General features: G+C 68.2%; 122 protein-coding genes and 5 tRNA genes (1 of these 127 running past the window's edge). 63 read left to right on the plus strand and 64 right to left on the minus strand.

The genetic code is table 11. From position 1 onward, the window contains the following. Positions 1-271: 271 nt before the first annotated feature. Positions 272-344, plus strand: a tRNA-Arg gene (locus BN996_RS12300). Between the two features lie 132 nt (positions 345-476). Here the strand turns inward: BN996_RS12300 and BN996_RS12305 are convergent. Further along, the gene (locus BN996_RS12305; RefSeq protein ID WP_089779388.1) at positions 477-1,160 is read right to left on the minus strand and encodes a rhamnogalacturonan acetylesterase; all 684 of its coding nucleotides are present in this window, start codon (positions 1,158-1,160) and stop codon (positions 477-479) included. A gap of 174 nt (positions 1,161-1,334) precedes the next feature. Further along, positions 1,335-1,559: a DUF7564 family protein gene (locus tag BN996_RS12310; protein ID WP_089779390.1), complete on the minus strand. Its 225-nt coding sequence runs from the start codon at positions 1,557-1,559 to the stop codon at positions 1,335-1,337. Positions 1,560-1,703: 144 nt separating this feature from the next. Here BN996_RS12310 and BN996_RS12315 point away from each other — a divergent pair, with 144 nt between their 5' ends. Continuing rightward, a complete protein-coding gene (locus BN996_RS12315; protein ID WP_089779392.1) occupies positions 1,704-2,315 on the plus strand; it encodes a DUF309 domain-containing protein in 612 nt (203 codons plus the stop codon). 43 nt (positions 2,316-2,358) lie between these two features. Here BN996_RS12315 and BN996_RS12320 read toward each other — a convergent pair whose 3' ends face one another. Both BN996_RS12320 and azf read right to left on the minus strand, forming a co-directional pair. Continuing rightward, positions 2,359-2,568, minus strand: coding sequence for a hypothetical protein (locus BN996_RS12320; RefSeq protein ID WP_089779394.1), 210 nt, complete (start codon positions 2,566-2,568; stop codon positions 2,359-2,361). Between the two features lie 138 nt (positions 2,569-2,706). Beyond that, positions 2,707-3,495, minus strand: coding sequence for an NAD-dependent glucose-6-phosphate dehydrogenase (azf, locus tag BN996_RS12325; protein ID WP_089779396.1), 789 nt, complete (start codon positions 3,493-3,495; stop codon positions 2,707-2,709). A 100-nt stretch (positions 3,496-3,595) separates the two neighbouring features. Here azf and BN996_RS12330 point away from each other — a divergent pair, with 100 nt between their 5' ends. Together BN996_RS12330 and BN996_RS12335 are read left to right on the plus strand one after the other, a co-directional pair. Continuing rightward, positions 3,596-3,937, plus strand: coding sequence for a dihydroneopterin aldolase family protein (locus BN996_RS12330; RefSeq protein WP_049968055.1), 342 nt, complete (start codon positions 3,596-3,598; stop codon positions 3,935-3,937). Between the two features lie 93 nt (positions 3,938-4,030). Beyond that, complete coding sequence (locus BN996_RS12335; RefSeq protein ID WP_089779397.1) at positions 4,031-4,474, plus strand: DUF5790 family protein; 444 nt, start codon at positions 4,031-4,033, stop codon at positions 4,472-4,474. Between the two features lie 23 nt (positions 4,475-4,497). On the opposite strand, the gene BN996_RS12340 is transcribed toward BN996_RS12335, so the two are convergent. The 5 genes from BN996_RS12340 to BN996_RS12360 form a co-directional block, all read right to left on the minus strand. Then, a complete protein-coding gene (locus BN996_RS12340; protein ID WP_089779399.1) occupies positions 4,498-5,220 on the minus strand; it encodes a creatininase family protein in 723 nt (240 codons plus the stop codon). A 44-nt stretch (positions 5,221-5,264) separates the two neighbouring features. Then, complete coding sequence (locus BN996_RS12345) at positions 5,265-7,202, minus strand: ABC transporter ATP-binding protein (protein WP_089779401.1); 1,938 nt, start codon at positions 7,200-7,202, stop codon at positions 5,265-5,267. A 62-nt stretch (positions 7,203-7,264) separates the two neighbouring features. Continuing rightward, positions 7,265-8,149 (minus strand): right-handed parallel beta-helix repeat-containing protein, encoded by an 885-nt coding sequence (locus BN996_RS12350; protein ID WP_089779404.1) that lies wholly within the window; start codon positions 8,147-8,149, stop codon positions 7,265-7,267. 127 nt (positions 8,150-8,276) lie between these two features. Beyond that, positions 8,277-8,546, minus strand: a complete 270-nt coding sequence (locus tag BN996_RS12355) for a DUF7538 family protein (protein ID WP_089779406.1) — start codon at positions 8,544-8,546, stop codon at positions 8,277-8,279. Between the two features lie 40 nt (positions 8,547-8,586). Then, complete coding sequence (locus BN996_RS12360) at positions 8,587-9,084, minus strand: DUF192 domain-containing protein (RefSeq protein ID WP_089779408.1); 498 nt, start codon at positions 9,082-9,084, stop codon at positions 8,587-8,589. Positions 9,085-9,177: 93 nt separating this feature from the next. Between BN996_RS12360 and BN996_RS12365 the strand changes: the two genes are divergently transcribed. Beyond that, positions 9,178-9,251 (plus strand) — tRNA-Val (locus tag BN996_RS12365). Between the two features lie 146 nt (positions 9,252-9,397). Here BN996_RS12365 and BN996_RS12370 read toward each other — a convergent pair. Continuing rightward, complete coding sequence (locus tag BN996_RS12370) at positions 9,398-9,601, minus strand: DUF8141 family membrane protein (protein WP_089779410.1); 204 nt, start codon at positions 9,599-9,601, stop codon at positions 9,398-9,400. Between the two features lie 105 nt (positions 9,602-9,706). Here BN996_RS12370 and BN996_RS12375 point away from each other — a divergent pair, with 105 nt between their 5' ends. The 6 genes from BN996_RS12375 (at position 9,707) to BN996_RS12400 (ending at position 12,606) form a co-directional block, all read left to right on the plus strand. After that, positions 9,707-10,105 carry a VanZ family protein gene (locus tag BN996_RS12375; RefSeq protein WP_089779412.1) on the plus strand — a complete coding sequence of 133 codons (399 nt, stop codon included), beginning with the start codon at positions 9,707-9,709 and terminating at the stop codon, positions 10,103-10,105. 44 nt (positions 10,106-10,149) lie between these two features. Next, on the plus strand, positions 10,150-10,818 hold the full coding sequence (locus BN996_RS12380) for a hypothetical protein (RefSeq protein ID WP_089779948.1): 669 nt from the start codon (positions 10,150-10,152) through the stop codon (positions 10,816-10,818). Between the two features lie 61 nt (positions 10,819-10,879). After that, positions 10,880-10,953, plus strand: a tRNA-Phe gene (locus tag BN996_RS12385). A 431-nt stretch (positions 10,954-11,384) separates the two neighbouring features. Beyond that, positions 11,385-11,579, plus strand: a complete 195-nt coding sequence (locus BN996_RS12390) for a cold-shock protein (protein WP_004057909.1) — start codon at positions 11,385-11,387, stop codon at positions 11,577-11,579. 178 nt (positions 11,580-11,757) lie between these two features. Continuing rightward, positions 11,758-12,483 (plus strand): DUF2270 domain-containing protein, encoded by a 726-nt coding sequence (locus BN996_RS12395; protein WP_089779414.1) that lies wholly within the window; start codon positions 11,758-11,760, stop codon positions 12,481-12,483. Between the two features lie 49 nt (positions 12,484-12,532). Next, positions 12,533-12,606: transfer RNA gene (locus BN996_RS12400), tRNA-Phe, on the plus strand. A gap of 146 nt (positions 12,607-12,752) precedes the next feature. Here BN996_RS12400 and BN996_RS12405 read toward each other — a convergent pair. The 9 genes from BN996_RS12405 to BN996_RS12440 form a co-directional block, all read right to left on the minus strand. Next, on the minus strand, positions 12,753-13,571 hold the full coding sequence (locus BN996_RS12405; RefSeq protein WP_089779416.1) for a DUF7537 family lipoprotein: 819 nt from the start codon (positions 13,569-13,571) through the stop codon (positions 12,753-12,755). Between the two features lie 86 nt (positions 13,572-13,657). Continuing rightward, positions 13,658-14,050, minus strand: coding sequence for a winged helix-turn-helix domain-containing protein (locus tag BN996_RS12410; protein WP_089779418.1), 393 nt, complete (start codon positions 14,048-14,050; stop codon positions 13,658-13,660). A 91-nt stretch (positions 14,051-14,141) separates the two neighbouring features. Then, on the minus strand, positions 14,142-14,789 hold the full coding sequence (locus tag BN996_RS12415) for a helix-turn-helix domain-containing protein (protein ID WP_089779420.1): 648 nt from the start codon (positions 14,787-14,789) through the stop codon (positions 14,142-14,144). An 87-nt stretch (positions 14,790-14,876) separates the two neighbouring features. Beyond that, complete coding sequence (locus tag BN996_RS12420) at positions 14,877-15,338, minus strand: pyridoxamine 5'-phosphate oxidase family protein (protein WP_089779422.1); 462 nt, start codon at positions 15,336-15,338, stop codon at positions 14,877-14,879. Positions 15,339-15,448: 110 nt separating this feature from the next. Then, the gene (locus BN996_RS20175) at positions 15,449-15,595 is read right to left on the minus strand and encodes a DUF7560 family zinc ribbon protein (RefSeq protein ID WP_167344135.1); all 147 of its coding nucleotides are present in this window, start codon (positions 15,593-15,595) and stop codon (positions 15,449-15,451) included. A 106-nt stretch (positions 15,596-15,701) separates the two neighbouring features. Beyond that, complete coding sequence (locus BN996_RS12425; RefSeq protein WP_089779424.1) at positions 15,702-15,863, minus strand: DUF7560 family zinc ribbon protein; 162 nt, start codon at positions 15,861-15,863, stop codon at positions 15,702-15,704. A gap of 106 nt (positions 15,864-15,969) precedes the next feature. Further along, entirely contained in the window at positions 15,970-16,368 is a 399-nt protein-coding gene (locus BN996_RS12430) for a winged helix-turn-helix domain-containing protein (protein ID WP_089779426.1), read from the minus strand. Between the two features lie 56 nt (positions 16,369-16,424). Then, positions 16,425-17,282, minus strand: a complete 858-nt coding sequence (locus tag BN996_RS12435) for a DUF5995 family protein (RefSeq protein ID WP_089779428.1) — start codon at positions 17,280-17,282, stop codon at positions 16,425-16,427. A 97-nt stretch (positions 17,283-17,379) separates the two neighbouring features. Next, the gene (locus tag BN996_RS12440) at positions 17,380-17,835 is read right to left on the minus strand and encodes a pyridoxamine 5'-phosphate oxidase family protein (RefSeq protein ID WP_089779429.1); all 456 of its coding nucleotides are present in this window, start codon (positions 17,833-17,835) and stop codon (positions 17,380-17,382) included. A 123-nt stretch (positions 17,836-17,958) separates the two neighbouring features. Between BN996_RS12440 and nucS the strand changes: the two genes are divergently transcribed. Then, on the plus strand, positions 17,959-18,795 hold the full coding sequence (gene nucS / locus BN996_RS12445) for an endonuclease NucS (protein ID WP_089779431.1): 837 nt from the start codon (positions 17,959-17,961) through the stop codon (positions 18,793-18,795). Here nucS and BN996_RS12450 read toward each other — a convergent pair whose 3' ends face one another. Continuing rightward, a complete protein-coding gene (locus BN996_RS12450) occupies positions 18,796-19,446 on the minus strand; it encodes a type 1 glutamine amidotransferase (RefSeq protein ID WP_089779433.1) in 651 nt (216 codons plus the stop codon). A gap of 207 nt (positions 19,447-19,653) precedes the next feature. On the opposite strand from BN996_RS12450, the gene BN996_RS12455 reads away from it, so the two are divergent. Next, positions 19,654-20,184 carry a 50S ribosomal protein L16 gene (locus BN996_RS12455; RefSeq protein WP_004044437.1) on the plus strand — a complete coding sequence of 177 codons (531 nt, stop codon included), beginning with the start codon at positions 19,654-19,656 and terminating at the stop codon, positions 20,182-20,184. 83 nt (positions 20,185-20,267) lie between these two features. Continuing rightward, entirely contained in the window at positions 20,268-21,140 is an 873-nt protein-coding gene (locus BN996_RS12460) for an ATP-grasp domain-containing protein (protein ID WP_089779435.1), read from the plus strand. A 24-nt stretch (positions 21,141-21,164) separates the two neighbouring features. Here the strand turns inward: BN996_RS12460 and BN996_RS12465 are convergent, their stop codons facing one another. Then, positions 21,165-21,527: an Hsp20/alpha crystallin family protein gene (locus BN996_RS12465; protein WP_004970480.1), complete on the minus strand. Its 363-nt coding sequence runs from the start codon at positions 21,525-21,527 to the stop codon at positions 21,165-21,167. A gap of 268 nt (positions 21,528-21,795) precedes the next feature. Here BN996_RS12465 and gap point away from each other — a divergent pair, with 268 nt between their 5' ends. Together gap and BN996_RS12475 are read left to right on the plus strand one after the other, a co-directional pair. Beyond that, positions 21,796-22,848, plus strand: a complete 1,053-nt coding sequence (gene gap, locus BN996_RS12470; protein ID WP_058826635.1) for a type I glyceraldehyde-3-phosphate dehydrogenase — start codon at positions 21,796-21,798, stop codon at positions 22,846-22,848. 78 nt (positions 22,849-22,926) lie between these two features. After that, positions 22,927-24,132 (plus strand): phosphoglycerate kinase, encoded by a 1,206-nt coding sequence (locus BN996_RS12475; protein ID WP_089779437.1) that lies wholly within the window; start codon positions 22,927-22,929, stop codon positions 24,130-24,132. A gap of 12 nt (positions 24,133-24,144) precedes the next feature. On the opposite strand, the gene BN996_RS12480 is transcribed toward BN996_RS12475, so the two are convergent. After that, positions 24,145-24,462: a hypothetical protein gene (locus tag BN996_RS12480; RefSeq protein WP_226908743.1), complete on the minus strand. Its 318-nt coding sequence runs from the start codon at positions 24,460-24,462 to the stop codon at positions 24,145-24,147. A gap of 72 nt (positions 24,463-24,534) precedes the next feature. Here BN996_RS12480 and BN996_RS12485 point away from each other — a divergent pair, with 72 nt between their 5' ends. Next, a complete protein-coding gene (locus tag BN996_RS12485) occupies positions 24,535-25,023 on the plus strand; it encodes a metallophosphoesterase (protein WP_089779441.1) in 489 nt (162 codons plus the stop codon). An 834-nt stretch (positions 25,024-25,857) separates the two neighbouring features. Here the strand turns inward: BN996_RS12485 and BN996_RS12495 are convergent. Continuing rightward, positions 25,858-26,925, minus strand: a complete 1,068-nt coding sequence (locus BN996_RS12495) for a type II glyceraldehyde-3-phosphate dehydrogenase (RefSeq protein ID WP_089779444.1) — start codon at positions 26,923-26,925, stop codon at positions 25,858-25,860. A 189-nt stretch (positions 26,926-27,114) separates the two neighbouring features. Between BN996_RS12495 and BN996_RS12500 the strand changes: the two genes are divergently transcribed. The 6 genes from BN996_RS12500 to BN996_RS12525 all read left to right on the plus strand — a co-directional run bounded on the left by BN996_RS12500 (position 27,115) and on the right by BN996_RS12525 (position 32,489). Further along, on the plus strand, positions 27,115-28,074 hold the full coding sequence (locus tag BN996_RS12500; RefSeq protein WP_089779446.1) for an aminopeptidase: 960 nt from the start codon (positions 27,115-27,117) through the stop codon (positions 28,072-28,074). A gap of 123 nt (positions 28,075-28,197) precedes the next feature. Further along, a complete protein-coding gene (locus BN996_RS12505; RefSeq protein WP_089779448.1) occupies positions 28,198-28,854 on the plus strand; it encodes an HVO_0476 family zinc finger protein in 657 nt (218 codons plus the stop codon). Positions 28,855-28,950: 96 nt separating this feature from the next. Beyond that, entirely contained in the window at positions 28,951-29,889 is a 939-nt protein-coding gene (locus tag BN996_RS12510) for a class I SAM-dependent methyltransferase (protein ID WP_089779450.1), read from the plus strand. A 21-nt stretch (positions 29,890-29,910) separates the two neighbouring features. Further along, entirely contained in the window at positions 29,911-30,645 is a 735-nt protein-coding gene (locus tag BN996_RS12515) for a protein-L-isoaspartate O-methyltransferase family protein (RefSeq protein ID WP_089779452.1), read from the plus strand. 118 nt (positions 30,646-30,763) lie between these two features. After that, entirely contained in the window at positions 30,764-31,045 is a 282-nt protein-coding gene (locus BN996_RS12520; protein WP_089779454.1) for a YgaP family membrane protein, read from the plus strand. A gap of 124 nt (positions 31,046-31,169) precedes the next feature. Then, positions 31,170-32,489: a phage NrS-1 polymerase family protein gene (locus BN996_RS12525; protein ID WP_089779456.1), complete on the plus strand. Its 1,320-nt coding sequence runs from the start codon at positions 31,170-31,172 to the stop codon at positions 32,487-32,489. A gap of 32 nt (positions 32,490-32,521) precedes the next feature. On the opposite strand, the gene BN996_RS12530 is transcribed toward BN996_RS12525, so the two are convergent. Together BN996_RS12530 and BN996_RS12535 are read right to left on the minus strand one after the other, a co-directional pair. Then, positions 32,522-33,625, minus strand: coding sequence for a pyridoxal-phosphate dependent enzyme (locus tag BN996_RS12530; protein ID WP_089779458.1), 1,104 nt, complete (start codon positions 33,623-33,625; stop codon positions 32,522-32,524). 58 nt (positions 33,626-33,683) lie between these two features. Then, positions 33,684-34,640: a succinylglutamate desuccinylase/aspartoacylase family protein gene (locus tag BN996_RS12535; RefSeq protein WP_089779460.1), complete on the minus strand. Its 957-nt coding sequence runs from the start codon at positions 34,638-34,640 to the stop codon at positions 33,684-33,686. A gap of 72 nt (positions 34,641-34,712) precedes the next feature. Between BN996_RS12535 and BN996_RS12540 the strand changes: the two genes are divergently transcribed. After that, entirely contained in the window at positions 34,713-35,030 is a 318-nt protein-coding gene (locus BN996_RS12540; protein WP_089779462.1) for a DUF7536 family protein, read from the plus strand. 29 nt (positions 35,031-35,059) lie between these two features. On the opposite strand, the gene BN996_RS12545 is transcribed toward BN996_RS12540, so the two are convergent. Further along, positions 35,060-36,268 (minus strand): potassium channel family protein, encoded by a 1,209-nt coding sequence (locus BN996_RS12545; protein WP_089779463.1) that lies wholly within the window; start codon positions 36,266-36,268, stop codon positions 35,060-35,062. 297 nt (positions 36,269-36,565) lie between these two features. Here BN996_RS12545 and citZ point away from each other — a divergent pair, with 297 nt between their 5' ends. Further along, positions 36,566-37,705, plus strand: coding sequence for a citrate synthase (gene citZ, locus BN996_RS12550; RefSeq protein WP_089779466.1), 1,140 nt, complete (start codon positions 36,566-36,568; stop codon positions 37,703-37,705). 112 nt (positions 37,706-37,817) lie between these two features. Here the strand turns inward: citZ and BN996_RS12555 are convergent, their stop codons facing one another. Then, positions 37,818-39,209 (minus strand): MATE family efflux transporter, encoded by a 1,392-nt coding sequence (locus BN996_RS12555; RefSeq protein ID WP_089779468.1) that lies wholly within the window; start codon positions 39,207-39,209, stop codon positions 37,818-37,820. A 356-nt stretch (positions 39,210-39,565) separates the two neighbouring features. Here BN996_RS12555 and ilvA point away from each other — a divergent pair, with 356 nt between their 5' ends. Then, on the plus strand, positions 39,566-40,777 hold the full coding sequence (gene ilvA, locus BN996_RS12560) for a threonine ammonia-lyase (protein ID WP_089779470.1): 1,212 nt from the start codon (positions 39,566-39,568) through the stop codon (positions 40,775-40,777). A 44-nt stretch (positions 40,778-40,821) separates the two neighbouring features. On the opposite strand, the gene BN996_RS12565 is transcribed toward ilvA, so the two are convergent. Continuing rightward, positions 40,822-41,028: a hypothetical protein gene (locus tag BN996_RS12565; RefSeq protein ID WP_089779472.1), complete on the minus strand. Its 207-nt coding sequence runs from the start codon at positions 41,026-41,028 to the stop codon at positions 40,822-40,824. A 343-nt stretch (positions 41,029-41,371) separates the two neighbouring features. Here BN996_RS12565 and BN996_RS12570 point away from each other — a divergent pair, with 343 nt between their 5' ends. The 10 genes from BN996_RS12570 (at position 41,372) to BN996_RS12615 (ending at position 49,058) form a co-directional block, all read left to right on the plus strand. Beyond that, positions 41,372-42,796, plus strand: a complete 1,425-nt coding sequence (locus BN996_RS12570; protein ID WP_089779474.1) for a cytochrome ubiquinol oxidase subunit I — start codon at positions 41,372-41,374, stop codon at positions 42,794-42,796. Beyond that, a complete protein-coding gene (locus tag BN996_RS12575; protein WP_089779476.1) occupies positions 42,789-43,787 on the plus strand; it encodes a cytochrome d ubiquinol oxidase subunit II in 999 nt (332 codons plus the stop codon). Before BN996_RS12570 ends, BN996_RS12575 begins: the two co-directional genes overlap by 8 nt. A gap of 37 nt (positions 43,788-43,824) precedes the next feature. Then, positions 43,825-44,031 (plus strand): hypothetical protein, encoded by a 207-nt coding sequence (locus BN996_RS12580; protein ID WP_007274912.1) that lies wholly within the window; start codon positions 43,825-43,827, stop codon positions 44,029-44,031. Between the two features lie 84 nt (positions 44,032-44,115). Beyond that, positions 44,116-44,502 carry a Rid family detoxifying hydrolase gene (locus BN996_RS12585; protein WP_004970500.1) on the plus strand — a complete coding sequence of 129 codons (387 nt, stop codon included), beginning with the start codon at positions 44,116-44,118 and terminating at the stop codon, positions 44,500-44,502. A gap of 1 nt (position 44,503) precedes the next feature. Next, the gene (locus tag BN996_RS12590; protein WP_089779478.1) at positions 44,504-44,710 is read left to right on the plus strand and encodes a DUF7981 family protein; all 207 of its coding nucleotides are present in this window, start codon (positions 44,504-44,506) and stop codon (positions 44,708-44,710) included. Positions 44,711-44,739: 29 nt separating this feature from the next. Beyond that, a tRNA-Ser gene (locus tag BN996_RS12595) sits at positions 44,740-44,820 on the plus strand. A gap of 448 nt (positions 44,821-45,268) precedes the next feature. Beyond that, positions 45,269-45,451 carry a hypothetical protein gene (locus tag BN996_RS12600; protein ID WP_089779480.1) on the plus strand — a complete coding sequence of 61 codons (183 nt, stop codon included), beginning with the start codon at positions 45,269-45,271 and terminating at the stop codon, positions 45,449-45,451. Positions 45,452-45,514: 63 nt separating this feature from the next. After that, entirely contained in the window at positions 45,515-45,907 is a 393-nt protein-coding gene (locus tag BN996_RS12605; RefSeq protein ID WP_089779482.1) for a DUF7383 domain-containing protein, read from the plus strand. Between the two features lie 215 nt (positions 45,908-46,122). Next, positions 46,123-47,757: a thermosome subunit beta gene (gene thsB / locus BN996_RS12610; protein WP_089779952.1), complete on the plus strand. Its 1,635-nt coding sequence runs from the start codon at positions 46,123-46,125 to the stop codon at positions 47,755-47,757. Between the two features lie 305 nt (positions 47,758-48,062). Beyond that, complete coding sequence (locus tag BN996_RS12615; protein ID WP_089779484.1) at positions 48,063-49,058, plus strand: ornithine cyclodeaminase family protein; 996 nt, start codon at positions 48,063-48,065, stop codon at positions 49,056-49,058. Positions 49,059-49,119: 61 nt separating this feature from the next. Here BN996_RS12615 and BN996_RS12620 read toward each other — a convergent pair whose 3' ends face one another. The 6 genes from BN996_RS12620 to hisH form a co-directional block, all read right to left on the minus strand. Beyond that, positions 49,120-49,338, minus strand: a complete 219-nt coding sequence (locus BN996_RS12620) for a DUF7535 family protein (protein ID WP_089779487.1) — start codon at positions 49,336-49,338, stop codon at positions 49,120-49,122. A gap of 121 nt (positions 49,339-49,459) precedes the next feature. Further along, complete coding sequence (gene leuS / locus BN996_RS12625; RefSeq protein ID WP_089779490.1) at positions 49,460-52,336, minus strand: leucine--tRNA ligase; 2,877 nt, start codon at positions 52,334-52,336, stop codon at positions 49,460-49,462. Positions 52,337-52,547: 211 nt separating this feature from the next. Further along, complete coding sequence (gene hsp14, locus BN996_RS12630; protein ID WP_089779492.1) at positions 52,548-52,991, minus strand: archaeal heat shock protein Hsp14; 444 nt, start codon at positions 52,989-52,991, stop codon at positions 52,548-52,550. A gap of 116 nt (positions 52,992-53,107) precedes the next feature. Then, positions 53,108-53,518 (minus strand): archaeal heat shock protein Hsp14, encoded by a 411-nt coding sequence (gene hsp14 / locus BN996_RS12635; protein WP_008605294.1) that lies wholly within the window; start codon positions 53,516-53,518, stop codon positions 53,108-53,110. Positions 53,519-53,623: 105 nt separating this feature from the next. After that, on the minus strand, positions 53,624-54,430 hold the full coding sequence (gene pheA / locus BN996_RS12640) for a prephenate dehydratase (protein WP_089779494.1): 807 nt from the start codon (positions 54,428-54,430) through the stop codon (positions 53,624-53,626). 54 nt (positions 54,431-54,484) lie between these two features. Beyond that, positions 54,485-55,144, minus strand: a complete 660-nt coding sequence (gene hisH, locus BN996_RS12645) for an imidazole glycerol phosphate synthase subunit HisH (RefSeq protein WP_089779496.1) — start codon at positions 55,142-55,144, stop codon at positions 54,485-54,487. Between the two features lie 449 nt (positions 55,145-55,593). On the opposite strand from hisH, the gene BN996_RS12650 reads away from it, so the two are divergent. The 4 genes from BN996_RS12650 (at position 55,594) to BN996_RS12665 (ending at position 59,172) form a co-directional block, all read left to right on the plus strand. After that, positions 55,594-56,451, plus strand: coding sequence for a PhnD/SsuA/transferrin family substrate-binding protein (locus BN996_RS12650; protein WP_244878220.1), 858 nt, complete (start codon positions 55,594-55,596; stop codon positions 56,449-56,451). Positions 56,452-56,546: 95 nt separating this feature from the next. Then, entirely contained in the window at positions 56,547-57,350 is an 804-nt protein-coding gene (gene phnC, locus BN996_RS12655; RefSeq protein WP_089779500.1) for a phosphonate ABC transporter ATP-binding protein, read from the plus strand. Then, on the plus strand, positions 57,340-58,305 hold the full coding sequence (gene phnE / locus BN996_RS12660) for a phosphonate ABC transporter, permease protein PhnE (protein ID WP_089779502.1): 966 nt from the start codon (positions 57,340-57,342) through the stop codon (positions 58,303-58,305). Before phnC ends, phnE begins: the two co-directional genes overlap by 11 nt. A gap of 72 nt (positions 58,306-58,377) precedes the next feature. Then, positions 58,378-59,172, plus strand: a complete 795-nt coding sequence (locus BN996_RS12665; RefSeq protein WP_089779504.1) for a DUF6498-containing protein — start codon at positions 58,378-58,380, stop codon at positions 59,170-59,172. Positions 59,173-59,199: 27 nt separating this feature from the next. Here BN996_RS12665 and BN996_RS12670 read toward each other — a convergent pair whose 3' ends face one another. Genes BN996_RS12670 through BN996_RS12680 form a run of 3 tightly spaced genes read right to left on the minus strand, consistent with a single transcriptional unit; the run spans position 59,200 to position 60,599 of the window. Continuing rightward, on the minus strand, positions 59,200-59,796 hold the full coding sequence (locus tag BN996_RS12670) for a uracil-DNA glycosylase (RefSeq protein WP_089779507.1): 597 nt from the start codon (positions 59,794-59,796) through the stop codon (positions 59,200-59,202). A gap of 24 nt (positions 59,797-59,820) precedes the next feature. Then, positions 59,821-60,432 (minus strand): endonuclease dU, encoded by a 612-nt coding sequence (locus BN996_RS12675; RefSeq protein WP_089779509.1) that lies wholly within the window; start codon positions 60,430-60,432, stop codon positions 59,821-59,823. Beyond that, complete coding sequence (locus BN996_RS12680) at positions 60,429-60,599, minus strand: DUF5786 family protein (RefSeq protein WP_004044482.1); 171 nt, start codon at positions 60,597-60,599, stop codon at positions 60,429-60,431. The genes BN996_RS12675 and BN996_RS12680 overlap by 4 nt, the downstream gene beginning before the upstream one ends. Before the next feature lie 129 nt (positions 60,600-60,728). Between BN996_RS12680 and BN996_RS12685 the strand changes: the two genes are divergently transcribed. Both BN996_RS12685 and BN996_RS12690 read left to right on the plus strand, forming a co-directional pair. Then, on the plus strand, positions 60,729-61,355 hold the full coding sequence (locus tag BN996_RS12685) for an MBL fold metallo-hydrolase (RefSeq protein ID WP_089779511.1): 627 nt from the start codon (positions 60,729-60,731) through the stop codon (positions 61,353-61,355). A gap of 1 nt (position 61,356) precedes the next feature. Continuing rightward, positions 61,357-61,737 carry a hypothetical protein gene (locus BN996_RS12690; protein WP_089779513.1) on the plus strand — a complete coding sequence of 127 codons (381 nt, stop codon included), beginning with the start codon at positions 61,357-61,359 and terminating at the stop codon, positions 61,735-61,737. A 17-nt stretch (positions 61,738-61,754) separates the two neighbouring features. Here the strand turns inward: BN996_RS12690 and BN996_RS12695 are convergent, their stop codons facing one another. Next, on the minus strand, positions 61,755-61,901 hold the full coding sequence (locus tag BN996_RS12695; protein ID WP_004044485.1) for a 50S ribosomal protein L40e: 147 nt from the start codon (positions 61,899-61,901) through the stop codon (positions 61,755-61,757). A 113-nt stretch (positions 61,902-62,014) separates the two neighbouring features. Further along, entirely contained in the window at positions 62,015-62,281 is a 267-nt protein-coding gene (gene trxA, locus BN996_RS12700) for a thioredoxin (RefSeq protein ID WP_049917914.1), read from the minus strand. Between the two features lie 238 nt (positions 62,282-62,519). On the opposite strand from trxA, the gene BN996_RS12705 reads away from it, so the two are divergent. From BN996_RS12705 to BN996_RS12720, 4 genes are all read left to right on the plus strand, one after another. Further along, on the plus strand, positions 62,520-62,684 hold the full coding sequence (locus BN996_RS12705; RefSeq protein WP_007274930.1) for a preprotein translocase subunit Sec61beta: 165 nt from the start codon (positions 62,520-62,522) through the stop codon (positions 62,682-62,684). A gap of 52 nt (positions 62,685-62,736) precedes the next feature. Beyond that, positions 62,737-63,345 carry a pyridoxal 5'-phosphate synthase glutaminase subunit PdxT gene (gene pdxT, locus BN996_RS12710; protein WP_089779515.1) on the plus strand — a complete coding sequence of 203 codons (609 nt, stop codon included), beginning with the start codon at positions 62,737-62,739 and terminating at the stop codon, positions 63,343-63,345. A 78-nt stretch (positions 63,346-63,423) separates the two neighbouring features. Beyond that, positions 63,424-63,726 carry a phosphoribosyl-ATP diphosphatase gene (hisE, locus tag BN996_RS12715; RefSeq protein ID WP_089779517.1) on the plus strand — a complete coding sequence of 101 codons (303 nt, stop codon included), beginning with the start codon at positions 63,424-63,426 and terminating at the stop codon, positions 63,724-63,726. 245 nt (positions 63,727-63,971) lie between these two features. After that, on the plus strand, positions 63,972-65,225 hold the full coding sequence (locus BN996_RS12720; RefSeq protein WP_089779519.1) for an MFS transporter: 1,254 nt from the start codon (positions 63,972-63,974) through the stop codon (positions 65,223-65,225). Positions 65,226-65,255: 30 nt separating this feature from the next. On the opposite strand, the gene npdG is transcribed toward BN996_RS12720, so the two are convergent. Next, positions 65,256-65,924 carry an NADPH-dependent F420 reductase gene (gene npdG, locus BN996_RS12725; RefSeq protein ID WP_089779522.1) on the minus strand — a complete coding sequence of 223 codons (669 nt, stop codon included), beginning with the start codon at positions 65,922-65,924 and terminating at the stop codon, positions 65,256-65,258. 106 nt (positions 65,925-66,030) lie between these two features. On the opposite strand from npdG, the gene BN996_RS12730 reads away from it, so the two are divergent. Further along, positions 66,031-66,231 carry a hypothetical protein gene (locus BN996_RS12730; protein ID WP_089779523.1) on the plus strand — a complete coding sequence of 67 codons (201 nt, stop codon included), beginning with the start codon at positions 66,031-66,033 and terminating at the stop codon, positions 66,229-66,231. Positions 66,232-66,235: 4 nt separating this feature from the next. On the opposite strand, the gene BN996_RS12735 is transcribed toward BN996_RS12730, so the two are convergent. Genes BN996_RS12735 through BN996_RS12745 form a run of 3 tightly spaced genes read right to left on the minus strand, consistent with a single transcriptional unit; the run spans position 66,236 to position 67,804 of the window. Beyond that, a complete protein-coding gene (locus BN996_RS12735; RefSeq protein ID WP_089779525.1) occupies positions 66,236-66,448 on the minus strand; it encodes a DUF7534 family protein in 213 nt (70 codons plus the stop codon). Next, positions 66,448-67,302, minus strand: coding sequence for a TIGR01548 family HAD-type hydrolase (locus BN996_RS12740; protein ID WP_089779527.1), 855 nt, complete (start codon positions 67,300-67,302; stop codon positions 66,448-66,450). Before BN996_RS12740 ends, BN996_RS12735 begins: the two co-directional genes overlap by 1 nt. 58 nt (positions 67,303-67,360) lie before the next feature. Then, a complete protein-coding gene (locus BN996_RS12745) occupies positions 67,361-67,804 on the minus strand; it encodes a UPF0146 family protein (RefSeq protein WP_089779529.1) in 444 nt (147 codons plus the stop codon). Between the two features lie 39 nt (positions 67,805-67,843). On the opposite strand from BN996_RS12745, the gene BN996_RS12750 reads away from it, so the two are divergent. From BN996_RS12750 to rtcA, 3 genes are read left to right on the plus strand one after another with little or no spacing between them, the layout of a single operon-like run. Further along, complete coding sequence (locus tag BN996_RS12750; protein ID WP_004969113.1) at positions 67,844-68,365, plus strand: archaemetzincin family Zn-dependent metalloprotease; 522 nt, start codon at positions 67,844-67,846, stop codon at positions 68,363-68,365. A gap of 58 nt (positions 68,366-68,423) precedes the next feature. Next, on the plus strand, positions 68,424-68,873 hold the full coding sequence (locus BN996_RS12755; protein ID WP_089779531.1) for a universal stress protein: 450 nt from the start codon (positions 68,424-68,426) through the stop codon (positions 68,871-68,873). Then, positions 68,874-69,977, plus strand: coding sequence for an RNA 3'-terminal phosphate cyclase (gene rtcA / locus BN996_RS12760; RefSeq protein WP_089779533.1), 1,104 nt, complete (start codon positions 68,874-68,876; stop codon positions 69,975-69,977). It abuts the gene before it with no gap. A gap of 24 nt (positions 69,978-70,001) precedes the next feature. Here the strand turns inward: rtcA and BN996_RS12765 are convergent, their stop codons facing one another. The 4 genes from BN996_RS12765 to BN996_RS12780 form a co-directional block, all read right to left on the minus strand. Continuing rightward, positions 70,002-70,484, minus strand: coding sequence for a YbhB/YbcL family Raf kinase inhibitor-like protein (locus BN996_RS12765; protein ID WP_089779535.1), 483 nt, complete (start codon positions 70,482-70,484; stop codon positions 70,002-70,004). Positions 70,485-70,538: 54 nt separating this feature from the next. Next, the gene (locus tag BN996_RS12770; RefSeq protein WP_089779537.1) at positions 70,539-71,459 is read right to left on the minus strand and encodes a VOC family protein; all 921 of its coding nucleotides are present in this window, start codon (positions 71,457-71,459) and stop codon (positions 70,539-70,541) included. 184 nt (positions 71,460-71,643) lie between these two features. After that, complete coding sequence (locus tag BN996_RS12775; protein WP_089779541.1) at positions 71,644-73,458, minus strand: ribosome biogenesis/translation initiation ATPase RLI; 1,815 nt, start codon at positions 73,456-73,458, stop codon at positions 71,644-71,646. A 2-nt stretch (positions 73,459-73,460) separates the two neighbouring features. Further along, positions 73,461-73,775 (minus strand): EMC6-like membrane protein, encoded by a 315-nt coding sequence (locus tag BN996_RS12780; protein WP_089779543.1) that lies wholly within the window; start codon positions 73,773-73,775, stop codon positions 73,461-73,463. 123 nt (positions 73,776-73,898) lie between these two features. Between BN996_RS12780 and BN996_RS12785 the strand changes: the two genes are divergently transcribed. Further along, the gene (locus tag BN996_RS12785) at positions 73,899-74,192 is read left to right on the plus strand and encodes a MarR family transcriptional regulator (RefSeq protein ID WP_004044502.1); all 294 of its coding nucleotides are present in this window, start codon (positions 73,899-73,901) and stop codon (positions 74,190-74,192) included. 114 nt (positions 74,193-74,306) lie between these two features. On the opposite strand, the gene BN996_RS12790 is transcribed toward BN996_RS12785, so the two are convergent. Together BN996_RS12790 and BN996_RS12795 are read right to left on the minus strand one after the other, a co-directional pair. Continuing rightward, positions 74,307-76,187, minus strand: a complete 1,881-nt coding sequence (locus tag BN996_RS12790) for a PINc/VapC family ATPase (protein ID WP_089779545.1) — start codon at positions 76,185-76,187, stop codon at positions 74,307-74,309. Positions 76,188-76,290: 103 nt separating this feature from the next. Further along, positions 76,291-77,922 (minus strand): methyl-accepting chemotaxis protein, encoded by a 1,632-nt coding sequence (locus BN996_RS12795; protein ID WP_089779547.1) that lies wholly within the window; start codon positions 77,920-77,922, stop codon positions 76,291-76,293. Between the two features lie 160 nt (positions 77,923-78,082). Here BN996_RS12795 and BN996_RS12800 point away from each other — a divergent pair, with 160 nt between their 5' ends. The 5 genes from BN996_RS12800 to BN996_RS12815 all read left to right on the plus strand — a co-directional run bounded on the left by BN996_RS12800 (position 78,083) and on the right by BN996_RS12815 (position 84,492). After that, the gene (locus BN996_RS12800) at positions 78,083-79,177 is read left to right on the plus strand and encodes a M20 family metallopeptidase (protein ID WP_089779549.1); all 1,095 of its coding nucleotides are present in this window, start codon (positions 78,083-78,085) and stop codon (positions 79,175-79,177) included. A 340-nt stretch (positions 79,178-79,517) separates the two neighbouring features. Next, positions 79,518-81,032 carry a carboxypeptidase M32 gene (locus BN996_RS12805; protein WP_089779551.1) on the plus strand — a complete coding sequence of 505 codons (1,515 nt, stop codon included), beginning with the start codon at positions 79,518-79,520 and terminating at the stop codon, positions 81,030-81,032. Between the two features lie 91 nt (positions 81,033-81,123). Then, positions 81,124-81,300 carry an HVO_0416 family zinc finger protein gene (locus tag BN996_RS20745; protein WP_305037588.1) on the plus strand — a complete coding sequence of 59 codons (177 nt, stop codon included), beginning with the start codon at positions 81,124-81,126 and terminating at the stop codon, positions 81,298-81,300. Between the two features lie 156 nt (positions 81,301-81,456). Further along, positions 81,457-83,307, plus strand: a complete 1,851-nt coding sequence (locus tag BN996_RS12810) for a UvrD-helicase domain-containing protein (protein WP_089779553.1) — start codon at positions 81,457-81,459, stop codon at positions 83,305-83,307. Positions 83,308-83,313: 6 nt separating this feature from the next. Beyond that, positions 83,314-84,492, plus strand: a complete 1,179-nt coding sequence (locus tag BN996_RS12815) for a M24 family metallopeptidase (protein ID WP_089779555.1) — start codon at positions 83,314-83,316, stop codon at positions 84,490-84,492. On the opposite strand, the gene BN996_RS12820 is transcribed toward BN996_RS12815, so the two are convergent. After that, positions 84,493-84,735, minus strand: a complete 243-nt coding sequence (locus tag BN996_RS12820) for a DUF7533 family protein (protein WP_089779557.1) — start codon at positions 84,733-84,735, stop codon at positions 84,493-84,495. Positions 84,736-84,883: 148 nt separating this feature from the next. On the opposite strand from BN996_RS12820, the gene BN996_RS12825 reads away from it, so the two are divergent. Next, a complete protein-coding gene (locus BN996_RS12825) occupies positions 84,884-86,710 on the plus strand; it encodes an SLC13 family permease (RefSeq protein ID WP_007274951.1) in 1,827 nt (608 codons plus the stop codon). Between the two features lies 1 nt (position 86,711). On the opposite strand, the gene BN996_RS12830 is transcribed toward BN996_RS12825, so the two are convergent. Next, positions 86,712-87,446, minus strand: coding sequence for a DUF502 domain-containing protein (locus BN996_RS12830; RefSeq protein ID WP_089779559.1), 735 nt, complete (start codon positions 87,444-87,446; stop codon positions 86,712-86,714). A 108-nt stretch (positions 87,447-87,554) separates the two neighbouring features. Here BN996_RS12830 and BN996_RS12835 point away from each other — a divergent pair, with 108 nt between their 5' ends. Then, a complete protein-coding gene (locus BN996_RS12835) occupies positions 87,555-88,166 on the plus strand; it encodes a riboflavin synthase (protein WP_089779560.1) in 612 nt (203 codons plus the stop codon). 26 nt (positions 88,167-88,192) lie between these two features. Here the strand turns inward: BN996_RS12835 and BN996_RS12840 are convergent, their stop codons facing one another. Continuing rightward, positions 88,193-89,230, minus strand: coding sequence for a PrsW family intramembrane metalloprotease (locus tag BN996_RS12840; RefSeq protein ID WP_089779562.1), 1,038 nt, complete (start codon positions 89,228-89,230; stop codon positions 88,193-88,195). A 138-nt stretch (positions 89,231-89,368) separates the two neighbouring features. On the opposite strand from BN996_RS12840, the gene BN996_RS12845 reads away from it, so the two are divergent. Both BN996_RS12845 and BN996_RS12850 read left to right on the plus strand, forming a co-directional pair. Next, a complete protein-coding gene (locus BN996_RS12845; RefSeq protein ID WP_089779564.1) occupies positions 89,369-89,743 on the plus strand; it encodes a DUF7532 family protein in 375 nt (124 codons plus the stop codon). Further along, positions 89,740-91,146, plus strand: coding sequence for a ribonuclease FAU-1 family protein (locus tag BN996_RS12850; RefSeq protein WP_089779567.1), 1,407 nt, complete (start codon positions 89,740-89,742; stop codon positions 91,144-91,146). The genes BN996_RS12845 and BN996_RS12850 overlap by 4 nt, the downstream gene beginning before the upstream one ends. A gap of 317 nt (positions 91,147-91,463) precedes the next feature. On the opposite strand, the gene BN996_RS12855 is transcribed toward BN996_RS12850, so the two are convergent. From BN996_RS12855 to BN996_RS12880, 6 genes are all read right to left on the minus strand, one after another. Further along, on the minus strand, positions 91,464-91,796 hold the full coding sequence (locus BN996_RS12855) for a NifU family protein (RefSeq protein WP_004969091.1): 333 nt from the start codon (positions 91,794-91,796) through the stop codon (positions 91,464-91,466). Positions 91,797-92,351: 555 nt separating this feature from the next. Next, the gene (locus tag BN996_RS12860) at positions 92,352-93,320 is read right to left on the minus strand and encodes an ROK family protein (RefSeq protein ID WP_089779569.1); all 969 of its coding nucleotides are present in this window, start codon (positions 93,318-93,320) and stop codon (positions 92,352-92,354) included. Positions 93,321-93,404: 84 nt separating this feature from the next. Beyond that, positions 93,405-94,082: a TIGR00266 family protein gene (locus BN996_RS12865; RefSeq protein WP_089779571.1), complete on the minus strand. Its 678-nt coding sequence runs from the start codon at positions 94,080-94,082 to the stop codon at positions 93,405-93,407. A 79-nt stretch (positions 94,083-94,161) separates the two neighbouring features. Continuing rightward, entirely contained in the window at positions 94,162-94,620 is a 459-nt protein-coding gene (locus tag BN996_RS12870; RefSeq protein ID WP_089779573.1) for a universal stress protein, read from the minus strand. A 192-nt stretch (positions 94,621-94,812) separates the two neighbouring features. Then, complete coding sequence (locus tag BN996_RS12875) at positions 94,813-95,193, minus strand: DUF5611 family protein (protein ID WP_004969086.1); 381 nt, start codon at positions 95,191-95,193, stop codon at positions 94,813-94,815. Between the two features lie 70 nt (positions 95,194-95,263). After that, entirely contained in the window at positions 95,264-96,277 is a 1,014-nt protein-coding gene (locus tag BN996_RS12880) for a DUF7093 family protein (RefSeq protein WP_089779575.1), read from the minus strand. 104 nt (positions 96,278-96,381) lie between these two features. On the opposite strand from BN996_RS12880, the gene BN996_RS12885 reads away from it, so the two are divergent. Both BN996_RS12885 and ygfZ read left to right on the plus strand, forming a co-directional pair. Next, positions 96,382-96,681, plus strand: coding sequence for a DUF6432 family protein (locus BN996_RS12885; protein ID WP_089779577.1), 300 nt, complete (start codon positions 96,382-96,384; stop codon positions 96,679-96,681). Between the two features lie 138 nt (positions 96,682-96,819). Next, complete coding sequence (ygfZ, locus tag BN996_RS12890) at positions 96,820-97,917, plus strand: CAF17-like 4Fe-4S cluster assembly/insertion protein YgfZ (protein ID WP_089779579.1); 1,098 nt, start codon at positions 96,820-96,822, stop codon at positions 97,915-97,917. Positions 97,918-97,954: 37 nt separating this feature from the next. Here the strand turns inward: ygfZ and BN996_RS12895 are convergent, their stop codons facing one another. From BN996_RS12895 to BN996_RS12910, 4 genes are all read right to left on the minus strand, one after another. Next, entirely contained in the window at positions 97,955-99,037 is a 1,083-nt protein-coding gene (locus tag BN996_RS12895; protein ID WP_089779581.1) for a geranylgeranyl reductase family protein, read from the minus strand. A 72-nt stretch (positions 99,038-99,109) separates the two neighbouring features. Further along, the gene (locus tag BN996_RS12900) at positions 99,110-100,120 is read right to left on the minus strand and encodes a WD40/YVTN/BNR-like repeat-containing protein (RefSeq protein WP_089779583.1); all 1,011 of its coding nucleotides are present in this window, start codon (positions 100,118-100,120) and stop codon (positions 99,110-99,112) included. Positions 100,121-100,222: 102 nt separating this feature from the next. Next, entirely contained in the window at positions 100,223-101,026 is an 804-nt protein-coding gene (locus BN996_RS12905; protein ID WP_089779585.1) for an ABC transporter permease subunit, read from the minus strand. Further along, positions 101,019-102,014, minus strand: coding sequence for an ABC transporter ATP-binding protein (locus BN996_RS12910; protein WP_089779587.1), 996 nt, complete (start codon positions 102,012-102,014; stop codon positions 101,019-101,021). Before BN996_RS12910 ends, BN996_RS12905 begins: the two co-directional genes overlap by 8 nt. Before the next feature lie 132 nt (positions 102,015-102,146). Here BN996_RS12910 and BN996_RS12915 point away from each other — a divergent pair, with 132 nt between their 5' ends. Next, positions 102,147-104,099, plus strand: coding sequence for a COG1361 S-layer family protein (locus BN996_RS12915; RefSeq protein ID WP_089779953.1), 1,953 nt, complete (start codon positions 102,147-102,149; stop codon positions 104,097-104,099). Positions 104,100-104,136: 37 nt separating this feature from the next. Here the strand turns inward: BN996_RS12915 and BN996_RS12920 are convergent, their stop codons facing one another. Further along, positions 104,137-104,559 carry a DUF8059 family membrane protein gene (locus tag BN996_RS12920; RefSeq protein WP_082256383.1) on the minus strand — a complete coding sequence of 141 codons (423 nt, stop codon included), beginning with the start codon at positions 104,557-104,559 and terminating at the stop codon, positions 104,137-104,139. Positions 104,560-104,692: 133 nt separating this feature from the next. Then, positions 104,693-106,269 carry the 3' portion of an excinuclease ABC subunit UvrA gene (uvrA, locus tag BN996_RS12925; RefSeq protein WP_089779589.1) on the minus strand. 1,372 nt of this gene lie beyond the right edge of the window, so 1,577 of the gene's 2,949 nt are visible here — the last part of the coding sequence; its start codon lies off the right edge, out of view; its stop codon occupies positions 104,693-104,695.

Consider the following 106,269-nt stretch of genomic DNA (forward strand, 5'->3'; position numbering starts at 1 on the left):
ACGCGGTCCCGGTCTCGTCGCCGGTGCCCGCCGGTGACTGCTCCGCCGCGTCGCCGCCGCTCGAACACCCCGCGAGCGAGGCGCACAGCCCGGCGGTTCCGAGGAGGAGCGCGCGTCGATTCACGTCCGGGGCTAGGCTTGCCGGCGAAAAAGTCCTTGCGTGCGACACGCACACCGACGCCCGCCTCGTGCCGTGGTCCCGCGGTTCATTGGGAGTCCACATCGTAACCGTCTTAAGTAACCGTCGAGTACCGGAGAATGCAGTAAGACAGTCCTGATAGGGTAGTGGACTATCCTCCTGGCTTGCGGAGCCAGGGACCGGAGTTCAAATCTCCGTCAGGACGCTTTCCTTTAGAGCACTACTCTCCGAGAGTCCTCTGTGGCTCTCGGTCTGTCCGCGGTGAGCGGCCACCGAGGAGATTTGAACAGGGAGCGTAGCGAACGTAGTGAGCGAAGTGAGTGAGTTCAAATATCCGTCAGGACTCGACGTGAGCGGCCAGTCCGAGCTCCAGTTCTTCGACTCCGTCGAGCACCAGTTCGGCCATGCGGCGCGCCCCGCGCTCGCTGAAATGCGTGTCGTCGGCGACTCCTTCCGGATAGTTCGGGTGTTCGCCGGGTTCGAGGTGGTTGTAGAGCGCCGTCGACTCTGCGGGGCCGAGTTCCTCCAGGAGCGACCGCGTTCGCTCGTCCATGTCGATGAACGGAACGTCACGGTCGCGCGCGACGGTTCTCGTCAGGTCGGCGTACTCGCGGTGAGTGTCTTTCGGGACGCCGTCGCCGTCGAAGTGGCGGCGCGCGATGGACGTGAGTAACACCGGCGTCGCTCCGCGTTCGCGCGTCTCGCCGACGAGTTTGCGGAGGTTGTCGACGAACGCCGCCTCGGTCGTGTGCTGTTCCTTCGAGGGCACCTCGTCGTTGTGGCCGAACTGGACGAACACGTAGTCGCGCTCGGTCAACTGGCGGACCACGGGACGCCAACGACCCTCCTCCAGAAAGGTGCGGGTGCTGCGGCCGTTTCGGGCGTGGTTCGCCACCGTGACGGCGTCGTCGAAACAGTCGGCGAAGGGCATTCCCCACCCGGTCTCAGGACGCTCGTTCGCCTCCTTATCGGCCATCGTGGAGTCCCCGACGAGATGGATGGTAATCGGCTCGGGCGACATTTCGGTAGGGGTCGTCCGGACGACGTATAGAGACACCGGCCGAGTCAATCGACGGGGTGAACCCACGGACTAACCGTCGCTAACGGGAGCCTACCGAGTCGAATCGAACCGAAACGTCGGGGAAACCCGCGGAACGCCGAGCGCTCTCGGCAGTCCAGACCGGAAAAAGCGCGCTTACGCCTCATCGTAGGGCGGTTCGAGGTCGGGCGACCGCCCGTCGTCCTCCCGGCGGCGGACTGAGGAGGTCGTCCGCGACCGCTGCGGACGGGGGCGAGGCGTCTCCTCGGACCGGGGCTTCGCGGCCCACGACCCGTGACAGTCCCGACAGTAGTTGCCTTTGTACGCCCGCGTGAACAGGTACTGCTCACCACAGCGGATACAAACCGGAGACTGGGTCATCGTTCGACACCTCCGACGAGGGTTTCGAGGGCATTCATGTGCTATCATACCTCATATGCTCCCGAGAGGGATAAGTATGCAAGGCCTACGGCGGGCGAGCCCCGTCTTCGCGGAATCTTTACTCGTGGGCGGCGAACGGTTCGCATGGACGATTCGCTTCGCGCAGGCGTCGCCATCTACAACGCGGGCGCGTACCGGGCGGCCCACGGCGCGTGGGAGTCGCGGTGGCTGTCGCTCGAACGCGACACTGACGACGAGCGGTTCCTCCACGGCCTCATCCAGTTCACCGCGGCGGTCCATCACGCCCGCGACGGCAACGACTCCGGCGCGGTCGGCCTCGCCCGGAGCGCCCGGCAGTACCTCGACGGTCTCGGCGACGACTACCGCGGCGTCGACCTCGCCGGGGTTCGGTCGTTCCTCTCACGGCTCGAAGCCGACCCCGCCGTCGCCGACGACCCGCTGGCGCTCCGAGTCTACGGACGGGTCGTCACCTACGACGACCTCGATTTCGACGCGGTCGCCGTCGCGGCCGAGACGCTCGCGGAGGAACTGGACGGGTACGACGAGTCGGTCGTCGCCGACGCGGTCGAATACGCCCGCGGGGAAATCGCCGAGGGGGAACAGACGCAGTTCACGGCGATGGTGTTCGACTTCGTGCGCAACGAGGCCCAGCGCGGGCTGGTGTTTCAGCGCTTGGGCGAGCACGTCCGCCGGCGGCGACGCCGCGAAGACGACGTGAGCGGCCTGTTCGAGTGAGAAAAAGAGCGGTCCGTCGAACGTCGTCGGAGACGATATCGTTTCAGAGATACTCCTTCCTAATTACGAGCAGTAGCCAGACGACCGGGGCGAGGGCAAGGAGCAAGCCGACGACGCCAAGCAGATAGTCCCCTTCGACGAGTCCCCGCGCCCATCCCCGACCGAGGTGAAAGACGAACAGGGAGCAGACGAGTAACACCGCGTCGCGGAGCGAGAGTTCCGAGTTCTCCGCACTGGAACCCAGTAACGACATTACGCTCCCGTTCGTGTCGAATTTCTATAAACTTTCTCCCGTTCCGTTCGCACGCCTCCAGACCGGCCGTTCCACACGACGACCTAGCTGGAGAACGGGCGTTCGAGAGCCCCGAAAATCGGAGTTCCGACGCCGCAGTCAGGCATCGTCCAGCGGTTCGCCCTCGAAGGTGAACTCGGCGGAGTTGTCCTTCGGGTCGTAGCCGAGCACCGCGCGGGCGCGGTCGATGGAGTAGTACTTCCGGTCGTTGTCGGAGATGCCGTAGACGATTTCGTAGTCGTAGTCGGCCTCGATGCAACACTCGAAGAGGTGCCCGCAATCGCGGTACGACAGCCACATCGCCTGTCCGCGTTCGTACTCCTTCGGCGGGTGGTGCTGGGTGAGGTTGCCGATGCGGACGTTCACGACAGAGATGTCGTGGTGGTCGTGGTAGTACCGGCCGAGCGTCTCGCCTGCGGCCTTGCTCACGCCGTAGAGGTTACTCGGGCGCGGGAGTTCGGTCCCGTCGAGTCGGAACTCGTGGTGCGGACGGTACATGTCCGGGGTCCGGTCCGTGGTCTCGTACGCGCCGACGGCGTGGTTCGAGGAGGCGAACGCGAACTTCTCGACGCCGGCGTCGACCGCGGCGTCGAACATCTGTTGGGTGCCGTCGATGTTGTTCCGCAGGACGCTGTCCCACGGCGCTTCGGGCCGCGGGTCGCCCGCGAGATGGATGACGGCGTGAACGCCCTCCATGGCGTTTCGCACGGCGGTCTCGTCGGTAACGTCCGCGACGTACACCTCCGTGGGGTCGACCGATTCGGGAATCTTCTCGTCGGAGAGTGGCTCGCGGTCCAAAAGCCGCCAGTCGTAGGCGTCGCCGATGTGCCCTAGTATCGCCTGGCCGACGCGCCCGCCAGCCCCCGTCAGCAAAACCGGCTGGTCCATTCGGTGTAACGTCCGGCGAGGGAGGCTAAGTAAGGACCGATTCGCGCTCGCTCGCCACCTCGACCGGCGAACTTTACCCGGCGGCGGCGGAGTTCCCGGTATGGTCACAGACCCGCAGACGGCCTGCTTCGAGGCGGGCATCAAGTTCGGGACGCTCTACCACCAGTTCGCCGGCACGCCGGTCTCGCCCGACAGCGCCCGGAGCCTCGAACGGGCCATGGCCGAGGCCATCGAGAATCAACCGTACTGCGAGTCGGTCTCCGTGCACATTCTCGACGGCGCACTGGAGGCCGAACTCGCCGAGTCGGCCGCCGACTACACCGAACTCACGGGGCGGTTCATGGAAGTCGAGATGGAAATCGACTACGAGGGCGTTCGCGTCCGGACGCGCATGGAGATGGAGGACGGCTACCCGCTGATGAAACTCGTGTCCGTCGAGTGAGGTCGGAAAACGGCCGCAACCGCGACCGAGTCGTTCGATTTCACTTTCACTTTCGGGGTCGTTTTTAAACCCCCACGCGCCGAACGTGTGAGCATGAGTCAAAGCACGCTCGGCGACGACGACCTGTTCGGAGAGGCGGCGGCGGAGATGCGCGCCGACGTCGAGGAGCACCTCGGCGAGGCGCGGTCGGAACTGCCCGACCCGGACGACGTGTGGGAGGCCGAGGCCGACAACGTCCTCGGCGTCCTCAACGGCCTCCGGTCCTCGCTCAACGTCGAGGGCGCGGCCGAGCACGTCCGACAGGCCAAGAAGTGGTACGTCATCGGCCAGCGCGCCGAGGCGTTCGACGACCCCGAGGACCTCGAAGAGGCCATCGAAGAGCTCGAAGAGCTCATCGAGATGGTCGATGAGGCCCACGAACTCGTCGGGGAACTCACCAACACGATGCCGCAACTTCGCGGCGCACTCACCGACGCGGCTGAGGCGGCGGAAGCGGCGGCCGACGACGCCGAAGAAGACGAGGAAGACGAAGAGTAATCGCCGCGCGAGTCGCTGACCGTTCAGTCGAGTTCTCGGCTCTCGACCGCGTCGAGGAGCGACGCGAGCGAGTCGGCCGCGAGCGATTCCAGTTCCGCGCCGCGTTCGGCGTCACCGTCGGCCGGGTCGCCGACGACGCCGTTGTCGGTGAACTCGTCGGAGTCGTGGGCGAGGTTGACGCCCGAGACCCACTCGCCCCAGCGGTCGGCACCGCCCTCGCGGGCCTCGTCGATTCGGTCCTCGCGGACCAGTTCGGGGTGTGTGTGGCGGAGGAGCGCGGTTTCTAGCGGGCCGCCGTGGCCCATGTCCGAAGAGTGCTCGCCGACGGCGTCGAACCACGTGAACGCGACCGCGTAGACGTCGCCCGTCCGCGAGACGCGCCGGCAGAGCTCCGCGAGCGCGTCGATGTTGCCGCCGTGGCCGTTGACGACGACGACGCGGTCGAAGCCGTGGTGAGCGAGCGATTCGACGGTCTCGCGGACGTACGCGCGGAAGGTGTCCGGCGAGACCCACAGCGTGCCGTCGAAGGCGCGGTGTTCCTCGGCGACGCCGACCGGGATGGTCGGACCGACGACGACCTCGCCGTCGAACGCCTCGGCCCCGGCCTCGGCGACCGATTCGGCGTTGAGCGCGTCGGTGCCGAGCGGCGCGTGCGGGCCGTGCTGTTCCGTGCTTCCGACCGGGAGGACCGCGAGGTCGGCGTCGAGGTCGGCGACCTCGGTCCAGGTGGCCTCGGAGAGTCGCATGGCGACAGAAGGGTCGGCCCCGCCCTTAGTGGTGGGCGCTTCGCTCAGTCGTTGCCGGCGTCGACCTCGGCCTGTCGGCGGGCGGCGCGCTCGACGAACTCGTCGGGGAGTTGGTCGATTTCGCCGGCCTGAACGCCCCAGAGGTGGGCGTAGAGGCCGTCTTCCGACAGGAGGTCGTCGTGGGTGCCGCGCTCGACGATGCGGCCGTCTTCGAGGACGAGAATCTGCTCCGCGTCCTTGATGGTCGAGAGGCGGTGGGCGATGCTGAACGTCGTCCGGTCGGCCGTGAGTTCGTCCAGCGAGCGCTGGATGAGCATCTCGGTCTCGGTGTCCACGTCCGAGGTCGCCTCGTCGAGAACGAGGATGTCCGGGTCTTTCAGGATGGCGCGGGCGATGGAGACGCGCTGGCGCTGGCCGCCCGAGAGCTTCACGCCGCGCTCGCCGACCTTGGTGTCGTAGCCCTCGGGGAGGTTCGAGATGAACTCGTGGGCCTCGGCGGCTTTCGCGGCCGCGACGACCGCCTCGTCGTCGGCGTCGAACGTCCCGTAGGTGATGTTGTCGCGGACGGTCCCGTAGAACAGGAACGTCTCCTGGCTGACGTAGGCGATGGACTCCCGGAGGCTGGAGATGGTCACGTCGCGCACGTCCTGTCCGTCGATGCTGACGCGCCCCTCGTCGGGGTCGTACATCCGCATCAGGAGCTTGAGAATCGTCGATTTCCCCGCGCCCGTGGGGCCGACGAGCGCGAGCGTCTCGCCGCCGTCGACCTCGAAGGAGATGTCTTCCACGATGGTCTCGCCGTCGCCGTAGCCGAAGGTCACGTCGTCGTACTCGACGCGGCCCTCGGAGACGGCGAGGTCGGGCGCGTCGGGCTGTTCGGCCAGTCGCGCGGGCTCGTCCATCAGGCCGAAGATGCGGGCGCTGGAGGCGTGGGCGCGCTGATACATGTTGATGATCTGCCCGAACTGGGCCAGCGGCCAGACGAACTGCTGGGTGAGCAGGATGAACGTGACGAACTCGCCGATTTCGAGGTCGCCGGTGAAGGGGCCGGGACCCTGTCCGTTGATGACCCACAGGCCGCCGACGACGAACGTGAGGGTGAAGCCGATGCCCGCGAGGATGCGGAGCGCCGGGAAGAACTTGATGCGGGTGTTGATGGCGTCCCAGTTGGCGTCGAAGTAGTCCATCGAGACGCCGTCGACGCGGTCGGACTCGTGGGGTTCGGCGTTGAACGTCTTGATGACCTGGATGCCGCCGAGGTTGTTCTCCAACCGGGAGTTGAGTTTGCCGACCGACGAGCGCACGTCGGCGTACTTCGGCTGGATGATGCCGACGAACTTCCACGTGAACAGCGCGATGAGCGGCACCGGCAGCAGCGCGACGAGCGCGAGTTGCCAGTTGTACGAGAGGAGGACCACCGCGATGGCGACGACCATCACGGACAGGCGGAAAAACGAGTTCATCCCGTCGTTGAGGAACCGTTCGAGGCGGTTCACGTCGTTCGAGAGGATGGACATCATCTCGCCGGTCTGCTTGTCGGCGAAGAAGTCCATGTTGAGCAGTTGCATCCGGTCGTAGGTGTCGGTCCGAACGTCGTGTTGAATCTGCTGGGCGAAGGCATTCCACCCCCAGTTGCGGAGCCAGTGGAACAGCGCGCCGGCGGTGAAGCTGAACACGATGATGCCGACGGCAAAGAAGAACTGACCGTCTCTGGTCGCGGGGACGAACGGGGCGATCCACGCCTCGGGGACGACGGGGAAGCCGGCCGCGAACGACTTGTCCTGTCGGATGATGGCGTCGATGGCGAGGCCGAGGATGACCGGCGGCATGAGGTCGAGCACGCGGGCGGCGACGCTCGCGAGGACGCCCACGACGAACTCGAAGGTGTTGTCGCGGCCGTACTCGGCGAACAGCCGCCGCATCGGGTTGTCGACCCGCGCTCGTTGGTCCTCGAACGGGTCGTCGTCGGTTTCAGGGGACACGACAGCGGTTCAAGGGGCGCGCGCAGTAAAGTACTCGGGTGCGGGAGCGGGCCGCCGGTAGTTCAACACGAGGCGTTCCGAACCGTGTTCCTGCTCGAACCGCCGGATTCGACGACCGGCTGTTGGCTGACGCCGCAGAGGTCGTTCCGGATGAGTCGGTTGCGGTGGGAGTCGTCCAGCGTGACGCCGTGGGCCGAGAGGCCGGTCGTCACGACGTTCTCGCGGAGGGCGTTGCGGTCGCTTCCGACGAGTTCGAACCCGGCGATGATGATACGGACCTCGTTCTCGACGAAGCGGTTTCGGTGGCTGTCGCGGAGGTGGAAGCCGGGACCACCGCCGTCGGCGAGGTTCCGTCGAAACAGGTTTCGAGAGCTTCCGACGAGCCTCACCGGGAAGTCTTCGGTCAGGAACTCGCAGTCGACGAACTCGTTTCGGTGCGAGTCCACGAGCGTGAGCACGACGGGACTGATGAGCGTGCAGGACTCAAATCGGGTCCGCGTGGTGCGTCTGAGAACGACGCTCTCCGATTCGAAGATGAAAAAGCTCGTGTTCGTCACCGCACAGCGCGACGAGTCCGCGATGACGAGCTGTTGTCTCTCGTCGCTCGGATAGCCGGTGACCTGCGAGTCCGCTATCGTCACCCGGCTCGAATCGGTGATTCGTCCGCCCTTCGTCAGCGCGATGTCGGCTATCGAGACGCGACTGCCCGAGATAGCCGTCTCGCCGACGACGGCGTACCCCCGGCCGTCGACGCGGACGTCGTCGGCGAAAATCTCCAGACAGTCGAGGTCTCCGTCGAGGTAGTACCGCCCCGACTCGGTGATGCTCGCGCATCCCGAGAGCACCGTCCCGGTCGGCCTCGCCCGCGACACGCCCGGCGCGAGCGCCGGAAGCGCGGCGAGCCCCAGTCCGCGAAGCGCACCTCTCCTCGTGATGTGTGTCGACATAGAACACATTCGACTACAACACGTCGGCACAAATACAGATATTGTGAGATTGTTACCAACTACGTATCAGGCTTTGTGACGTACTGGAACACCGACCGGTCGGAGCGGGTCGGACGCAACCCGGACGTCAGACGACTCGGTCTTCGACGTCGGGGTCGACGCCGGCCTCGACGAGGTCCTGCCGGACGCGCTCGCGGAGCGGGTCGGGGACCGTGTCGCGGCCGACGGGGACCGCGACTTCGCCGTCGCCTTTCACCTTCCAGTAGAGGACGCAGTCGGACGGTTCGTAGTACTCGATGCTGTAGGCGTCGTCCGCCCCGCGGTAGTGGACCCGCGCGGCGAACCCCTCGGCGCGCCAGCCTTCGAGTTCGGAGAGCGCCGCGACGTGTTCTGTCATGGTGGGGCCTACGGTCGCCGGCCCTTCGGGCGTTTCGCTTCTACTCGGCTTCGACCCGGTCGCCCGCGGAGATGCCGGTCTCGTTCGTGTAGCCGTAGGGGAGTTCGAGGACGTACCTCCCGGTTCCGCGGTAGCGGGTGAGGTCGGACTCGCTCGTCCCCTCGGGGTCGAGTTCGGCGTGGTGGATGCGCGTGATGGTGCCGTTTTCGGCGACGAAGACGATATCGAGGGGGAAGTCCATGTCGCGCATCACGTAGGCGTAGGTGCCCGACGAGTCGTGGACGAACCACATCCCCTCGTTTTCGGCGAGCGATTCGGTGTCGCTCAGGCCGGTGAAGCGCTTGGCACGGGTGTCGGCGACGCGGGCGTCGACGGTCGCCAGCGTCTCGCCGGTCTCGTCGTCGACGACGGTGAGCGTGGTCCGTTCGTAGCCGTCGGTCGAGCCGGGGACGACCGCCGGGTTGGTGAGGTACGCGACGCTCGCGACCGCGACGACGACGGCGACGACGAGCAGAGCGGTTCGCGCGCGAGAGGTCATTGCCGGACGTGACGGTCGCCGCGCGTCTAAGGGTTCCGGGGACCGGTCGAAACGAAAACCGTTATGAGCGCGAACCGGTTCGATTGAGGTGCAGGGCTCGTGGTCTAGTTGGTTATGACGCGGCCTTTACAAGGCTGAGGTCGGTGGTTCGAATCCGCCCGAGCCCACTAATTCTGTGTGAGCGACAGCGAACACGAATTAGTGAACCGAGGGCGATTCGAACCAGGGAGCAACTCGTTGCGACCGAGGTTCGAATCCGCCCGAGCACCGACTGCTATACGAGCGACCGAGGTTTGAATCCGCCCGATGCCGCTCACACACTTCGTTGCATCACCAAAAGAGACACCGGGACGCTGGCGGCGACGAGACCGAACGCGCCGCCGACGAGCGGTTCGACACCCAGCGACGGACCGAGTAGGTAGCCGCCGACGAATCCGAGCGGGTCGAAGACCAACGCGAGGATGATGAGCTGTACTGCGAAGTTCTTGGAGGTGAACCAGCGGGGGAGTAGCGACACGGTTGTCGAAACGTGTCGCCAACCTGCTATTTAATTTCACGTGGTCGCGGTCGGAGCCACGAGGACGCGAACCCTTTTAGCCCACCACGAACCCACCACCGAGTAGTGAACCCAATCGCGCGACTCCGCGAGAACCCGCGGCGGGCGGCCGTCGCCCTCGGGTACGCGTTCGTCGTCCTCGTGGCGTCGGTCGTTCCGACGCCGCCGGGGAGCCTCACACCGATGGGTCCGCTCGGACTCGTCGGCCTCGACAAGTGGGTCCACGCGGCCGGGTACGCCGGCCTCGGATTCGGTTTCGCGGCCGCGACTCGCGCGAGGGGGCGCGAGGAAGTCGCGGCGGCCGTCGTCGCCGCCGGCGCGTTCGGAGCGGGCATCGAGGTCGTGCAGGCGGTGCTCCCGTATCGGTCGTTCGGCGTCGCCGACGCGGGGGCGAACCTCGTCGGCGCGGTCCTCGGCGGGGTCGTCTGGGTCGCGCTCGTTCGGGTCGCGGAGTCCCGGAGGTAGGGTTATCTCACCACCTCTCCAAGGGGGCACGAACGGTGAAGGAAATGGGCACGAGACGACTCATCCGGGCACTCGGTCTCGCGGGAATCGGCGTCGTCGGGGCGTACCTCCTTGCGGTTCGGCCGTGGCACAGGCGCTGGGGGACGACAGACGACGAGGCGACGGGCTGGCTCCCCGGCGACGACTTCGTCGGCGACGCGGACGTCACCTCGACGCGGGCGATCACGATTACGGCCCCCGCGCGGGCGGTCTGGCCGTGGGTCGTCCAGTTGGGACAGGGCCGCGGCGGGTTCTACAGCTACGAGCGACTGGAGAACCTGTTCGGTCTGCAGATTCACAACGCGGACCGAATCCTCCCGCAGCACCAGCGACTCGACGTGGGCGACGAGATACGACTCGGCCCGCCGGGGTCGGGCGCGCCGTCGTTCCGGGTCGCCTTCGTGGACCCCGAGCGGAGCCTCGTGTTGAGCGCGCCGGGCTGGGAGACCGGAGAGAGCCCGGCGACGTGGACCTTCGCGTTGCACGAGGTTGCGCCCGGCGCGACGCGGCTGGTCGTCAGGTTCCGCGGGCGGTCGGAGACGCTCCGCGAGCGCGCGATGAACCGATTGGTCGTCGAGCCGGTCCAGTTCGCCATGGAGCGGAAGATGCTCAAGGGGATTCGTTCGCGGGCGGAGCGGGCGCGGGCGAGCCCGACGGGCGGCCGGCACCGCTGACCGGACGCCGACGGGCGATTCGAAAGCCTTTTTGATTCGGTCCGGCTTCGGAAGAGTGCGAGCCGCCTTAGCTCAGACTGGGAGAGCACTCGACTGAAGATCGAGCTGTCCCCGGTTCAAATCCGGGAGGCGGCATATTCTGAGATTCTGAGCGGGGCGAAGAATCGAAGAAACGACGCCGGACTGATTTGAACCCAAGAAGTCGAACGGAGTGAGTCTTCTTTCGGTTCAAATCCGGGAGGCGGCATTTCTCTGTACCTGACCACCGAGCGAAGCGAGCGTGGCAGGTACTGTAACTGCCACCCGACCGAATTCTGAACCAGCGAGCAAATCGAAGATTTGCGAGCGAGGTTCAAATCCGGGAGGCGGCATTTTTCTGCGAACTACCGAGGGAGCGGAGCGACCGAGAGTCACCCTCGGTCGGCGGCAATCGAATTCCGGGCGGCGCAATCGAACAAGACAGCATTCAGACGTTTCAACCCCGGAGAACCGAACACACGGCACCGCTGGACCCAGAGGCGTTCTTCAGAAGACTTATCCGCGTGAGGTCGCTTGATTCAAAGGCAATGGCGAAAGGTAAGGTCGACTTCTTCAACGACACTGGCGGCTACGGTTTCATCTCTACTGACGACGCGGACGACGACGTGTTCTTCCACATGGAAGATGTTGGCGGTCCGGACCTCGAAGAGGGTCAGGAAGTGGAGTTCGACATCGAACAGGCCCCCAAGGGCCCGCGCGCGACCAACGTCACGCGCCTGTAATTCGGTCTCCGAATTCAGAGACAGACGAATCGATTTCTGAGAATTTTTTACACACCCTGAGCCGCGGGACCGCCCGGCGTCGGGCGTGCGGCGTCCGCGCGGCGCGCGGTAGCCACCGTTCCGACCCGCGACCCAGAAGGCTCTTATCCCTCGGTAGTTGTGCATCAAACGAACAACAATGTCCGACGACGGGGAGCTGGAACCTCCCGCGGGGATAGACGACTCCCACATCGGCGCGGGCGTCTTCGACGAGACGATGGGCCCGGGTTCGTCGTTCGCACACCTCTACCGGGGCGAGATACACCGGATGAAGTCGTGGCGGGAGCGGCTGGACCGGACCAGCAACTGGGCGATTACGCTGATGGCCGGGATTCTGACGTGGTCGTTTTCCGCACAAACGCACCCGCACTACATCATCCTCCTCGGGGTGGTGACGCTGAGCATCTTCCTCTGTATCGAGGCGCGGCGCTTCCGCGCGTACGACATCTGGCGCTCGCGGGTTCGGATGTTTCAGCAGAACGTCTGGGCGTACGCGCTCGACCCGGACGGCGGCGTCCTCGACGAGGACTGGCGGAAGAAACTCGGCGAGGACTACCGCACGCCGAACATGAAGATACCCTTCGAGGAGGCGCTGGCCCACCGGCTCCGCCGGGTGTACCTGCCGCTTTTCCTCGTGATGCTCGTCGCGTGGGTCATCCAGCTTACGACGTACACGGAGGGCGCGACGCTCGTCGGGAGCGCCGGCATCGGCGGCATCCCCGGCAACATCATCGTCGCGTTCGTCGCCGGGTTCTACGCGACCCTGCTCGGCATCTCGTTCCGCCCGCGCGAGTGGCACGTCAACGGCGAACTCATCCCGAGCGACGTGACGGGGTGGGAGGAGTCGGAGTACGGCGGGTCGTAGCGCCGCAATTCGAAATGGTTTTTTCGCTCCTGTGCGTCTGTCGAATCGCGCCGCCTTAGCTCAGACTGGGAGAGCACTCGACTGAAGATCGAGCTGTCCCCGGTTCAAATCCGGGAGGCGGCATATTCTACGATTCTGAGCGGAGCGAAGAATCGAAGAAACGACGCCGGACTGATTTGAACCAGCGAGTAACTCTCCGAGTCGCGAGTGAGGTTCAAATCCGGGAGGCGGTCCCATGTTAAGACCGAGAGCGACAGCTGAATCCTCGCCTACGCCCGCGCCTCGCCGAGCCACGCGGGTTCGTCGACGGTCGTCGAGCCGACGCCCGTGAGTGAGTACTCCCACGACCCGCTCACTTCGGTCCCGTCGTCCATCCGCCCCGAGAACGCCCACGATTCGTGGCGCGAGAGGCCGTCTCCGTCGACGAGGACGACGTACTCGAAGCTCGTGACCTCCAGCGTGCCGGGTTCGCCCTGCGCCGCGGCCGACCCGGCGAGAATCAGCGCCTCGTTGGCGGCCGACAGCTCGTAGCGTTCGACGGACGCGCCGTCGAACGTCTCGGTGCCGGCGAACGTGAGGTCGTCGTCAGCGCCGTACGCGCGGGCCTGCGAGAGCGCGATGGCGGTGGCGAGGACCTCCGTCGACCCCTCGTAGGAGGTGTAGGTGGCCTCGTCGCCGTCGCCGACCCGGACGTACGTCACGCCGTCAGCGACGAACTGCTCGACGGCCCCCGAGTCGGGTTGGCCGTCGGTCGTCGACGTCGTGCGGGTGTGCGACCGTTCGGTTTCGAGGTCGGCGGCGAACTCGCGGGTGACCGCGGTCTCGACGCCGTCCGCGTCGACGCCGGTGTACGACCAACTGACGGTGAAGCTCCCGGCGTCGCGGAGGAGGCGCTCGGGGTCGTTCAACTCGAAGTCGTCGCCGTCGGTGGACCCGTCGACAGCCGAGCCGCCGGTGGATTCGCCGGTGTCGTCGATACCGTCGGTGTCGTCGGTCTGGGCGGCCGGTGCGACGTCAGCGCCGCCGGCACATCCGGCGAGGAGCACGAGAACTGCGACAATCAGGACGGGAACACGGTTGGAGTACACGGCGACCGTACGACGAGTAGAATCTTAAGTAGGCACAGCGAATCGCGTCGGTTCGGCGCTGTCGGCGACGAACGCGAGCGCGCACCTCAGGCCGTCACCGACGCCGACTCGGTCACGTCGCGGTGCGAGACCCGAACCTCGACGCCCGACGGGGTGACCGAGACGGTCACGTCGTCGACGGTGCGTTCGTATTCGGCCGTGTGGGTGCCGGACCGCGAGATGCGCAGGCGCTTCGAGAGGAGGCCGGCGTCCGCGAGCGGGTCGAGTTTTCGGTAGGTCGTCGAAAGCGGGAGGTCGCACGCCTCCGAGAGTTCGCTCGCCGAGCGGGCGACGCCGTCGGTCGCGTCGAGGATGCACCGGCAGTCGTCGTCTTCGAGAAGCGAGAACAGCGCGTCGACCTCGGCGTGGTCGTCGACGACGCGGGGTTCGGACGACGCGGTTGCAGAGCGGAAATCGAACGGGAGCGAAGCCTGACTCATACTTCTGTAGAATCGGCGAACGGGGACCAACGGACAGCCCCGATAGCGTGGGACGTTTATATACTCCCGGCGGGCGGGGACGCGGCGGCCGCTAGCCCTCTTCGAGAATATCGCCGAGCAGTTTCGTCAGGGCGGCGGCGAGGTGTTCCGAGAACGTCGACTGGTTGATGCCGAGTTCCGCGGCGACCTCGGTCGCGTTGGCTCCGCGCGGGCGCTCGAAGTAACCCATCCCGTAGGCGGTCTGGAGGACTTCGAGCTGGCGGGTGGTGAGCTTCCCGCGGTCGACGAAGACGCTGTCGCCGGGGGCGTCGCCGGTCGGCGAGCGCACGAGGCGTTTGATGTCGAGCCCGGAAAAGCGGTCGCGAAGCTCGCCGATGACGGCCTGTAGCTGTTCGTAGTCGGCGGCGTGGAAGACGAGCGTCAGGCTGCCGCGCTGGGCGAAGTAGCGGTCGACCGGACAGCCGAACTCGCCGAGGCACTCGCAGGGACAGCCGGCGCTCCCGTCGTGGGTGTAGCGGTAGAGATGCTTCGACCCGTAGGAGAAGATGGGTTCGAGCGCGGACGCCTCCGGCGGGTCGTCGGCCTCGACGACGAACTCCGAGACGCTGACGTCGCCGGGGGTCGAGACGACGCTGGTCGAGACGGAATCGACGACGGAGTCCGTCGAGTGAGCGACCGAGGCGACGGGGCAGACCGACGGCGAGGCGAACTCGACCGTGGCGCGAATACCGGCTGGCATCGTGTTACGCGCGGGCGATTTGGGGGTCGCCGCGGGACGAGGGGACCGCCGCGACGAGGGCCGTCCCGGATGCGACGACAGCGGGCATTACTGTTCGGGCTCCGCGCCGTCCAGTTCGACGGCTCGGCCGCTCAGCGTCTCGGGGTCGAGTTCGAACAGTTGGATGTCGAGGTCGCGCTTCGTCTCGCCCCAGATTTCGAACAGCGGGCGCTTGGCCTTGCCGTACTGGACGATTCGTTCGACGGTCAGCTCGTCGGGGTCGACGCGTTCGAGCGTCCCCTCGGCGATGATGCTCCGATAGCTCCCGTCGTTCGACTCGTGGACGACGAGTCGCGCCCGCGGCGACGACGTGAGGAACTGCCGCTTTTCGCTTTCGGGCGTGGAGACGAGTCGGAGATAGAACCGACCGCTCTCGCCGTCGTAGCCGTAGGAGATGGGTATCGCGTATGGTTCGTCCGCCTTCGCGAGCGAGAGGACGCCCGTCTCGTGACGAGCGAGAACCCCGTGTATCTCGTCGGGCGAGAGTTCGGTCTGTTGGTCCAGAGACATCGGTTCGTACCACCAAACTCGTGGCCGACGTAATTACTGTTACTTCTCGGCGGTGCCCGAGAGAGCCCAGTCTGGCGAAACCGGGGGGCTCGGCCGCGGCCGAGGGGCGCTCAATCGGTCGAAAACGCGTCCGGCGTGAGCGCGGCGCTGCAGATGACACAGCCGTTTTCGAGGAGGGCGTCGCGCATGGAGTCGTTGACCAGCATGGACTCCGCACACTCCGGGCAGACGAATGTGTAGTCCGCGCTGTCGCTCATGTGGTTCGTAGTACGCGTGGCACACGTATATGTAGCCTACTGTTTTTCGAACGCCGAGCGCGCGCCGGGCCGCGCGCCGCGGCCGGACGCGACGACGGAGTGAGACTCACGCGGGACATGGGTCGAAGGCGTCGGTCGAGGCGGGGCTTCCGCAGATGGGACAGCCGCGTTCGAGGACCGCCGCGCGCATCCCGCCGTTGACGGCGAACCCCTCGCCGCACTGCGGACACGTGAACTCGTAGTCGTCCGTCGGCGACATCGCGCTCATCAGTCCACCTCCGGCGAGGCGAGCGCCGTCTCCGTTCGCTCCGTCCGTCGGGTCGGGCCGGCGACGCGCGCCGCGGTCGGCGACGGCGACGGCGTTCTCACCGCGTTCATCGCGACCGGCCCTCCGCGCCGTCTTCGCCGCCGTCGGTGGCGACCTGCCGGAACGCGAGCGACACGCCCGCGTCGTCGAACGAAAACGAGAGCGTGTCGAAGTTGGTCGCGAACTCCCGCGGGTGGTGCGCCGCGGTCTGGATACGGAGTCGCTCGTCGAGGAGCGACGCCTCGGTGAGCTGGTCGAGCTTCCGGTAGACCGACGACAGCGGCACGTCACAGAGTTCGGCGCACTCCTGTGCGGTCCGCGGGGCCTCGTCGCAGGCGGCGAGGATGCGCCGGCTGTCACCGTCGCTGAGCGCGGAGAGGGCGCTCGACGGGTCAGAGAGGACGTGACTGCGGCGCGAGTTTCGGGTCAGCGACTGTTCGACGGCGGAGACAGATGACGCGTTCATACATCTACAGACAGCCGGCAACGGGAGGTATCTCCTCCCGCGCTATCCGGGGAGGTTTAAGTACTCGGCCCGTCGCCGGCTTCGAGTTGCGCCAGTCTACGGCGCACCGCGGGGTTCGAACTCGGCGCGAGGATGAAGTGGCCCGCGCCCATCGTGAGGCTCCGCAAGTACCAGTAGACGACGCGCTCGACCGGGCGGAACCGGCCGTCCGTCAGGGCGACCGCACCGCGCCACGCGTTCCGTCGCCCCTCGCGGAGCGTGAAAAACGACAGCGCCTCGTCCAGCCGCCCCAGCGACTCGTCGATATCGGCGACGCCGTCGGCGTACCGCTCGGCGATGAGGGCCTGTTCCTCGTCGACGAGACGGCGGAGGACCCGGTTGATGCGGCGGTGGTCGTCGTACTTCGCGGGGCGGTCGGGGTCGATACCGACCTCGTGGAGCGCCAGCGCGAGGTCGTAGTTGACGTGCGCGTTGACGCCGAGCAACACGTCCTGCACGACGAGCGACTCCCCGGCGAGCGCCGTCTCGAAGGAGAGTTGCCACGGGTCGGGCACGTCGTCGTGGTCGCCGCGCTCGAAGGCGCGGAACGCCCGGCGATAGTGGTCCGCGAAGGTGACGAGGTAGTCGGCGACCCACTCGGGGTCGGTGAACTCGTCGCCGCCGAGTCCGCGGTCTACCTCGGCGGTCACGCGGACGTAGATAGTCAGGAAGGCGGCGCGGCGGTCGCCGCGCTCGTACAGGAGCGATTCGAGCGCCGACAGCCGGTCGTGGGCGTCGGCCACGTCTCGGAACGGCGCGTCGACGAGGGCGAGAACCTCCTCGCTCGCGTCGCGGGCGACGCGGGAGAGAGAGGGGTTCGGCGTCCGCACCGCGGCCGCGAGCTTCCTTCCCTCCTCGAACGTCGTCCGTCGCATAGGCTGAATTCTCAGACGGTCCCGGCTTCGATAACGATACCGGCGCGCGCGGGTCGTCACGGTCCGGGCCGCGGCGGGTCACTCGGCGGCGCGGCGCTCACGCGCCCCGGCGCTGGAGACCGGACCGAGCGTCGATACGAAGCTCCCAGCCGAGGATGTCCTGCATCGGCTCCGTCTCCGAGAACAGGGTCGGGTACCACGCGTTGTCTTCGAGCACGTCGCGGACGCGGTCCCAGTCGCCGTCGTCGACCCGGCGGAGTTCGCCGTCGACGACGACGCTCTCCCACTCGTCCCGCGAGGGGGCGTTCCAGACGGCGAAACTCGCGCGGGCGGTCCGCTCGGCGAAGTCGGTCTTCTTCGAGGACTCGCCGGGGCGGAGGAAGACGAAGTAGAGCCGCCCCCGGTCGGCGTCGTACCCGAACGAGAGGGGAATCCCGTAGGCGACGCCGTCGTCCGCGAGCGAGAGGACGCCGACGCCCTCCTCGCGGAGCAGGCGGTCTATCTCCTCGGCCGGCATCTCGATTCGGTTGTGGTCGGCGAAACTCGGGGCCATGTGAGATATACGCACGGAGGCGACATAAGCCTGCCAGCGAATCGGAACGACCGGCGAGCGCCGCGGGCGGCGCGCGACGCGGGGCTTATCCCCGACGACAACGAACCGCGGGACGACACCCGGATGACGGTGAACACACTCCACCGGCCGACGCACCGAGACGCCCTCGTCCACCTCGAAGCCGCCTTCGAGCGCGGCGACATGGTGACGATATTCGGTCGGTGTACGGTCGACTACGACGGCCGCGCGACGAGCGAACTCGGTCCCGGCGACCGCCTCGTGGTGCTGAAGCCGGACGGCTCGATTCTGGTCCACACCGACGAGAAGCGGACGCCCGTCAACTGGCAGCCGCCGGGATGCACCCATTCCGCGAGCGTCCGCGACGGCCGGCTTCTGGTCCGGAGCACGCGCACGAGCCCCGACGAGCGACTCGACGTGCAGTTCGAGCGCGTCGAGCAGTGTTCGGCCTACGCCGTCGACGACCGAAGCGACCTCGAACTCGTCGGGAGCGAAGAGGACCTGCGCCAGCACATCCTCTCGGACCCCGACGTCCTCGAAGCGGGCTTCGAGCCGCTCGAAACCGAGCGGCAGAGCGACGCGGGCGCTATCGACATCTTCGGCGAGGACGCCGACGGCGTCGCGGTCGTCGTGGAGTTGAAGCGCCGGCGCGTCGGCCCCTCGGCGGCGAGTCAGCTTCGCCGGTACGTGGACGCGCTCCACCGCGAGTTCGGCGACGACGAGCCGGTTCGCGGCGTTCTCGTCGCCCCCTCGGTCACGGAGCGAGCCGCCGACATGCTCGACCGCGAGGGGCTGGAGTTCGTCGCGCTCGACCCCGAGACGGGCGAACCGCCGGTCGAGGAGGACGACGGCGAGAGCCGGGACGAAGGAGAGACCGCAGACGACGACGGCGACGGCAACCGCGACACCGACGACGGCGACGGCAACCGCGACGACGCCTAATCAGTCCAGACCGGCGGCGGCGACGAAGTTCTCGACGGTTCGGTCGGCCGTCACGTCGCCGAAGTCGCGGTCGGCGTCGCTTTCGGGCCAGCCGAAGTCGTCGGCGACGCGGTCGAGGAGGGCGGCCGTGAACTCGGGGTGGTACTGGACCGTCCAGACGGGCGCGTCCTCGTGGCGCGTGGCGAGGTAGTCGTAGTAGTCCGCGGAGGCGACGGTCTCCATGCGGTCGCCGGGGGCGACGACGTAGTCGCCGTGGACCATCGGGATGCGCCCGGAGACGCCCTCGAACAGGGGGTCGTCGCCGAGGTCGACGTCGGCGATGCCGCGGCGCTGGTCGCCGGCTTCGACGGTGCCGCCGAGGGCGTCGTTGACGAGTTGGTGGCCGAAGCAGACGCCGAGCGTGGGCAGTTCGCGGGCGACGAGGTCGCGGGCGAGCAGGCGCGCGTCGTCGAGCCACGGCCGCCCGTCGGTCTCGTAGACGCCCGCGGTGCTCCCGGTGATGACGACGGCGTCGACGTCCGAGAGCGTCGGGAGGCCGTCGTCGGGAAGCGAGTGAACGGTCCCCTCGCGGCCGGCGAGGGCGAGGTCGGCGAGCGCGTCGGTGAAGTACGCGGGGCCGTTCGCGGGCATACAGTCGCAGACGAGCAACATGGTCCGAATCGTGACGGTGGCGGCGCATAAGCGTGTCTCCCGGCCGGGACGGGCGGCCCGTCCGCCACCGGCGCTCGGCGCGGCTCGACTACGGTTCGGCGGCCCGCCGCGACGAACCGGCGTGCCAGCGCCTCACACGACCGCGGCGGGCGAATGAAGCTTCGAAGCGTTTTTAGCCCGCCTGACCCTTCGGTTTCACAAGTAACCATGTCAGACAAACCCGCCTCTATGTACCGGGAGATTACGAACCCGGCGTACACCCGACGCGAGTACATCACGGGCATCCCCGGTTCGAAGATCGCACAGCACAACATGGGCGACCTGCAGGCCGACCCCGAGGACTACCCCGTCCAGATCAGCCTGAAGGTCGAAGAGGAAGTGCAGATTCGCCACGGTTCGCTCGAATCCGCGCGTCTGTCTGCCAACCGCCTCATGCTCAAGCACGCGGGCGAAAAGCAGTACAAGATGATTCTGCGCAAGTTCCCGCACCACGTCATCCGCGAGAACAAGCAGGCGACCGGCGCGGGTGCGGACCGTGTCTCCGACGGGATGCGCCAGTCGTTCGGGAAGGTCGTCGGGACCGCCGCTCGCATCCCCAAGGGCGAGACGGTGTTCACCATCTACTGCGACGTCGAGGACGCGGAGACGGCGAAGGACGCCTTCCGCCGCGCGTACAACAAGATGTCGCCGCCGTGCCGCATCGTCGTCGACCGCGGCGAAGAACTGCTCGTCGCGTAAGTTCGCGTCTGCGCGCCGGCGCGCTCGGAACGCGCCTCGCCTCGAACCCACCATTTTTCCCCCGGGACCCCGCCTCGTAGCGTATGCTTCGGTTGGCGGTCACCACCTCCAGCGAGACGTTCGAGCGAATGCGCGGCCCGCTCGGCGACCGCGGCATCGACGTGGGACACCTCCCCGCCGAGGGGTTCGCGCTCGACCTCTCGACGCCGCCGGCCGAGCCGTTCGACGTCGGCTTCGTCTATCCCTCCCGCCCGATGGAGGGCGGCGTCGTCACCGCCAGACACGACCTCCCGTGGGTGAACACGCGCGAGGACGTCCTCACCTCGCGGAACAAGGCGGGCGTCATCGCGGCGCTCGAACGCGCCGGCCTGCCGGTCCCGCGGAGCGTCTGCGTCTCGAACCCGGCCGACGAGTCCGACCTGCTCGACGCCGTCGAATCCGCGGGCCTCGACTATCCCGTGGTCGTCAAGCCGAACTCGACGACTCGGGGCGTCGGCATCGCCAAGGCCCACGACCCGGACTCCCTTTCGGGCCACGCGGACGTGCTGAGCCTCGTCCACGACTTCCGAGCGACCGGCGACAAGTCCTTCCTGATTCAGGAGTGGCTCCCGGACGCGCGAGACTACCGGGCGATGGTGCTCGACGGCGAGGTCGTCGGCGCGGTGGAGCGCCGCCTGTCCGACGGCGCGCGCGACGGCGGGCGCTGGAAGCACAACGTCCACCGCGGCGCGGAGGCGGTCGGCGTGGCCCTCCCGAAGCGACACCGCGACCTCGCCGAGGCGGTCGCCGACGAGTTGGGCATCCGCTATCTGGGGGTTGACTTGCTCGAATCCGACGGACGGGTCGTCGTCTCGGAGACGAACGCCCGGCCGACCATCGACGACGACGCGAAGTACGACGACGGCTTTTTCGACCGACTGGCGGCGCTCGTCGAGCGGGTCGCAAAGAAGTCCTGAGCGGGCCGCGGCGAAGTCGAGTCGTTACTCGACGTCGATGGCGGCGGAGTCCTCGGCGCGGTCGAACGTGACCTGCAGGACGCCGTTGTTGAAGGTGGCCGACGCGGAGTGCTCGTCGACGCGGGCCGGGAGGCGGATGCGCTCGTCGTACTCGCGGCGGTCACCGGCGGCGCTGATAGTCAGCGTCTCACCGTCGCACTTGAGGTCGATGGCGTCTTTGTCGACGCCCGGGAGGTCCGCGACGAGTCGGAGTGTAGAGCCCTCATCGTACACGTCGATGTGGGTCTCGGAGGCGAATCCGGCGTCGCCTCCGGTCATGTCGTTCATCATCCGTTCGATTTCGTCGAAGATGTTGTCGAACGGGTCGTCGCGGTCGTCTCTGACCATGAGGGCCGCTATGAAATCGGAGGATAAAACGTTTCTGCCTGTGACAGTCACCTGCCAGCGAATCGCCAGAATTCGGCCGCGAGCGCCCGTCTACGGCCCGACCACTCGACCCTCCAGTTGGCGTATCAATCTCCGCACGTGTCTGACCGATTCTGTTCGTTTCTGTCGGTATTGTGACTGTGAATGAAAGGTAACGTTCGATTCAGTCGGATTTACCGAAACAGATATACTCTTGCGCCCGGGATATCAATACGGATACTACTCGAACATGAGTGAAAAATCCTACCTCAGCGCGGGCGAGAACGTGGACGAATCGGACGTGGTGCGGGTGGCACTCAACGGCTTCGGCCGCATCGGCCGGAACATCTTCCGTGCCGTCCTCGACAACCCGAAGGTCGAACTGGTCGCCATCAACGACGTCATGGACTTCGACGACATGGCGTACCTCGCGAAGTACGACTCCGTCATGGGCCGACTCGACGGCGTCGAGCGCGACGGCGACTCGCTTTCCATCGGCGGCACCTCGGTGGGTCTCTACAACGTCCAGTCCCCCGCGGAGCTTCCGTGGGGCGAACTCGACGTGGACGTGGCGCTCGAATGTACGGGCATCTTCCGCACGAAGGAAGACGCCTCCGCACACCTCGAAGCGGGCGCGGACAAGGTCGTCATCTCCGCGCCGCCGAAGGGCGACGAGCCCGTCAAGCAGATCGTCTACGGCGTCAACCACGACGAGTACGACGGCGAGGACATCGTCTCGAACGCCTCCTGTACGACCAACTCCGTCACGCCGGTCGCGAAGGTGCTCGACGAGGAGTTCGGCATCGAGAACGGTCTCCTGACGACCGTCCACGCCTACACGGGCAGCCAGAACCTCATCGACAGCCCCCACGCGAAGCAGCGCCGCGGGCGCGCCGCCGCCGAGAACATCGTCCCGACGACGACCGGCGCGGCGCAGGCGGCCACCGAGATTCTGCCCCAGCTCGACGGCAAGCTCGACGGCATGGCGATTCGCGTCCCCGTGCCGAACGGCTCGCTCACCGAGCTCGTCGTCCGGCTCGAAGACAAGCCCTCGGTCGAGGAGATCAACGACGCCTTCCGCGCCGCGGCCGACTCCGGCCCGCTCGCTGGCGTCCTCGGTTACACGGACGACGAGGTCACCTCGCGTGACATCCTCGGCCTGCCGTTCTCCAGCACCGTCGACCTCAACACGACGAACCAGGTCAACGACGGCGGCCTCTACAAGATTCTGACGTGGTACGACAACGAGTTCGGCTTCTCCAACCGGATGCTCGACGTCGCCCACTTCGTCACGCACCAGTAGACACCGCCGCCGCGAATCGCCCGCGATTTCAGCGCGAGCTACCCACCACTAAATAATCCCTCCACGTTCTTCCACCCGATGTTCAAGACCCTCGACGACCTCGACCCGGAGCAGCGCGTACTCGTCCGACTCGACCTCAATTCGCCGATCGAAGACGGCGAGGTCCAAGACAACCGACGGTTCGACCGCCACGCGGAGACCGTCCGCGAACTCGCCGAGGCCGGCCACCGCGTCGTCCTCATGGCCCATCAGGGCCGTCCCGGTGGCGACGACTTCGTCTCGCTCGAACAGCACGCCGACATCCTCGCGAGCCACGTCGGCCGCGACGTGGCGTTCGTCGCCGACACCTACGGCGACGAAGCCATCGACGCCATCGACGCGCTCGAAGCCGGCGAGGTGCTCCTCCTCGAAAACACGCGGATGTGCGACGAGGAACTCCCCGAGGAAGACCCCGAGGTCAAGGCCGACACCGAGTTCGTCCGGACCCTCGCCGAGCACGTCGACGCCTACGTCAACGACGCCTACTCGGCGGCCCACCGCTCGCACGCCTCGCTGGTCGGCTTCCCGCTCGTGTTACCCGCCTACGCGGGCCGCGTGATGCAGACCGAGTACGAGGCGAACTCCTCTATCGCCACCCGCGAGTTCGACGGGCAGGTGACGATGGTCGTCGGCGGGACGAAAGCCACCGACGTCATCGACGTGATGAACAACCTCGGCGACAAGGTCGACCAGTTCCTCCTCGGCGGCATCGCCGGCGAACTGTTCCTCCGCGCGGCCGGCAACGACGTGGGCTTCGACCTCGAAGGGATGGACTTCTTCGACGACCAGTGGGAGGAAAACCGCGAGACCATCGAGTCGCTGCTCGACGAGCGCGGCGACCAGATTAAGCTCGCGGTCGACCTCGCCTACGAGAACGAGACCGACGACCGCGGCGAAATCGCGGTCGCCAACATCACCGAGAAGGACCGCGCGTACCTCGACGTGGGCTCGATGACGGTCGACGAGTACGACCCCATCATCCGCGACTCCGAGGCCGTCTTCGTGAAGGGCGCGCTCGGCCTGTTCGAAGACGAGCGGTTCGCGGTCGGCACGACCGGCGTCCTCCGCGCCATCGCCGAGACCGACTGCTTCTCCGTCGTCGGCGGCGGCGACACCTCCCGCGCCATCGAGATGTACGGCATGGACGAAGCCGACTTCGGCCACGTCTCCATCGCCGGCGGCGCGTACATCCGCGCGCTGACCGGCGCGCCGCTCGCCGGCGTCGAGGCGCTGAAGCAGGACTAAACGCGCGCAGCGTCACCCGTCTCTCTTCTCGGCGAACACGCCGGCCGCGCCGTCGACGAGAATCGCGACGCCACCCGCGAAGACCAACAACGTGAGGAGTCCGCCGACGGCGTTGTCGTCGGGGAAGTCCCCCGAGGCGCGAACCGCCAGCGTCCACCCGGCGCTGAACGCCGCGTAGCCCGCCATCGCCGCGCCGATGGCGACGTTCGTTCCGCCGCCGAGCGTCACGCTGAGCGCCGGCGACCCGACTTCCCCAGCCTCGTCGGCGGCGGTCTCGGCGGAGCCGTCCGTCTCGCCCGCGTCGCCGTCGGAGTCGTCGCGTTCTGACACGTCCCGAACGGGGACCGCGCGGGACATAAGTGTCACCCAACGTTGATAGCCGACGCCGCCGAAGCGACGCGCATGAAACTCGGCGTCGTCTCCGACACGCACGACAACCTCGACTACGTCGAAGCCGCGGTCTCGCACTTCGAATCGGAGGACGTGGACGCGGTCGTCCACTGCGGCGACATCGTCGCGCCCTTCTCGGCCGCGCCGTTCGACGCGGACTTCGACTTCCACGCCGTCCGCGGCAACAACGACGGCGAGTGGGCGCTCCGCGAGGCGGTCGAGTCGTTCGGCACCTACCACGGCGACTTCGCGCGCCTGACCCTCGACGGCCAGGAGATAGCGGTCTACCACGGCACCGAGGCCGGACTGGTCGATGCCCTCGTCGAGTCCGAAACGTACGACTTCGTCCTGCGCGGCCACACCCACGAGCGGGTGGTCGAACACCGCGGGAAGACGACGCACGTCAACCCCGGCGGCCTGCCGATTCCCGGCGCGGACGACGAGTTCCACGTCGCGGTCGTGGACCTCGACACCGGGAACGTGGCGTCGCGGTCGCTGTGAGGGGCAAGCGAGCTGGCGGGCCGTTTGGTTTTCCCAGTCAGCTGTTTGTCGTGTGAAACAGCTGCTCGGTAGCGCGTACGAACGTTCCGACTCTTATTCCACGATCTCGAATGGTGCGGCGAGTGCGATTCCCGTATCGTTATCGGAGAATCCCCAGTAGATGAATCGGTACGTTCCTGCCGTATGTATCGTACACCGTTGAAATGGTCCCCAGAAGTCGTTCGCACTGAGTTCCATCTCCCATCGGAGCTCGTCGCCAGGGGCCAGTATCTGTTCAGAGGATGACCACTCGTACTCGTCTCGCACACCGATTGTGTTTCGCCACGTCCCCTTATCGACCAAGCGCTGAATCATGTATCGTGGTTTCCCGAGTGTGGTGAGGGAGTCAGTAGACTCGTTTGTGAGCGTCGCGACGAATTGCTCACCTGGCGAGACAGATTGTGGCACTGTCAGAGACGCATATCGAAGGTAGTCCACTATCGATCGATTGGTGAAAACGTCCCCAACGTCTCGATAACCCGAAGAACAGACGTTCTGGTCACGTCGCGTAATAGTATTGAGGCACCCAGACAGGGCCGCCGTTCCGATTGCACCGGCGAGTGCGAGAAATCGGCGGCGGGGAAGAGGAGGGCTCATATCAGTAACAGACGCTACTGTCGGCATGTATTTATTCTAACCTGATACCGATGAATCCGACACCCGTGCGCTGGACTAATTGAGATGTGGTTTCTCTGTACTAACCGCACAGCGTCAGACGACACCGTCTGCTGCGGATTCGAACAGCCGAATGGGTGAAAAAGCCGCGACCGCACCGAACTGAACAGGCGATTCGCGTTAGTCGTCGGCGAACTCCGCGCGCGCCTGCTCAGCGAAACCGGACGGGCTACCGGAGATGCCGATACCGAGCGTCTGGTCCGTGAGTTCCATGCTCGTCTGCTGGTCTTCGGTGTCGAACATCGCGCGGATGGCGTCGACGTTCTCGGGAATCACGTCGGACTGCTGGTGGATGGCCTGGAACAGGTAGAGGTCCCGGCCGTTGACGCCGATGGACTCGCCCCACACGCAGTTTTCCCACATGTCGCCGCGCGGGCGGCCCGCGTCGAGCGCGAAGTCCATGAGTTTGCCCGCGCCGTCGATGCCCATCCCCTCCGGGATGACGTAGACGCGGTTCTCGCCTTCGAGCAGTTGGCGGACGTGCGCGCCGGTCACGTCGTCTTCGAGCGTGACGTTGAGCGCGTGGACGTGCATCAGCGTCGCCGGCACCTTCAGCCCGAGCGTGTCGATTTCGAGGTCGGGGAAGATGGTCTTCACGTCGGGGCCGTGGTGAGAAGGAATCTTGATGGGGTTCGGGAGGATGTCGTTTATCGGCCCGCGGGAGTTCTGACCGGGGTCGCCGCCGCGGCGGACGAGCGTCGCCCGGACCTTCTCGACGCCGTACTCGGCTTCGAGCGGCGCGATGATGCGCGACAGGCCGGTCGTGTTACAGGAGACGACGCGGACGTAGTCGGCGTCGCGGGCGGCGTCGAAGTTGGCCCGCGCGTTGAAGCTCACGTCGGCCACGTCGGCGTCCTCGCCGCCTTGGAAGATGGCGGGCGTGTGGTGGGTCTCGTACAGTTCGCGGTTCTCCGCGCCGATGCCGGACGGCGTGCAGTCGACGATGATGTCCGCCTTGGCAACCAGTTCGTCCACCTCGCCGGCGAGGTCGACGCCGGCTTCGGAAAACAGCGGCGAACGTTCCGGAATCGCGGCGTACATCGGGTAGCCGCGTTCGCCCGCGGTGTGCGCTTCGAAGTTGGGCTGGGTCTTGGCCACGCCGATGAGTTCCATGTCGGGCTGCGCGTGGACCGCGTCGGCGACGCGCTTGCCGATAGTGCCGTAGCCGTTGACACCCACTCGTATCATGGGAGACAAACGACCGGGGCCGACTATAGTTATTTCGATGGTTAATACTTAGAAATTAACTCTCGGGCGAGTGAGTCCCTCGATTACCTCCGACGCGAGTGAACCCCCGATTCGGGGCGGGAGAGGCCAGAACCGAACGGGGGGAACGGGATGGGAACGCCTAACAGCGCCGGCGGCGCAGGTGTCCACATGCCCGAATCCGACGCAGACCTCCGCGCCGCCAGCGAGACGGCGGTCCGCCAGTGTCTCGACCTCCAGCCCGACGAGTCGCTCGTCGTCGTCACCGACGACCAGCGCGAGCGCATCGGCGAGGCGCTCTACGAGGTCGCAAGCGAGGTGACCGACGACGCCGCAATCGTCCGCTACCCGCCGGGGAACCAACACGGCGAGGAGCCGCCCGCGCCGGTCGCCGCCGCGATGCAGGCCTGCGACGCCTTCCTCGCGCCGACGACGAAGAGCCTGAGCCACACCCGCGCCCGCGGCGACGCCTGCGACGCCGGCGCTCGCGGCGCGACGCTTCCGGGCATCACCGAGGAGGTGTTCGTCACCGGCCTCGACGCCGACTACGACGCCATCTACGACCACAGCGCGGCGATGCTCGACGCCGTCAGCGACGCCGACGAACTGCGCGTCACGACCGAGAAGGGCACGGACATCACGTTCGTCCGCGGCGACCGCGAGTGGCTCGCCGACACCGGCGCAATCGCGGAGGCCGGCTCGTTTTCGAACCTCCCCGCGGGCGAAATCTTCCTCAGCCCCGCGTCCGCGACGGGCACCTACGTCGTCGACGGGACGATGATGCCCCACGGCCTCCTCGACGAGGGACGGGAGCTCCGCTTCGAGGTCGAAGACGGCTACGTCACCGAGATTTCCGACGACGACATCCGCGAGCAGGTCGAGGCCGCGGCGGAGGAGGTCGGCGACGACGCCTACAACCTCGCCGAAATCGGCATCGGCACCAACGTCGGCGTGACCGACCTCGTCGGCTCCGTCCTGCTCGACGAGAAGGCCGCGGGCACGGTCCACATCGCCATCGGCGACGACGCCGGCATCGGCGGCGACACCGACGCGCCGCTCCACCTCGACGGCATCGTCCGCGAGCCGACGGTGTACGCCGACGGCGAGGAAGTCGACCTGCCGCAACCCTGAGCGGGCGCACGCCGCGACCGCGGCCGCGCGGCCAGCGGGTCGCCGAACGAGCGTCCTGCCACCGACTCCCACGCCGAAACGGAGAAAGGCGGCTTTTTACGCCCTGATGGGCTAGCGACCCGTATGAGCCTACCCGACGCCGGCGAGCGCGTCCCCCTCTCCTGTCCGACGTGTTCGCCCGACGAACCCACCGTCCACGAGGTGCTGAAGCCCGGCGGTCACTCGACCGTCCGGTGTACCGAATGCGGCCACGTCCACAAGGAGAAAGTCGAGATTCCCGACGAGACCGAGATGAACGTCGTCGTCTCGCAGGACGGCGACTCCGTCTCGACCGAGGTGCCCGTGCCGGTCGGCACGACCATCGAGGTCGGCGACGAGTTCATCGTCGACACGCCCGAGGCGATTCAGCTCGTTCGCATCACGGGCATCGAGGTCGGCCCCGAACAGCGCGCCGACGAGGCCGAAGTCGCGGACGTGAAGACCGTCTGGACCCGCGTCGTCGACAACGTCGCGGTCAACGTCACCATCCACCCGAAGGACGGCAAGCGCGAGGACACCCGGAGCGTCACCGTCAACGTCCCCGGCGACTACGAGTTCGTCGTCGGCGAGACGGAGGCGTTCGGCGACGAGGAGGTCGAAATCGAAGGCCTCGTCGTCCGCTCGGACGCCCCCGAGTACCGCCACGGCAAGCTCGACCACCCCGGCGACATGGTGTACGCGAAGGACGCGAAGCGCGTCTACGCCCGCGACCAGACCTCGACCGCGTGGTCGGCCTGGTAAGGCGGAGCCGACGCCGAACCGCTCCGACCCGCCGCCGACGGCCCGTCCCGCCGGCCCAACGCACGACCTTTTGTTTTCGGCCCCGTCGGTGCGACCATGCCTACCCGCGACCGGTCGCAGTCGTCGGTCGAATCGCTCGCGCTCCTGTGGGCCGCCCGCGAGAGCGGCGTCATCGACGCGCTCACGACGAGCGCCGGCACCGTCGAGGCCGTGGCCGAAACCGCCGGTATCGACTCCCGAGCCGCCCGCATCACCGTCGAGGCGCTGGCCGCGATGGGCTTCATCAAGCGCGTCGGCGACGAGTACGAGATAACCAACCGCGCGCTCGGCTTCCTCGCCAAGCGCGACGTGCGCTCCATCGGCCGCCTCCCGCACGCGCTCGACCGCTTTTCGCTCTACGCCGACCTCCCGGAGACGATGGCGTCCGGCGGGTCGCCCGCGCTCCCGGACGACTGGCTTCGAAACCGACTCGGCGCGCACGACGCCACCGACGAATCGGTCGTCCGGGCCTGCGTCACCGCCGCGGTCCGCGAGGCACCCGACGCGACGCGCGTCCTCGACCTCGGCGGCGCGTCGGGCGTCTTCGCCCGGGAGTTTCTCGCCCGCGGCCGCGACGTGACCCTCGTCGACGACGCGGACACCGTGGAAGTCGTCCGACCGCTCCTCTCGCGCGCCGGCGTGGACCTCGTCGCGGGCGACCCGACCGACCCGCCGGTGTCGGGGTTCAAGCTGGTCTTCGCCGGCGACGCCTTCGCCGGGCGCGACCCGGCCGAATCGCGGGCGCTCGTCTCCGGCGCATGCGACGCCCTCGAACCCGGCGGCGCGGCGGTCTTCGTCGATAGCCTGCACGGTCGGTGTTCGACCGACGCGACGGCCGGACGGGCGGTGGACGCGCTCGCCACGGGCCGCGGCGACCTCTACGACGAGGCGACGGTTCGCTCGTGGATGGAATCGGCCGGATTCGACGGCTGTGCGGTCCGAGACGTGCCGGGGACCGACCTGCAGGCGGTCGTCGGCGAGCGTGCGGTTGATTAGGACCGACCCCCGAGTTCGGATATGGACAACTCGGTGCTGCGCGACGACATGGTCGACGGCCTGGAGCACTCGCTTGAGTCGCTCCCGGAGGCCGTCTCCATCGCCATGCGCAGCGTCCCGCGACACGAGTTCGTCACCGACTCGCCGTATCAGAACCGCCCGACGGAGCACCGCGACACGAACACGACCATCCTCGCGCCGACGACGGTCGCGCGCCTGCTCTCCGCGCTCGACCCGCAACCGGACGACGAGGTGCTCGTCGTCGGCGCGGGCGTCGGCTACACCGCCGCGGTCCTCGCCGAAATCGTCGGCGACGCGCACGTCCACGCCGTCGACATCACGCGCTCGCTCGTCTACGAGGCGCGCGAGAACCTCCAGCGCGCCGGCTACGGCGGCGTCCTCGTGGACTGCCGCGACGGCGCGGAGGGGTTGGCCGACTACGCGCCCTTCGACCGCATCCTCGTCGAGGCCTCGGCGGTCCGCCCGCCCGCGAGACTCCTCGCGCAACTCGCCGACGGCGGCCGACTCGTCATGCCGAAAGGCGTCGGCGAGCAGACGCTCGTCGCCGTCGAGGACGGCGAGGTTGCCGAGTCGTTCGGCCCGCTGTCGTTCAAACCGCTGCTCGTGGACGGCGAGCAGACCGGGAGCATCGTCAGAAACCGGACGCGACGCGAGGACCCCGAGTACGAGGGTCGAGGCTGGCACGCCGGCCACGGCTGGGAACAGGACTGGATAGACTGGGGCGGCCGCGGGTAGACGAACGAGCGGGAGGGTCGACGCGTCGGCCGGCGCGACAGTCACGGTTCTCCGGGGGCGAGAACCACCGATCCACGATTTAGCCGCCGAGCGCGTAGCTAGTACCGGTGAATCAACCATGGAGAAGAACGTCGGCGGCTACGACCGCATCGCGCGCGCCGTCCTCGGACCGGTGCTCATCGTCGTCGGCGCGGCGGGTCTCGCGGGCTTCCTGACCATCGCGGCGGGGACCCTCGGACTCGTCGTCGCCGTCGCGGCGCTCCTCGTCGGAGCGGTCCTCGCGACCACGGCGGTCACCCAGAAGTGCCCGCTCAACGACCTGCTGGGCTTCAACACTTACGAGGGCGCGAAGACGACCGATACCGAGACCGAATCCGCGGGCAAGCCCCGCGCGCAGTGAGCTTTTCTTTGAATCGCAGTCGAGACCGGCCGCCCCGGAGAGCGGTGATGATGACACCCGAATTATCAAAACAGATAACTCGCGGGAAACAGCTTTTGCATCGCTCCAGAGACCGGAAGTAGCGATGACGCCACCCATCCCGACGCGGAAACGGCTCCCGGACGACCTGCTCGAACGGGCCAACTGGGTCGGGTGGCGGACAGAGACGTGCGACGGTGCCGAAACGGCGATTCTACAGGACGCGACCGGCGGCCCCGCGTCCGTGACCGACGCCTCGACGTGGGCGACGTTCGACGAAGCGCTCGCGTTCGTTCGCGACGGTCGCGCCGACGGCGTGGGCTACGTCTTCACCGACGACGACCCCTTCGTCAGTATCGAACTCGACAACTGCCGCGACACCGACACCGGCGCGACCGCGGCGTGGGCGCGGACGCTCGTCGACCGGCTCGACTCCTACACGGAAGTCAGTCCCTCGGGGACGGGCCTGCAAGTAATCGTCCGCGGGACGCTCCCGCTGGGACGCACCCGAGCCGACGCCCTCGAACTCTCGGCCGGCGCGCGGTTCTGTCCCGTGACGGGCGACCGCGTCGACGGCGCGCCCCCGGCGGTCGCCGAGCGGAGCGACGCGCTCGCGGCGATTCACGGCGCGTACGTCGAAGTCGACCCGGAGCCGCCGACGGTGACGCCGGTCGAGTCGGTCAACGCACTCGACTCGACCAACCCAGACGCGCCGAGCGCGGGGCGAGCCCCCGCCGACGCCCGCCTCGACGAGATAAGCGGTCCGGGTAACGACCTCGACGACGACGAGATAGTCGACCGCGCCTCGACCACCGTGAACCGCGTGACGTTCACCCACCTGTGGCGCGGTGACGCGAGCGACTACGACGACCGCGACGAGGCGGACGCGGCGCTGTGTTCCATCCTCGCGTTCTGGACGGCCGGCGACGCGCGACAGATGTGTCGCCTGTTTCGGGACTCCGGGCTCTTTCGGCCGAAGTGGGACGAGGTCGCGTACGCCGACGGGTCGACCTACGGCGCGAAGACGGTCCAGCGAGCGATTCGGGAGACGAGCGAGTTCTACGACCCGTCGGGCTGGTCCAGCGCGGTCCGGCGGTCGTCCACGCCGTCGGACGACGGACGGCGGCGTGGCGGACGCGACGACGACGCGGCGACCGACCCGGGAGGACGGCCGGCGACACCCACCGACGCGTCGCCGATTGGCGAGCGCGGGGCGTTCGACCGGTTCGACGAACTCCGGGCGTGGCTCGACGACGTCGTCGACGAAAACGAGCGGCTCCGCGGCGAACTCGACGCGGAGCGGGAGCGACGGCGCGACCTCGAAGCGCGGGTGAGCGACGGCGGAGACGAAGGCGGCGACGGGGGCGGAGAGCGAGGCGAACGCGCGGGACGCGGCTGGTCCCTGTTCCGCTGGCTCCGGCGGTGACCGTCGCCGTCTCGGCGGTGTTCTGAGCGAGATTACGACTTGAGTCCGCTTCCGGTGAGCGGCACGACCACGTCGGCGTCGCGGTCGAGGACGCCCGAGAGGCGCAGTTCGCGGAGCGCCGCGGGCGCGACGGCGCAGGTCGGCTCCGTGTAGAAGCCGTGGCGGTGGAGCCGGTCGAGTTCGTCTTCGACCGCGTCGGCCGACAGGGCGATGGCGTCGCCGCCGGTGTCGTCGAGCGCCTCGTGAATCTCGGCCTCGCGGACGGGGTCGAGAATCTGGATGCCGTCGGCCACGTCGTTGGTCTCGTCGGCCGTGTGGTGGCGGGCGTCGGCGATGGGCGAGTAGCCGGCGGCCTGCGCGCCGTACAGTTCGGGCATCCGGTCGGTCCAGCCCGCCTCGTAGAGCGCGCGGAAGCCGCGGTACGCGCCGAGGAACAGCGTCCCGTGGCCCAGCGGCGTGACGACCGCGTCGGGGACCGACCAGTCGCGCTGGGCGGCGATTTCGTAGGCGACGGTGGCCGTGCCCGCGAAGAACGCGGGGTTCCACGCGTGGCTCGCGTACCACGCGTCGTCGGCCTCGACTGCCTCGACGCAGGCGTCGGTCACGGCCTGTCTGGAGCCCTCGATTCGGACCGGCTTCGCCCCGGCGCGCTCGATGGCGCGGAGCTTCGAGGGCTTGACCGACGCGGGCACGTAGATTTCGGCGTCGATGCCGGCGCGGGCGGCGTAGGTGGCGACGGCGGCCCCCGCGTTGCCCGAGGAGTCCTCGACGACGCGCTCGACGCCGAGTTCGGACGCGAGAGAGAGCATCGTCGTCGCGCCGCGGTCCTTGAACGAGCCGGAGGGGAAGACGTACTCCAGCTTGAACGAGGCCTCCCACTCCGCGGCGTCCACGAGGGGCGTCATCCCCTCGCCGAGGCTGGCGTGGGGGTCGGTCGGGAGGAACTCGTCGAACGCCCAGAGGCCGTCGCGGTAGTCGAGGTCGGCGTCGGCGGGGGCGGCCGCCGACGGCGTCGGGTCGGCCGCGAAGTCCAGCGGTTCGCCGCAGGCACAGCGCCAGCGCCACGCGTCGTAGGTCTCGCCGCAGGCGTCGCACGCGAGTCGGAGCCGGGTCGGGAGTTCGGGTGATGTCGTCATGAACGTGGGTGGGTGAGTCGAGTGGGATTGGGTCGAGTGGAGTGGAATGGAGCCGGTGTCAGTACGTGTCGAGGTCGATACCGACGGAGCAGACGTACTCGCCGGAGGCGACCTGCGGGAGGCGTCGCGCCCGCCAGAAGATGCCGTCGTGGTCGGCGGTGACGCGGGCTTTGAGCTTGCCGAACACGTCGGTCACCTCGAACACCACGTCGCCGGCGGAGACGCGCTCGCCGAGGTCTCGCTTGAACCGGACGAGCCCGCCGACCGGCGAGCCGTACTGGTCGAAGCCGCGGGCGCGGGTCTGGGCTTTCAGCTCCACGTCGCCGTCGAGGAAGTCGTAGCCGCGGAGGACGTTGTAGACGCCGCGGACGCCTTTCTCGATGCTCTCTTCGTCCCAGCCGACGCAGCCGCCGAGTTCGGGGTCGATGGTCGGAATCCCGGCGTCGGGGGCGGCGCGGGCGAGTTGGCCGTCCGGACCTTTCTGGTCGAGGACGTAGCCGCAGCCGAACGTCTTGGCGAGCCGGAGGCACTTGGCGTGCATCCGGTGGTGGCGGCCACAGCGGACGCGGACCTCGTCTATCATCCGGCTCGTCGAGCCCTGATGGAGGTCGACGATGAGGTCGGCGTCGCGGGCGGCGGCGAACGTCGCGGCCGCGATGCGCTCCGAGGAGGTGCCGCGCTCGTCGCCGGGGTACGCCCGGTTCATCTTCGTGTCGTCTATCGGGTTCCGGTGCTGCGCGACCTGAAAGGCGTGGTAGTTGACGATGCCGACGACGAGAATCGTCCCGGAGATTTCCGCGGGGTCGAGCTGCGGGACGACCCGCTGGATGACGCCGACGCCGTTGAGTTCGTCTCCGTCCGAGGCCGCCTGCATGTAGAGCGTCTTGCCCGACGACGCGCCGTTGATGACGGCGACGGGCAGGCCGACGCTCCCGCCGTCGCGGGACTCGCCGACTTCGAGGCGGCCCACGTCCATCTCCCCCGGGGCCGCGCTCGCCGTTCCCAAGGTAATCATACCGCCAACCTCGGACCCACCTCCCTTTAGGGGTTCGGTCCGCTGAGGTCCCCCGAGGAAAGCGTTGCCGCTATGGTCTCGCGGCCGCAACCGGCGACCGTGACAGACGACGTTCCCGACCGACCGCCGACGGGGGGACTGGTGCAGGCGCTGGACGTGCCGCGAAACGCCGCTATCGGGGCGACCGTCGGCCTCGCGTTGGCCGTCGTCGCCTACCTGTTTCGGGTCCTCGAACTGTTCGGCCCCTTTGCCGGCACCCGCGAGTACCCGATACTCGGCCCCGAGGGCTGGTTCCTCCTCCTCGCGTTCGTCCTCGCGTCCGCGACGGCGCTGCTCGTCGCGACGGCGCTGACGCTCGTCTCTGCGTACCGACTGAGTAAGTCGCTCTGAGCCGTCGGTTCCGTTGGCTCGGTCTCGGCCTACTCGTCGAACTCGCGCTCGTCGCCGACGAGTTCGCCCAGTCGCTCCGCGCCGGCTCTGGTCCCCTTGGCGATGATGAGGTCGCCGCCGTGGAGCCGCGTTTCCGACCCCGGCGAGACGACCCACTCGCGGCCGCCGGCCCGGCGGACCGCGATGACGCGCATCCCCGTTTCGGTCTTGACGCGCCGGTCGCCGAGGGTCGCCTCCGCGAGGTCGCTTCGGGGGGCGACCCGAAGGCGGATGATGACCTCGTCGGACTCCTTGACCGCGGCGGCGACGACCGGGTGGGCGTCGATGCCGCGGAGGACGCCCTCCGCGATTTCGAGCGCGGCGTCCGAAATCATCTCGGTCGCGCCCGCCAGTTGGACGAGGCCGCGGAGCGACACGGGGTCTTCGACCCGGCTCGCCGCGCGGAGCGTCCACGCCTCGAACCGGGACTTGAGCGCGTCCACCTCGGCTTCGAGCTCCTCGACCTCCTCGGCGACGCCCTCGCTGTCGAACAGCACCGCGCCGTAGGCGAGGTCGACGGCGAGTTCGCTCATGTCCTTCATCAGGACGATGGAGTCGACGGCGCGTTCGAGGTCCTCGATGGTCGGCTCGGGCACGTCCGGCGGGTCGTACCGGAGGCCGGTGGCGGCCTCGTGGACGGTCTGGAGGCCGTCGTCGCGGCCGCGGAGGAGGAGCACGTCGCCGGCGCGGAGCGTCGTCTCGTGGTCGGGGTTCGTCACCCACTCGCCGGCGCGATGGATGGCGACGACGCGGACGCCCGTCTCGGTCTCCATGTTGATGTCGCCGAGGTCCCGGCCCGCGTACGGCGACTCGTCGGTGAGTTCGCACCGAATCGTCGTCTCGACGGCCTCGGGGAGCGCCGCGCGGATGGCGTCCGGGAGGCCGATGTCCTCGATGACGACCTTGGCGATGTCGCCCGCGGCGTCGGAAATCTTCTCGGCCGCGCCGACGACGCCGAGGACGGGCGCGAGTTCCTCTGCGTCTTCGGGGCTGCGGGCGGCCATCATCAGGCTCATACGCGCCTGTAGCTGGAGGATGTCCATCCGCTCTTCGAGGTCGAGGACCTCGGCCGCGAGGTCGTCGTTCGCGTGGAGGACGGCGGAGTACGAGAGGTCGATGAGTAACTCCGCGGTGTCTTTCATCTCGGCGAGGACGGCCTTGACGCTGACAGGCTCGTACTCGATGTCCTCCGGATTCATGCGCCCGGCTTCACGACGGGACGGCAAAAGGCTTGCCAGGAATAGTGGTGCCACCGTGGTTCGAGAGAACTACGCCGCCGACGTATATGACTGCGCGGGTCGTCCGAGCGGCGCGTGCGACCCGCTCGGGAGCCCCGTATAAGGGGGCCGGAAATGACGACAATTGTCGAACACTATTTTAGACACCGACTGTCCGCGAAACCGACAGACGGGACTGCCGTCGTATGTGTATGGCGGTCGATAACATATGAGTGAAAACGGTAACGCTTTTTTGATATGGTAGGCAACGTTTTGGGTATGTCAGGCGAACTGAAGCGGGGGCTGGAAGGTGTGCTGGTCACCGAATCGAAGCTCAGTTTCATCGACGGCGACGCGGGACAACTCGTTTACTGCGGGTACGATATCGAAGACCTCGCACGGGACGCAAGCTACGAGGAAGTGCTCTATCTCCTGTGGCACGGAGAGCTGCCGACGCGGGAGGAACTCGACGCGTTCTCCGACGAACTCGCGGCCCACCGCGGCCTCGACGACGGCGTCCTCGACGTGGCGCGCGAGCTCGCAGAGCAGGACGAGTCGCCGATGGCGGCGCTCCGAACGCTCGTCTCCGCGATGTCGGCGTACGACGAAAACGCCGACTTCGAGGACGTGACCGACCGCGAGGTCAACCTCGAAAAGGCAAAGCGCATCACCGCGAAGATGCCGTCGGTGCTGGCGGCCTACGACCGCTTCCGTCGCGGCGACGACTACGTCGAACCCGACGAGAGCCTGAATCACGCCGCGAACTTCCTCTACATGCTCAACGGCGAGGAGCCGAACGAGGTGCTCGCAGAGACGTTCGACATGGCGCTCGTGCTCCACGCCGACCACGGCCTGAACGCCTCGACGTTCTCCGCGATGGTCACGTCCTCGACGCTCTCTGACCTCTACAGCGCGGTCACCTCGGCCGTCGGCACGCTCTCGGGGTCGCTCCACGGCGGCGCGAACGCGAACGTCATGCGGATGCTGAAGGACGTCGACGACAGCGACATGGACCCGACCGAGTGGGTCGAAGACGCCCTCGACCGCGGCGAGCGCGTCGCCGGGTTCGGCCACCGCGTCTACAACGTCAAGGACCCGCGCGCGAAGATTCTCGGCGCGAAGTCCGAGGCGCTCGGCGAGGCCGCCGGCGACATGAAGTGGTACGAGATGTCGGTCGCCATCGAGGAGTACATCGGCGAGGAGAAGGGTCTCGCGCCGAACGTGGACTTCTACTCCGCGTCGACGTACTACCAGATGGGCATCCCCATCGACCTCTACACCCCCATCTTCGCCGTCTCGCGCGTCGGCGGCTGGATAGCGCACGTCCTCGAACAGTACGAGGACAACCGTCTCATCCGCCCCCGCGCCCGCTACACCGGCGAGAAGGACCTCGACTTCCCGTCGGTCGACGAGCGATAGGCGACGCGTCGCACGCGACTTTTTCCCGTTCCCCGTCACCCGGAGCGACGCGTCGCCCGCCGGGGGCGCTCCCGCTTCCGTCTCCGCCGTCCGTCGTCCGAGCGCGCCTCGCTCAGTCGTCTTCGCCCACGTCGTCGACGCCGACGCTCCCGCGTTCGACCATGAGCGAGTCGGCGTGGCCCGCCCAGTCGGCGTAGTAGAACGCGACGAGCGCGAACAGCCCCATCCACGTGAACGACAGGACGATGCCGATTCGCGCGCCGAGCGGGCCGTAGTCGAACACGTCGACCAGCAGGTACGACAGGCCGACGAAGAAGCCGAACACCCCGGTCAGCCGGGCGACGAAGGGGATTCGCGTCGCGCCCGCGCCCTGGAGCGACCCGGAGAGGCCGACGAAGAGCGCCAGTCCCGGCGCGGCGAGGCCGTAGGCGACGGCGAACTTCACGGCCCACTCGATGTCCGCGCCGCCGCCGGAGCCGAGGAGGCCGACGACGGGTTCGGTGAACGCCGCGAGCAGGAGACCGATACCGCCGACCGAGACGACAGACAGGAGCGCCACCGCCTCGCCCTGATACCGCGCGGCCTCGCTGTCGCCCGACCCGAGCGCCTGTCCGACGAGGACGCTGGCGGCGACGTTGTAGCCGCGCGCCAGCGGGCTGGCGACCTGCTGGTACACCCGGCGGCCGATTTGGAACCCGGCGTTGACGGCGTCGCCGAAGCCGAGGAGGAGCGCGTTGAACGGGAACTCCGCGAGTTCGGCGGCGATGCCCTCACCGACCCGAGGGGTGGCGATGCGCACGAGTTGGCCGGCGACCGTCCGGTCGCGGGGGCGGACCAGCGAGGTCGGCGACGCGGGGCGGGCGAGCGCGACGAGGAGCAGCCCCGCCGAGAGGACGTTCGCGGTCGAGGTGGCGAGTCCGACGCCCAGCACGCCGAGCGCCGGCAGGCCGACGAGGCCGAAGCCGAGGCCGACCGACAGCCCGATGTTGACGACGTTGGCGAAGACGTTGACCAGCATCGGCGTCCGGGTGTCGCCGACGCCCTGCAGCGACCGCGAGCCGACGAGCGAGACCAACCGCGCGGGCGACGTGGCGAAGATGACCGCGAGATACGTCGTTCCGAGGGCGACGGCACGGTCGCTCGCAGGGAACGCGCCGATGGCCGCCTCGCCGAGCGTGAAGCCGAAAATCAGGAACGGGATTCCCGCGAGGAACGCGAGGAGGAGCGCCGTCGAGATGGCCTCGCTCCGGTTGGCGTCCGCGCCGCTCCCCGTGTCCTGACTGGAGAGCGCGATTGCGCCGCCGCCGAGGCCGAGGCCGATGCGGAGCGGGAACCGGGCGTAGAGGTCGGCGAGGCCGATAGCGACGACGGCGGCCGGGGAGAGCGCCGCGGTGACGGCCACGTCGACGGTCCGCATCGCCGTCTGGGCGGTCTGCTCGGCCATCACCGGCCACGCGAGCGAGAAGATGCGCTTCCAGACCCGCCGGAGGCGACCGATGTTCATGCCGAGGCCACGGACCTCGCGCAGTTGACGCTACCGGAAGCGGCGGTCCCGTCGGTCGCTTTCGATGCGACGCGCGAATGCCGAGCGTCAGACGCGAGCGCTTGGTCGCCGCCGTCGTTCGATTTCACTTTCACTCCGGGTGGGGGACGTTTATATGTACGGGGACCAGAAAGACAGTTGCACGTCACACGCGTGCATTCCCCCTTTCCCCTTCACCGACCGGCGAGCGACGGCGACGGCGCGCGTTGTCGGGGCCGAGGCCGGATTCTCAACCGACGACCGTGAGGGTTGACATCACGCCCCTGATGCGGACCGGTTCCCGAACGATTAAACACAGACACGGGCGATTTCCGACCATGCTCACGCTTGACGACGTACGAGCCGCCCGCGAGCGCGTCGAAGCGGTCGCCCGGCAGACGCCGCTGGAGTACTCCCACACCTTCTCGGAGATGACGGGTGCCGAGGTGTACCTGAAGCTCGAAAACACCCAGCGCACGGGGTCGTTCAAGATTCGCGGCGCGACGAACCGCATCACGACGCTCTCCGACGAGGAGAAAGACGCCGGCGTCGTGACCGCGAGCGCCGGCAACCACGCGCAGGGCGTCGCGCTCGCGGCGTCGCGGGCGGGCGTGAACTCGAAAATCGTCATGCCGGAGTACGCGCCGATTTCGAAGGTGAAAGCGACCGAGCGCTACGGCGGCGACGTGGTGCTCTACGGCAACGACTACGACGAGGCGCAGGCGAAGGCCCACGAAATCGAGGAGTCGGAGGGCCGGACGTACGTCCACGCCTTCGACGACGAGTACGTCATGGCCGGACAGGGAACCATCGGCCTCGAAATCGCCGAGGACTGCCCCGACCTCGACACCGTGGTCGTCCCCATCGGCGGCGGCGGCCTCATCTCCGGCATCTCGACGGCCATCAAAGAACAGTTCCCCGACGCCCGCGTCATCGGCGTGCAGGCCGAACAGGCCTCCAGCGCCGCGGACTCGCTGAACAAGGGGTCGATTCAGACCATCGACGAGGTGGACACCATCGCCGACGGCATCGCCGTCCGCAGAATCGGCGACAAGCCCTTCGAGGTCATCCGCGAGCGCGTCGACGAGGTCGTCACCGTCTCCGACGAGGAGATTGCGGTGGCGCTCACCTACCTGCTCGAACGCGCGAAGACGCTCGTCGAGGGCGCGGGGGCCGTCGCGCTCGCGGCGCTCCTCTTCCAGAAGTTCGACTACGAGGAGGACGAGGTCGTCGTCCCCGCGCTGTGCGGCGGCAACATCGACATGAACACGCTGACGACCGTGGTGATGCGCGGCCTCGTCGAGACGGGTCGGTACCTCAAGATTCGGACCGAACTGAAAGACCGCCCCGGCTCGCTCGAACAGCTCATCGGGATTATCGCCGCCGAAAAGGCGAACATCTACGCCGTCAGGCACGACCGCACCTCCCGGAAAATCGCGCTAAACGCGACCGAGGTCGAAATCGACCTCGAAATGCGCGGGCCCGACCACGTCGATTCGCTCCTCGGCGAACTCCGCGACGCGGGCTACGACGTGGAAGTCCTCGACTGACCGCGTCGCCGGGAGCGGCCGGGGACCGGGTTTGCGACCGGCACTCAGACGAATCCTGTGACCCCGATAAACACGAGGAGCGCGCCGATACCCCGGTAGAGCCAGACGGGTGCGGCGGACTCCCCGGACTCCTCCGAGGGCGAGCGGCGGAGGAACTCGAACCCGAACGCGTGGACTCGCGCGGGGAACGCGAGGTATGCGACGCCGAGAACCGCAATTCCGACGTGGACCGCCTGCCACAGGAGGTTCATGTGATAAATCCGAACTGTTCCGGCGTATGCTTGTCGGTCGGGGCGGTCGAGACGGTCGGGGGGCTGGGGCGGCGGGACGGTGCGTCAGCGACCGGAGTTCGTCCAAGACGGGCGCGTCGCGGGAATGAGAGTGCGTTCCTGATCCTCCGGCGAACGCCGACGAACGCTCGCTTTTTACCCATACAATTATGTCGAATTCGGGGGGTAGGACCCGTCTACGATGATTTTCAGTTCGTGGGAAGCATGCGGGGGTTGACCCTCCCCCAATACCAAGGCGTTTAAGAGGGAAGCTCCCGCCCCACTCCTCGGTTCGCCCCGTCGTCAGCGACCCGCAACCCACACCATGCTCGACCCAGTCATCGCCAGCCGGCTGCAGTTCGCGCTCACGACCATCGTCCACATCATCTTCCCCGTGATGAGCATGGGCCTCGCGCCCTTCCTCATCTACTTCACGTGGAAAGACATCCGCACCGACGACCCGGTGTACGAACAGCTCAGGCGGTTCTGGACGAAGATTTTCGCCGTCTCGTTCGTCGTCGGCACCGTGACGGGAATCGTCCTCGAATTCGAGTTCGGGACGAACTTCGCGGCGTTCTCGACGGCGGCCGGCGAGCTGTTCGGCGGCCCGCTGGCCACCGAGGGGATGATGGCGTTCATGCTCGAAGCGACGTTCCTCGGGGTGTTCGTCTTCGGCCGCGAGAAGGTCTCCGACGCGCTCTACATGGTGTCGGCCGTCGCGGTCGGTCTCGGCACGTGGCTCTCGGCGGTGTGGATTCTCGTCGCCAACTCGTGGATGCAGACGCCGCGGGGGTACGAACTCGCCCGCGAGAGCGGCCAGCTCGTCGTCTCGCTCGTCGACCCAATCGCGGCGTACGCCAACCCGCGGTTCCCGTGGATGTTCGTCCACATGCAGAACGCCGCGGTGCTGTCGGTCGCGCTGTTCATGGCCGGCGTCGCGGCGTACCACGTCTGGCAGCGCGGCATCACCGCCGACGACGACCGCGAGGGCGCGCGCTTCTGGCGAAAGACGCTCAAAATCGCGCTCGTCGTCCTGCTCGTGACCGCGCCGTTTCAGGCGATTCACGGCGACGCCTACGGCCGGCACGTCTACGAGACCCAACCGCAGAAGTTCGCCGCCATGGAGGCCGTCTGGGAGACCGACAGCTACGTCCCCGAGTACATCTTCGCCGTCCCGACGAGCCTCGACGGCATCACCGACCCGCGCGCGAAGGAACTGTTCGGCATCGGCATCCCCGGCGGGGCGTCGTGGCTGGCCAGCGGCGGCGACCCGCAGGCCGAAATCACCGGCCTGAGCGAGTTCGACACGGAGGCCCCGCCGGTCGCCGTCGTCTTCTGGTCGTTCCGGCTCATGGTCGCCGCGGGGTTCTGGTTCATCCTGTTGGCCTTCTGGGCGGCCTACCGCTGGTGGACCGACGAGCTGTACGACGACGACCTGTTACACAAGGCGTTCGTCGGCTCGTCGCTCCTCGGCATCTTCGCCGTCGAGGTCGGCTGGATTGTCACCGAGGTGGGCCGACAGCCGTGGGTCATCCAAGGCGTCCTCAGGACGAGCAAGGGGGTGTCGCCGGGACTCACCGGCTTCGAGGCGACGCTCACGCTCGTCGGCTTCGCCGTCGTGTACACCGGCCTGCTCGCGCTCTACACCTACGTGATTCGCCGCATCATCCGCGAGGGACCGCCGAGCGTCGACGAGACGGCGGGGGGTTCGGAGGCCGCCTCGCCCTCGGGGGTGACCGGCGATGACTGACTACGGCGCGTTCGCCACCGACCCGCTTTTCGGCCTCCCACTGCAGGAGCTGTGGTTCGGGCTCGTCTTCTTCATCCTCGGGATGTTCCTGTTCCTCGACGGCTTCGACTTCGGCGTCGGAGCCATCTTCGCGACCCGCGACGACGACGAGGAACGCGAGACGCTTCTGGCCGCCATCGGCCCCTTCTGGGACGGCAACGAGGTGTGGCTCGTCGTCTTCGGCGGCGCGCTGTTCGCCGCGTTCCCGGCGGTGTACGCGAACCTCTTCAGCCGCCACTACCTGCTCATGTTCGCCATCCTCGGGGCGCTCATCCTCCGCGGGCTCGCCCCCGAGATGTACGAACAGCGCCACGACGAGGCGTGGCAGACGTGGTGGGGTCGGGCGTTCGTCGTCGGCAGCGTGAGCGCGCCCTTCTTCCTCGGCGTGTTCGCCGCCCACTGGCTCCTCGGCGTCGAGTCGCTCCTGTCGCTGCCCGGCGTCGTCGTCGGTCTCGCCGTCGTCGCGCTCACCGTCGTCGCCGGCGTCGGCTTCCTCGCCATGAAGACCCGCGGGAGCCTCCAGCGCGACGTGGCCGGCTACGGCCCCCGGGCGATGGCGGCCTACCTCGCGCTCGTCGTCGTCACGCTCGGCTACCTCGTCGCCGTCCGCCCCGACCTCGGCGTCCTCGCACCGGTGCCGCTGGCGCTCGTCGTCGTCAGCCTCGCCGCCGCCGCGGGCTATCTGCTCTCGCTCCGCGAGGGGCGCTACACGCTCGCGTTCGGGACCGTACCGGTGCTCGTGTTCGCGTTCGTCGCGCTCGTGGCGACGCTCATGTTCCCCTTGGCCGACCCCGCGACCGGACTGACCGTCGCGGACGCCATCGTGTCGGTGCTCCCGCTGAACATCATGAGCGTCGCGTCGGCGCTTCTGTTGCCGCTCGTGTTCACCTACTTCGGCATCCTCTACTCGACGTTCAGCGGCCCCGTCGAGACCGGCGAATCGTACTCCTGACCGACCGCACCCGACACCCACACCAACCCATCCAATCATGGCTACGCTCCCCAACACCGAACCCACCGTCGAATCGCTCACCAAACCGCTGACCCTCCTCGGCCTCGGACTGGTCGTCGTCAGCGTCGCCGTCGCGGGGGTCGCCCTCCGAGACGGCGACGTGGTCACCGCGCTCGGGATGGGGCTGTTGTTCGCCTCGGGCGTCCTCACGACCGGTATCAGCCTCTCCGGGAAATCGGTGTAACCCGGCTGACCGCGGCGGGGACGCTCCGCCGCGGACCCGGTCGTTCCACCCTATTTTATGGCGTCGTGGCGAAATCCACCGCGTATGAAGCGCGTCATCGAGACCGACGAAGCGCCGGCCGCGGTCGGTGCGTACAGTCAGGCGACGACCAACGGCTCGCTGCTCTACACGGCGGGACAGATTCCGCTGACGCCGGACGGCGACCTCCTCGACGACGAGGACATCGCGACGCAGACGACGCAGTCGCTCGACAACGTGATGGCCATTCTCGCTGAGGCCGGCGCGGACGCGACCGACGTGCTGAAGACGACCGTGTTCCTCGCCGACATCGACGACTTCGACGAGATGAACGAGACGTACGCGACCTACTTCGACGAGGAGCCGCCGGCCCGCTCGGCCGTCGAGGTCGGCAACCTGCCGAAGGGCGTCGGCGTCGAAATCGAGGCCGTCGCCGTCGTCGACGAGGAGTAACGTGGCCCGCCGCGTCCGGTCCGCGCTCGCGTGGGGCGCAGCGAGCCTCCTCCTCGTGGGCGTCCTCGCGCAGGGCGCGGTCCTCCTCGGAGTCGGCATCGACGCGTCGTTCGGGGCGGTCGCCGCGGTGGCGGTCGTCGCCGGCGTCGCGGTCGCGTCCGTGACATACGCCATCGAGCCGCGACTCGAACGGAAAGGAAGGGCTTAAATTATCCAGGCGGGAACGTTGCGTTGTAAGCCAGGATGGCCGAGCGGTAAGGCGCACGCCTGGAAAGCGTGTTCCCTCTGGGATCGGGGGTTCAAATCCCTCTCCTGGCGCTTCTCTGAAAACTACACCTCCGAGCGACGCGTCTCGGCGCGTCGCGGACGGCTGTTTTCGTGAAGCGTTTCTGAGAGGGATTTGAACCAGGGAGCGAAGCGAACAGAGTGAGCGGAGCGACCGAGGTTCAAATCCCGCTCCCGACACGTCTCCGAAAACCCATATCTGTGACCCAGACCCGCACCGAGTACACCGACTCGAACCCCGCCTCTCGCGCCCGAGGCACATAGCCTCTCGCTTAATCGCCGGACGGCGGGAACCGTCGGCGGAGTCTATCGCACCACCCGCCAAGGACTACTTACGTCGTGACTGGCAGGGCACCCCCAGTTCGACGCGACCCGAGGCACTACCACCACACACCCAATCGAAGGCACAACCACAGACCCGACCGTATCAACTGTCCGGACAAAACATTCATCCCCATGGGATACGATACCACGATTGACAATGCCTGACACCAAGACCGGCCGCGAGAAGAAGGGCCTCAACAAGCGGACCCAACTCACCGAGCGGCTGTACGAACGCGAGTTATCGGTGTTAGACGAGAACGACGACGAGCCCCCGCTCGACGCCGCGAACGACGACGCCGAAGGCGAGTTCCTCGCGGACGAACTCCCAGAGGACGACTGACGACGCGGCCGACCCGGCCGCCGACCACGCGAATTTTTATCCGGCGCAGCAGAACGTGTGAGCGTGCACCACCGCGCGAACTACGCGACCGTGTTCATCGGGTCGCATCTCCATCCCGAAGGCGAGACGCTGGACCTCGACTGGGCGGACGACGCCGGAGACGAGACGGCGACGTTCGAGTTCGACGTCCCGACCGACGACCCCAGAGAGCCGTATCTCGGCATTCAGGCGTTCGACGTGGGCGAGTACGGCCACGAGATTCGAATCAACGGCGACCCGCTTTCGGGGTTCGACATCCCGCCGGGCGACGGCTGGCAGTACTGGGTCGACACCGTGACCGGGGCGCACCTCGTCGAAGGGACGAACACCATCCGCGTCGTCCGCGACGACGGGGGCGACGACGCGTTCGCCGTCGGGACGGTGACGGTCCACTGGAAAGAGCCGGTCGAGGAGTAGCGTATAAAGCGGTTCGGCCGGGCGCAAATTGTGGTGTGAAATAGCGTACCATACGTTCCCCCCGAACACCTCGAAGGGGACCTCAGTCGCGCGGTTATCGGGAGTACGCGCCGAACGCTCGGATTCCGGCCTCCGATTCGTCGGCGAAGCTTTTTTATAGAATCACAAACAATCAAGGCCTGTCTATGAGCCAGCGAATGCAGCAGGGTCAGCCGATGATCATCATGGGCGAGGATGCACAGCGCGTCAAGGACCGCGACGCGCAGGCGTACAACATCCGCGCCGCACGAGCAGTCGCCGAGGCGGTACGTTCCACACTCGGCCCGAAGGGGATGGACAAGATGCTCGTCGACTCGATGGGCGACGTCACCATCACGAACGACGGCGTCACCATCCTCAAGGAGATGGACATCGACAACCCGACGGCCGAGATGATCGTCGAGGTCGCCGAGACGCAGGAGGACGAAGCCGGCGACGGAACGACGACGGCGGTCGCCATCGCGGGTGAACTCCTCAAGAACGCCGAGGACCTCCTCGAACAGGACATCCACCCGACGGCCATCATCCGCGGCTTCAACCTCGCCTCCGAGAAGGCGCGCGAGGAGATCGACGACATCGCGGAGCGCGTCGACCCCGACGACGAGGAACTCCTGAAGAAGGTCGCCGAGACCTCCATGACGGGCAAGAGCTCCGAGCTCAACAAGGAGCTTCTCGCGGACCTCATCGTCCGCGCCGTCCGGCAGGTCACCGTCGAGGCCCACGACGGCTCCCACGTCGTCGACCTCGAAAACGTCGCCATCGAGACCCAGACCGGTCGCTCCGCGTCCGAGTCCGAACTCCTCTCCGGTGCCGTCATCGACAAGGACCCCGTCCACGACGACATGCCGGTCGAGTTCGACGAGGCCGACGTGCTGCTGCTCAACGAGCCCGTCGAGGTCGAGGAGACCGACATCGACACGAACGTCTCCATCGAGAACCCCGACCAGCTCCAGAAGTTCCTCGACCAAGAGGAGGCCCAGCTGAAGCAGAAGGTCGACCAGATCGTCGACTCCGGCGCTGACGTGGTCTTCTGCCAGAAGGGCATCGACGACCTCGCCCAGCACTACCTCGCCAAGGAGGGCATCCTCGCGGTCCGCCGGACGAAGAAGTCCGACATCCGCTTCCTCAAGAACATCACCGGTGCGACGGTCGTCTCCGACCTCGACTCCATCGAGGCCGCCGACCTCGGCCGCGCCTCCGTCCGCCGCGACGAGGCCGACGAGCTGTTCTACGTCGAGGGCATCGGCGACGACGTCCACGGCGTCACGCTCCTGCTCCGCGGCTCCACCGACCACGTCGTCGACGAGCTCGAACGCGGCGTTCAGGACGCTCTCGACGTCGTCGCGTCCACGGTCGCCGACGGCCGCGTCCTCGCCGGCGGCGGCGCCATCGAGGTCGAACTCGCCTCGCGCCTCCGCAACTACGCCGACTCCGTCTCCGGACGCGAGCAGCTCGCCGTCGAGGCGTTCGCCGACGCGCTCGAACTCGTCCCGCGCGTGCTCGCCGAGAACGCCGGTCTCGACTCCATCGACACGCTCGTCGACCTCCGCGCGGCCCACGAAGACGGCGAAGTCCGCGCCGGTCTGAACGTCTTCACCGGCGAGGTCGAAGACGCCTTCGAGGCCGGCGTCGTCGAGACGGCCCACGCGAAAGAGCAGGCCGTCGCCTCCGCCTCCGAAGCCGCGAACCTCGTCCTCAAGATTGACGACATCATCGCGGCCGGTGACCTCTCCACCGGCGGCGACGACGACGACGAGGGCGGCGCACCCGGCGGCATGGGTGGCATGGGCGGTATGGGCGGCGCGATGTGAAGATCGGCTAACGCCTTCACTCACTCGTCCCCCGACGCCTGCACCGCGCGACAGACTACGTTATTTTAGCGAGAACGCACCCCACACGGACGGAGAGCCTCGGCTACGCCGTCTGAATGGCGGCACGCGACGGAGCGGCAACCGACTAACGTCGACCGCGACATCGACCTCCAGTCCGACGGGAGCCGACCGCACCGAATCATCGAGACCAGCACAGTTGGATAAATCTACCACTTTCTTAGAAACAGTTGCAGTTGTGTTCAGAAATGGAACGAACTAAGTAGCAGGTACGGCAACGTGTCTCTATGCGCAAGACGCTGCTGTTGAACAAGGACGACGTTCACGAGAACGTCCAGATGCCGGAGCTCATCTCGGCCATCGAGGACGCCTTCGCCGCCTACGAGTCCGGCGACGCCCAGATGCCGCCGAAGTCCTACATCGACCTGCCGCAGTACAACGGCGACTTCCGGTCGATGCCCGCCTACCTCGACGCGGGCGACTGGGACGCCGCGGGCATCAAGTGGGTCAACGTCCACCCCGACAACGGCGACAAGTACGACCTGCCCACCGTCATGGGCACGATGATCTACTCCGACCCGGAGAACGCCTTCCCGCTGGCGCTGCTCGACGGGACGGAACTCACGATGCTCCGCACCGGCGCGGCCGCGGCCGTCGCCACCGACCACCTCGCCGTCGAGGACGCCTCCTCGATGGGTATCGTCGGCGCGGGCGTCCAGTCGTACACGCAGCTTCGCGCCATCAGCGAGGTCCGCGACATCGAGGAAGTCGTCATCTCGGACCTCGACGAAGAACGCGTCGCCGACTTCATCGACGCCTTCGAAGACGAGTTCGACATCCGCGCCGGCTCCATCGAGGAGGCCGCGAGCTGTGACGTGCTGTCGACCGTGACGCCCGTCGAATCGCCCATCGTCCCGCGCGAGGCGGTCGGCGACCACACCCACATCAACGCGATGGGTGCCGACGCCGAGGGCAAACACGAACTCGCAGACGAGGTGCTGTTGGACGCCAAGCTCGTCATCGACGACCACGCCCAGACCACTCACTCCGGCGAAATCAACGTCCCGTACAATCAAGGCGTCCTCACCGACGACGACATCTACGGCGCAATCGGCGACATCGTCCTCGGGAACCTCGACGGCCGCACCGACGCCGACGGCGTCAGCGTCTTCGACTCGACGGGACTGGCGATTCAGGACGTCGCGGCGGCGCACGTCGCCTACGAGCACGCGTTCGAAAACGACAACGGCTACGCGTTCGACCTCCTCGGTCTCGCCGAGTAAGGCCGCCCGACGCGACGCCGCTGGCATTCACCGTTTTCCTTTTGCAGTCCGATTCGGCGAGCTACGGGCTCGGCCCGCGCTGTGCGGCGAGATAGTCGAACAGCTTCGAGAGGACGTAGACGATGGCGATAAAGGGCAGAAGCGGGACCATCAGGACGACGAGGAGGAGGAACATCGTCCAGCCGATGGAGTCCATCTCGCTGTTCGGATGCGTTCGGGACCCCGGCGTGACGGTGCGGTAGGCCTTCTGTGCGAGACTCGGGGAGTCGTCTTCGCTCATGCGGTAGTGTTAGTTCGGCGAGAGGATAAATCGAGCGCCGGAGGGGCAGTCCGCGCCGGGGTCGTCGCGCGTTCGGCCGACACGCGGCGTTTCGGTCGCGGAGCGGGTTCGTCGAACCCGACTATTCGAGGTGGACCGCGGGGCGGAACGGAATCGCCTTCGAGGCGCGGTCGGCGGGGTCGACTATGTCGGGGTCGCCCTCGGCGAACACCTCGACCTCGGCGTCGAACTCGCGGGCGAGGAAGTCGGCGGCGCGCTCGTAGGTGTCGGCCTCGTCCAGTTCGAGTTGGGCGCGGAGCGTCGACTCGTCGCGGCCGCGGGTCTGGTCGACGAGGTCCTGCACGAGGTCGTTGACGTCGTTGCCCCTCTCGCGGAGGTCGGGGTCCTGCATGACCTGCCCCATGATTGCGCCGACGTTATCGCCGTTGTCGACGACCGTCTCGAACACGTCGCGCTTCCAGTCGGCGGCGACGTAGACGCGGATGGTGTCCGGGTCGGAGTCGGTCACGTCGATGATGTCGCGCACGTCCTCGGTCAGGCGCTCGACCTGCCGCTCTTCGAGTTCGACCGACTCGTCCTCGAAGGCCTCGTCCGGTTCGGGCCACGGCGCGTCCTCGGCGGGCGTGCCGGTCAACTGCTCGTGCAGTTCGTTCGTCATGAACGGGATGAACGGGGCGAGCAGGCGCAGGCGGGTTTCGAGGACCGTCCGGAGCGTCCACTTCGCCGCGGGGCGGTCGAGGTCGGTCCGGCGGCGGTACCACCGCAGCGACTCCTCGAAGTTGTAGAACGCCGCCTGACTTGCCGACCGCGTCTCGGACTCGTCCATCGCGGTCGTCACGTCGCGGACGGTGTCCTGCAGTTTCGACAGGAGCCAGCGGTCGACCGTCTCCAGTTCGGGCCGTTCGTCCGGACCGGGGTCGGCGATAATCTCCCGGGCGCGGTTCCAGAAGCGTTCCAGTTGGTCGTGGACCGAGCCGACGAGGTCGTCGCGCCAGTCGTAGTCCTGCCACGGTTCCGCGGAGTTGAGCAGGAAGAAGCGGACGGTGTCCGCGCCGTACTCGCCGATGGCCTCGCCGGGGAGGACGACGTGTCCCTTCGAGGACGACATCTTCTGGCCTTCCAGCAGGCCCATGCCCATGATGACGATGCCCTGGGGCCACTGCGGCTCGTCGAACAGTTCGCCGTGGTGGAACTGGTAGAACGTCAGGTGGTTCGTGATGAGGTCGTTGCCGGAGAACCGGTAGTCGACGGGGTACCAGTAGTCCCACTCCTCGCGCAGTTCGAGCGCCTTCTCCGGGGCGTCGTCGACCGCGTCGGCCCCGTAGAACAGCGCGTCGAAGAACTCCTGCGTGAGTTCCTCGGTCGGAATCTCCTGCAGGCGGTGGGCGATGGTGTAGTACGCCATGTAGATGGTCGAGTCCGAGAGGGGCTCGATGACGAACTGGTCGTCCCACGGCAGGCGGGTGCCGAGGCCGTAGTTGCGGATACACGGCCACCCGTTGAGCCAGTCGATGGTGTGGTGGTACTCGTCGCGGGTGTTCTCGGGGATGGCGTCCAGCCCGTCGGCCACGTCGTGAGCGAGCCCCTTCCAGTCCTCGTCGTCGTACGAGAGGAACCAGGTGTCCTGTTCGGCGACGACGACGTCGCCGCCGCAGCGGCAGACGACCTCCTCGGAGAACTCCTGCATCACGTCGAACTGGCCGGCCTCGACGCCGTCGGCCTTGTAGTCGTCGCGGACCTCCTCGACGAGGCCGCCGGCGTAGTCGCCGTAGAACTCCTTGAGCCGACCCGCGTGGAACTCCTTGTTGTAGAGGTCCTTCGTCGCCTTTTCGAGCGCGGGGTCGTCGGAGGACTCGATGCCGCGGTTCTCGACGGCCGACTTCGCGGGAATCTCGCCGTACGCGTCGTCCTCGGAGTCGATGTCGAGAATCGGAATCGGCTCGATGGCGGCCACGTCGGCGGGGTCGATGCCGAACGATTCGAGGTAGTCGGCGTCGGCCTTGGCCTCCTGCAGCGCCACGTAGTCGTCGGGGCTGTGGGCCGGGACTGACATGACGACGCCCGTCGCGTTGTCGGCGTCGACGAAGTCGGCGGGCAGGACGAGCACGTCGTCGCCGGTGACTGGGTTTTCGACCGTCTGGCCGACGAGTTCGGCACCCTCGACGGTCTCCAGAATCTCCACGTCGCGGGCCTGATACTCCAGTTTGTCGGCCGCGTAGTCGGAGACGAACCACGTCTCGCCGTCGACGTCGGCGACGACGTAGGTCGCCTCGGGGTCGATATAGGCGTTGGTCACGCCGCGGACCGTCTCGGGGCGCAGGGTCGCCATCGGGACGACCACGTCGCCGCCGTCTCGCTCCCAGCCGAAGCGGACCAGCGTGTACTCCTGGAACTCCGCGTTCTCGCCTTCCAGCAGGTCGTGGGTCGTGACCGGCTGTTCCTCGTTCGTACAGAACTTGACGGGGTGGAGGCCCTTCTCCAGTCGGCCGCGCTCGCGGAGCGTCCGGTACTGCCACTCGATGAACTTCGAGTAGCGCTCGTTGTTCGTGGTGAACTCGCGCCGCCAGTCCACCGACAGGCCGAGCGACTGCATCCCCTTCTTGTAGTGCTCCTCGATGAAGTACCGCGCCCAGCCCATGGGCGATTCGAGGTCCGAGAGCGTGTCCTCGGGGACGTTGTAGGTGTCCGTCAGCACCGAGAGCTGTTTCTCCTCGCGGTTTTTCAGGCGCTCGACCGCGCCGATGATGGGCGTTCCGGTGACGTGCCACGCGATGGGAAACAGGACGTTGTCGCCCTGCTGTCGTCGGTAGCGGGCGTACACGTCGGGAACGGTGTACGTCCGCGCGTGCCCGATGTGCATCCCGCCGCTGGGGTACGGATAGGGCACCGTCACGAACGTCGCGTCGTCGGCGTCCGCGTCCGGGTCGGCCTCGTATCGGCCGGACTCGGACCAGCGCTCCCGCCAACGCGCTTCGAGTTCCTGCGGGTCGTAGTCCATATCCGTGGTAGTGGTACCCCGGCCTAAAATAACTCCTATACTCGACTTGCGTGGCTGTCTGATTACGGCAGATATTGCCACTCGGTCGCGCGGGACAGACGGGGAAGCCGGGACGAAAAGCGGAGATTGAGAACCGAGCGGGGTAGCGTGCCCACCACCGGGAGACCAACGCGGGCGGCGAGTCAGAGACGCCCGCGAGCGCCGAAGCGACTCAGTCGATGTCGATGCGGCGGGAGTCGTCGGGTTCGACGTCGCGCTTGGGGAGGGTGACCGTCAGGACGCCGTTGTGGTAGCTGGCGGACGCGCCGTCCTCGTCGACCGACTCGGGGAGACGAATCGTGCGGCGGGCGGACTCGTGGCGACGCTCCCGGCGGAGATACTCGCCCTCGGCGCGTTCCTCGTCGAGTTCGCGCGTCGCGTCGACCGTCAGCGTGCGGTTGGCGACCGACAGGGAGATGTCCTCCTTCTCGTAGCCCGGGAGGTCGACGGTGACGACGATTTCGCCGTCGTGGTCGGTGACGTCGATAGCCATCTCGTGGCGGACCTGCGCCATCATGCCCGAGCGGTCGAACTGTCGTCCCATGTCGTCGAACTGGCGGGACATTCGCTCGAACAGTTCCTCGAAGTCGTCGAAGGGGTTGGTACGTCGCATCATGTGTGTTTTCACCGAGGCATATGGACGCCGTCTGAGGAGATAATCGTTGCCGGAACGTGGATAGCAGTTCGCACGGCTCGGGGGCCCGAGCGCCGGTATTCAAAAGATGAGCCGCGTCACTCGATGTCGATTTCGGTCGAGTCGTCGCCCGCGGGTTCGGCCTTCGGGAGCGTCACGGTCAGGACGCCGTTTTTGTACGACGCCGTCACCTCGTCGCGGACGACCTCGGCGGGGAGCGTAATCGTCCGCGAGACCGAGCGCTGACTCCGCTCGCGGCGGACGTACTGCTCGTCGTCGACCTCGCTCGACTCCTCACGGTCGGCCGCGATGGTGAGCCGCCGCCCGCTGACGCTCACGTCGAGGTCGTCCTTCTCGAAGCCGGGGAGGTCGGCGACGACCTCGATGGCCTCGTCGTCGTCGACGACGTCGAGGGAGATGTCTTGGAACCGACCGATACCGGACTCCTCGAACGACCGGCCCATCCGGTCGAACAGGTCTTCTATCTCGTCGAATGGATTTCGCTGCATACGCGCTTAGCTACGTCGCCGACGACAAAGAAAGATGTGCTCAGACTCACACGTTGAGAGCGACCGGGCGGGGCGCGTTTGGGGGGCGTCGCGGCCGACTCGGCGTCAGTACAGGACGTGTCGCGTGTCGTACGACCCGAGGACGCGGACCCAACCGTTGCTGGCGATTCCCTCGACTTCTTCGAGCGCCCCTTGCATCCGCTCTTCGTAGAGGCCGGCGTCGGCGTCGATGTGGAACAGGTAGTCGCCGAGGCGGTTGCCGCTCGGGCGCGACTCGATGCGCGAGAGGTTGATGTCGCGTTCGGCGAACGCTTCGAGCAGTTCCAACAGGAGGCCGGGGTAGTTCGCGTTCGGGTAGACGACGAGCGAGCTCTTGCCGCCGGCGTCCGAGCGCGCGGACTCGGGGCCGATGACGAGGAACCGGGTGGCGTTCGACGACTGGTCTTGGATGTCCTCGGCGATGATTTCGAGGTCGTCACCCGCGTTATCCGGGTGGCCGATGCCCGCGACCGTCGGGTCGGCGCGGGCGCGCTCGACGCCGCGGGCCGTGCTGGCGACGGCTTCGAGTTTCGCGTCGGGGTAGTTCTCGTCGAGGTACGACCGACACTGCGCGAGCGCCTGGGAGTGGCTGGCGACGACGTCGAAGTTCGCGCTCTGGGCCAACAGCGCGTGGCGGATGGGCGTGACGATTTCTTGAACGACGCTCACCTCCGAGTTCGCCACGGCGTCGAGGCTCTCGGTGACGCTCCCTTCGATGCTGTTTTCGATGGGGACGACGCCGCGCTCGAACGACCCGTCGGCGACCGCTTGGACGATAGAGGTGACCGATTCTCGGAAGGCGACGTCGTCGGCGACCGCGCGGGCGGCGCGATGGGAGTACGTGCCCGCCGGACCGAGCGTGACTGCCTGCATGGACGCCCCTTCACGAAGCGGCGACAAAAGACCGTCGGGGAAGGCAGATTCGGCCTATCGCTCCGCGCAGAACTCGACGAAGTTGCGGAGGATGGTCAGCCCGGTCTCGCCGGACTTCTCGGGGTGGAACTGCGTGCCGAAGACGGTGCCCGCCTCGTTGGCGACGACCGCGGGGAACTCCACGCCGTAGTCGGTCGACGCGACGACCGCGTGCTCGTCGTCGGGGTCGGCGTAGTACGAGTGGACGAAGTAGGCGTACTCGCCGTCGACGCCCTCGACGAGCGGGTGGTCGCGCCGGACGTTGAGTTCGTTCCAGCCCATGTGCGGGACCTTCTGTCCCTCGTCGAACCGGACGTTGCGGCCGGGGATGAAGTCGAGTCCCTCCACCTCGCCCTCGCCGGCGTGGTCGGCCTCCTCCGAGGAGGTGAGCAGCATCTGCATTCCGAGGCAGATACCGAAGACGGGCGTCCCGTCGGCGGCGGCCTCGGCGAGCGGTTCGCGGAACGGACCGGCGTTCTCCATCCCCTCGGAGAACGCGCCGACGCCCGGGAGGACGATGCCGTCGGCGTCGTCGAAGTCGGCGGGGTCGTCGGAGATGACGACGTTCGCCCCCGCGCGTTCGAGTCCGCGCATGGCGCTCCGGAGGTTTCCGAGCCCGTAGTCGACCATCACCACGTCGGCGAGGGTCTCCTCGGGCGGCTGTGTCGTGCTCATATCGAATGGTCCGCAGAGGGGAGCAAAGTGACTTTCCCTCGGGGTGAGTTCTCCGCGAGAGCCGTCGGAGACCGGCCGCACAATTCTGCTGCGCGCTCCCGACCCGTCCCGTGAGGGGAGGTCCGAAGTCCGGACGCGAAGACTTCACGGGCGCTCGCTGGGGCGATAGAGCCCGCAACCGGGGAAAACCCGTTTCTATTCAATACAAATATAGAGAAAAAATAGCAAATCTTAACAACAAGTGTCGGAATCATAAAACGAGTTCAATGGCGAGTAGACGAGAATTCATCAGAACGGCAGGAGTCACTGGCGTCGCGGGGTTGACGGCGCTCAGTGGATGTACGGGTGGCGACGACGGCTCGGAAGCGACGACGACAACGGCGGAGTCGGGGGAGCCCTCGGAGACCGAGGCGACGACGACGTCGACCGAGTCATCGCCGGAGTCCATCATGTTCGCGCTGACGCCCGCGGAGTCGGACGTGGACGTGGAGGCGCAGTATCAGCCGCTTTTCAACTACATCGAGTCCGAAGTCGGTGTCACGGTCGAATCCACCGTGGCGGCCGACTACGCGGCGGTGCTGCAGGCGCTCGACAGCGGACAGGCGGACATCGCCGACGCCGCGCCCGCAATCGCCATTCAGGGCGGCAACGAGGGCATCACCGAGGTCATCGGAATCCGCATCGCCTACGGGGCCTCGCGGTACTTCTCTCTCATCACGACGACGCCCGACAGCGGCATCGAAGAGCTGACCGACCTCGAAGGCGAGACGGTCGCGTTCGCCGACCGCCTCTCGACGAGCGGGTCGCTGTTCCCGCTGTACATGCTGAGCAAAGCCGGACTCGACACGGGCGGCGCCCCCGACGGCAACCCCGCGGACTTCGAGGCGCAGTTCTCCGACCACTCCACGGCCCGCGAGACGCTCGTCAACCGCGACGACGTCGTCGCCGCCGGCACGGGCGCGTTCTCGACGGCACCGCACGTCCCGGAAGACCAGTTCCCGGAGCAGTTCCTCGAAATGTCCGCCGAAAACGACGGCGACCTCGGGACGGAGTCGCCCGAACTGCAACTGCTTTCGTGTTCCGACCCCATCCCGCGCGCGCCGATTCTCGGCCGCACCGACATGGACCAGGGGCTGTACGACGACATCGAGGAGGCGCTGCTCAACGTGACCGAGGAGGACCTCATCAACGAGGACCTCAGCGACGACCAACAGCTCTGGTTTACCGGGGTCGACCAGGGGTCCGTCGACGACTACGCGCCCGTTCAGGAAGTCCTCGACGAACTCGGCGTCACGCTCGGTCAGTAAGAGCGAACTCCCCGGTTTTGTTCCCGTGCCGTGCGGTCGATACCCGACGAACGGTTTCGACCGCACGCGAACCACGCGACGCGACAGACACGATAATGAGTACGATCGAAGTAACGAACCTCAGCAAATCCTACGGAGATGTCACGGCCCTCGACGACGTCTCGTTCACTATCCCGGACGGCGAGTTCGTCGTCGTCCTCGGGCAATCGGGGGCGGGGAAGTCGACCCTCCTCCGCTGTCTCAACGGGATCACTCGCCCGACGAGCGGGTCGATCACCATCGACGACGCGAACGTGATGGGACCTCGAAACGACGTGGCAATGATATTTCAGCAACACTACATACTCGGACAGATGAGCGCGTACAGCAACGCGCTCACCGGGGCACTCGGCCGGACTTCGTTTCTCGGCAGCCTGCTCGGCCTGTACGACGGCGACGACAAGAAGGAGGCGCTCCGCGCGCTCGAAACCGTCGGGCTGCTCGACGAGGCCAACCAGCGCGCCGGGAAGATGAGCGGCGGCCAGCAACAGCGCGTCGGCATCGCCCGCGCGCTGGTCCAGAACCCGAACCTACTGCTCGCCGACGAGCCCGTCGCGAGCCTCGACCCCGCGAGCGCGGAGACGGTGATGCGATACATCCGCGACGCGGCCGACGAGCGCGACTTGACGACCATCGCGAGCCTCCACCAAGTCAACATCGCCCGCGAGTTCGGCGAGCGGTTCCTCGGGATGAAAGACGGACAGATCGTCTTCGACGGCTACCGCGAGGACTTCAACGTCGACGTCATCGACCGCATCTACGGCGACATCGAGACGGAGGCCATCCGCGAAGAACGGGCCGACGGCCCGCCCGAGAACAACGCGGCCGCCACGAGCGGAGCGAGGTCACATGAGTACTGATACCGACCGAATCGAGGACGCGCTGCGGAACATCCAGATCGCAAAGCGAGTCAGACTGCTGTTTTCGGTCGTCGTCCTCGTCCTCTTCGCGTGGTTCTTCACGAACGCGCTGAGCGAGGTGGGCTTTTCCGTCGGCGAAATCGTCGAGTACTGGCCGGAGTTCACCGACGCGCTGGGCGACTTCTTCCCGCCGGGGACGCTGTTCGGCGTCGTCCCCTTCGTCGACGTCAGCCAGTACTGGGCGTTCATCCAAGAGCGGAACCTCCTCCTCCAGTTCCAAGACGGCAACCCCGTTCTCGGCGCGGTGTTCGTCACGTTCGCGATGGGGTTCGCCGGGACCGTCCTCGGCATCCCCGGCGCGCTCATCCTCGGCGTCCTCGGCTCCGAGCGCGTGACGCCCTACCCGTTCAACTTCATCTTCCGCGGGACGATGAGCGTCATCCGCGCCATCCCGGCGCTGGTGTGGGCGCTCATCTACATCCCCCTCGGCGGCGTCTCGCCGTTCACGGCGACGCTCGCCATCGGGACCGACACGATGGGGAACCTCGGTCGCCTGTTCACGGACGCCCTCGAAGAAGTCGAGGACGGACCGATAGAGGCCATCGAGTCGACCGGCGCGAACAGCCCCCAGAAGGTCGTCTTCGGGATGCTCTCGCAGGTCTTTACGCCCTTCATCGCGTGGACGATGTACATCCTCGAAATCAACGTCCGCATCGGCGTCACGATGGGGCTCATCGGCGGCGGCGGGCTCGGTCAGGTGCTCCAGACCCAACGCGGACTGTTCAGGTACACGAACATGATGGCGACGATTCTCGTCATCTTCATGCTCGTCGTCTCCGTCGAGTTCGTGAGCCAGCGGGTCCGGTCGTACATCCGCGGCAACGAGGAGGGGACGAGCCTCCTCAAACTCGTCGTCGAGTTCCCCCAGCGGATGGCCCGCTCCATCTGGGAGTAACGCGGCGACCCGGCTCGGCGGTTCGCCCGCGGTACGGTTTTTATCGCACCCCCGCGTCTCACAGCGTAGCCCATGTCGTCGCCGCGTTCCACCTCGTCGCCGCCGTCCGCCGCCTCGGGGTCGCATCCCGTCTCCTCGCCGGTCGCCCTCGCCGCGCTCGTGGTCGCAAACCTCGTCCCGCTCGTCGGCGTCGTCTGGTTCGACTGGAGCCTGAAGGCGCTCCTCGTCGCCTACTGGCTCGAAAGCGGCGTCGTCGGCCTCCTGAACGTCCCCAAGATTCTCGCCGCCAGCGGCCGCGGCGGCGGCGGGGCGAGCATCAACGCCACCGTCAACGGCCGACGAGTGGACCTCTCGCCGCCTGAATCGCCCCGCGACGGCTTTCACCTCTACCCCTCGAACGTCCCCATCGCGGGGTTTTTCGCCATGCACTACGGGATTTTCTGGGTCGTCCACGGCGTGTTCGTCTGGTCGTTCGACGCCTTCGCGCCAGGGGCCGGCGCGGTCGGCGGCGTCAGCGGCGTCCCGCTGGGGGCGGTGCTCCTCGCCGCAAGCGCGACGCTCCTCAGCCACGGCGGGTCGTTCGCCGTCAACTTCGTCGGCCGCGAGGAGTACCGGAGCGTCTCGCCCGGCAAACAGATGTCCGAACCGTACCGCCGGGTCATCGTCCTCCATCTGACTATCATCCTCGGCGCGTTCCTCGTCGCCGCCTCGGGCGCGCCCGCCGCGGCGCTCGTCGTCATGGTCGTCGTCAAGACGGCGCTCGACGCGGGCGCACACCTCAGAGAGCACGCCCGCGCCGAAAAACGGGCCGACCGCGACGGTGGGTCGGCCGGCGAGCGAATCGAGGTCGGCGACGCGTCTGCCTGAGGCCCGGAGAACGCTCTCCCGCCGCGCTCAGAAGTCGCCGAGGCTGGCCTGTCCGTCCGCGGAGTCGGCGAGCCCCGAGAGGTCGGCGGCGCGCGCGATGGTCTCGAAGAAGCCCTCGCGCTGGCTCCGGTCGTACAGCGTCGCCGCGGGGTGAACCGAGAGGAGGACGCGGTAGGAGGCGTCGCCGACGCGGGCGTCGACGACCGACCCGGACTCGTTCGTGATGGCGACGCCGCGGTCGAGGAGGTGCTGTGAGGGGACTTTCCCGAGCGTGACGATTAGCTCCGGGTCGACGAGTTCGAGTTCGCGGGCGAGGTAGCCCCGGCAGTTCGATAGCTCGTCGCTCGTCGGGTCGCGGTTGTCCGGCGGGCGGCACCGCACGCAGTTGGTGATGCGGACGTCGGCGCGGGCGAGTCCGGCCTCGCGGAGCGCGTCGTCAAGCACGGAGCCGGAGCGACCGACGAACGGCTCGCCGCCCTCGTCTTCCTTCGCGCCCGGCGCTTCGCCGAGGAAGAGCAGGTCGGCGTCGTCGGGGCCGACCCCGTTGACGATGCGACTCCGCGAGTCGACGAGTTCGGGGCATCGCTCACAGCCCGTCACGCAGAGGCCCTCCATGTGTTCCATACCCGATTGGAGGGCGGGGGCGGCTTAATCCCCGGCGAAGCGTCGCGCGGCGCGGGCCGCCATCCGGGCCACGCGAATCGGCTCGGGGCGGCCGCCGGACGGGGTAAATCCGCGGACAACCCGCGCGGCCTCGTCGTCGTCGCAGCCGGCGGCCCGGACGAACACCGTCTCGCCGTTCACCTCGACGGGTCGGCGGGGCGGGGCCGCGCGGTAGACGGCGAGTCGCCGGTCGAGCGCCGCGCCCGAGAACTGCTCGGTGAGCGCGGATTCGAGCCCCTCGCTCTCCTCGAAGGAGACCGACAACACCGGGCGGTCGAGCGCCGCGGCGAGGCGGCGGATATCGACGAGGTTGAACCACGCCGGGGCGATGCCGGAGACGAGCAGATAGCGCACGTCTTCCCGGTCGAGGGAGGCGTACAGCGAGTCGATGGCGTCGGTCGCGTCGTCGCCGCCGACGGCGCACGTCTCGAAGGCGAGGCCGTCGACGACCCGGTCCGCGCGAACGACCGCGCCGCAGAGGACGCTCTCCGGAGACGGGTCTGTGGAAAAATGAGCGTCGTCAGCGTCGTCTGTGGGTGCGCGCGCCGCCCCGGAGTAGGATTCCGCGACCCCGAGGGCGCGAGACCCCGGCTTCACTCGTCTTTAATCTCCTGGAGCCGGTCGAGGAGTTCGTCGTTGGACGCGCCGATTTCGAAATCGACCTCGCCCTCGTGTTTCTCCTCACTCGTCGTGACGCCGTCTTCCTCGTCGAAGTCGACGTTCTGGTCTCCTTGTTCGGACTCGTCGTAGCTCCCAAATCCCATACAGTCATACGTACACGACCGAGCCCCAAAAAGGATTTGTCGCGCGAGCCCGATGTTCGGGGGCGATTCGCGCGAGCAGGGGACGCCTCGTCCGCCCGACTTTTTCCGGTCGGGCGCGTACGAGGCGGTATGGAAGTCGTTTCAGTCACCGCCGACGCCGAGACGTTCACCTGCAACGCCTACCTCGTCCTCGGCGAGCGAACCGTCCTCGTCGACGCCGGGACGATGCCGGGCGTCGAGGCGGTCGTCGCCGAGCACACCGACGACCTCGACGCGGTGGTCGTCACCCACCAGCACTCCGACCACGTGGGCGAACTCGACGCGGTGGTCGAGCGGTTCGACCCCGACGTGTACGCCTACGCCGACCACCCGCTTCGGACCCACGAACTCGGGGACGGCGACCACGTCGAGATGGGCGACGAGTCGTTCGAGGCCGTCTACACGCCCGGCCACGCCGACGACCACGTCTCGCTCGTGAGCGGGCGGTCGCTGTTCTCCGGCGACGTGTTCGTCTACAACGACGGCGCGTTCGACGACGGCAGTTTCGGCCGCACCGACATGCCGGGGCAGTCCCGAGAGCGCCTCATCAGTAGCCTGCACACGCTCTCAGACCGCCTTCCCTCGACGGTCGAGGCGCTGTACGCCGGCCACGGCGACCCCTTCGAGAACGAGGCCGGCGGCGACACCGTCCGCGACGCGCTCGAACGCGCCATCGAACGCGCGGAGCGGCGCGAGCCGAAGTACCCGGAGGAGTGAGATGGCGACCGACGCAGCGGGCGGACGGAACGGCGACCTGACGCGACTGCACTACGTCGGCGTCGGCCTCGCGGCCGTGACGGGCGTGATTCACCTCGTACTCGGGGCGGGCGCGCTGGCCGCGAACCTCGCCGACCCGCTCGGCATCGCGTTCATCGGGGCCGCCGCGGGGTTCGCCGCGGGCATCGTCGGCGTCCTCCGCGGCGACGAGCGCCTCCGCTCGCGGGTGGTGTTGCTCGGTATCCCCTTCACCGCCGGGCAGGTGGTCCTCTACGTCGCGCTCAACTGGCCGGATATCTTCGGCATCGGCGGCGTCGCGGACAAACTCGTCCAGCTCGCGCTGCTCGCGGTGCTGTTCGCGCTGTATCGGCGAGACGCCTGAGAGAGAAGCGTACGGGGTTACGCGGCGCGGCGTTCCTTCGACTTGGGTCGAAGGTGCTTGTAACCGCACTTGCGGCACTGCTTGGCCTTCTGGGGGTTCCGCGCGTTGCACCGCATGCAAATCTGCTTCTCGAGCGTCCGCTTCGTCGCAGCGTCACTAGCCATGCATACGAGTCCCGCCGCCGGTCGTATAACGCTTGCGAGACACGCCGCCGGCGCTCGCGGGGCGCTCGGCGGGCGTCCGGATGGGTCGGAAAACGCGGCGGTCCGCGGCGCGCTTACGCGCCGGCCTGGCTCAGCGCCGACTCGATATCGTCGCGCTGGGTGACGCCCACGAAGCGGTCGACGATGCCGTCGTCGTTCTCGACGATGAGCGTCGGAAGCGAGCGAACCTGATACTGGTTGGCCACGTCCTGCTCCTCGTCGACGTCGACCTTGACGAACTCGACGCTCTCGTAGTCGCCTTCGAGTTCGTCGAGAATCGGGTCCTGCGTCTTACAAGGGCCGCACCAGTCCGCGTAGAAGTCCAAGAGTCGAACAGTCATCGTATCCCGACGCATCTTGCCCGTCCCCGCGCATAAGGATTACTCATGGGCCCGCGGCTCTCCGGTTGTCCGTCCGGGCGTTACGGACGGATTCAGCGTCGTCGAGCGCCGAGACGCCCGCGAACCGGGTCGAAGAGAGGCGCGTTTGCCGGCGATTCGGGCGAGCGCCCCGACCGCGCGCCACGCGGCTCCGAAGCGAGCCGAAACGTTTAGGCGGCGGACGCACGGACGGTGGAACATGAGCAAGGGCCAGAACAGCGGCGGTCTGATGTCGAGCGCGGGCCTCGTCCGCTACTTCGACGCGGAGGACCGCAACGCGATTCGAATCGACCCCAAAACCGTCTTCGCCGCGGGAGCGCTGTTCGGCATCGGTGTGCTGGTGCTGAACTCGCTCGCGTTCTGACCGCCGACCGCCGAGCGGACGCTTTTTGTCTGCGGCTTCCCGAGACCCGTCCATGACTACGCTACGCGCCGGCGTCGTCGCCGTGCAGGGCGACGTCTCCGAGCACGCCGACGCCGTCGAGCGGGCCGCCGACGCTCACGGCGTCGACGCCGAAATCGTCGAGATTCGAAGCGACGGCCTCGTCCCCGACTGCGACGTGTTGCTCATGCCGGGCGGGGAGTCCACGACCATCTCCCGACTCCTCGAACGCGAGGGCATCGCCGGCGAGATTCGCGCCCACGTCGACGCCGGGAAACCCGTCCTCGCCACCTGCGCCGGCCTCATCGTCGCCTCCCGCGACGCCAAGGACGACCGCGTGACCACGCTCGACCTCCTCGACGCGACGGTCGACCGCAACGCCTTCGGCCGGCAGGTCGACAGCTTCGAGGCCCCGCTGGACGTGGCCGGCCTCGACTCGCCGTTCCCCGCGGTGTTCATCCGCGCGCCCCTCATCGACGAGGTCGGCGAGGACGTGGAGGTGCTCGCCGAGTGGGACGGCAACCCCGTCGCGGTCCGCGACGGTCCCGTCGTCGGCACCTCCTTTCACCCCGAACTGACGCCCGACAGCCGCCTCCACGACCTCGCGTTCTTCGACGAACTGGCGGTCGAAGCCGACGCCTGAGCGGCCGAGTAACTGGCGGAGTGACCGTCGCCCGCCGGAACCAGAGGGTCTTTTTCCGCGCCCGTCCGTCGTGCGACCATGGACGCCGACACCCCGACCGACGAGGTCTTAGACGAACTCTTTGCGACCATCGAGTCGCGCAAGGCCGACCTCCCGGAAGACTCCTACACGACGACGCTTTTCACCCACGAGAAAGGCGAGAACTACGTCCTCGAAAAGCTCGGCGAGGAGGCCACAGAGACCATCCTCGCGGCCAAGGACGACGACCGCGAGGAACTGCTCTACGAGAGCGCCGACCTCGTCTACCACCTGCTCGTCGTGCTGTCGATGAACGACGCCTCGCTCGACGACCTCCGCGAAGAGCTGAAAACGCGGTTCTGAGCGGCCGGGCGACCGTCTTCCGCGAACGCGACTGCGACCGCGGCCGCGACTTCGATTGCGACTGCGACCGCCGCCCCTCACCGGCCGCGGTTCCCGGACGAGACGGCCCGATTGCAAAACACCAAGAGCGTGCGTTTACGATAGCGCACTCTCTCGATGCACGCCCCTCGAACTCGTATCCGCCGGTCCACTCTCTCGCACGTCACGTCACATCGCGCCGCGCCCGCCTCCCGAGGGTCGGCCGCGTGAGTCGGCTGTTCGGCGGCGACGAGCCGTCGGTCGAGTTCGTCGCCGGGAGCCTCATCGCGGGCGTCTTCTTCGGCGGCGTCGGCGCGGGCGTCGCCTTCCCGACGCTCCCGACGCTCGGCCCCATCATCGGCATCACGCCGTTCGTGGTCGGCCTCATCCTCTCGGCGAACCGGTTCACCCGACTGGTCGTGAACACGCCCGCCGGGCAGATACTCGACCGGATGGGGACGCGCCGGCCGATGATAGCCGGGTTCGTCGTGCAGGGGCTGTCGCCGTTCGGCTACGTCCTCGGGCTGGACCCCGGTCCGATTCCGCTCGACAGCGCGACCGTCTTCCTCCTGTCGCGGGCCTGCTGGGGCGTCGGCTCGGCGTTCGTCTTCGTCGGCGCGTTCAGCACCATCACGCACGTCACCTCGGGCGAAAACCGCGGCAAGTGGGTCGGCTACATGCGCGGCGGGCAGAGCCTCGGTTTCCCCGCGGGTCTCGTCGTCGGCGGCCTCGTCACCGACGCGTTCGGCTACGCCACCGCGTTCGCCGTCGCGGGGTGCGCGGGCCTGTTCGCCGCCCTCGTCGCCATCTCCGTCCTCCCGGACGTGCAGACCGACGTGACGGCGGCGAGCTCGCTCCGCGACGTGCCGCGACTGGTCGGCTCCGACGTCCGCATCTTCACCGTCGGCACCGTCAACTTCGCCGTCCGCTTTCTGTTTTCGGGCGTCCTCCTCTCGACGGCCGTGCTGTACGCGACGGCGAACGACATCTCGCTCGGCGGTCTCTCGGGGGCCGGCGTCAGCGGCGTCGTGATGGCCGTCGGCGTCGTCGCGTCGAGCGTCACGACGCTCGCAGTCGGGCGGTACTCCGACCGCCTGTCGAACCGCGCGGCGCTGACGCTCCCCGCGCTGGGCGTCCTCGCGGCCGGGTTCGCCCTGCTGGCGCTCGTGCCGACGCTCCCCTCGACGCTCGCGGGCGTGGCGCTCATCGGCGTCGGCGTCGGCGGGTCGAACCCGCCGCTTTTGGCCTACCTCGGCGACCTCAGCCCGGCCGACGACGTGGGCAAACTCGGCGGCGTCTACAACGTCTTCGGCGACTCGGGGTCGACGCTCGGCCCGCTCGTGGCCGTCCCGCTGGCCGAGGTGGTCGGCTTCCGCGTCGAGTACCTCGCCTGCGTCGCGCTCGTCGCCGTCGTCGGACTGCTCGTGGCGCGGACGCTCTACGGAGAGGCGGCGACGGTGCCGCGGTCGGAACTATCGTGAAAACGGGATTCAGACGCGGGTCGGACGGCGCTACTTGAACTGGATGCCGAGGTCGTGCATGCCGTCGTTGTTCCGAGCGACGTTGATGAGAAGCGGGGTGATGCCCTCGATTTCGGAGGCGTTGGCGAGGCCGCCGCCGTCGAGCGCGCGGAGGCCGTCGATGCCCTCGGCGAGCAGGCGGACCGTCTCCTTCGCGTCCTCGTCGTCGGCGACGAGGAGGGTGTCGATGCCGAGGTCGGCGTCGAGGTCGGCCAGTCGGCCGGCCGCGAGGTTGTGGAACGCGCCGACGACCGGCACGTCGTCGGGGGCCGCGTCGGCGACGAGCGCCGTCACGCTCCCCGCCTTCGGCGGGTGGTAGTGGAAGCCGTCGTCGTCGCGCTTCATGCCCGCCGCGGGCGTGACGAGCACGTCGCCCTCGGACAGGGAGTCGGCGACGGCCTCGACGGTGTCGGAGACGTGGTACGGCGGCACGGCGAGGACGACCACGGAGGCGCGGTCGGCGGCCATCTCGTTCGTGAAGCCGTTTACCTTCACGTCGCGGCCGCGGCTGGAGAGTTCGGTCTCGTACTCGTCGGCCTTCTCGCGGGCCTTGTCGGGGTCGCGCGACCCGACGATGACCTCGTGGTCGGTGTGGTAGGCCCAGCGGAGGGCGAGGCCCTCGCCGATGTCGCCGGTCCCACCGAGGAGTGCGATTCGCATACTCACACCTCCGGACCGAACCGACCTAAAGGGTTGTGCGACCGGTCGGTTCTGCCTGTGTTCGGGAGGGAACAGAGCTATAAGTTCAAAGGGCTGTCACGAAGGCGTGAACGAGTCGAGGTACTTTCAGGCGCTGACGCTGTGGTTCGTCGTGCTGATTTTCATGGGAACCGGGCCGGATATCGACGGCGTCCTCGGAACCGCGCTCGGTGTCTTCTGCGTCGCGCTGCTATGGGTGCTCCCGGTGTACGTCTCCGTCAAACTGGTCGACGACCTCGGCGCGCGGTTCGGGGGTCGATCGGGGTGAGGCGTCAGGCGTCGTCGTCGGACTCGACGAGCGACTGCACCCGCTCGAAGCCGTCGCGGTAGACGAGCCACCACGCGACCACCGGGGCCAAAAGCAACAGCGGCCCGACGAGGAACAACTGCGTGACGGGGTCCGGCGGGAGGAGGTACGTCCCGACGACGACCACGAGCGCGTCGAGCGCGAGCAGCGTGACGACGAAGGCGCGGAGGTGTCCCATCAGTCGAGCAGGTCCGGAACCTCGTTCACGTCCTCGACGACGGCGGCCGCGCCGATTTCGGCGAACTTCTGTCGGCCGTCGTCGCCGGTCAGGCCGCCCGAGAGGACGCCGACGCCGTAGTAGACGCGGTCGGGGTCCGCGGCGTCGGCGTTCAGCGCCGTCTTCACGTCGTCGAGGGTGTCGCCGACGAAGACGACCGACTCGGCACCGAGGCGCTCGGCGACCGTCACGAGCGCGGCCGGGTGGGGCTTGCCCTCCTCCCAGTCGTCCATCGTGAACCGGTGGTCGTCGGCCACGTCGAGGCCGACGCGGTCGAGCGCGATGTCGGCCTCGGCGCTGGGCCGACCCGTGACGACGCCGAGTTCGCGGTCGCCGAGGGCGTCGAGCGTCTCCTGACGGAGGAGCACGGGTTCGTCGTGGATGTAGCCGGCGGCCTCGAACGGCGGCTCGCCGCCTTCGAGGTCGCGGTAGAGGTCGCTCCCGAGGTAGAGCGCCTGAAACGTCCGCCGGAGCGCCTCGGGGTCCCACTCGTCGAAAACGACGCTCGGGTCGGAACACAGGGCCTCGACGGTCGCCTCGGCGGCGTCGAGGCCGCCGCCGCGGGCCTCGATTTCGTCGGTGAACGCGGCGACCGACAGGTCGGTCTCGCGGGCGGCGAGGACGTACAGCGCCGCCGCGTACGTCAGTTCCCAGTCGTTGTTGAAGCCGCCGGCGTCCTTGAACAGTTGGACCTCGTCGCGGGTGATGGTCGTGCCGTAGTGTCGGTCCACGGATTCGACGATGGCGCGCCGGTAGGAGTCGGCGACGTCGACGAGCACTCCGTCGATATCGAGGACGACAGCGTCCGCGTGCATACCGGAACGGCGCGACGAGCGGGCAAGTGCCTTACTCTTGGGACCGGGCGGGTCGCGGTTACTCTCGGGACCGACCGGGTCGCCCCGGTCGCCCCGGTCGCCCGCGCTCCGCGACGTACAGCGTGTCGCCCGGAAGCGACTCGCGGGCGACCGGAATCGACGGCTCGTCGTAGCCGAGCGTGGTGAAAAGGAAGTCGGCGTCGGCGCGGCGGGCGACTTCGGCGGTCGGCCGGTGAAGTTCGACGGGAAGGTTCAGGGCGTAGACGACGTCGGCGTCGGCGTAGGGGCCGAGGTCGGAGGCGTCGGCGCGGGCGAACACGTCGTCGCGGACGAACGAGACGCCGTCGGGGACGGGGAAGTCGTGCACGTCGACGGCGACCACGTCGACCCCGCGGTCGGCGAGGGCGACCGCCGTCGAGGACTCCCGACCGACCCCGACTTCGACCGCGCGGTCGAAGTCGGATAACCGTGCGACGAGCGCGTCGCGCAGCGATTTTTCCACGTCGGGATATTTATGAAGCGCCCCCGCTTAATCCCTCGCATGCTCGTCGATATCGTGCCTATCGGGGATATTTCTGCGGCCGTCAAGCGGGAGGCATCCGCCGGACTCCGCTCCGTCTACGACTGCGACGTGACCGTCCACTCGAATCAGGCGATTCCCGAGGGCGCGTTCGACCGGAGCCGAAACCAGTACCGGGCCGAGCAGTTCATCGAACTCGCGAGTCGCATCGGACGCGGCGAGAAGAACATCGGCATCACCGAGAAGGACCTCTACTACCGCCGCCGAAACTACGTCTTCGGCCTCGCGTACCTCAACGGCAACGGCTCCGTCATCTCCACGTACCGCCTCCAGACCTCCACTGACGGCGGCATCACGAACAAGCCCGCCGACGAGGTGCTGTCCGACCGCGTGCGAAAGGAGGTCGTCCACGAAATCGGCCACACCCTCGGCCTCGAACACTGCGACAACAACAAGTGCGTCATGTCCTTCTCGCCGACGGTCCGCGAGGTCGACGTGAAAGAAGAGAACCTCTGCGGCACCTGCAGTCGGCTCGTCCACTAGTTCTCAGGGCACGAACACCGTCTCACCCTTTTTCTCGTCTCGGCACCTGTATACGAGTATGAACTTCGTCGTTGCGGTAGACGGCTCTGCGGCCGCGGACAGGGCGCTCGACCACGCGCTTTCGATGCTCGAACCCCTGGGTGCGACGGTCACGGTCGTCCACGCGGTCGAACCGCAAGTCCTCGTCGAAGGCGGCGAGGAACCGGTCGCGGGCGTCGCCAGAACCGGCGACCGAATCGTCGCCGAGAGCCTCGAAGACGCGGAATCGCGCGCCGAGCGCGTCCTGCAGGCGGCCGCCGAACGCGCCGCCGACGCGGGCGTCGAAGCGACCGCGGAACTCCTCTACGGCGACCCCGTCGAGGCGATTCCGGCCTACGCCGACGAGGCGGACGCCGACGGTATCTTCGTCGGCCACCGCGGCCTCTCGAAGCGCTACGAGGGGCTGGTCGGGAGCGTCGCCAAGGAACTCGTCGAGCGGGCGTCCTGTCCCGTCACCGTCGTCCGCTGAGTGCGCCGACTCGACGGCCGCGACGGCGGCGGCCAACCCCTGCGAACCGCGCTCGCGCTCTCGCTCGTCACCGGCGAGCCGTTCGAGATGACGAACGTCCGCGGGAACCGCTCGACGCCCGGGCTGAAGGCCCAGCACGTCGCCTGCGTCTCGGTCGCGGCGGCCGTCTCGAACGCCGACGTCGACGGCGGCGAGGTCGGCTCCTCAACACTCCGCTTTTCGCCCGGCGACGTGCGAGCCGACCCGGTCGAGGCGGCCGTCGGCACCGCCGGGAGCGCGACGCTCGTCTGCGAGACGCTTCTTCCCGCGGCCGTCGCCCTCGACGACCCGCTTTCGCTTTCGGTCACCGGCGGCACCGACGTTCGGTGGTCGCCGCCGGCGGACTACCTCCGGTACGTAAAACGCCCGCTGTGTTCGGCGTTCGGCGTCGACCTCGGCGTCTCGGTGCCTCGCCGCGGCTTCTACCCGGCCGGCGGCGGCACGCTCTCGCTCCGAATCGAACCGGCCGAGCCGACCCCGCTGGCGCTGGACCGTCGCGCGGACCCCGACGAACTCCGGGTCTACTCGGTCGAAAGCGACTCGCTCGCGGACGCCGCGGTGGCCGACCGGCAGGTCGAGGGCGTCCGCGACACGCTCGCCGAGGCGGGCGTCGACCTCCCGGCTCGCGCCGCGGTCTCGTCGGTCGAAAGCGACTCGCCCGGGTCGGTCGTGGTCGTCGTCGCGCGGGGTGGAGAAGACGAGAGAGGCGACGACGGCTCCGCGTCGGTCGTCGCCGGCTTCGACGCCTACGGCGAGCGCGGCACGCCGGCCGAGACGGTCGGGTCGCGGGCCGCCGCGTCGTTCCTCGACTGGCTCCGCGGCGACGCGCCCGTGGACCGCCACATGGCCGACCAACTCCTCGTCTGGGTCGCGCTCGCCGGGGGTCGCCTGCGGATTCCCGCCGTCACGGACCACGTGCGGACGAACCTCGACGTGATTCGAGCCTTCGGCTACGACGTGACGCTTCGGGCGGCCGGAGACGGCGATGGCGGCGCGGGGACGGGGACCGGACCGGGCGCTGATTCCGGCGCGGGCGCGGTCGTCGAGTCCGACGGCGGCCGCTGACCGGGTGACCCGTTTCCGTCCGTTTCAGGGCGCGTAGGTCCCGGTCAGTTTCGTCTCGGCGACGACGTGTCCCGCGATGGCGCGCTTCAGGTCGGCTTTCGCCGCACCGGCGTCGAGGTCGAGAGCGGTGTCGAGCGCGTACAGGAGGAACCGGTAGGCGTGCTCGCCGTCCGGTGGGTTCGGGCCGCCGTAGCCCGGTTCGCCGTAGCTGTTGGTTCCCTCGACCGCGCCCGGCGGCGTCTCGCCCGCCTCGATGGCGTCGGTTTCGGGGTCGACGTTCCAGACCAGCCAGTGGTCCCACACCTCGCCCGCGGGTTTCACCGCGTCGGGGTCGTCCATCACGAGGGCGAGCGAGACGGTTCCGGGGGGCACGCCGCCGATTCGGAGCGGCGGGCTCTCGTTTTCGGTCGCGTAGCCGTGGGTGCGGGGTATCGGGCTTCCGTCGTCGAACGCCGGGCTCCGGAGGGAGAGCCCGCGACGGCGCTCGCTCGAATCGCTCGATATCATACCCTCTCGTTGGACGACGAGCGACAAAACGATTCGTTCGGGAAGACCGACGCGTCAGCGCTCGCGAACGACGCGAACCCCGATTCCGTCGGGGTCGGAGACGACGAGCGAATCGGTCGCGTCGGCCGCGTCGCCGGTGCCGTCGCCGTCGCCGAACCCGCCCGCCTCGACCTCGTGGCCGGCGGCGGCCAGCGACTCGCGGACCGCGTCGAGCGTCGCGGCGTCGGGGACGACGACTTCGAACCACTCGATACCGCGGCCCTCGCCGACGGGGGCGCTCCGGGTGTTCCAACTGTTCAGGCCGACGTGGTGGTGGTACTCGCCGGCGGCGACGAACGCCGCGCCGGGATAGCCCTCGTCGCGGACGCGCATCCCGAGCGCGCCGACGTAGAACTCCTGCGACCGAGGGACGTTCGTGACTTCGAGGTGGACGTGTCCGAGGTCGGTGCCGGCGGGCGCGACCTCGTCGCCGGCGGCGTCGTCGGCGAGCGCACCGAGGTCCAGCGGAAGCGTGTCCATCGACACCCGGCGGTCGTCGGTCCACGGCCACTCCTCGCGGGGCCGGTCGCGGTAGACCTCGACGCCGTTGCCCTCCGGGTCGCGGAAGTACAGCGCCTCGCTGACGAGGTGGTCCGACGCGCCGGAGAGCGTCGCGCCGGCGTCGCTGGCGCGGGTTCGGGCGCGGGAGAGCACGTCGCCGAGCGCCCCGCGGTCGGGCACGCGAACCGCGAGGTGGAACAGCCCGGCCTCCCGGCGACCGCGCTCCGGGGCGTCGGGGTCCTCGTCGAGGACGACGACGGGGGTCTCGCCCGCCGAGAGAACCGCCCGCGACCCGTCGCGTTCGCGCTCGACCGCGAGGCCGACCACGTCGCGGTAAAACGGGACGACGCGGTCGAGCGAGCCGACGCGGAGCGCGACCCGGCCGAGGTGGGTGTCGTCCGTGAGCGAGCCGTCGGATGGGGAATCGTTCGTCATGCCCACGTCTTCGAGCGTGGCCGTGAAAACGTCCGTAGTAACATCGGAGTCACTCGCGGCGCGGCGTGTAACCGGGTCGCTGCCGGCGGGAAACGGCCGGCTGAGACGGAACGAAAAACGAGAGCGAGAGCGGAAACGAAGCGGACGGAAACGCGAACGCGAACGCGAACGGGCGACCGGGTCGCTACTTGGCGTAGTAGTACTCGCCGGCGCGCTTCTGCTCGCGGTCGAGCTGCGAGTCGGGCTTGTTGATGCGCGGGCGCTGGGTGCGCTCGTCGCGGCGGAACGTGATGTCGAGGTCCGACAGGAAGTCGTTCATGCCGTCGCGCATCTCCTGCGGTTTCGAGGCGTGGCCCTCGATGGACGGCTCGCCGTCGAACACCATCAGGCGGTCCGCCAGCAGGTCCATCATGTAGATATCGTGGTCGATGACCATGACCGTCGCGTCGTGGTTCTCGGCGTAGCGGCGGATGGCCGAGGTGGCCTGCACGCGCTGTTCGACGTCGAGGTGGGCCGACGGCTCGTCGAGCAGGTAGAGGTCGGCGTCCTGCGAGAGACACGCCGCGATGGCGACGCGCTGGCGCTCGCCGCCCGAGAGGTCGGTGAGGTTGCGCTCCATGATGCGGTTGAGCTGGAGCGGGTTCGCGATTTCGGTGTTCCAGTACGACGAGCCGAACTGGTCGGTGATAGACGAGAGGAACGCGTCGACCCGCATCGGCTGGTCGATTTCGATGTACTGCGGCTTGTACGAGATGTCGAGCGCGAAGTCGAGGTCGCCAACGTCGGGCGTCAGGTCGCCCGTAAACAGCTGTGCGAGCGTCGACTTCCCGATACCGTTGGGGCCGACGACGCCGAGCACTTCGCCGTTGTAGATGGTGCCGGACTCCACGTCGAGCGAGAACTCGCCGTCGCCGTAGGACTTGGCGAGGTCGGGGTACTCGACGAGGGGTTCGGCCTTCGTCGTCTCCCGGGGCGCGTGCTCCTCGAAGGTGATGGCCTCCGGGCGGATGCGCATGTTCTCGTTCGAGAGATAGCCCTTCAGGTACTCGTTGATGCCGTTTCGGACCGACTTGGGGTCGGTGATGACACCGTACGCGCCCGGCTCACCGTAGGCGACGTGGAGCGTGTCGGCGAGCAGGTCGAGGATGGCGAGGTCGTGTTCCACCACGAGCACCGCGCGGTCTTCGTCCTCCGCGAGTTCGCGGATGAGCCGCGCGGCGGTGACGCGCTGGCCGATGTCGAGGTACGGCGAAATCTCGTCGAGGAAGTAGAAGTCGCGGTCGCGGGCGAGCGTCGCCGCGAGCGCGACCCGCTGGAGTTCGCCGCCGGAGAGCGTCTCGATGTCGTTGTCGACGACGGGCCCGATGTCGAGGCGGTCGATGTAGGAGTCGAGCGCGCCGCGCTCGTCGGTCGCTTCGAGGAGGTCGCGGGCCGTCCCGTCGAACTGCTTGGGAATCTGGTCGACGTACTGCGGCTTGCGCGCGATGGACACCTCGCCGTCGCGGACCCGCTCGACGTAGTTCTGGAGCTCGGTGCCGCGGAAGCGGTCGAGGACGGCCTCCCACGTCGGGTCGTCGTCGTAGTTGCCGAGGTTGGGGACCATCTCGCCCGCGAGGGCGCGGACGGCCGTGGTCTTCCCGATACCGTTCGGTCCGAGGATGCCCGTGACCGACCCGGACTCGGGGACCGGAAGCCCGTACAGCGAGAAGGCGTTTTCGCCGTAGCGGTGGGTGGGGTCCTCGTCGAGTTCCGAGGGGAGATTGATGATTTCGATTGCGTCGAAGGGGCACTTCTCGACGCAGATGCCGCAGGTCTCGCCGAGGCAGATTTCCTCGGAGATGCGCACCTGGTCGGGACCGCCCTGCTCGGCGTCCTCGCCGCGGAGCGTGATGCACTCTTTGCCCGTCCGGTTCGGCGGACAGAAGTTCGAGCACTCGTAGCTACAGCGGTCGGGAGAACACCGGTCTAAGTCGACGACGGCGATACTATCGTCGGCCATCGTTAGAGCTGAACACCCGAAGTCAGGAGGATGGCGAACGTGATGAACCAGAGCGCGAAGGTCATGAACACGACGTAGAGATAGTCCTTCGCGCCGAAGTCGCCCACGTCGACGCCGACGACGCGAAGCACCGGGAACTGGATGAGAACGAGCGCTCCGAGGATACCCACGGCCAACTGATTGGTCGCGGCCTCGGGACTCGTCCCCACCACAGCACCCGAGACTACCGCGGCGGCGATGCCGGCGAGGCAGGCGAGTGTCGTGACCGTCACTCCGCGAATGTGACTGGAGAGTCCGGTCTGCGTTTCCGTGGCCATGTGTTCCCCTGCGATATCCGGCGTCAAAAGCCGTTCGTTCCTCCCGCCGCCCCCGGATAAAGCGTTGTCGGCCGGTCGCCGGCCAACAAGGTTTATGCTGGTAGCGCGTTTCGATTCGTAACGATGGCTGGAACAGAAGAGGAGAGTCTCGACGACCTCCCACCGAGTGCGAAGCTTGTGTTCAAAGTGCTCGAATACAACGGTCCGCTCACCCAGAAAGGCATCGTCGAAGAGTCGATGCTCTCGGCGCGAACCGTTCGCTACGCGCTCGAACGACTGGAGGGAATCGGTATCGTCGACGAGGACGTTTACTTCGCCGACGCCCGACAGAACCTCTATCAGTTGACCGATCTCGCGCCGCAGCAGGCGCAGGCCAAAGCCGACGGCGGCAAGGAAAAGGCCTGCTGCGCCGAGTAACCAGAACCGCCGCGGAACCACCGCACGCTTCGCAGTCGGTGTCAGAAGAGACCAGTTGCGACGTGTCGACCCGGTCGAACCCCGACCGACGAAAACGACGATTCGGCCGTTCTGTTAGGCCGGAACGACCGTAATCTGCTGTTTTCTATCGATTGCGTTCTCCAGTTCCTCGGCGATGGCGCTGCCGCGGGAGACCTGAATGTCGCCGCCGCGGCCGACCGTCGCCGTGAACAGGTACTCGCCGTCGGCGCGGACCTCGACCGTCTCGCCGACGTGGCCGTCCATCCGCACGACGACGTGCCGCGAGGTGACCTCGGGCGTCACGACGACGCCCTCGTCGGCCCCGTCTCCGGAGCCGGACGCGCCGGACTGCCCGCCGGCGTTCGCGCCCGCGTGCTGTCCCGACGACGACGGCTTCTCGTCGTGGGTCCGCACGTCGATGTCGATGCCGAGGCGGTCTTCCACGTCGGAGATGCGGCCGCCGCCCTTCCCGATGACGTAGGAGATGTCGTCTTCCTCGACGTAGACGACCGCGCGGTTCTGTCCCTGTAAGTCGACGTCGACGTGCCCGCGGGCGATGGAGCGAATCTCGCGTTCGATTTCCTGTTTCGCCAGCCGGGAGACGCCGCTTTCCTTCTCCTCGCCGTCCTCGCCGAGCGGGACGGTGACGACCTGCCGGTTGAACGTGTAAATCTCGTACTTCGGCGTGCCGGTCTCGAAGTCCCGAATCTGGATGACGGGGCGGGCGAGGTCCTCCGCGAAGAGGCCCTCGGGAACCTTGACCTCGGTGCGCACGTCGTACACCGTGTGGACCTCGCCGTCCTCGATGTAGACGACGGTGTCGACGACCTGCGGAATCATGCCGAGTTCGACCCGGCCGACGAGGCGCTGGAGCGCGTCGATGGCGCGGGTGGCGTGGACCACGCCGACCATACCGACGCCCGCCAGACGCATGTCGGAGAACACCGAGAAGTCCTCGGTCTTTCTGACCTCGTCGTAGATGGTGTAGTCCGGGCGCACGAGCAGCAGGGAGTCGGCCGTCTTCGCCATGTCGCCGCCGAGGGCGGTGTACTGGGTGATGTCGGGACCGACCTGCAGGTCGCGCGGCTTCTCCATCGTCTTGACGGCGTAGTCGCTGTCGTTGAGGAACTCGGCGACCGCCTGCGCGAACGTGGACTTCCCGGCACCGGGCGACCCGGCGATGAGGACGCCGCGCTGGCGCTCGGCGAGTCGGTCGCGGAGTTCGTCGGCGAACTCGTAGTCGTCGAGTTCGGTCTTGACGATGGGCCGGACGGCGGTGATTTCGATGCCGTCGGCGAACGGCGGGCGGGCGACCGCGATGCGGTAGTCGCGGAACTGGACGATGTCCATGCCCGGCTCGGAGAGTTCGACGAAGCCGTCGGTGGCGGCGCGGGCGGAGTTGACGATGTCGTCGGCCCACTCCTTCATCGTCGCCTCGTCGGTCGGCTCGTCGGCGATGGGCTGGTAGTGCATCTCGCCGACCGCGCCGCGTTTGGCCTTCGGGCGGGTGTCGGTCTTGAGGTGGACCGACATCGTCTGGTCGTCGAAGAACCGCTCGATGATGAGCCCGCCGGAGCCGCGGACCGCGGCCTCGACGTACTCGACCGAGACGCCCTTCGCCCGCGCCACCTCGGCCTGCACCACGTCGCTCGTCAGGAGCGTCGCCGACCGCTCGGTGGCGATATCGCGGATGAGCGCGTCGATGTCGCCCTCGCCGGCACCTTTCGTCTCGCCCGAACTCGGGCGACGGCCGACGTACTTGAGGTCGATGACGCCGTCGTCGGCGAACTCGGCGAGCCGCTGGAGTTCGGAGAGGCCCTCCCAGCCCGTGTCACGGCCGTCGTTGGCCTGCGATTCGAGTTCGCTGACGACCGCCTCGGGGACGAGGACGTCGGCACCCTCGTAGGTGCCGTCGTCGACTCGCTCGGACACGCGACCGTCGATGACCGCGCTCGTGTCCGGCACTATTTTCATGCGCGTGAGTTTGGGCGGGTGACGGATAAGGTTGTAGATAAAAGCGGTGACACCGCCGGCGGGGCGTCGGGTGATACCGCGTCCCGCGCCCCGCGCCCTCGACTCAGTCGTCGCCGGGCGCGACCGCCCGCTCCCCGTCGACGACCTCGAACGACTCGACGAGGCCGTCGAGGTCGGCGGCTTGCGACGACAGCACCTCGGTCTGGTCCGCGAGGTCGCCGATGGACTCGGACTGCTCCCGTGCGGTCTCGACGACGGTCCGCGACTGCCCGGCGGTCTCCTCGGAGATGTTCGCCACGTCGTCGACGCGGGCGGCGATGTCCGCCGCCGACTCGGCCTGCTGGTCGGTCGCGGCGCTCACCTCGGCCACGCTGGCGTCGATGTCCGTCACCATGTCCACGATGCTCTCGAACTCGCCGATGGCCTCGGTGACGGTCTCCAGGCTGTCGGCGACCTGCCGGTTCATCTCCCGCACGTCGGCGAGCGTCTCCTCGGAGTGTTCGGTGATGTCGGCGATGAGGCCGGACACCTCGTCGGCCGAGTCGCGGGTCTCCTCGGCGAGCGACTTGACCTCCTCTGCGACGACGCCGAAGCCGTCGCCCGCCTCGCCCGCGTGGGCGGCCTCGATGGCCGCGTTGATGGCGAGCAGGTCGGTCTGCGAGCCCACGTGCTCGATGAACGCCGCGATTTCGTCAATCTCCTCGATGCTCTCGGTGAGTTCGGCGACGGCGTCGGCGGTGCGGTCGATGCGGGCCTCCACCGTGTCTAACTCCTCCATCGCCTCGGTCGCCGCGTCGCGGCCGACCTCGCCGCGCTCGGAGGCCGTCTCGGCGGTGATCGCGACCTCGTCGGCGGAGGCGGCTATCTCCTCGACGGTCGCAGAGAGCGTGTTGAGTTCGTCGGAGACGGTCTGGAGGTGGTCGGTCTGCGCCCCCGCGCCGTCGGAGATTTCGGTGACCGAGGCGGCGACTTCCTCGCTGGCGGCGTCGGCCCGGCGGACGTGCTCGCGGGCGGTCGAACTCATCCGCGACACCTCCTGTGCGAACGACTGCACCTCGCCGATGGTCGACGAGAGGGTGCGGACGAGGTCGTTGTAAGTCGCCGCGACCTCCGCGTATCGCTCGTCGTCGACGCCCCAGTCGTCGGTGTCGATGGTGGCGGTGAGGTCGCCCGCCTGCGCCCGCGAGGTCGCCTCCGCGAACGCCTCCACGAGGTGCTGGAGGTTGCGCGTGTAGTCGGCGAGGTCGCGCTGCATCCGGTCGAGCGCGTCGCCGAACTCGCCCGGCAGGTCCTCGTCGAGCGCCGGGTCGTCGAACCGCTGGTCGGCGAGCGCCCCCGCCTGCGAGGCGACGACGCAGAGGTGGTCGTGCATCGCGCCGAAGTCGTCGGCGAGTCGGGCCACCTCGTCGCTCCCGGTCACGTCCGGGGGACGGGTCGACAGGTCGCCCGCCGCGACGCCCGCGGCCGCCGACGAGAGAGACTCGATGGGCGAGACGATGTCCTTTCGCGTGATGATAATCGTGTTGACGAACGCGAGGCCGGCACCGAACAGGAGGAGCCCCGAGAGTTCGAGTCGAAACGCGCCGGTTGCGACCCACGGGAGCGCGGCCTGCGCGAGCGAGACCGCGAACTGGATGGCGACGGCGGCGACGACTTTTCTCTCGACCGAGCCCGAGATGCCGAGCGCGTCCATGCTTCCCCGGAGCAACCGTTCGTACGTCGAGACGAGTCGCATACTCGGACGTGCGAGGAACGCGCAATAAGCCGGGTCGCGCGTTCTCGGAATCTGATAACTACCGGCGGCCGCGGGACGGTGCCCGACCGCGGTCGCGGCGGGGCCACGCGCGGACTGCCGGACGCCACACGCTTTTGAGGCGACCCTTCGACGGGCCGGCATGGACGAACTCCGCGACCTCGCGGCGGCGCTCGTGTCGGTGCCGAGCCACGAGGACGAGACCGCCGCCGGCGACCGCATCGAATCGTGGCTCCGCGGGGAGACCGACGCCGACGTGACCAGAGACGACGCGGGGAACGTCGTCGCCCGCGTCAACCCCGGCGTCGGCGAATCGCTCGCACTCGTCGGCCACCACGACGTGGTCCCGCCGGCCGACCGACAGACCACAGACGGCGGCGACTACGTGGTCGAGACCCGCGACGGCCGCCTCTACGGCCGCGGGGCGGCGGACATGAAAGGGGCCGTCGCCGCCTCGATGCTCGCCTTCCGCGACGCGGCCGCAGACGCCGATTCGGAGGTCGTCTTCGCCTCGTTCGTCGGCGAGGAAATCGGCGGGGAGGGCGTCCGCGCGGCCCTCGACGACGGCCTCGAACTCGACTACGCCGTCGTCGCCGAGGGCTCGACGAACTACACCGGCCCCGACCGGACGGACGTGGTCGTCGCCCATCGGGGCCGTCGGGCGAGCACCCTCGTCGCGTCCGGGACCGCCTGCCACGCCAGCGAACCCGAGCGCGGCGAGAACGCCGTCTACCGCGCGACCGACGCCGTGGACGTGGTCCGCGGCCTCTCGGTGCCGGACGCCGAGGTCCTCGGCCGCCCCGTCTCGGGGAGCCTCGCCGTCACCGAAATCGACGGCGGGAGCGCGTGGAACGTCATCCCCGACCGCTGCGAGGTGACCATCGACGAGCGGACCGTCCCCGGCGGCTTCGCCGACCTCGCGCTGGCGGCGGAAATCGAGGGCGTCGAGTGGGTCGTCGAACAGGACCTCCCGCCGATGGCGTGCGACGACGCCGACTTCGCCGAGCGCGTCCTCGACGCCGCCCGGTCGGTCCACGAGGCCCGCGGCGACGCGGAGCCGGAACAGACGACGAAGCCCCACGCGACCGACGCCGGGTGGTTGGCGCAGGCAGGTACGACCTGCGTCGTCTACGGCCCCTCGGAGCCCGGCGAGGCGCACACGAGAGACGAGAGCGTGTCGCTCGACGTGCTGGCGCGGTGTTACGAGACGTACCGTGACCTCGTGGAAGGCTGGTGAGAGCCGCCAACCCCGCCCGCGACGACGCCTGAACACTCAACCCGCGACGACGCCCGACAAACCACCGGGCGGGACTGAAAGGGGCCGCGAGCGAGGGCGAACCCCGGCGGCGTGAGCACCGCAGGCCGGAGGCCGAGGAGCGCGCGTCGCCGCGGGAGCCGTCGCTCGCGGGGGCTTTCGCGGTGTTGGTCACGGCTGTTGCGTTGTCGATTGCGACGTCGTCGGTGTCGGCTGTCGCGTCGGCGGAGTGTGAGCGACCGGTCGCGGACGAATCTCGAAACACCCGCACCGATACCCGCCTCCTGCGGTTTAATACGCCTCCGAGACCACCGTTCGTACCATGGCACAGTCCTCCGCGGAATCCGACTCGGAGTCGGCGTACGACCGGCTCCTCACGAAGTACAAGCGAATCGCCAACGTCGAGAACGCCGGCGGCATCCTCTCGTGGGACCAGCAGGTCATGATGCCCGACGAGGGGACGCCCGCGCGCTCTCAGCAGATGTCCGCGCTCTCCGCCCTGAGCCACGAACTCCTGACCGACGACGAGTTCGGCGACCTGCTCGACGCGGCCGAGGCCGACGACCCGACCGACGAGCAGGCCGACGTGCTGCGCGAACTCCGCCGCGACTACGAGCGGGCGGCCCGCGTGCCGAACGACCTCGTCGAGAAGATTTCCGCGGCGTCGTCGGAGGCCATCCCGGCGTGGAAGCAGGCGAAGGCCGAAGACGACTTCGAGACGTTCGCCCCCCATCTGGAGAAGCACGTCGAACTGAAGCGGGAGTACGCCGAGCACATCGACCCCGACCGCGACCCCTACGAGGTGCTGTTCGAGGACTACGAGCCGTGTCTGCCCCTCGAACAGGCCGAGGAGATTCTCGCCGAGGTGCGCGAGGTGCTCGTCCCGATGATAGAGGACATCCGCGAGTCCGACGTCGACCTCGCGGTGGACGCCTTCGAGGGCGAGTTCCCCGAAGAGGACCAGGAAGCGCTCGTCCGCGACGCGCTCACGACGCTCGGCTACCCGTGGGAGCGCGGCCGCCTCGACACCGCCCCGCACCCGTTCTCGTCGGGGACGCAGTTCGACGCCCGGGTGACCACCCGCTACGACGAGTCCGACGTGCTCGGGTCGCTGTTCTCGACCGTCCACGAGTTCGGCCACGCGCTGTACACGCTCGGCCTGCCGGACGAGCACTACGCGACGCCGCTCGGCGAGAACCGCAACCTCTCTGTCCACGAGTCGCAGTCGCGGCTCTGGGAGAACCACGTCGGGCGCTCGCGGGGCTTCTGGCGGCACTTCCTGCCCACGCTCGAAGACCGGTTCCCGGAGGTCGACGCGACGGTCGAGGAGGCCTACGAGGCCGCCAATCAGGTGTACGACGACAACCTCATCCGCGTCGAGGCGGACGAGCTGACCTACCACCTGCACATCGTCATCCGGTTCGAACTCGAACGCGACCTCATCGCCGGCGACCTCGCAGTCGAGGACGTGCCGGAGGCGTGGAACGACAAGTACGAGGAGTACCTCGGAATCCGCCCGGACACCGACTCCGAGGGCTGTCTGCAGGACATCCACTGGGCGTACGGGAACTTCGGCTACTTCCCGACCTACTCGCTCGGGTCCATCATGGCCGCCCAACTGTTTTCGGCCGCCGAGGCGGACATCGACGACCTCGACGGGAAGCTGGCCGACGGCGAGTTCGGCGACCTCCGCGAGTGGCTCCGCGAGCACATCCATCAGCATGGTCGCCGCTACGAGACCAACGACCTCGTGAAGCGGGCGACCGGCGAGGACTTCGCCGCCGACGACTTCCTCGACTACGTCGAGTCGAAATACGGGTCGCTGTACGACCTGTAGACGAGACGGACAGTCCGGCGCAGTCACCCGGTTTTCGACGGCTCGGAGTCGTCGTAGGAACTAAATAGGGGTATGGCATATCATACCATGTATGGCCTCAGCACCCAGTGACGACTTGTTCGACCAGTTCTTGGCCGACCGCGGTCACGAGACAGAACCGGCACGCTGGGACCGATCCTATAACAAGCTGCAGTGTCCCGACTGCGGGGCCCTGCACGACATGGGCGCGGCGACCTGCTCCGTCTGCGGGTGGGTGCCGGAGGCCTGACGCGTCCGAACTGACCAAGCCACGAGCACCTGTTCTCGACGGTTTTCACCCGCTCGGTGAGCCGTTCGCGAACGCCCGGCGAGTACGCTACTCCGGGCGCGTTCGCCCTCGTCCGAAGCACGTCGCTTATCACCGATAAGACCGTGAACGTGCACAATGAGCGAATCCGACGTGACCGTCACCCGGCTGTTCGGCGGCCCGGGAAGCGGGAAGACCACGGCCTTGCTCGACAAGGTCGAGGAGATTCTCGAACAAGACGGCGTCACCATCCGCGACATTCTCGTTGTCTCTTACACCCGAGCCGCGGCGGCCGAGGTCCGCGACCGGCTCGCGGAGCGGCTCGACATCAACCCGCGGTCGCTGAAGGGGAACGTCTCGACGATGCACGCGAAAGCGTACGAACTGCTGAGTCTCTCGCGGAACGACGTGGTCGGCGAGAGCGACAAACAGGAGTTCTGCGAGGACTACGGCATCGAGTTCGAAGACGAGTACGGCGGTGCGGGCCGCCGGACCGCCCGCTCGACCACCATCGGGAACAAGATTATCGCCACGAGCCAGTGGCTCCAGCGCACCCGCCGCGACGTCTCCGACTGGTACGACGTGCCGTTCCAGTGGAACGTCGAGGAGGTCCGCCTCCCGCCGGAAGTCGACCCGAACGCACAGGAGGGCAACAAGTACACGCCGACGTGGCCCTCCGACGACGACCGCATCGACATCCCCGAGGCCATCCGCGCGTGGCGCGCCTACAAGGGCGAACACGGGCTGGTCGGATTCGCTGACATGCTCGAACGCGTCAAGCAGCGCGCGCTCGTCCCCAACGTCGACTACCTCGTCATCGACGAGTTCCAGGACATCACGACCCTCCAGTACGACGTGTACGAGGAGTGGAAGCCCCACATGCGGGGCGTCCTCATCGCCGGCGACGACGACCAGGTCGTCTACGCGTGGCAGGGCGCCGACCCGAACCTCCTCCTCGACGCCGAACGCGACGAGGACGTGGTGCTCCCGAACTCCTACCGGCTCCCGTCGAACGTCCTCAACGTCGTCAACCGGGAGATTCGCCACATCGACAAGCGTCAGGAGAAGGACCTCAAACCCCGCAAGGAAGGCGGCGCGGTCGAGGCCGTCGAGAGCCCGTCGATGCTCGAACTCGCCCGGAACGTCCGCTACACCGTCGAGAAAGACGAAGGCACCGTGATGGTGCTGTTCCGCGCGCGCTACCAGATGTTCCAGTTCATCGATGAGTTCCTCCCGTCGGGCATCCCCTTCTCGACGCTGACCGACCAGCGCATGTGGACCGACCGCCTCACGCAGTACGTCCGCGCGGTCGAGGCGCTCGACGCCGAAGAGCCCGTCGACGGGCTGGAGGCGCGCCGCCTCGCGGACATGCTCCAAGACTCCGCGTTCGGCACGAACGACCGCGACGACCTCTTCGACGCCATCGACGACAGACAGGAGGAAGTCGGCGTCGACGACATCACGAACATCGAGTTCACGCCGAAGGAGATCAAGAACTTCGCGCCGTTCGCTCCGGACAGTTCGTCCGCGAGCGACATGGTCCGCAAGGTGACGAGCTTCCAGCGCAAGTCCGTCGACGCGTACTTCGGCGGCGACTACGAGGGGATGGACCCGAGTCGCGTCCGCGTCGGCACCATCCACTCCGCGAAGGGTCGCGAGGCCGACCACGTGTTCATGGCGACCGACCTGACCGAGAAGGTCGTCGAACAGATGGCCGCCTCCGTCTCCGACGAGGAACTCGAAGCCCGCGGTATCGAGGAGTTCACCTCGACGACGAGTCCCGTCCCGCTCATCACCGACAACGAGCGCCGCGTCTTCTACGTCGGGATGTCCCGCGCCCGCGAGCGCCTCATCGTCCTCGAAAACCTCGTCACCGGCGCGCCGACGCTGCCCATCAGCGTCCTGCTCCACGACGAAATTCGGGAGGCACCCGCGCAGGAACTCGTCGACGCCGCGCAGGAACCGCCCGCGCCCGAACCCGAGGCGTAACGTCCCGTGCGGAGCGGTCCGCGCGGCGGCGACGCCATCGACGCCGCCGTTTCCGAGCGAGACGCCGTCGGCTTCGTCGCCGTCTCCCGCGGCTCAGACCCGACGAGTCGCTACCTCACCGGCCGCGAGTTCGACTGCGACCTCGCGTTCGTCCGCGTCGACGGCGAGACGCATCTCCGGGTCCCCTCGACCGTCGAACCGCCGTCGCTGTCGGTCGCCTCGGTCCGCGTCGACGACAGGCCGCCGGGGAAGGCCGCCGCGGCCGTCCTCGCGGAACACGGCGCTCCCGAAGGGACCGTCCTCGCGCCCCGGACGATTCCGCACGACGCCGCGCTCCACCTCGAATCGGCGGGCTACGACCTCGCGTCGACCGCGGCGGTCGAAGCCGCCCGCGCGGTGAAAGACGCCGCCGAGCGCGACGCAATCGAGGCCGCCCAGCGCGCGGCGACTCGCGGCGTCGGTCGCGCGGCCGCGATACTGGCGGCGGCGACGGGTGAGGAAGCCACCGACGGCGACGGCGGCGACGGCGACAGCGGTCGTGAAGACGACGGCGGCGACGGTGACGACGACCGGCCCGCCCTCCGCTGGGACGGCGCGCCGCTGTCGACCGAGCGACTCCGCCGGCAGGTGAACGCGACGCTCGCGGCCGAGGGCGTCGATGCCGCGGGCGCGACGGCGGTCCGAGCGGGAACCCGCGGCGACGGGAACGAACCGGTCGAACTCCGGCCGGGCGAGCCGATAGTCGTCGCGGTCGGCCCGCGCGGCCCGACGGGCTACCGCGGCGCGCTGGCTCGCACGTTCGTCGTCGACCCCGACGGCGGGTGGGAGCGCCGGGCGCACGTCGCCTGCGACGCCGCCAGAAAGGTCAGTCTGGTCGAGGCGGACCCCGGCGACGACGCCGGCTTCCTCGGGAGCGAGCTCCGCGCGGAGACCGCCGCGTTCGGCTTCTCGATGGCCGACGAGGTGACCAGAGACGTCGGCGGCGGCATCGGCATCGCGGCCCGCGAGGTCCCGCCGCTCGACGGCGACCGCGAACTCGTCGCCGGCAACGTCCTGCGGGTCCGCGCCGCGGTCACGCACCCGGACCACGGCCGGGTCGAACTGACCGACGTGCTGGTCGTCGGCGAAGACGGCCCGCGACTGCTGGGCGACGCGCCGACCGGCCTCGACCCGAGTCGCTGGTAGTTACTCGTCGTCGTCCGGGTCTTTTGCGACGCCGCCGATGACTTTCTCGGCCGCGAGCGAGGGGACGTCCTGCGGCATGGTGAGGAACTTCGGGAGCGCGACCATGAGCACCGCGAGAAGGAGCATCGCGCCGCCGAAGGCGGTCCGCCCGTCGGCGAGGAGCGTGAGGCCGAAGCCGCCGACGGGGATGGCGAAGATGAGGGTCGCCGCGAGACCGACCATCTCCAGGATTCCGAGTCGCATCGCCCGAGGATACTCCGCGGGCGACTAAAAGCGTCGCGACCGGCGGTCGGACGAGCGCGTCGTTTGAGAGGTGGGAGCCGGGCGACCCGTCGCCGCGGCCGACCGTCGCGCGGGGTAGCATTAAGCCGCCTCCGAATCGACTGCCAGCATGGTCGCCGTCACGTCCGGGATGCTCGTCGTCTTCGCGCTCGTCGTCGTCACGATGGCGCTTTTCGTGACGGAGGCGGCCCCGCCGGACGTGACGGCAATCGGCGTCATCGTCGCGCTCGTCGTCCTCGAACCGTGGACGCGGGTGGACCTCCAGACGGGGCTGTCGGGGTTTTCGAGCGCCGCGACCATCACCGTCCTCTCGATGTACGCCCTCAGCGAGGGGGTGCGACAGACCGGCGCGATTCGCGTCCTCGGCGACGCGGTCGCCTCGTTTACGAACGGGAGCGAGTCCCGACTGCTCGCCGCGGTCGTCGGCCTCACCGGCCCCGTCGCGGGCGTCGTGAACAACACGCCGGTCGTGGCGGTGTTCGTGCCGATGGTCTCGGACCTCGCCGACCAGGCGAACGTCTCGCCGTCGAAGCTCCTCATTCCCCTCTCGTACGCCTCGATGCTCGGCGGCACGCTCACGCTCGTCGGGACGGCGACGAACCTCGTCGCCAGCGAGGCCTACGCCGCGGCGACCGGGTTGCCGCCGTTTTCGATGTTCACGTTTACGCCCCTCGGTGCGGTGGTGTTCGTCGTCGGCGCGGGCTACCTCCTGACGGTCGCGCCGCGGCTCCTTCCCGAGCGAATCGAGCCCGGAAACCGAACCGGGAACTACGGCGTCGAGCCGTTTCTCGCCCGCGTGCTCGTCCCCGCGCGGTCGCCGCTCGTCGGCATCCCGGCGGGCGAGGTCTCCGACGACACCTACCGCGACCTCAACGTGGACATCCTCGACGTGCTCCGCGGCGGTGAGCACTTCATCGCGGCCGACTCCGACCGCGAGGTCGAGTCGCGGGACATCCTGACCATCCGGGGCGACCCGGCGACGATTCGGCGCTTCTGCGACCTCGCGGACCTGCGGTTCCTCCCGCGCGCGTCGGTCACCGACGCCGAACTCGACCGCCCCGAGCGCGTGGCGCTCGTCGAACTCGTCGTCCCCCGCGAGTCCGGCCTCGTCGGCGAGACCATCGGCGGCGCGCGACTCCGCGAGCGCTACGACGCGACGGTGCTCGCGGTCCGTCGGCGCGGCGGCGACCTCATCCGCGAGCACTTCAGAGACGTGGAACTCCAAGTCGGCGACTCACTGCTCCTCCAGACGACGAACGAGACGGCGCGATACCTCCGCGACAGCGGCGACTTCGTCGTGACCAGCGAGGTCGCAGACGAGTTCATCGAGGACAACGGCGGACTGTCACCGACGTCGTTCCGCGCGTTCGCCGTCATCGCGGCGGTCATCGGACTGGCCGCGCTCGGCGTCGTGCCCATCGCCATCGCCGCGCTCGGCGGCGTCGCCGCGATGGTCACGCTCGGCTGTCTCTCGGCGAGCGACGCCTACGGCGCGGTGAGCTGGAACGTCATCTTCCTCCTCGCGGGCGTCATTCCGCTCGGGCAGGCGCTCCAGCTGACCGGCGGCGTCGCGCTCCTCTCGGAGTTCGTCGGCGTCGCCGCGACCTACCTGCCCGTCGTCGTCGTGCTCGCCGCGTTCTACCTGCTCACGGGGCTGTTGGCGAACGTCATCACGCCGGTCGCGAGCGTCGTCCTCATGCTCCCGGTCGCCATCGACACCGCGTTCGGCCTCGGTGCCGACCCCTTCGGCTTCGCCCTCGCGGTCACCTTCGGCGGGAGCACGGCGTTCATGACGCCCATCGGCTACCAGACGAACCTGATGGTGTACGGGCCGGGCGGCTACCGCTTCACCGACTATCTCCGCGTGGGCGCGCCGCTCCAGCTTCTTCTCACGGTCGTCACGACGGCCGGTATCGTCCTCTTGTGGGGGGTCTAGGTCACTCGGCTCGGCTCTCGCCCGCGTTGCGACGCTGGTCAGTCTCCGCCCGGACGCCGTCCTCGCCGTTCGAGGGGTCGTAGCCCGCCGGCCCCGACGGGAGCGTCTCCGGGTCGTCGACGCTCAGGCCCGTGGTGACGAGAAGCCGGAGGCCGCGTCGGACCGGCATGTCGAGTTCGCGAATCTCGTCGGGCGAGACCATGATGAGCGCGCCGGCGGTCGGGTTCGGGCTGTGCGGGACGAACACGGTAAACAGGTCGTCGTCGGAGACCTCGGAGACCGACGGCGGGGCCTCGTTGGTGACGAAGCCGATTGAGAACAGCCCCTCGCGCGGGTATTCGACCAGCACCACGCGGTCGTAGCCGGCGGTCGGTTCGGTGAGCGACTCCGACACCTGCCGGACGCCGAAGTAGATGGTGCGGACGAGCGGGAGGAGCCGAACGCCGCGCTCGAAGCTCCCGAAGAGCCGCTGGCCGAGGCTCATCGACGCGAGGTAGCCGAGAAGCGAGACGGCCACGGCGATGACGAGCGCCGACAGCACCTGCGAGATGAGGACGATGTCGCCGGAGTAGTTGAGCGCATCGGCGAGGAACGGCGTCACCTGACGGACGACCGGGCGGAGCGCGGCGGTGATGCGGTTGAACGCGAACTGGAGGACGAACACGGTCACGGCCAGCGGGGTGACGAGAATGAGACCCGTGACGAAACTGCTCCGCAGGCGAGCCAGAACGTCCATACCGACTCTCCGGACGACGAGCGTAAAATTGTATGGGCGAGATCGTCACAGAAACGTGATAGAGAACGGAAACGATAGGCATTAACTTCACCCGTCCGAAGCCGCGGTATGTTCACGGGAATCGTGGAGGGGCCGGGCGAAATCGTCGACGTGACCGACGCCGACGGTGGTCGCCGCCTCCGCATCCGGACCGACCTCGCGTTCGACGACCTCCACCACGGCCAGTCAATCGCGGTCTCGGGCGTCTGTCTGACCGTCGAGGCGTTCGGCGACGACTGGTTCGAGGTGTTCCTCGCGGCGGAGACGGTCGAGAAGACCTACCTCGGCGACGTCGTCGAGGGCGACCGCGTCAACCTCGAACGGGCCCTCGCGGCCGACGACCGTTTCGACGGCCACATCGTCCAGGGACACGTCGACGGCACGACGACGGTCACGAACGTCGAGCGCGTCGGCGACGACTGGTTCTTCGAGTTCGACCTCCCCGAGTCACTGGCGAAGTACGTCGTCCAGAAGGGCTCGGTCTGTCTCGACGGCATCAGCCTCACCGTGGCCGACCGCCGCGGGGACTCCTTCGCCGTGGCCATCATCCCGACGACCTACGACCTGACGACGCTCTCGGAAAAGGAGGTCGGCGACCCGATTCACGTCGAGGTCGACGTGGTGGCGAAGTACGTCGAATCGATGCTCGACGGCTACGCCGAGCGGTTGGTCGCCGAGTAGGCGACCGGTTCGCACGTCTCGCTGACTCAGTCCTCGAACTCCGTCTGCTCGGAGCTGAACGACGCCGCGCTCGGACCGGGGGCGTGGGCGCGGTGGTAGGCCCGACTGTAGCGGCGGAGCTTCCCGATGAGGTAGAGCCCGAAGACGCCGTCGTAGATGATGACGTAGACGAGGAAGGCCGCGAGACCGCCGAGGCCGGTTATCCCCGCGATGACGGTCGACCCGATGCCGACCGTCGAGTTGTACGTCGCGTGGACCAGCGCCGCGAGGACGAGGCCCTTGATGACGATCGGACCGGCGTTCTCCTTGTTGAACTTGGCGAGACCGAGGTAGTAGCCCGCGATGGCCGAGTAGATGACGTGCCCCGGCCCGGCGAGCGCCCGGACCGCGGTAATCGTTCCGCCGGCGGCGATGATGCCGACGCCGCCGGAGCCGACGTCGAGCCCCGACGAGGTGAGGTTGCGGGTGATGTACAGGGCGTTTTCGATGGTGGCGAAACCGAGGCCGGCCATCGCCCCGTAGACGGCCCCGTCGATGACGGCGTTGAAGCTGTCGTGGGAGTAGGCGTACAGCCTGACCGCGAGGAGCTTGACGGTCTCTTCGACCGGGCCGACGACGAGGAAGTAGAACACGGCGCTGCCGAGGAAGCCGAGCGCCAACTGGAACTCGGCCGCGATAGTCTGGCCAACGTTGCTCAGAAGCGAGTTGAGAATCGCGGCGAACGTGGCGGTGAGGACGCCGAGGAGGAACGTCACCACGAGCATCGACAGCGGTTCGTCGTCGGTCACGTCGGAGTAGTAGACGTAGCCGGCGAGCGCGAGCGCCGGGAGCGCCGACAGCAGGGTGAGCGCGCCGACCTGCGGGTCGGTGAGCGCCGACAGGCCGCCGATACCGACGAGGATGAGGAGCGCGGCGAGAACGACCAGCGCGCGGGTCGACGCGACCAGCACCCGGTAGAGCGCGACCGCGAGCCCGTCAACCGAGGTTCGTTCCTCCCACGTCGCGATGTCGTAGAGGTCGGCCGATCCGTCGGACGCCTGCTCGACTGGGTCCTGCTGGTCCATCACGTGGGGTAAAGGGTATCGCATCTGGTAATAGCTTCGGCCACGGCATCCCGCGAGCGGCCGAACCGCTGACGGTCGAGTGGCTGGCGGCCGACGACCGACCGCACGACGTTAATGCCTCCGCTCCGAAGGGCGGGTATGCACTTCGACCCCCGCGAACAGGCGGCGCTCCGCGAGGTCGGCCTCGACACCGACGACCTCCGGGCCGCGTCGGACCTCGTGAGCGACGCAGTCGAATCGGACGCAGACGCCATCGCCGCGTTCTTCGGCGACGGCGGGACGTTTTACTCCGACATGGAGATGGCCCACAGCGCGAGCGACGTGCAGGAACACGCCGTCGACCACGTCGACCTCTACACTCACGGCGCGGAGCTCCGCGGCTACCTCAAGTTCGACTCGTGGGGCGTCCCCATCGAGGGCGGCCGCGTGCTCACCGACGAGAAGGTCGAACTGACGCTCGGCCCGACGGTCGACGCCCGCGTCACCTTCGCCCGCGACGCCGACGAGCTATGAGGGTCCGCGTCCGCGGCATCTACGCCACCGCGCTCACGAGCCTCTTCCTCGACGCCGGCCACGACGTGGTGCAGGCGTCCGGCCCGATTCGCGAGCGCTTCGACGCCGAGTTCGACTCGTCGGACCACGACGTGTCGGTCGAGACGACGCGGAACCGGCAGGGCGTCGGCGCGACCGGCGCGCCCGAGGCGGTCGAAACGGCCACGGAGCGCCTCTCAGACCTCGGCGTCGACACCTTCGCGTGGGACGACCCCGCGCCGACCGGCGCGGTGTTCGACGCCCGCGTGACCGACACCCTCGGCGGCGGCGCGGTGTGCGACCTCGGCGAGACCGAGGGCTACCTCTCGTACGGCGACTTCGACGGGCACGTGGAAGTCGGCGACGAGGTCCGCGTGCAGGTCGCCGAGTCGGCCCCGCCGTGGGCCTCCCGCCGCGCCGAACTGACCGGCGACGTCCGCGCCGTCGCGGGGCTGGCGACCCTCGAACCGGATTCGGAGGGCGTCCGCGTCGACACCCGCGACGAGGCCGCCGCCCGCGAACTGGCGGGCATGACGGACCTCCTCGGCGGCGACCCGCCCGAGGGCTGGGGCATCCGCTGGCACCGCGACGCCGTCGACGCCGACATGAGCGCCCTGAACGACGCGCTCGACCGGGCGGCCGAGGTCGCCGCGGAACTCGACGAGGCGCTCTCAGACCCCGTCGACGCCCCGCGGGCGGTCGCGGCTCCAACCGCGACGACGTGGGTCTGGTTCGGCCGCGAGACGAGGTTCGAACTCGATTCCCAGCGCCGGGCCGTCGAGACGACGATGCCCGGCCACCACCGGACGAAGGCCGCCTCGCCGAAGGCCTCCGCCGGCGTCGACCTCGCGGAGGCGCTCTGCGGGTCGGTCGGCGACGGCGAGTTCCCCTTCGACGTGGTGACCGCGCAGTTCGGCCCGCTCGAAGGCGACGACGTGGAAATCGGCCACGGGAAACCTGACGGTCGGCTCATCACGCTCGGCTCCGGCGAGGTGACGGAGCGCGACCCCGAGGGAACCGTCGAACTCCGGCGCGGCATGACCGGCGGCGGCACCTACGACGCCCTCGGCGTCGACCGCGAGTCCGGCGACGTCGCGGTCACGAAGTTCCGCGAGGGACGCTGGTGGTATCCGACGGTGTACCGCGATTCAGAGGGCGCGGTCAAGGGGACCTACGTCAACATCTGCACGCCCGTCGAGTGCTTCCCCGACGAGATTCGATATATCGACCTGCACGTCGACGTGGTGAAACACGCCGACGGGACGGTCGAGCGGGTCGACGACGACGAACTCGACGCGGCCGTCGAGGCCGGCCACATCTCGGAAGAACTGGCCGAGAAGGCGCGGTCGGTGGCGTCGAGTCTGGAGTCGGCGCTGTCGGGGTAGGCGTCGCAACTTCGGAAGACGGTCAGTCGTCGTTGCCGGGGAGGGCTCGGTCGTCGTGGTGGCGGGAGGCGTCGGCGGCCGATATCTGGGCCGGCAGACGAACACCCCGCGAAGGCCACGCGGAGAGCGAGCGTGAAAAAGACCAATATGGTCACGGCCGACACGGCTGGATACGTATTGAGAACCGCGGAACGGGGCGCTCGTGTCGGAGGGAACAGTACGGCTACGACCGAAGGGAGTAGCCGCCTTTTTGGTCCAGATTTTTTGGCGGGGTTCGAGGCAACGAAGTTGCCGAGGACCCCGTGAAAAAAGGTGGGTTAGAAGTGCCCCGGTCCCTCGTCGCCGTACTGCAGTTCGCCGCCGCGGCCGCCCTCGACGGTGCTGCTGCCGTGGTCGCCGGAACTGGGGACCTTGACCTGCACGTCGGTCACCTCGTCGAACGTCATGATGAGGTCCGACTGGATGTTCTGGGCGGTGATGTTCGAGATGCCGCACCCGGCGCACGCGCCCCCGAGTTCGACGACGACTTCCCCCGATTCCGCATCGGCCTTGCGCACGACGCTGTTGCCGCCGTGCATCTGGATAATCGGCATCTGACCGACCATCCACGTCTCGACGCGCTCTTTGAGGCTCTCCGACTCGTCGCTCATACCCCGATGCTTCGAACCCCACGGATTAGAATGAAACGGTTCTCCCACCGCGCCGGCCGACGAGAGAAAGGCTGTCTCGGTCGTTCGTGATAGATTCGACGCGGGAACCACGCGGGGCGGCGAGGAGACGAGGCGGCGAGGCGGCGCTGGAGCCGTTCCCCTCAGTCGCGCCGCCCGCGACGACGGGCCAACCAGCCGGCGACGCCGAGCGTCGGTCGGTCGACGATGGTGGTGGGGGGTGTCGACCGGTCCCGTTCTAGGCTTCCGGTGGAACGCCCGTGCACCGTGCGGTTCGACGAGAACGGGAACGCGCCGACCGATGCGCCGAATGACTCGGCGTCGTCGGGTGCACGTCATCGCGTTTCTCGACGGGGGTTATAAGACTGCGCCACCGAGTATCAATCGAGATAATTCGATGGCGGAGAGACGAACCGCCGTGTTGTAATCGCGGTCGGTCGCCGGTTCCCCTGCGCGACCACCGCGTGTCGTCTCGACCTCACAGCCGCGAGCGGTCGCCAGTTCCGCCTGCGCTACCACCGGTGAGTCGTCTCGACATCACAGTCGAGACCGGTCACCGGTGCCACCGGTCATCGCGCTCGCCAACGCCCCCTCGACCACGACCTCGTCGCCGAGCGTCGTCAGTTGAATCTCGGGGATGTTCGACATGACCATCTCGCTCATCTGCTCGCGGATGGGCTCTAACACGAGGTCCGGGTTGTTGAGCGCGACCGCGCCGCCGACGTAGATGATGAGCGGCGCGTACGCGTGGACGATGTTGGCGACGCCCATCGCGTTCCAGTGGCCCAGTTGGCTGATGATGTGGTCGGCGAACTCGTCCTCGCCGGCGTGTTCGAACACGTCGACCGCAGAGAAGTCGGGGTCGGAGACGGGAAGGGCGGTGTCGACCGGGTCTTCCTCGTGGAGTTCGCGGGCGTACTTCGGGATGTTGTTCCCCGAGCAGTAGCCCTCCCAGTGGCCGTTGTGGCCGCACCCGCACGTCATGAAGCCGTTCGGGTCGAGCGTCAGGTGACCGACCTCGCCGGCGTTGCCGTCCCAGCCGGCGAGGACGTGCCCGTCGACGCAGACGCCCGCGCCGATACCGGAGGAGATGGTGAGATACACCATGTCGTCGGGGTTGCGGTCGGAGTGGAACCGCTCGCCGATGACGCCGGCGTTCGTGTCGTTGTGCAGGTACACCTCGTCCGTCTCCAACAGCACCGAGAGGGGACCGGTCAGCGGGATGCGGTCGATGGTGTCCGGGAGGTTCGCCGGGTTCTCGACCGCGCCCTCGGCCAAGTCGAGCGGGCCGATCGCGCCGATGCCGGCCGCGACCGCGTCGCTCGGGTCGATGCCCGCCTCGGCACACGCCTCGCGGACGACGCCGAGGACCGCCTCGGTGACCGCGATTCCCGTCGGGCCGCGCGGTGTGTTGTCACGGGCTTCCCCGAGGATCGTTCCCTCGTCGTCGCCCACCACGGAACGGACGTTCGTCGCCCCCAGGTCGACGCCCACGTAGTACGCCATCGTTCCCATAGGGATGCGCCCACCACTTAACTAAGCGGGATTTTCGGCAGATTTACTCGCGGCGATGTAACTCTCGGTTCGGGATCACGCGGAGTTGTTGGTCGGGAGTTTGGGGATGAGCCACGAGAGGAACGAGTCCATGCTGCGCGACTGCGTCCAGACGGTCCCCGGCCCGGTGAAGGTACAGACGAGTCCCTCGCCGCTGAACAGGGTGGACTTCAGGCCGCCGACGCGCTCGACCGAGAAGTCCGTCGTCTCGTCGAAGGCGACGATGTGGCCGGTGTCGACCGTGTAGCGCTCGCCGTCGCCGAGTTCGACCTCGTGGATGGCCCCGTAGCTCGACAGGAAACAGTCGCCGGTGCCGGTCAGTTTGAGCAGGAACAGCCCCTCGCTGCCGAAGAACGTCTTCGCCCCGCCGAAGGAGGTATCGAGGTCGAGAACGGGGTCCGAAGCGAGGTACGACCCGGACTGGACGTACAGCGTCTCGTCGGCGAGACCGTGGTGGACGATGTCGCCCGGAAGCGGGGGCGCGAGGGAGACCTCCCCCGCCTGCCGCGCGCTGAACGTGTTCTGGAAGAACGACTCGCCGCCGAGGACGCTCCGCTTGAGCGACCCGAACAGGCCGCCGTTCGCGTTCGTCTCGATATCGATACCGTCGGAGTAGCTGACCATCGCGCCGGCCTCCGACCGGAGCGACTCGCCCTCGTCGAGCGAGACGGTGAGGAGGGCGAACGACGGGCGGTAGTCGATGGAGTGGTCCATGCGGAAGCTGACGGCGCGCTAAGATATGTAGTTGCCTGCGAGAGCCGGGGAGATCAGGGCTCGCGCCGCCCGCGGACCGTCACTTCGTGTCCGCGCGGACGAACGTCACGGGGCACGGCGCTTCGAGCATGACCTCCTGTGCGACGCTCCCGAAGACGGCCTTACCGGTCGGCGAGCGCTTCCGACCGCCGACGACGAGGCGGTCGGCGCCGACCTCGCCCGCGAGTTCGACGAGCTTCTCGCCGTGGTGGCCGACTCGGCCGTGGATGACGTAGTCGACGTCCGCCTCGTCGAAGCGGCGCGTGAGTTCGCGGACGGTGGCGTGTCGTCGGGCCACGTCGTCCGCCGAAACCTCCTCGGCCGTGATGTCGAAATCGAGGTTGTCGAGCGCGTCGTCGTACTCGTCTCTCGTGAAGACGTGCCCGATGACGACCGTCGCGCCGGTCGGTCCGGCCACGTCGATGGTCTCTTCGGCGAGTCTGTCGATTCGGTCGGCGTCGCCCGCGCCGATCGCGAGCAGGATAGTTTCGATAGCCATACCAACCCGTTCGTCCCGGCATCACTTAACCGTGCCGGAGATTTTTACTCACAATCGAAATAAAAATTCGTGTTCGTGGCTGGCGAGGTCGCTGTCAGCCGGAGCGTCACGTGCTAGCACTATGTACGTTTCGCCGGCGGCGCGGCCGCTCGACGCTCGGGTACGCGAGAAAATCGGGTCGCGTCGAACGGCTCAGACGTCGGGCGCGTCGTCTTCGACCGCGCGCTTCATCGAATCGCGGCGGGACTTCGCGTCGCGGCCCGTCGCCTCAAGGAGGAAGTCGTTTTTCGCGCTGACGGCCTCGCCCGCGGCTTCGAGGTCTTCGGGAGCGAGGTCGGCCGGGTCGGCCTCCTCGAAGTTGACCGCGAGCTTGTCCTTCTTGCCGCTGTACTTGACCGCGCCGGCGACGATGCGGGTGAACACGGGGTTCTTGGGTTCGCCGACGACGTAGAGGTCGCTTCCCTTGAACTCCTCGGTGCCGGTGATGGGGCCGAAGTAGTCTTCGACCGTCGCTTTCATGTCCGGAATTCGCTCTTCGAGCGTCTCCCCACGACGCATCTTGTACTCCTTCATGGACGCCTTTTCGACAGGGTACGGTTTACCTGTTTCGCGACTCCGCGACGCCTGTGACGCCGTGGCGCAGTCAGGATTCCCGCTCGGCGATGTAGCCCTTTTTACACTCGGGGCAGATGTCGCCGGCCCGCATCGACGACGAGGACGCGCCGCGGGCGTGGCCGCAGTTGGGGCAGTAGTACTCGACCGCGTCGTCGGGGGCCTCGTTGCCGACGTTCGACTCGTCGGCGCGGACGAAATCGTCTTCGTCTTCCGCCTCGACGTACTGGCCGTTCGACTGGCGGCCCTGCGGGGCGCTCTCCTCCGGTGTCAGCCCGCCGCCGAACGAGACCGAGACGGGCTCTCCGTCGTCTGGCTGGGCGTTCCAGCCCTCGTCGTCGCCCGGCGCGTCGGGCCACGCACCGCGTTCTCGCTCTCGGGGCTGTTCCGACTCCGCCTCGGCGTCGGCGTCCGCGTCGATGAACTCCGCGTCGTCGCCGTCGGCCGGCGGCGTCGGGTCGTCGGTCTCGACCTCGTCGACCTCGTCGGGCCACTGCGTCCGGTCGCGGGGTTCCGACTGCGATTCGTCGTCGTCGAGGATGACGCCGTCGTCGGTCACCGGCGGGGCGTCGGCGCTCCCGGTGTCGGCGGCACCGGCGTCGCCGCTCGGGTCCGACTCGGCGGCGGGTTGGGCGTCGGCGGCGTTCGCGGCCTCGGCCGGCTGCTGCGCCGCGGGGTCCGCGCCGGCGTCCGCCTCGGCGTCGCCCGCGGCGTCGGCTTCGGCGGCGTCGACCCCGGCCCGCGTCTCCGCGTCCGGAGCCGTCTCGATGGCGGCGTCCTCGCCCTCGGAGACGCCGGGCTGTGGCTTCGCCGGCTCGAAGCCCGCGGCCGCGGTCTCGACTTCGCCCTCCGTCATCCCGACCTCCTCGGGCGTTCGGATGGCCGTGACCTCCTTGTTCTCGCTCATGACCTGTTCGTGGCCGCACCGCGAGCAGACCTGTATCTCCCGAATCGAGACGACCACCTCGTCGCCGCGTTCCTCGCGCTCCCGTTCCGTCTCGGCGTCTCCGTAGGAGTGCCCGAGAAGACGGCAAGTAAGTCCCATTACGCGAGGATTCCGGGATTCGGAAACAAAAAGGTACCCCCTGCCCGTCCGACGCCCGTCAGACGGGCGGTACAAGTAAACAGGAGGCGAACGATGTACCCGCTATGAGAGCGAGGCGGGAGTTTCGGAACCGCCGCGACATCGAGGTCGCGGTGCTCGACGCGCTCGTCGACCGCCACGACGAGGGAATGACCGTGTTCGAACTCCGTGCCGCCGTGGACGCCGACATCGACACCATCGAGGAGGCGCTCTCGGCGCTCAAAGACGAGAACCTCATCGTGGTCGAGGAGGCCGACACGGGGGTCCTCATCCACGCCGACGAGCGCGTCGTTCCGGACCCGAGCGAAGCCGTCGAAGAAGACGCGTCGCTGTTCGAGAGACTCCGCGAGCGGTTCGGACTCTGAGCGGGCCGACGCGGACCACAGATTCGTTTTGACTGCCTGTCCGCCCACGCGCGGACCGGACCGGCCCGGCCGACCGAAAGCCGGGCGAGTCGTCCGGGAGTGGGAGGGTTTTACGCGCTGAAACCGAAACGGGGGGCAATGACACTCGTCGCCGACATCCACGAGGCACACGGTGCGACGTTCGAGACGCGCGGCGGAATCGAGGTCGTGAGCCACTACGGCCGCCCCGAACGGACTCACCGCGCCGTCAGAAACGGCGTCGGCGTCATCGAACACGGCTACGGCGTGGTCGTCGTCGAGGGCGAAGACCGGGTCGACTACGTCGACAACGCGGTGACCAACACCGTCCCCGACGAGGACGGCGAGGGCGTCTACGCCCTGCTTCTCGACCCCGACGGCCGCATCGAGACGGAGATGTACGTCTACAACGCGGGCGAGCGACTGCTGATTTTCACCCCGCGGGACCAAGCGGAGCCGCTCGTCGAGGAGTGGCGCTCGAAGACGTTCCTCCAGCGCGTCAAGATACGCGACGCCTCCGACGAGTTCGGCGTCTTCGGCGTCCACGGCCCGCAGTCGACCGAGAAGGTGGCGAGCATCCTCTCGGGGGCGGGCGCGCCCGAGCCGGAGCTTTCCTTCGTCCGCGGCTCTATCGGCGGCGAACTCGGCGTCACGGTCGTCGCCTCCGACAACCCGACCGGCGAGGAGGGCTACGACGTCATCTGCCGCGCGAAGGACGCCGAAGACGTGCTCGACGCGCTCCTGTTCTACGGCAACCCCTCGGTCCCCGTCGGCTATCAGACATGGGACAGCCTCACCGCCGAGGCCGGCACGCCGCTTTTCGAGACGGAACTCCGCGGCAACGTCCCGAACGTCGTCGGCGTCCGCAACGCGCTGGACTTCGATAAGGGCTGTTTCGTCGGTCAGGAACTCGTCTCGAAGATAGAAAACCGCGGGCGGCCCTCGCGCCGGCTCGTCGGCTTCCGCGCCGACGCCCTCCCCGAATCCGGTGCCGAGGTCTCGGCGGGCGGCGAGTCGGTCGGCACCGTCACCCGCGCCGTCGAGAGCCCGATGCTCGACGCGCCCATCGGCTTCGCGCTCGTGGACTACGGCCTCGATACCGACGCCCTCGAAGTCGCGGTCGACGGCGACCGCATCGACGCGACCCGCGAGCCGCTCCCGTTCGTCGAGGGGAGCGCGGTGTCGGCGCGGATTCCGACGTACCCGGGCGAGAACTAGAATCGGCAGTCGGTGCGACCGGCGGCCCGCGGCCGCCTCAGAGCAGTTTCCTCAGGTGCTCGCGCGAGAAGAACGAGCTCGGCTTGTCCATGTGGACGCCGATTTCGCCCGACAGCGACCGGAGACCGACCCGCTGGAGCCACTCGGGAAAGGAGTAACACCGGCGCACGAGGTGGCCCAGCCGAATCTCCCGGGAGAGTTCGTCCCGCCACGCGTCCTCGTAGGCCGACAGCGTCTCGGGGTCGTCGGGGTCGATGGTCGACGCGGCGATGTCGGCCGCGGTCATCCCGTAGAGGATGCCGCCGCCGGTGAACGGCTTGGTCTGCGCGGCCGCGTCGCCGATGAGGAACGCCCGCCGGGTCGTCGTCCGGTCCGGCGGCCCGATGGGGATGGCTCCCGAACAGAAGTGCTCCGTCTCCACGTCGTAGGTGTTCGTGAGCGCGTCGAACATCTCGTTGACCTCCGCGCCCGGCGGGGCCGCGAGGCCGTACTCGACGCCGGCGTCGCCGCGGGGGATGCGCCACGCGAAGAACCGCGGGACCGTGAGGTGCACGTCCACGAAGTCGCCGTCGTCCGGCTCGGGGTCGAACGCGAGGACGCCGTGGAGCGTCTCCGACGGTTCGGGGAGGGAAAGCGCCCGGCGGACCCGCGAGGTGGGGCCGTCGCACCCGGCGACCATCTTCGCCTCGAACTGGACGGTGCCGGCCTCGCCGGCGACGCTGGCGGTCAGTCGGACCCGGTCGTCGAGTTCCTCGACGGCCGTGACGGTGTGGCCCTCGCGGACGTCCGCGCCGGCCTCGCGGGCGCAGTCGGCGAGCGTGCGGTCGAGTTCGACGCGGTCGATGACGTTCGAGACCTCGCTTTGCTTGTAGAACGGATAGGCCTTCGAGTTCGGGCCGCCGACGCGGAAGTTCGCCCCGTAGATGCGGTTCTGAAACAGGCGGTCGCGCGCCTCGTCGGGGACGTACTCCCAGATATCGGTGCTGACGTGGCCGGAGCACGCGAGGGGCGTCCCGACCTCGCCTTTCTCCAGCGCGAGCACGTCGTAGCCCGCGTCGGCCGCGCGGCGGGCGAACCGCGCGCCGGCGGGACCGACGCCGACGACGGCGAAATCGTACATAGTGGGGCGTCGCCGCGACGACCAATGAATCTTCTCGCTTCGGGCGAGGGGACCTCCGACGGAAATCCCCGACTACGCGACGACAGCCAGCCCCGCCGCGGTCCGCCGCGTCCCGTCCCACGGGACGTCGATTCGGTCCCACGAGTCGCCGAAGTCGGTCGTCCGGTAGAGGCCACGGTCGTTCGCGGCGTAGCACTCGCCGCCGGTTCGCCCGGCTGCCAAGACCGCGCGCGTCGCCCCCGGCCCGGTCGGCAGTCCGGTCTCGTCGAGGCGTTCCCACGAGTCGCCGCCGTCGTCGTCCGGCGAGTCCCGCCTGCGGTAGAGGTACGCCTCCGCGGACTCGACACGGTGGGCACGCATCGGCCCGGAGGCGGCCGTCAGGAGCACCGACTCCGGGTCCGCGGGGTCGACGACGACGCTCCAGCAGTAGCCGTGGCCCAGCCCCGCGGTCGGCGTCGTCCACGTCTCGCCCGCGTCGTCGGTCTCGGCGTAGCCGTCGCCCGCGGCGACCCAGACGCGGCCCGGTCGGTCCGGGTGCGTCGCCATCGAGTGCGTGTCTCGCTTGCTCGACGGCACGCGGTCTTGCCACGTCTCGCCGCCGTCGAGAGAGCGGACGAGCGCCCCGGCTTCGACCGCGACGAACAGTCGGTCGGGGTCGGTCGGGTCCGGCTCTATCCAGCGGACGTGGTGGGTGTGCGGGCGGGGCGGAAACGCCCACGACGAGGCCGAATCGAGGTCCGAAAGCGGCGCGAGTTCGGTCCACGTCTCGCCGCCGTCGCGAGAGCGGAAGACGGCCGAGGGCTCGGTACCGGCGTAAATCACGTCGGGGTCGGCCGGGGAGACGGCGAGGCTCGTCACCGACTCGGGGAGCGCGTCGGTGCCGACCGCGTGCCACGACCCCCCGCCGTCGGTCGTTCGGAAGACGCCGGCGTCGAAGGTCCCGCAGAACGCTCGGGTCGGCGCGCGCGGGTCGGCCGCGACGCACTCGACTCGGTGCTCGTCGAGTCGCCGGCGGGCGGTGAAGTCCTCTGACGACCCCGAGACCGCGAGGACCGCGCCGTTCGCTGCGGCGTAGAGGTGCATGGGGGACGTAGGCGCTCGGCGGTGAAAAGCGCGGGTACCGGGCGGCGGCTCGCGGCACTCGCGCGGGTCGTGTGACCGCTCGGGGACGCGACGGGACGACGACTACGACAGGTCGCGTCGCTCGAACACCTCGGCCGCGAGGACGACGAGGGCGCACGTCACGGCGACGAGGACGGCGACGCCGCCCCAATCGACGTCGCCGGCGACGAGGAGTTCGCCGGGGTCGAGATAGCGCGTGAGCGACAGCGAGCCGAGGAACTCGTAGTCGGTGTCGACCGTCAGGGAGTCGAGGAGGAACGTCCCGAAGACGACGCCGATGGCCGCGCCCTGCGCCCGGCGGACCCGCCCGAAGAACGCCGACGCGAGGAGGCCGATGGCGACGCAGGCGAGGAGGTAGAGGCCGCCGACGGCGTGGACCGCGAGGAGGCGAGAGAGGTGAATCTCCTCGTCGATGAGCCCCGCGCCGACGACGACGGCCGCGAGGAGCGCGAGGTCGACGACGGCGACCGCCGGGAGCATCGCGAGGAACTTACCGACGACGAACCGCGTGCGCGAGACGGGCCGCACGAGGACGAGTTCGACCGACTGGCGGTCGACCTCGCCGGCGACGAGCGACCCCGCGGCGTAGGCGAAGTAGCTCCCGACGATGAGGAGCCAGACGAGCTGGTAGAGTTCGACCACGAGGTAGCCTTCCAGCGAGGAGATGTCGGTGACGCTCCCGACGAACGCCGCCTGAAGCTCCTCGGGATACGACTCCAGCAGTTCGGCGAAGTCGATGTCGGACTCGCCGAACGACGGGTAGACGGCGATGGTGAGCCCCGCGGTCGCCACGAGGAGCACGCAGACGACGAGGAGGCCGCGCCGCCGCCGGGCGAACTCGAAGGCCGCGATGTCGAGTTCACGCATCCGCGGGCTCCTCGGCGTCTGCGGGCGACGGCTCCGCCGCGTCGTCGGTCTCGCCGTCGGTGACGGTGCTCTCGCCGTCACCTTCGCCTCCGCTCTCGCCGCCTCCCTCGTCGTAGAAGTGCATGAACACGTCTTCGATGGCCGTCTCGCGGACTTCGAGGTCGTCGACGCGGTAGCCGTCGAGGGCGTCCACGAGGGCGTCGTAGTTGCCCGAGGTGACGAGTCGGAGCGAGCCGTCGGGTTCGATGCGCGCGTCGATGGTCTCGGGGAACTCGAAGTCCGCGAGGTCGATGGCGTCGGGCGACCGGACCGAGACGACCTTCCCGCTCCGCGCGAGCAGGTCGTCGATGTCCTCGACGGCGACGAGCCGACCGTCGCGGATGATGGCGACGCGGTCGCAGACCTCGCGGACCTCCCCGAGGATGTGCGTCGAGAAGAACACCGTCACCCCGCGGTCGCGCTCCTCGCGGAGGAACTCGTAGAACTCCTGTTGGACGAGGGGGTCCAGCCCCGAGGTCGGTTCGTCCATCACGACCACCCGCGGGTCGTGCATGAACGCCTGCACGATGGCGAGTTTCTGCCGATTGCCGCGCGAGTAGGCCCGGACCGGGCGGTCGAGCGGCACCGGAAAGCGGTCGAGGAGTTCGTCGCGCCGGTCGTCGCCGGAGAGTCCGGCGAAGTAGTCGAGGGTCTTGCGGCCGCTCACGTCGTCGTAAAACCGCGGGTCGCCGGGGATGTGGCCGACGCGACCGAGCACGTCGAGGAAGCTGTCCCGGTCGTCCACCGGGACGCCGAGAATGCGCGCCGTGCCGTCGGTCGGTTTGAGCAGGCCGAGCAACAGGCGAATCGTCGTGGACTTCCCCGCGCCGTTGGGGCCGAGAAAGCCGAACAGTTCTCCCTCCGGGACCGAAAGCGAGAGCTCCTCGACCCCGCGAACGTCCCCGTAGAACTTCGTCAGACCGTCGATGTCGATGGCGGGGACGGACATACTACACGTAGGCGCGCCCCGAACGTATCCCTTGCGTGACGTTACCGCCGGCCGAGAGCCGAGCGTGTTGTTAAGATTACATACCGCGTATCTACGGTGACTGAAGCGGGGTCGCCCGCCGGTCTCCTCACCATGACTCCCCGCGGCCGGCGTACGAGCGCGGCGCTCCTCGCCGCCTTACTAGTCGTGTCCGCCCTCCTCGGCGCAACGGGGAGCGCCGCGGCCGTCAGTCAGGTGGCCGGGAGGCCCGACCTCACGGTTATCGCGCCGGAGAACCGGCTCGTCGCGGGCACCGAGACCGCGGTCGAGGTGTTCGTCGTCAACAGCGGGACGGTCACGGAAGACGGCCCCGAGGAGTACGAGGCGCTCGTCCAGACGGCCCGCGCGCTGACCATCAGCGCGGATTCGAGAGGGCCGATTACGGTCCTCAGCGGCGAGATTCCCGTCGGGACCGTCCCCGAGGGCGTCTCCGGGCCGGTGTCGCTCCGCCTCCGCGTCGCCGAGGGCGCTCGCCCCGGCACCTACGACGTACCCGTCACGTTCACCTACGACTACACCGCCTCGGTGTTCGTGGACGGCGACGACGTCGACGCCACCCACCGGAGCCGAACCGTCACGCGAGACCTCGAAGTCGTCGTGGAGCGCCGCCCCGCGTTCGAGGTCCGGGCGGTCGACGCGGCCCTCGCGGTCGGCGACAGCGGGACCGTCGCGCTCGACATCGAGAACGTCGGTCCCGTCGGAGCCGCGGACGCGACCGTCACCGCCACCTCGACCGACCCGGAGATAACGTTCGGGAGCGGCGTCGCCTCCGCGGAGACCTTCGTCGGCGAGTGGGACGCGGGCGCGACAGAGCGCGTCGAGTTCCGCGCCCGCGTCGCCGACGACGCCATCGTCCGCGACTACTCGGTCGAATTGACCGTGAGCTACCGCGACGAGGACGGCCAAGAACGGACCTCGCGGGCGTTCGTCGCCGGGGTTCGTCCGACCCGCGGGGCCGACTTCGAACTCGCGGACGTGGACGCCGCGGTCGCCGTCGGCGACACCGGCACGCTGACGCTCGAACTCGTGAACGTCGGCGACGCGACCGCCGCGGCCGCGACCGTCGGCGTGTCCTCCGCCGACTCCGAGGTGACGTTCGGGGCCGGCGCGCCCGCCGCGGAGGCTTACGTCGGCGCGTGGGAGCCCGGCGAGACGAGGCGCGTGAGCTTCCGCACCCGCGTCGCCGACGACGCCCTCGACCGGCCCTACTCGCTGGACGTGGCCGTCTCGTTCCGCAACCCCGGCGGCGACCGGAAGACCCAGTCGCTCGTCGCCGGTCTCGACCCCGGTGCCGGCCCGGCGTTCGCCGTGACGGTCGAAGAGAGCACGCTCAGGGTCGGCGGCGTCGGCCGCGTCGTCGGCACCGTCGAGAACGTCGGCGGGACCGAGGCCCGCGACGTGGTGCTCCGCCTCGAAACCGAGGATCCGGCGCTGACGCCGACGGACGTCGACGTGACCGTCGGGACGCTCGCGCCCGGCGAGTCGGCCGGGTTCGAGTACGCAATCGGCATCGCCGCGGGGTCGACGCCGGGGACGCGCCGGCTCCCGTTCGTCGTCGAGTACCGGCCGCCGGGCGACGAACTGCGCGCGGCCGACCGGACCGACGTGCTCGCGGCCGTGAGCACCGACACGCCCGCCGTCGCGGTCGAACCGCGGAACGCGACGTTCGAGGTGGACTCGACCGGCCGGCTCGTCCTCGCGGTGACGAACACCGAGGCGACGCCGCAGACCGACGTGACGGTCAGACTCGTCGCCGAGGAGCCGCTTTCGAGCGAGGACGCCGTGGCGTTCGTCCCCCGGCTCGACGCCGGCGAAACGCGCCTCGTCGTCTTCGACCTCGAAGTGAGCGACGACGCCGTCCCGAAGACGCAGGTCGTCGGCGTCGACGTGAACTACGAGGACGACGCCGGCAGACAGCTCTCGACGGGCACCCAGCGGGTCGCCGTCGAGGTGGTCCAACCGGCGACGACGTTCCCCGTCCTCCCGGCGCTCGTCGTGGCGCTCGCGCTCGCGGGCGTCGGCTACTGGTGGTACCGGCGGCGCTGATGGCTCCGGGGGCGCTGAAAAAAGTCGAGGCGCGCGTTCAGTCGTCGGCCGGCGACGCGGGACCCGGCATCCCGCCGGGCGTCGTCGGCTCGCTGACCCACGCCTGCCACGCCATGATGAGCATGGAGACGATGAGACAGAGCCCCCACAGGAACGTCGTCGGAACCAAAAAGAACAGTCCGAGCCCGACGCCGACCCAGATAGTGAGCGGCAACAGCCACTGCCCGACGACGAACAGCCCGCTCACCGCCGCCCGGAGCCGCCCCGTCAGCGCGAACGCGTCCACCGCAAAGCCCATCACGACCGCGAGAATCGAGAGCACGCCCAAGTGCGCGTGGCCGCCCACCAGCCACGACGGCACGCCCCCAGATTCCAGTAGCGTGTACTGGTACAGCCCCACCACCATCATCGTCGCCAGCCCGAGGAACCCCGATGTCTTGAGTATGCGTGACATACGCATACAGATGACGCGTTGCGATTTGAAATGTTTTTCTCTCGACTAGTTTGGCAGGCGAATGTCAGGTCCGCCGGCAGTCGCTCCCCGGTGGGCGCGAAGCGACCGTCGAAAACGAGATGCCGCGACGACGGGCGGTTCAGTCGTCGTTCGCCACTTTCGCGGGCTTGCGGCGGTCCGACCGCGGGCCTTCCTCGTCCACGTCGGGGAGGTAGTCGCGGAGGTACCGGCCCGTGTGGGAGTCGGGGTTCTCGGCGATTTCCTCGGGCGTGCCGCTGGCGACGACGGTGCCGCCGCCCGCGCCGCCCTCGGGACCGAGGTCGACGATGTGGTCGGCGTTCTTCACGAGGTCGAGTTCGTGTTCGACCACGAGGACGGTGTTGCCGTTGTCGACGAGGCGCTGGAGCACCTCGATGAGCTTCCGCTCGTCTTCCTTGTGGAGGCCGGTCGTCGGCTCGTCGAGCAGGTAGAGCGTGTCGCCGGTCTGCTTCTTGCCGAGTTCCTCGGCGAGTTTGACGCGCTGGGCCTCGCCGCCGGAGAGGGTGGTCGACGGCTGGCCGAGCTGCATGTAGCCGAGGCCCACGTCGTGGAGCAGTTGGAGGCGGCGGCGAATCTGCGAGTTCGCCTCGAAGAAGTCGAGCGCCTCGTCGACCTCCATGTCGAGCACGTCGGCGATGGTCCTGTCCTTGTACGTCACGTCGAGCGTCTCGGCGTTGTAGCGCGCGCCGTTGCACTCCTCGCAGGGCACGTACACGTCCGAGAGGAAGTTCATCTCGATTTTGACGTTGCCCTGCCCCTTGCAGGCCTCACAGCGGCCGCCCTTGACGTTGAACGAAAAGCGGCCCTTCTCGTAGCCGCGCTGTTTCGAGAGCTTCGTCTCGGCGAACAGCTCGCGGACGTAGTCGAAGACGCCGGTGTACGTCGCCGGGTTCGACCGCGGGGTGCGACCGATGGGCGACTGGTCGATGAGCCGCACCGTCTCGATTTCGTCGTAGCCGTCGATGGCGTCGTGCTCGCCGGGGTCGACGGAGGTGTTGTCGTTCATCCGGCGCGCGAGCCCCTTGTAGAGAATCTCGTGCATCAGGGTGGACTTGCCCGACCCCGAGACACCGGTGACGGCCGTGAACGTCCCGAGGGGAATCGGCACGTCGAGGTCGTCGAGGTTGTGCTGGCGCGCGCCGCGGACGACGAGTTCGCCGTCGCCCTCGCGCCGCGCGTCGGGCACGTCGATGTCCTTGCGGCCCGAGAGGTAGTCGGCCGTGATGGAGTCGTCGGCCGCGACGATGTCGTCGAAGTCGCCCTGCGCGACGACCTCGCCGCCGCGCTTGCCCGGACCGGGGCCCATGTCGATGATTTCGTCGGCCCGGCGCATCGTCTCCTCGTCGTGTTCGACGACGATGAGCGTGTTGCCGAGGTCGCGGAGGCCTTCGAGCGTGTTGAGCAGTTTGTCGTTGTCGCGCTGGTGGAGGCCGATAGACGGCTCGTCGAGGACGTAGAGGACGCCCACGAGGCCGGAGCCGACCTGCGTGGCGAGGCGGATGCGCTGGGACTCGCCGCCCGAGAGCGTGGCCGCCTCGCGGTCGAGCGTGAGGTATTCGAGGCCGACCTCGGTCATGAAGCCGAGGCGGGCGCGAATCTCCTTGAGAATCTCCTGTGCGATGGTGCGGTCGCGCTCCGAGAGGTCGCTTTCGAGGCCCTCGAAGTGTTCGAGCGCGC

The sequence above is a fragment of the Haloferax massiliensis genome (genome assembly GCF_001368915.1).
Taxonomy (GTDB): domain Archaea; phylum Halobacteriota; class Halobacteria; order Halobacteriales; family Haloferacaceae; genus Haloferax; species Haloferax massiliensis.

What these genes read in the sequence shown, in the direction of transcription:
- BN996_RS12780 (WP_089779543.1), bottom strand. Translation starts at nt 73,775, where the DNA reads ATGGCCACGGAAACGCAGACCGGACTCTCCAGTCACATTCGCGGAGTG.
- phnC (WP_089779500.1), top strand. Translation starts at nt 56,547, where the DNA reads ATGAGTACGATCGAAGTAACGAACCTCAGCAAATCCTACGGAGATGTC.
- hsp14 (WP_008605294.1), bottom strand. Translation starts at nt 53,518, where the DNA reads ATGCAGCGAAATCCATTCGACGAGATAGAAGACCTGTTCGACCGGATG.
- BN996_RS12315 (WP_089779392.1), top strand. Translation starts at nt 1,704, where the DNA reads ATGGACGATTCGCTTCGCGCAGGCGTCGCCATCTACAACGCGGGCGCG.
- BN996_RS12475 (WP_089779437.1), top strand. Translation starts at nt 22,927, where the DNA reads ATGTTCAAGACCCTCGACGACCTCGACCCGGAGCAGCGCGTACTCGTC.
- BN996_RS12835 (WP_089779560.1), top strand. Translation starts at nt 87,555, where the DNA reads ATGTTCACGGGAATCGTGGAGGGGCCGGGCGAAATCGTCGACGTGACC.
- BN996_RS12460 (WP_089779435.1), top strand. Translation starts at nt 20,268, where the DNA reads ATGCTTCGGTTGGCGGTCACCACCTCCAGCGAGACGTTCGAGCGAATG.
- BN996_RS12580 (WP_007274912.1), top strand. Translation starts at nt 43,825, where the DNA reads ATGGCTACGCTCCCCAACACCGAACCCACCGTCGAATCGCTCACCAAA.
- nucS (WP_089779431.1), top strand. Translation starts at nt 17,959, where the DNA reads ATGACGGTGAACACACTCCACCGGCCGACGCACCGAGACGCCCTCGTC.
- BN996_RS12515 (WP_089779452.1), top strand. Translation starts at nt 29,911, where the DNA reads ATGGACAACTCGGTGCTGCGCGACGACATGGTCGACGGCCTGGAGCAC.
- npdG (WP_089779522.1), bottom strand. Translation starts at nt 65,924, where the DNA reads ATGCGAATCGCACTCCTCGGTGGGACCGGCGACATCGGCGAGGGCCTC.
- BN996_RS12495 (WP_089779444.1), bottom strand. Translation starts at nt 26,925, where the DNA reads ATGATACGAGTGGGTGTCAACGGCTACGGCACTATCGGCAAGCGCGTC.
- thsB (WP_089779952.1), top strand. Translation starts at nt 46,123, where the DNA reads ATGATCATCATGGGCGAGGATGCACAGCGCGTCAAGGACCGCGACGCG.
- BN996_RS12810 (WP_089779553.1), top strand. Translation starts at nt 81,457, where the DNA reads ATGAGCGAATCCGACGTGACCGTCACCCGGCTGTTCGGCGGCCCGGGA.
- BN996_RS12705 (WP_007274930.1), top strand. Translation starts at nt 62,520, where the DNA reads ATGAGCAAGGGCCAGAACAGCGGCGGTCTGATGTCGAGCGCGGGCCTC.
- BN996_RS12685 (WP_089779511.1), top strand. Translation starts at nt 60,729, where the DNA reads ATGGAAGTCGTTTCAGTCACCGCCGACGCCGAGACGTTCACCTGCAAC.
- BN996_RS12920 (WP_082256383.1), bottom strand. Translation starts at nt 104,559, where the DNA reads ATGCGTATGTCACGCATACTCAAGACATCGGGGTTCCTCGGGCTGGCG.
- BN996_RS12355 (WP_089779406.1), bottom strand. Translation starts at nt 8,546, where the DNA reads ATGACAGAACACGTCGCGGCGCTCTCCGAACTCGAAGGCTGGCGCGCC.
- BN996_RS12845 (WP_089779564.1), top strand. Translation starts at nt 89,369, where the DNA reads ATGCACTTCGACCCCCGCGAACAGGCGGCGCTCCGCGAGGTCGGCCTC.
- citZ (WP_089779466.1), top strand. Translation starts at nt 36,566, where the DNA reads ATGTCAGGCGAACTGAAGCGGGGGCTGGAAGGTGTGCTGGTCACCGAA.
- BN996_RS12565 (WP_089779472.1), bottom strand. Translation starts at nt 41,028, where the DNA reads ATGAACCTCCTGTGGCAGGCGGTCCACGTCGGAATTGCGGTTCTCGGC.
- BN996_RS12860 (WP_089779569.1), bottom strand. Translation starts at nt 93,320, where the DNA reads ATGGCGTACTACGTGGGCGTCGACCTGGGGGCGACGAACGTCCGTTCC.
- BN996_RS12825 (WP_007274951.1), top strand. Translation starts at nt 84,884, where the DNA reads ATGGTCGCCGTCACGTCCGGGATGCTCGTCGTCTTCGCGCTCGTCGTC.
- hsp14 (WP_089779492.1), bottom strand. Translation starts at nt 52,991, where the DNA reads ATGATGCGACGTACCAACCCCTTCGACGACTTCGAGGAACTGTTCGAG.
- BN996_RS12335 (WP_089779397.1), top strand. Translation starts at nt 4,031, where the DNA reads ATGAGTCAAAGCACGCTCGGCGACGACGACCTGTTCGGAGAGGCGGCG.
- BN996_RS12320 (WP_089779394.1), bottom strand. Translation starts at nt 2,568, where the DNA reads ATGTCGTTACTGGGTTCCAGTGCGGAGAACTCGGAACTCTCGCTCCGC.
- BN996_RS12535 (WP_089779460.1), bottom strand. Translation starts at nt 34,640, where the DNA reads ATGATTACCTTGGGAACGGCGAGCGCGGCCCCGGGGGAGATGGACGTG.
- BN996_RS12750 (WP_004969113.1), top strand. Translation starts at nt 67,844, where the DNA reads ATGCTCGTCGATATCGTGCCTATCGGGGATATTTCTGCGGCCGTCAAG.
- BN996_RS12775 (WP_089779541.1), bottom strand. Translation starts at nt 73,458, where the DNA reads ATGGCCGACGATAGTATCGCCGTCGTCGACTTAGACCGGTGTTCTCCC.
- BN996_RS12880 (WP_089779575.1), bottom strand. Translation starts at nt 96,277, where the DNA reads ATGGGACTTACTTGCCGTCTTCTCGGGCACTCCTACGGAGACGCCGAG.
- phnE (WP_089779502.1), top strand. Translation starts at nt 57,340, where the DNA reads ATGAGTACTGATACCGACCGAATCGAGGACGCGCTGCGGAACATCCAG.
- BN996_RS12540 (WP_089779462.1), top strand. Translation starts at nt 34,713, where the DNA reads ATGGTCTCGCGGCCGCAACCGGCGACCGTGACAGACGACGTTCCCGAC.
- BN996_RS12450 (WP_089779433.1), bottom strand. Translation starts at nt 19,446, where the DNA reads ATGTTGCTCGTCTGCGACTGTATGCCCGCGAACGGCCCCGCGTACTTC.
- BN996_RS12530 (WP_089779458.1), bottom strand. Translation starts at nt 33,625, where the DNA reads ATGACGACATCACCCGAACTCCCGACCCGGCTCCGACTCGCGTGCGAC.
- BN996_RS12740 (WP_089779527.1), bottom strand. Translation starts at nt 67,302, where the DNA reads ATGCACGCGGACGCTGTCGTCCTCGATATCGACGGAGTGCTCGTCGAC.
- BN996_RS12305 (WP_089779388.1), bottom strand. Translation starts at nt 1,160, where the DNA reads ATGTCGCCCGAGCCGATTACCATCCATCTCGTCGGGGACTCCACGATG.
- gap (WP_058826635.1), top strand. Translation starts at nt 21,796, where the DNA reads ATGAGTGAAAAATCCTACCTCAGCGCGGGCGAGAACGTGGACGAATCG.
- BN996_RS12600 (WP_089779480.1), top strand. Translation starts at nt 45,269, where the DNA reads ATGCCTGACACCAAGACCGGCCGCGAGAAGAAGGGCCTCAACAAGCGG.
- BN996_RS12900 (WP_089779583.1), bottom strand. Translation starts at nt 100,120, where the DNA reads ATGCACCTCTACGCCGCAGCGAACGGCGCGGTCCTCGCGGTCTCGGGG.
- BN996_RS12520 (WP_089779454.1), top strand. Translation starts at nt 30,764, where the DNA reads ATGGAGAAGAACGTCGGCGGCTACGACCGCATCGCGCGCGCCGTCCTC.
- BN996_RS12575 (WP_089779476.1), top strand. Translation starts at nt 42,789, where the DNA reads ATGACTGACTACGGCGCGTTCGCCACCGACCCGCTTTTCGGCCTCCCA.
- BN996_RS12690 (WP_089779513.1), top strand. Translation starts at nt 61,357, where the DNA reads ATGGCGACCGACGCAGCGGGCGGACGGAACGGCGACCTGACGCGACTG.
- BN996_RS12410 (WP_089779418.1), bottom strand. Translation starts at nt 14,050, where the DNA reads ATGAGTCAGGCTTCGCTCCCGTTCGATTTCCGCTCTGCAACCGCGTCG.
- hisH (WP_089779496.1), bottom strand. Translation starts at nt 55,144, where the DNA reads ATGAGCACGACACAGCCGCCCGAGGAGACCCTCGCCGACGTGGTGATG.
- BN996_RS12865 (WP_089779571.1), bottom strand. Translation starts at nt 94,082, where the DNA reads ATGGACCACTCCATCGACTACCGCCCGTCGTTCGCCCTCCTCACCGTC.
- BN996_RS12670 (WP_089779507.1), bottom strand. Translation starts at nt 59,796, where the DNA reads ATGGAACACATGGAGGGCCTCTGCGTGACGGGCTGTGAGCGATGCCCC.
- BN996_RS12910 (WP_089779587.1), bottom strand. Translation starts at nt 102,014, where the DNA reads ATGTCCGTCCCCGCCATCGACATCGACGGTCTGACGAAGTTCTACGGG.
- trxA (WP_049917914.1), bottom strand. Translation starts at nt 62,281, where the DNA reads ATGACTGTTCGACTCTTGGACTTCTACGCGGACTGGTGCGGCCCTTGT.
- BN996_RS12545 (WP_089779463.1), bottom strand. Translation starts at nt 36,268, where the DNA reads ATGAATCCGGAGGACATCGAGTACGAGCCTGTCAGCGTCAAGGCCGTC.
- BN996_RS12855 (WP_004969091.1), bottom strand. Translation starts at nt 91,796, where the DNA reads ATGAGCGACGAGTCGGAGAGCCTCAAAGAGCGCGTCGAGACGTGGATG.
- BN996_RS12755 (WP_089779531.1), top strand. Translation starts at nt 68,424, where the DNA reads ATGAACTTCGTCGTTGCGGTAGACGGCTCTGCGGCCGCGGACAGGGCG.
- BN996_RS12555 (WP_089779468.1), bottom strand. Translation starts at nt 39,209, where the DNA reads ATGAACATCGGTCGCCTCCGGCGGGTCTGGAAGCGCATCTTCTCGCTC.
- BN996_RS12870 (WP_089779573.1), bottom strand. Translation starts at nt 94,620, where the DNA reads ATGGCTATCGAAACTATCCTGCTCGCGATCGGCGCGGGCGACGCCGAC.
- leuS (WP_089779490.1), bottom strand. Translation starts at nt 52,336, where the DNA reads ATGGACTACGACCCGCAGGAACTCGAAGCGCGTTGGCGGGAGCGCTGG.
- BN996_RS12875 (WP_004969086.1), bottom strand. Translation starts at nt 95,193, where the DNA reads ATGAAGGAGTACAAGATGCGTCGTGGGGAGACGCTCGAAGAGCGAATT.
- BN996_RS12650 (WP_244878220.1), top strand. Translation starts at nt 55,594, where the DNA reads ATGTTCGCGCTGACGCCCGCGGAGTCGGACGTGGACGTGGAGGCGCAG.
- BN996_RS12665 (WP_089779504.1), top strand. Translation starts at nt 58,378, where the DNA reads ATGTCGTCGCCGCGTTCCACCTCGTCGCCGCCGTCCGCCGCCTCGGGG.
- BN996_RS12770 (WP_089779537.1), bottom strand. Translation starts at nt 71,459, where the DNA reads ATGACGAACGATTCCCCATCCGACGGCTCGCTCACGGACGACACCCAC.
- BN996_RS12440 (WP_089779429.1), bottom strand. Translation starts at nt 17,835, where the DNA reads ATGGCCCCGAGTTTCGCCGACCACAACCGAATCGAGATGCCGGCCGAG.
- BN996_RS12425 (WP_089779424.1), bottom strand. Translation starts at nt 15,863, where the DNA reads ATGAGCGCGATGTCGCCGACGGACGACTACGAGTTCACGTGTCCGCAG.
- BN996_RS12585 (WP_004970500.1), top strand. Translation starts at nt 44,116, where the DNA reads ATGAAGCGCGTCATCGAGACCGACGAAGCGCCGGCCGCGGTCGGTGCG.
- BN996_RS12380 (WP_089779948.1), top strand. Translation starts at nt 10,150, where the DNA reads ATGGGCACGAGACGACTCATCCGGGCACTCGGTCTCGCGGGAATCGGC.
- BN996_RS12415 (WP_089779420.1), bottom strand. Translation starts at nt 14,789, where the DNA reads ATGCCAGCCGGTATTCGCGCCACGGTCGAGTTCGCCTCGCCGTCGGTC.
- BN996_RS12895 (WP_089779581.1), bottom strand. Translation starts at nt 99,037, where the DNA reads ATGTACGATTTCGCCGTCGTCGGCGTCGGTCCCGCCGGCGCGCGGTTC.
- BN996_RS20175 (WP_167344135.1), bottom strand. Translation starts at nt 15,595, where the DNA reads ATGAGCGACAGCGCGGACTACACATTCGTCTGCCCGGAGTGTGCGGAG.
- BN996_RS12310 (WP_089779390.1), bottom strand. Translation starts at nt 1,559, where the DNA reads ATGACCCAGTCTCCGGTTTGTATCCGCTGTGGTGAGCAGTACCTGTTC.
- BN996_RS12680 (WP_004044482.1), bottom strand. Translation starts at nt 60,599, where the DNA reads ATGGGATTTGGGAGCTACGACGAGTCCGAACAAGGAGACCAGAACGTC.
- BN996_RS12915 (WP_089779953.1), top strand. Translation starts at nt 102,147, where the DNA reads ATGACTCCCCGCGGCCGGCGTACGAGCGCGGCGCTCCTCGCCGCCTTA.
- BN996_RS12885 (WP_089779577.1), top strand. Translation starts at nt 96,382, where the DNA reads ATGAGAGCGAGGCGGGAGTTTCGGAACCGCCGCGACATCGAGGTCGCG.
- ygfZ (WP_089779579.1), top strand. Translation starts at nt 96,820, where the DNA reads ATGACACTCGTCGCCGACATCCACGAGGCACACGGTGCGACGTTCGAG.
- BN996_RS12615 (WP_089779484.1), top strand. Translation starts at nt 48,063, where the DNA reads ATGCGCAAGACGCTGCTGTTGAACAAGGACGACGTTCACGAGAACGTC.
- BN996_RS12360 (WP_089779408.1), bottom strand. Translation starts at nt 9,084, where the DNA reads ATGACCTCTCGCGCGCGAACCGCTCTGCTCGTCGTCGCCGTCGTCGTC.
- BN996_RS12420 (WP_089779422.1), bottom strand. Translation starts at nt 15,338, where the DNA reads ATGTCTCTGGACCAACAGACCGAACTCTCGCCCGACGAGATACACGGG.
- BN996_RS12785 (WP_004044502.1), top strand. Translation starts at nt 73,899, where the DNA reads ATGGCTGGAACAGAAGAGGAGAGTCTCGACGACCTCCCACCGAGTGCG.
- BN996_RS12505 (WP_089779448.1), top strand. Translation starts at nt 28,198, where the DNA reads ATGAGCCTACCCGACGCCGGCGAGCGCGTCCCCCTCTCCTGTCCGACG.
- pdxT (WP_089779515.1), top strand. Translation starts at nt 62,737, where the DNA reads ATGACTACGCTACGCGCCGGCGTCGTCGCCGTGCAGGGCGACGTCTCC.
- BN996_RS12620 (WP_089779487.1), bottom strand. Translation starts at nt 49,338, where the DNA reads ATGAGCGAAGACGACTCCCCGAGTCTCGCACAGAAGGCCTACCGCACC.
- BN996_RS12500 (WP_089779446.1), top strand. Translation starts at nt 27,115, where the DNA reads ATGCCCGAATCCGACGCAGACCTCCGCGCCGCCAGCGAGACGGCGGTC.
- BN996_RS12830 (WP_089779559.1), bottom strand. Translation starts at nt 87,446, where the DNA reads ATGGACGTTCTGGCTCGCCTGCGGAGCAGTTTCGTCACGGGTCTCATT.
- BN996_RS12850 (WP_089779567.1), top strand. Translation starts at nt 89,740, where the DNA reads ATGAGGGTCCGCGTCCGCGGCATCTACGCCACCGCGCTCACGAGCCTC.
- BN996_RS12510 (WP_089779450.1), top strand. Translation starts at nt 28,951, where the DNA reads ATGCCTACCCGCGACCGGTCGCAGTCGTCGGTCGAATCGCTCGCGCTC.
- BN996_RS12390 (WP_004057909.1), top strand. Translation starts at nt 11,385, where the DNA reads ATGGCGAAAGGTAAGGTCGACTTCTTCAACGACACTGGCGGCTACGGT.
- BN996_RS20745 (WP_305037588.1), top strand. Translation starts at nt 81,124, where the DNA reads ATGGCCTCAGCACCCAGTGACGACTTGTTCGACCAGTTCTTGGCCGAC.
- BN996_RS12800 (WP_089779549.1), top strand. Translation starts at nt 78,083, where the DNA reads ATGGACGAACTCCGCGACCTCGCGGCGGCGCTCGTGTCGGTGCCGAGC.
- BN996_RS12905 (WP_089779585.1), bottom strand. Translation starts at nt 101,026, where the DNA reads ATGCGTGAACTCGACATCGCGGCCTTCGAGTTCGCCCGGCGGCGGCGC.
- BN996_RS12485 (WP_089779441.1), top strand. Translation starts at nt 24,535, where the DNA reads ATGAAACTCGGCGTCGTCTCCGACACGCACGACAACCTCGACTACGTC.
- BN996_RS12435 (WP_089779428.1), bottom strand. Translation starts at nt 17,282, where the DNA reads ATGCGACGGACGACGTTCGAGGAGGGAAGGAAGCTCGCGGCCGCGGTG.
- BN996_RS12695 (WP_004044485.1), bottom strand. Translation starts at nt 61,901, where the DNA reads ATGGCTAGTGACGCTGCGACGAAGCGGACGCTCGAGAAGCAGATTTGC.
- BN996_RS12765 (WP_089779535.1), bottom strand. Translation starts at nt 70,484, where the DNA reads ATGATATCGAGCGATTCGAGCGAGCGCCGTCGCGGGCTCTCCCTCCGG.
- BN996_RS12805 (WP_089779551.1), top strand. Translation starts at nt 79,518, where the DNA reads ATGGCACAGTCCTCCGCGGAATCCGACTCGGAGTCGGCGTACGACCGG.
- BN996_RS12350 (WP_089779404.1), bottom strand. Translation starts at nt 8,149, where the DNA reads ATGTCGACACACATCACGAGGAGAGGTGCGCTTCGCGGACTGGGGCTC.
- ilvA (WP_089779470.1), top strand. Translation starts at nt 39,566, where the DNA reads ATGCTCACGCTTGACGACGTACGAGCCGCCCGCGAGCGCGTCGAAGCG.
- BN996_RS12735 (WP_089779525.1), bottom strand. Translation starts at nt 66,448, where the DNA reads ATGGGACACCTCCGCGCCTTCGTCGTCACGCTGCTCGCGCTCGACGCG.
- BN996_RS12340 (WP_089779399.1), bottom strand. Translation starts at nt 5,220, where the DNA reads ATGCGACTCTCCGAGGCCACCTGGACCGAGGTCGCCGACCTCGACGCC.
- BN996_RS12465 (WP_004970480.1), bottom strand. Translation starts at nt 21,527, where the DNA reads ATGGTCAGAGACGACCGCGACGACCCGTTCGACAACATCTTCGACGAA.
- BN996_RS12820 (WP_089779557.1), bottom strand. Translation starts at nt 84,735, where the DNA reads ATGCGACTCGGAATCCTGGAGATGGTCGGTCTCGCGGCGACCCTCATC.
- BN996_RS12330 (WP_049968055.1), top strand. Translation starts at nt 3,596, where the DNA reads ATGGTCACAGACCCGCAGACGGCCTGCTTCGAGGCGGGCATCAAGTTC.
- BN996_RS12455 (WP_004044437.1), top strand. Translation starts at nt 19,654, where the DNA reads ATGTCAGACAAACCCGCCTCTATGTACCGGGAGATTACGAACCCGGCG.
- BN996_RS12525 (WP_089779456.1), top strand. Translation starts at nt 31,170, where the DNA reads ATGACGCCACCCATCCCGACGCGGAAACGGCTCCCGGACGACCTGCTC.
- BN996_RS12570 (WP_089779474.1), top strand. Translation starts at nt 41,372, where the DNA reads ATGCTCGACCCAGTCATCGCCAGCCGGCTGCAGTTCGCGCTCACGACC.
- BN996_RS12430 (WP_089779426.1), bottom strand. Translation starts at nt 16,368, where the DNA reads ATGAACGCGTCATCTGTCTCCGCCGTCGAACAGTCGCTGACCCGAAAC.
- BN996_RS12790 (WP_089779545.1), bottom strand. Translation starts at nt 76,187, where the DNA reads ATGAAAATAGTGCCGGACACGAGCGCGGTCATCGACGGTCGCGTGTCC.
- pheA (WP_089779494.1), bottom strand. Translation starts at nt 54,430, where the DNA reads ATGCAGGCAGTCACGCTCGGTCCGGCGGGCACGTACTCCCATCGCGCC.
- BN996_RS12840 (WP_089779562.1), bottom strand. Translation starts at nt 89,230, where the DNA reads ATGGACCAGCAGGACCCAGTCGAGCAGGCGTCCGACGGATCGGCCGAC.
- azf (WP_089779396.1), bottom strand. Translation starts at nt 3,495, where the DNA reads ATGGACCAGCCGGTTTTGCTGACGGGGGCTGGCGGGCGCGTCGGCCAG.
- hisE (WP_089779517.1), top strand. Translation starts at nt 63,424, where the DNA reads ATGGACGCCGACACCCCGACCGACGAGGTCTTAGACGAACTCTTTGCG.
- BN996_RS12395 (WP_089779414.1), top strand. Translation starts at nt 11,758, where the DNA reads ATGTCCGACGACGGGGAGCTGGAACCTCCCGCGGGGATAGACGACTCC.
- BN996_RS12795 (WP_089779547.1), bottom strand. Translation starts at nt 77,922, where the DNA reads ATGCGACTCGTCTCGACGTACGAACGGTTGCTCCGGGGAAGCATGGAC.